This window comes from Agathobacter sp. LCP21S3_B2, assembly GCF_052118705.1.
In the GTDB taxonomy this organism is placed as follows: Bacteria; Bacillota; Clostridia; order Lachnospirales; family Lachnospiraceae; genus Roseburia.
In genome coordinates, this window is record NZ_JBQKGQ010000010.1 from 57672 (window position 1) to 145201 (window position 87530).

Here is an 87530-nt window from a genome sequence, read left to right on the forward strand (position 1 = left end):
CCCATCTGATCCATACAGGCTGACAGATGATGAGGAAGAGGTAATACAGAGACTTCGAAGCTCATTTATACATTGCGAGAAGCTGCAGACACATGTAAAGCTGCTCCTTAAAAAGGGCAGTATGTACAAAATATATAACGGTAATCTTCTTTTTCACGGCTGCATTCCAATGAGGAAGGATGGCAGCTTTGCAAAGGTAAATATATATGGCAGGGAGTATAGCGGAAAGGCACTTTTTGATATACTCGATGCATATGTCAGAAAGGCTTTTTTCTCTGGTGATGAGGCAGAGAGGGAAAAGGGCCGTGATATCATGTGGTATATATGGACAGCTCCGTATTCACCATTATACGGCCGCAGGAAGATGGCCACCTTTGAGCGCTATTTCCTGGAAGAGGAGGAGCTTAAGACAGAAAAGAAAAATTATTACTATGATTACATAAATAAACCGGAAACTGCTGATATGATACTCAGGGAATTTGGACTGCATGATAACATAAATCATATAATAAACGGTCATGTTCCGGTACACAGGCTGCGTGGTGAGAGTCCGGTGAAGAGTAATGGCAAGGTAATTGTTATAGACGGCGGTTTTTCAAAGGCATATCGCAGGCGTACAGGCATAGCCGGATATACGTTAATCTATAATTCTTACGGGCTGACGCTCACGGCACATGAACCGTTTGAGTCTCCGGAAACTGCGGTGAGGGATGAGAGAGATATAGTCTCAAAGCGTGAGGCGGTTGAGATGATGGATAAGCGTATACTTGTTGGAGATACAGATATAGGTTTTAAGATGAAAGAAAAAATAGCAGATTTAAAGCTTTTGATTGCTGCATATCGTTCAGGCGAGATTGCAGAGAAAGACAATTGATATGAATATAGTTGATGGATTTGAGTTTGAAACAGCAAAAGAAGCAGAGCAGGCCCAAAAGGAGCTGTCAGGAATCAGATATATAAAGCAGAATACAGATATGAAAAATCCCGATGTGGTATATAAGCTGTATCTTAGGCTTAATAAGCCGGGGACGTTTTCGACACCCGTAGGAATGGCTTTTCTTGTTGAGCTGCAGGAATATCTGCACACGATACCATATATCAAAAATGAGGAGATTCGTCCTATATATGTGCCAAAAAAACAGGAAAACAGGGCACAGAAAAAGAAAACAGAAAGCTATAAGAAAAAATATCATGTGGCACTGTTTTTTACGATTGTGCTTACGTTAGTGATTGTGTCAATGTTTACCATTACTTATATCAGCGGACACGCCATGTATGTGGTGGATTACGAGAATGAAGTAATAGACAGATACGAAAACTGGCAGAAGGAGCTTGAGGAGAGAGAAAAGGCTGTAGAGGAGCGTGAAAAGGCACTGGATAAAACGGAGGCACAGAGTAAATAGATGGATAAAATAAAAATACTTGTAGTCGATGATGAAAGCAGAATGAGAAAGCTGGTGCACGATTTTCTGACCAGAGAGGGCTATGCGGTTGTTGAAGCGGCAGACGGAGAGGAAGCGCTTGATATTTTTTACAGCGATAAGGAGATTTCACTTATTGTGCTTGATGTCATGATGCCGAAAATAAATGGCTGGGAGGTGTGCCGGGAAATCAGAAAGATTTCAAAGCTTCCTATAATCATGCTTACGGCAAAGGGCGACGAGAGTGATGAGCTTAACGGATTTGAGATAGGCGCTGATGAATATATATCAAAGCCATTTTCACCAAAGATTCTTGTTGCGAGGGTGACAGCACTTTTGAGGAGAGCAAACAAGATAGGTGAGACAGCAGATATACGAGAGGCCGGTGGCATTGTGATGGACAAGACCGCCCATACTGTAGCAATAGACGGTCAGAATATAGATTTAAGCGTAAAAGAATTTGAGCTTTTGGATTATTTTATGAATAACCGTGGCATTGCGCTTTCAAGGGAAAGAATACTTGACAGTGTATGGAGCTATGATTATTTTGGTGATGCAAGAACTATTGATACACATGTAAAAAAGCTTCGAAGCAAAATGGGAGCGAAGGGAGATTACATTAAGACAGTATGGGGAGTAGGCTACAAGTTCGAGGTATAAGAGGTGCATTTTGATAGAAGCTTTTATAAAAAGAAAAAAAACACTATCCACACAGCTTACGGTTGTTATTTCCATACTTGTGCTTGGAATGATGGGACTTTTCTGGCTTGCGAATAACACATTGTTGGAAAAGTATTATGTATACAACAAACAAAAGGAAATGATTTCCGTGTACCGCATGGTAGACAAGGCAGCGATAGATGATATGCTGTCGGATGAGAATTTTGCGGTGACACTTCAGAAAAAGTGTGTGAGTGCCAATATTGACACAGTGGTTTTTAATAAATATGGCAAGGTAATCATAGAGGGCGCGTCAGATAATGATGAGGTATTCCGGCTCCTTTTAGAGGCGAGTATGTCATCATATCCTGATGATTATCACGATATTAAGCTGACCAAAAAGAAGGATGAAAGACTTGGAACAGAGTATATAATAATAAACAACAGATTAGTTGATGGTAACTTTGTATACATGAAGACCCCGCTTGAGAGTATAAAGGAAAGCGTCGGAATATCCAACCGCTTCTTTGGAATATGCGGAATAGTAGCGGTTCTTGCGGGCTGCATGTTTGCATATGTTATTTCGCGAAGCATGACAAAGCCTATAAGGCGTATGACAGAGCTTTCCACGAAGATTGCGCAGCTTGACTTCGAGGCAAAATATAAGGATACAAAAAACAGCGCAAGTGAGGTCAGCGAGCTTGGCGAACATATGAATGAGCTTTCGAGAACGCTCGAACAGACCATATCAGACTTAAAGATTGCAAACAATGAATTAAAACGTGATATACAGAAAAAAGAAGAAATTGATGATATGCGCAAAGAGTTTTTATCCAATGTCTCACACGAGCTGAAGACACCGCTTGCATTGATATCAGGATATGCAGAGGGGTTACGAGAGGCTGTTAATGATGATGAGGAAAGCCGCAATTTTTATTGTGATGTCATCATGGATGAGACGGACAAGATGAACCGTATGGTGATGAAGCTGCTTTCACTCAACAAGCTTGAGTTCGGCAATGATGTGGTTGAGATGGGCCGATTTGATCTCACGGAGGTGATTTCAGGTGTGATATCTTCGTCAGCTCTCCTTGCACAAAAAAATAATGTCACACTGCAGTTTGATTATGACAAGCCGGTATATGTCAGCGGCGATATGTTCAAGATTGAGGAGGTTGTAACAAATTATATAAGTAATGCTATCAATCATTGCATCTGCGGTGAAATCATTACGGTAAAATATATTATGACAGACAAGCTTGTGAGGGTGAGTGTGTTTAATCCGGGAGAAGTGATTCCAAAGGAGTCACTGGACAAAATCTGGACGAAGTTTTATAAGGTTGATAAAGCAAGAACCAGGGAATATGGGGGAAGCGGCATCGGTTTGTCCATTGTAAAGGCGATTATGGAGTCACATCACAGGGCATATGGTGTGGTGAATCATGATAATGGTGTGGAATTCTGGTTTGAACTTGAGTTATTTATTGCAAATAATAAATAAATATGGTACTATAAATAGAGATTAGGATAAAAGTCACAGGAAAGAGAATGGGTTATTGAAATGACAGGAAAACGAATTAAAATTATGGCTTCTGTGCTTGCTGTGGCAACGGTGATGACAGGCTGCGGAACCAAAATTTATGACATGACTGATGAAGAACAGCAACTGATTGTCAACTATTCAGCTTATGCTCTTTCAAAACATAATATTTATCAGCCGGATGGAATGACATCAGTCACGGAGGCTGAGACTGAGGAGCAGGATACTTCTGCTGCGGAAACTGCAGATGAAAAAACATCTGAGAAAACAGATACCGGGCATGAAAATGGAAATTCCAGTCAGTCACAGCAGACTGCACAGGAAACAAAACCTACAATGCAGACAGTGTCACTTGCACAGGCTATAGGCTATGATGGTTTAAGTGTGTCGTATGCGGGTCTGACAACAGAGGAAACCTACAAGGAGGGCAGCTATTATTCGATGGAGGCCGGTGCCGGTAATACTTATGCAGTGCTTAAGTTTACACTGAGCAATACGACAGGCACGGATATGAATGTGGACCTTTTTACAAAAACGGGAAAGTATAGGGCTGCATTTTCAGGCGGAAAGGAATATGAAGCAGAGGGCTCTTTCCTTACATATGCGCTTAATACATTTCAGGGTACAATTGCTGCCGGACAGTCTGTTGATGTGGTCTTGCTTTTTAAAGTGCCGCAGGACACAGTGTGTGACAGCGTGACAATGTCAGTTGAAAAAGATAATGTAAAAAATTTGATTGCTTTATAAAAAATATGTTATACTTATAATAATTTAGAGGCGGAGGATATACTATGGATACAAACATACTTTTGGAATCAGGAACAAATGAGCTTGAGGTTCTCGAATTTACATTGGGAGACAATCATTATGGAATAAATGTGGCAAAGATCAGGGAAATACTTCAGTATATGCCTGTGACACCGGTTCCTAATACTCATCCAAGTGTAGAGGGAATATTTATGCCACGAGACACGATGATTACGGTTATCAATTTAAAGAATTGCCTGGGGCTTCCGCAGACAGACGAAAAGGGACTTTTCATAATCACCAATTTCAATAAGCTCAACGTAGCGTTTCATGTGGATCAGGTTATCGGAATACATAGAGTCTCATGGGAGAATATCATCAAACCGGACGAGACAATTTCAGGTGAGGATGGCAGTACGGCTACAGGCGTCATCAAGATGAATGACAGACTTATTGTTATTCTTGATTTTGAGGCGATAGTGGCATCTATCAGTCCGGAGACAGGACTTCGTGTCAATGACATAGAGCAGATGGAGGAAAGAGACAGAAGTGATGCTACCATTCTGATAGCTGAGGATTCAGCTCTCCTTTCAAAGCTTATCACGGATTGCCTTAAGAAATCAGGATATACAAAGCTTATAGTTACAGAAAACGGTCAGGAGGCCTGGGATAAAATCCGTCATATGCAGGCAGAGGGCGATGTCCTTAAAAAGATTAATTGTATCATAACTGATATTGAGATGCCGCTTATGGATGGACACAGACTTACAAAGCTTGTTAAGTCAGACCCTGAGCTGCGTGAGATTCCTCTAATTATTTTCTCTTCACTGGTTAACGAGGAGATGCGCAGAAAGGGCGAGCAGCTAGGAGCAGATGCCCAGCTTACCAAGCCGGAGATTGGACAGCTTGTGGATGCAATAGACAAGCTTCTTGACAGGCAATAATATTTGTTGAGCACTAAGGGGTGTGGCATAGGCTGCATCCCTTTAATGAGTTATAGATGGAGATTAAAATGAGCACTATATCAAAAAGCACTAAATCAAAAACAGATAATTCATCAGAAAAGTATCTTGATAATCTGTTGAATTCTATATATGGGACTGAAGACGGCAAAGGGGGTTCTTTGGTAGACCAGAGCGCTTTTCTTGAGCAGTTTGAGAACGAGCTGGAGAATGAGACATACGATGAGTATCTGTCTGAATTTGAAAAGGAGCTGGGCGATGATGATGCAAAGGCAGCCGGAAGGGCTATGGATATACAGACTCCGGCACCGGATGATAAGGATGAGTCTCTCGACGAGGTGCTGTCGGATTTTGACCGTAAGATGAAGGAACAGGAAGAAATTCCGGATGACAGTGGGACATCTGCAGGGGAACAGTCTGTGAATATTGAAAAGAAAAATTTAGAGCAGGCTGTGGAAAATTTTGAACCGGTTATCGAAGAAAATAATGAAGCTGATATAAAGCCGGAAGAACTGAAAATGGTTGATGAGATAGGAGAGCCGGATCTTGCGGGAAATGCATCAAATGATTTGCTTGATATTTTAGACAGTGATGATTTGAATAATATCGGCGAGCTTTTAGAGGGCAAGACAGATGATACCGGTGACGATATTGAAAACTATGCGAAGTCACAGATGCAAAGCCTGGAAGTGTCTGAGAGTGAAAACAAAGATAAGAAGAACAAAAAGTCTGATAAGAAAAAAAATGGGCTTCTAAAGAAAATCATTGCATTTTTCACAAAGGAGCCGGGAGAGGATAGTGAGGCTGTTGCGAATGGTGCAGAAGCGGATGCAAAGACTCTCTCAGATGAAAACCAGCAGATATTAGAAGAGCTTGAGGCTGCGGAGAAGAAAGAAAAGGCAAAGAACAAAAAGAAGGATAAGAAAGAGAAGAAACCGAAAAAAGAGAAAAAGCCTAAGGAAAAGAAAGAGAAGAAGCCTAAGGAACCGAAGGAAAAGAAGGAACGTACAAAGTGGGAAAAAGGACCGAAGCTTCCAAAGGGACCGGTAATTGTTATCTGCATTCTGGTTGCATCCCTTGTTGTGCTTATTCTCATAAGTACTGCATTGTTTGGCAACAACTCAAAGCTTAAGGATGCGCAGGATACATATAATCAGGCTATTGCAGATGTTGGACAAAACAAGACAGAGTCAATAGAGCTCTACACTCAGGCATATAGCAGTTTAAGCGGATTAAAGCTCAAAGATGGGGATGAAATGCTCTACAACAAGCTTTCAGTGCTTGCGGCAGTTGCCAATAAATATGATGCCTATAAGAGCTTTAGCGATTCAGGCTATGTAACCATGGCAGCGGATTCCTTGATATGTGCGGCAGGCCGATGTGCTGTAAATGAAGACAATGCAAAGGAATACGGATGTGAGCTGCAGCTTGAGCAGCTAAAAAACATTATTTCTGATACCCTGAGCAGTCAGTATGGCTTATCATATGATGATGCCATTGCTTTGTATAATATAGATGATAGAGATGACTATACATTGGCACTGACACAGAAATTAAATGAATTAGGCATTAAAGAGGAGACAAAATGATATGATAGCAATCATCGATTATGGAGCAGGCAACCTGCGAAGTGTGGAAAAGGCTCTCACAGCTATAGGCGAGGAGAGTATTGTGACCAGAGACAGGCATGAGATTTTAAATGCCGATAAGGTAATACTTCCAGGAGTAGGAGCTTTTGGAGATGCAATGGATTCGCTTAAAAAATATGAGCTGGACAAGGTGATTCATGAGGTTTGTGACATGAGTAAGCCATTTCTTGGCATATGCCTGGGTCTTCAGCTATTATTTGAGGGAAGCGATGAGAGTCAGGGCGTTGAGGGGCTTCATGTGCTTGACGGACAGATACTTCGCATACCTGATAAGGAAGGACTTAAAATACCTCACATAGGCTGGAATTCACTTGATTTACAGAACAAAGGAAGGCTGTTTAAAGGTCTTTCAGAGCATCCGTATGTATATTTTGTGCATTCGTACTATCTGAAAGCCGCTGATGAAGCAATTGTCACAGCAACGACAGAGTACAGTACACACATTCATGCGTCTGTAGAGAAAAATAATGTGTTCGCCTGCCAGTTCCATCCGGAAAAAAGCAGCACAGTCGGACTTTCGATACTTAAAAATTTTGCAGGGATAGGGGAGGCATAATATGTTTACGAAGAGAATAATCCCATGTCTGGATGTGAATAACGGACGTGTTGTGAAGGGCATAAATTTTGTCAATTTAAGAGATGCAGGTGACCCGGTTGAGATTGCGGCCGCATATGATAAGGCAGGCGCAGATGAGGTGGTTTTTCTGGATATAACAGCATCAAGCGACAACAGAAATACTGTTGTGGATATGGTCAGAAAGGTTGCTGAAAAGGTGTTTATACCGTTCACTGTGGGCGGCGGCATCAGAACAGTCGATGATTTTAAGGCACTGCTTAGAGAGGGTGCGGACAAGATTTCAATAAATTCAAGTGCCATAAACACACCGCGGCTTATCAGCGACGCTGCGGATAAGTTTGGCAGTCAGTGTGTGGTTGTGGCAATCGATGCAAGACGTCGTGCTGACGGAAGCGGCTGGAATGTATACAAGAACGGAGGACGCATAGATACAGGTCTTGATGCCATTGAGTGGGCTGTTAAGGCAAATGAGCTTGGAGCGGGAGAAATCCTTCTTACAAGTATGGATTGTGACGGCACAAAGGATGGCTACGATATCGAGCTTACAAGGCTTATTGCCGATAACGTTTCTGTTCCGGTTATCGCATCGGGCGGTGCAGGTACAAAGGAGCATTTTTACGAGGCTCTGACAGAGGGAAAGGCGGACGCAGCGCTTGCAGCTTCACTTTTCCACTACAAGGAGCTTGAAATTATGGATTTAAAGAATTATCTGGCAGATAAAGGCGTGTCGGTCAGAAGATAGGCGGTAGATTGGGATTATGAGTATGCTTGACGGCGAGTGGGCAAAGGCTGTGGGAGCCGAGTTTAAAAAACCATATTACAGGGATTTGTACAATTTTGTAAGAGATGAATATGCCACACATGTGGTATATCCTCCGGCAGATGACATATTTAATGCCATGCATTTTACACCACTTGACAAGGTGAAGGTGCTCATCCTCGGACAGGATCCGTACCACAATGTCAATCAGGCGCATGGACTGTCGTTTTCAGTGCTTCCGTCTCAGAAGGACATTCCGCCATCACTGCAGAATATCTACAAGGAACTGCACGACGATTTAGGGTGTGATATCCCGAATAATGGATACCTGAAGAAATGGGCTGATCAGGGAGTTTTGCTATTGAATACGGTGCTCACTGTCAGAGCTCATCAGGCAAACTCGCATCAGGGGCACGGCTGGGAGAAGTTCACGGATGCAATCATAGAGGCTGTAAATGAGCAGGACAGACCTATAGTATATATGCTCTGGGGACGTCCGGCGCAGTCAAAGATTCCTATGCTTACAAATCCAAAGCATCTGATATTGAAAGCACCGCATCCAAGCCCGCTGTCGGCTTACAGAGGTTTTTTTGGCTGTAAGCATTTTAGTCAGGCCAATGATTTTTTAAAGGAACATGGAGTGGCGCCGATAGATTGGCAGATAGAGGATATATAAAGGTCGGTAATACCGGCAGATATTTTCTTGACATAAATTGGAAAAGCGTCTATATTAAAAATATATAGAAAGTAACGGATTACATGATTATCAAAGGAGTGATACTATGAGAGGAATAGGAATGTGGGATTCGTCATCCATATCCACACTGTTTTCCGGCTTTAGCAGCAGTAGAAGTAGCAATGCAGCATCGTCTTTTATTGCAAACATGGATATGACTACATATAGCGGCATTAGAAGTGGCAGCTATTTTAAGCTTCTCAAGTCATATTATGGAAATAACCTTAATTCAAAGGCCCAGTCTCTTGTCTCATCATCTGTTTCTACATCTAAGGATTCAGTGAAGACACTTGCGTCCATCGAGTCGGAGTCAGAGGACATGGTAAAGTCGGCGCAGGCTCTTTACAAAAACAGCGGCAAGGACGATACAGATGCTACGTACAAGAAGGTGTCAGCTTTTGTGTCTGATTACAACAGTCTCATTAATGCTGCGGATGATTCTGAGACAAAGCAGATTTCGAGAAATCTTGAGTCTATGAAGTCACTTACAGATATCAATTCAAAGTCGCTTGCGAAGGTGGGAATCACAGTGGATTCCAAGTCCGGCAAGCTGTCTGTCGACGAGGATACCTTTAAAAAGGCTGATTCGACCAGGGTTGATGCACTTTTTAAGGGAAATGGCTCTTATGCTTACGCAGTGGCAAGCAAGGCTTCAATGCTTGAGTATGCCGCAAAGAATGAGGCAGAAAAGACTAATACGTATGGCGCCGATGGAAGGTATACACAGGTCTACAACAGTGGATATAATTATAATATGTTTTTATAGTCAAAGACAGGCTGGGAATCACCCGCCTCACTTTACGGCTTAATAAAAGAAGCATCCCGGTTTGGGATGCTTCTTTTTAATTAATTAGCGTTTAGTTGTCGTTTTCATCGTCCTCGCTCATTGAGTAGACCTGACGCTTACGTGCCATCTCATCGCTCTCAAGATATTCGTCGTAGGTTGTGATCTTGTCGATCATTGAACCGTTTGGCAGGAATTCTATGATTCGGTTGGCGGTTGTCTGGACTACCTGGTGGTCACGGCAGGCAAAGAGGATTACTCCCGGGAATTTTATCATTCCGTTGTTTAATGCTGTTATTGACTCCATGTCGAGGTGGTCTGTAGGCTCATCGAACATGAGTACATTGCTTCCCATGATCATCATGCGGGAGAGCAGTACACGAACCTTTTCTCCTCCGGAGAGTACACGCATTTTCTTTACTCCATCTTCACCGGCAAAGAGCATACGGCCAAGGAAACCACGCACATATGTGGCGTCCTTTATTTCTGAGTACTGTGTGAGCCAGTCAACGATGAGCTCATCAGTATCAAAGATTGTGGTATTGTCCTTTGGAAAGTATGACTGGCTGGTTGTGACACCCCATTTATATGAGCCCTCGTCCGGCTCAAGCTCTCCGGCAAGGATTTTAAACATAGTTGTTTTTGCAAGCTCGTTTCCACCGACAAATGCAATTTTGTCATCGTGGTTGACAGTGAATGAGATATTGTCAAGTACCTTTACACCGTCGATGGTTTTTGAGATGCCCTCGACAAAGAGCACATCGTTTCCGATTTCACGCTCAGGACGGAAATCAATGTATGGGTATTTACGGCTTGATGGACGTATTTCATCAAGCTGGATTTTTTCGAGGGCACGTTTTCTTGATGTAGCCTGCTTTGATTTAGAGGCATTGGCAGAGAAACGCTGGATAAATTCCTGCAGCTCCTTGATTTTTTCCTCTTTCTTTTTGTTTGCTTCCTTCATCTGACGGACAATAAGCTGGCTTGATTCATACCAGAAATCATAGTTTCCTGCGTAGAGCTGGATCTTACCGTAATCCATGTCGGCGATGTTCGTGCAGACCTTGTTGAGGAAGTATCTGTCATGGGATACAACGATGACCGTGTTCTCGAAATTGATGAGGAATTCCTCAAGCCATGAGATGGCATCGAGGTCTAAGTGGTTGGTAGGCTCATCGAGAAGCAGTATGTCAGGATTTCCAAACAGTGCCTGAGCGAGAAGCACCTTGACCTTTACTGCACCCGGCAGATCTGCCATCAGAGTGTAGTGATCCTCAGTAGGTACACCGAGACCGTTTAAGAGAGTAGCTGCATCCGACTCAGCATTCCAGCCGTCCATATCGGCAAACTCAGCCTCAAGCTCGCTGGCACGGATTCCGTCCTCGTCTGAGAAATCCTCCTTCATATAGATGGCTTCCTTCTCCTTCATGATATCATAGAGACGCTTATTACCCATGATAACCGTATCAAGTACTGTAAACTCATCGTACTTGAAGTGATCCTGCTGTAAGAATGACAGTCTCTGTCCCGGAGTGATTGCTATATCACCGCTTGTAGGCTCAAGCTGTCCTGAGAGAATCTTTAAAAATGTAGACTTGCCGGCACCGTTTGCACCAATAAGTCCGTAGCAGTTTCCCTCTGTGAATTTTATGTTGACATCCTCAAATAAAGCTTTTTTACCAATTCTTAATGTAATATTGTTTGCACTAATCATTTTGTCTTTATTCAATCCTTTCCTATTTAATAACCTGTTCGTTTCTGTAACACATCGTTTCTATTTTAACGTAAAACCAGTATTTTGCAAGTGTTTTACAGGCGATTTATAGCCATTGTGCCCTTTTGTACATAAATTTTACCTTGTTAATAAATATTTTAGGGTTTTTGTACAATGTATTGCTAAAAAAACTTGATTTTTTACAGCGCACAAACTAAACTATTATGTAGAGACATTCTGATTCATGTCTATAATTGAACATTTATTTTACAGGAGGAAATATCATGTCTAGAGCAAAACAGTCGATGGATGGAAATACCGCTGCCGCTCATGTAGCATATGCCTACACAGAGGTTGCCGGAATCTATCCTATCACACCTTCTAGCCCAATGGCTGATACAGTTGATCAGTGGTCAGCAGCAGGACAGAAGAACATTTTCGGAAGCACTGTAAAGGTAGTTGAGATGGAGTCTGAGGCAGGTGCCGCTGGTACAGTTCACGGATCTCTTGCAGCTGGTGCACTTACTACAACATTTACAGCTTCACAGGGACTTTTACTTATGATCCCTAATATGTACAAAATCGCAGGTGAGAACCTTCCTTGCGTATTTGACGTATCAGCTCGTACAGTATCTTCACATGCACTGAATATCTTCGGTGATCACAGTGATGTATATGCTTGTCGTCAGACTGGTTTCGCAATGCTTTGTGAGACAAATCCACAGGAGGTTATGGATCTTTCACCGGTTGCACACTGTGCAGCACTTGAGGGAAAGGTTCCATTCATCAACTTCTTCGATGGATTCCGTACTTCTCATGAGATTCAGAAAATCGAGAAGTGGGATTATGAGGATCTCAAAGAGATGTGTCCAATGGATGCAGTTGCTGAATTCAGAGCACACGCTCTTAACCCGGAGCATCCAGCAGCTCGTGGATCACACGAGAACGGAGATATCTTCTTCCAGCATAGAGAGGCATGTAATAAGTTCTATGATGAGCTTCCAGCAGTTGTTGAGAAGTACATGGACAAGGTTAATGCTAAGCTTGGTACAGATTACAAATTATTCAACTACTACGGAGCACCTGACGCTGATCGTGTAATCATCGCTATGGGTTCTATCAATGATGTAGCTGAGGAAGTAATCGATTACTTAACAGCAAAGGGAGAGAAAGTCGGACTTATTAAGGTACGTCTTTACCGTCCATGGTCTTCAGAGGCTCTTCTTAAAGCTATTCCAAAGACTGCAAAGAAGATCGCTGTATTAGACCGTACAAAAGAGCCAGGATCACTTGGTGAGCCATTATACTTAGACGTTGCTACAACACTTCGTGAAGCAGGAATGAACGATGTTGTATTAGTAGGCGGACGTTACGGATTAGGATCTAAGGATACACCACCTTCTTCAGTATTTGCTGTATATACAGAGCTTGAGAAGGATGCTCCTAAGCAAAGATTTACACTTGGAATCGTGGATGATGTTACAAATCTTTCACTTCCAGAGGTTAAGCCAGCTCCTATCACATCTGCACCTGGTACAAAAGAGTGCAAGTTCTGGGGTCTCGGCGGAGATGGTACTGTAGGTGCTAACAAGAACTCTACAAAGATCATCGGTGACCACACAGACAAATACATCCAGGCATACTTCCAGTATGACTCAAAGAAGACTGGTGGTGTTACAATTTCTCACTTGAGATTTGGTGACAACCCAATCAGAAGCCCATACTACATCAACCAGGCAGACTTCGTAGCATGCCACAACCCTGCATATGTTATCCAGGGCATGAAGATGGTTCAGGATGTTAAGCCGGGCGGAGTATTCATGATCAACTGCCAGTGGTCAGATGAAGAGCTTGCTCATCACCTCAACGCTGACGCTAAGAAATATATCGCTGACAACAACATTCAGCTTTACACAATCAACGCTATCGACAAGGCTATCGAGATCGGAATGGGTAAGAGAACTAACACAATTCTCCAGTCTGCATTCTTCAAGCTTGCAGATGTAATGCCTATCGACAAGGCTGTTGAGTACATGAAAGCTGCTGCTAAGAAGTCATACTCAAAGAAGGGTGACGCAGTAGTAGAGATGAACTACAAGGCTATCGATGCCGGTGTTGACGCTGTACATAAGGTAGAGGTACCAGAGTCTTGGAAGAATCCTGAGGCAGATGCTCCTAAGGCAGAGCGCACAGGACGTCCAGAGGTTGTTAAGCTTGTTAACGAGCTCCTTGATCCAATCGCTAAGATGGATGGAGACAGCCTTCCGGTTTCAGCATTCGCTGACAAGGCAGACGGACAGTATGTAACAGGTGCTTCTGCATACGAGAAGAGAGGAACAGCCGTTACAGTTCCACAGTGGGATCCAGAGAAGTGTATCCAGTGTAACAACTGTGCATTTGTATGTTCTCACGCTACAATTCGTCCATTCTTACTTACAGATGACGAAGTAAAGGCAGCTCCTGACAACATGAAGGTTGCTGATATGAAGCCAAAGGCAGGCGCTTACAAGTATACAATGAGCGTATCTCCACTTGACTGTATGGGATGTGGAGAGTGTATCACAGTATGTCCTACAGCTGCTATCGCTATGGTTCCACAGGAGTCACAGGCAGCAGAGCAGCCAGTATTCGATTACTTAGTAGCTAACGTTTCTAAGAAGACAGATGCTGGAATGGTAGATACAACACCTAAGGGTTCACAGTTCAACCAGCCACTCCTTGAGTTCTCAGGATCATGTGCAGGTTGTGCAGAGACATCATACGCTAGATTAATTACTCAGTTATTCGGTGAGCAGATGTACATCTCTAACGCAACAGGATGTTCATCAATTTGGGGTAACCCAGCTGCTACATCACCATATACAGTTAACATTAACTCTAAGAAGGGACCAGCTTGGTCTAACTCACTCTTTGAGGATAATGCTGAGCATGGACTTGGTATGTATGTTGGACAGAAGTACCTTCGTGACCAGGCTATCGAGAGTGCTACAGCTTGTGCTACAAGCGATAAGGCTTCAGCAGAGCTTAAGGCAGCATACGATGAGTTCATGGCTACAAAGGACGACACAAAGGCAAACGTTGCTCCTACAGAAGCACTTATTGCTGAGTTAGAGAAGGCAGCAGCAGCTGGATGTCCAGATGCACAGGCAGCTATCGCTAAGAAGGATTACCTTGGCAAGAAGTCTGTATGGATCTTCGGTGGTGACGGATGGGCATATGATATCGGTTTCGGTGGATTAGACCATGTACTTGCTTCTGGTGAGAACGTAAACGTAATGGTATTCGATACAGAGATGTACTCTAACACAGGTGGACAGGCTTCTAAGGCTTCTAACATCGGTGAGGTATGTCAGTTCGCAGCAGCTGGTAAAGAGACAAGCAAGAAGTCACTTTCAGAGATCGCTATGAGCTACGGATATGTATACGTTGCACAGATCGCTCTTGGAGCAAACCCAGCACAGGCTGTTAAGGCTATTACAGAGGCTGAGGCTTATCCGGGACCATCACTTATCATCGGATACGCACCTTGCGAGCTTCACGGTATCGCTAAGGGTGGTATGAACCACTGCCAGGATGAGATGAAGAAGGCTGTTAAGGCTGGATACTGGAACCTCTTCTCATTCAACCCTGCACTCAAGGCTGAAGGAAAAAATCCATTCACTCTTACATCAAAGGCCGGCGACGGATCTTACCAGGAGTTCCTTAACAACGAGGCACGTTATACTCGTCTTATCAAGCCTTTCCCAGAGAGAGCAGAGAAACTCTTTGCTAAGTCTGAGGAGACAGCTAAGGCACGTTATACACACCTTGAGAAACTCGTTAAATTATACGGAGAGGACTAATTCATTAGTTACGGTATATATTTTATCCCACAGGGCATTTGCCCTGTGGGATTTTTGCTTATTATCCTGTGATTACCCTATATTTCGTGGTTTTTTTGTTTACAAATACAATATGTAATGGTACAATATTTTTGTTAATTGGATTTTGTATCCGTTGGAGGAAGATAAATGTCAGGCATATTGGATAGACGATCAAGACGATTTGTGGGCTCAGAGTCAAACGAGAGAGTATTGACAGCCAGAGTGGCAAGAGACGATATAAATCGTGGAGAGAAAATACAGGGAAAAATGCAGGAAAAAATGCAGGAAAAAGTGGACAAAGACGATTTTTTGATAACCCAGATAGATGAGTTTCGAGAGAAAGCCAAGCGTTTGCAGGAGATGCTCAACACAAAAGAGACGAAGGCGAAGGAGCTTTCAAGCATTGTTGAGGAGCGCGAGGCAAAGGCAGATGAATTACAGCAGATATTAGATGAGCGACAGGCAAAGGCAGATGGAATTACAGCACAGGTTGCCAAGCAGATAGATGTGCTTATTGAGAGCGTTCATGAGAAGATGGCAGAGATTGAAAGCTCTATGAATGCTAATATGAGCAGTCTTGGGAATTCGATTAATGCAAATATGGACAGCCTTGGGAATTCAATTAATGCAAATATGGACAACCTGGGCAGTTCAATGTCTGGACAGATAGGTAATATGGGACAGTCTCTTGGCAGTGAGATTTCCGGAATCAGTCAGAATATAGGCAGTAATTTTGATTTTGGTGATACTTTAGAGCAGACGAGAAGAATTACCGAGGAAGGAACCGCGGCGGTCACATCAGCGGTGAATGAGGCCAATGAGCATATGCTTCAGTCTCTTACCGAGCTTAATGACCAGCTGGTAGCCATAAAGGCGGAGCTTTCAGATAAGGTACATACCGAGAATGTCAAGTGCTTTAGAAATATACAGGATCTGTTCAAGGTTATGGGAGATAAGGTAGATACAGTATCTGAGCTCGAGAAACAGATTGGCACAACAAAAACCTTTGCGATTATTTCAGCGGTGCTTGCAATAATCAATACATTTGGATTTGTTGCAATAGCATTGTATATTTTGGGCTTTTTCAGTTCGATTTTTTAATAGATTGTTATAATGATATGGGTGGTGCAGTTTTCTATGAGAAAATTGCACCATATTTTGACATTTACATAAATAAATCTAAAGACCAAAAGCAAAACGGTTGTAAAGATATAACATAGAGAGGAATAGTACATGGCAAAAAAGATTGTAAGAGTTGTGGGACATAAAAATCCTGACACGGATTCTATCTGTGCGGCAATAGCATATGCAAACCTGAAATCACAGACAGATGATACAATGGAATACATACCGATGCGAGCCGGAAGTGTCAGTGCGGAGACAGCGTTTGTGCTGGATTATTTCAAAGCAGATATACCTGCACTTTTGAAGGATGTGGGAACACAGATAAAGGATATACACATCAGAAGGACTGAGGGTGTCAGCAGCAATCTATCCATGAAAAAAGCATGGGAGATGATGAAGATACTCAATGTTGTTACTCTTCCGGTTGTCAATAAGAGGGGTAAGCTCGAGGGACTTATTGTGACAAGTGATATCGCAAAGTCATATATGGATGTGTACGACAGCACCATTCTGGCGGAGGCGCGGACCCAGTACAGGAATATTATAGAGACACTTGATGGAAAGATAGTGGCTGGTAATGAGCATGGCTACTTCATAAAGGGTAAGGTCGTAGTGGGAGCAGGTACACCTGATACATTAAAGAGTGATGTGGCAGAGGATGATTTGGTCATCATCTCAGACCGCGAGGAGTCGCAGCTTATCTGTATAGAGGCCAACTGCAGTTGTATTATTGTGACAAACGGCTTCGATATATCAAAAGAGGTCATAAATGCCGCAAATGCCAAGGATGTGGTGGTGATAAGCACACCGTATGATATTTTTACGGCGGCACGTCTTATAAATCAGAGTATGCCGATAAAGTCATTTATGACAAAGGAAAATCTCATTTATTTTGATTTGGATGATTATGTGGATGATGTGCGTGATACTGTTTCAAAAATCAGACACAGGGATTTCCCGATACTCGACGAAAACCAGAATTATGTTGGCATGTTCTCCCGCAGAAATTTGATGAATGCAAGGAAAAAGCAGGTGATACTTGTGGATCACAATGAGACATCACAGGCAGTTGCCAATATTGATGAGGCTGAGATCCTTGAGATAATTGATCATCATCGAATTGGTTCTCTTGAGACAATCGGACCTGTATATTTCAGAAACCAGCCGCTTGGCTGCACCGGAACCATAATCTATCAGATGTATATGGAAAAGGGGGTGGAGGTTACTCCACAGATGGCAGGACTTATGTGTGCGGCAATACTATCTGACACACTTGTATTCCGTTCACCTACATGTACTCCTGTTGACAAATCCACTGCGCTTATTCTTGCAGAGATTGCGCAGATAGATGTGGATGAGTTTGCACAGAAAATGTTCGAGGCCGGCAGTAACTTTGCAAATAAGACAGAGGATGAAATATTAAATCAGGATTTTAAAATATTTCATTCAGGATATTATACCTTTGGAGTATCGCAGATTTCTGCTCTTTCAAGGAATGAGCTGGATAAGGTACAGGCGAGAGTGGTGCCTCTGCTTGACAAGATGCAGGTGGAAAAACAGCTTGATATGCTCTTCGTTATGCTTACTGATATACTTAATGAGTCTACATATCTCATCTACAGTGGAGCAGAGGCCGCGTCAATAGCAGCTTCGGCATATAATCAGCCACAGAGTAAGGATGGAATTATGCTCAAGGGTGTGGTATCGCGCAAGAAGCAGCTCATACCTGAGCTTATAAATGTGATTAACGAGAGATAATATCTAAAGAAGAAAGAATAAAAAGCTTCCGGTTTTGTACCGAGAAGCTATTTATTTATGTATGTGTAGGTGTAGAATGGAATTGCTTGCGGTATGCACGGATAAATGAGGAATAGCTTCCGAAACCACAGGCATCGCAGGCGGCTGACACACTGCTTCCGTCGCGAATCATATCGCGGGCGAGCAGCAGACGCTTTGTCGTGATATATGAACCTATGGTGCAGCCTGTTTCTTCCTTGAAGGTGTGCATCAGGTGATACCTGCTCACATAGAATTTATCTGCCAGTTCATCAATGCTTATATGGTTTGTTAAATTCTTATTTAAGAAATCTAAAATCTCTACAATTTTTTTATTTGAGGAAAATGTGTTAATATACTCGATACCGCCATGCAGGGTTATACGATTGAGCTGTATCAGAAACTCTAGAAACAGGAGCTTCTGGTACAGCTCATTTGCGTATTCATTAGTTTCTTTGAGTGTAGAGTCTAGTCCCTTGATTGTGTCAGCCAGACGGCTGCCTTTGGTCGCAGCGAGTCTTAGTACATGTGACTGGTTAGCATAGGCCTGTTTGAAACAGCATGCCAGGTCATAGCCCTTGCCCACATAATCGTCAACAAGCTGCTGGGAAACGTATATAATGATTCTCTCATAAATTGAATCATCATTTAATATTGGCTTATGTACCTCGCCGGCATTGACAAGCACGATATCATTTTCTTTAAGGTCATAGCTGCGGCCCTCAATGCAGTAGGATACATTGCCACGCAGATGAATCAGAATTTTGTGGAAATCATGATAGTGAAAATCTATATTCAGCTTGTGTTCATCTTTTAGATGGAATATTTTAAAGGACTCCGTCAGGTAGCCTGTTTTTGCGTAATTTGAATCCATACTATGCTCCTTTGATAATAAGATGTTACTATAAGCATAATCTATAACAGCACAAAACGCAATATAAAACGCACAAAATGCTATAGAAAAACAAGAAAGTGCGCTGTATAATATAATTAAAGTAACTATTCGGAACCACAGAGAACAAGAAAAGCTGATGCGTCATGCTCGCATGTAAGCAGCAGATTTTCTTGTTCTCAAGGTGGCTCGAATAGAGCGCCCCACACATATGAGCAAAATTAGCTGCGTAGCAGTGACAAAGCACGAGTATCGTGCGGTTTTGCGAATGTGCGTGGGATGGTTCTGAATAGTTACCAATATAAAACCAATAACGAGGTGACCACTATGAAATTTACAAAAATGCATGGCTGTGGAAATGATTATGTATATGTAAACCTGTTTGAAGAGAAATTAGATGACCCGGCAAGGGTGTCAATATATGTCAGTGACAGGCATTTTGGAATAGGCTCAGACGGACTAATCACAATAGGTCCGTCAGACAAGGCTGATTTTAGAATGAGAATATATAATGCAGATGGTTCGGAGGCAGAGATGTGCGGAAACGGCATACGCTGCGTGGCAAAATATGTGTATGACCACAAGCTTACTGACAAGACCGAGATATCGGTTGAGACAGGAGCCGGCATCAAGTACCTTACACTATATGTGGAGGAAGGAAAAGTATCGCAGGTGCGCGTGGATATGGGCGAGCCTATTCTGACACCGGGGGATATCCCGGTGGTGAAAGCAGACGGAAGTGCTTATGATGATGACTACAGGGTGATAGATGAGCCGATTTCTGTGGGCGAAAGAGAATGGCATATGACCTGTGTTTCAATGGGAAACCCTCATGCAGTAGTGTTTGTCGATGATGTGGCAGGTTTTGAGCTTGAGAAATATGGTCCTCTTTTTGAGAATCATAAGATGTTTCCAAAACGCACCAATACAGAGTTTGTAGAGATATTATCAAGGAATGAAGCAAAAATGAGAGTATGGGAGAGGGGAAGTGCCGAGACCTGGGCTTGCGGTACAGGAACCTGTGCAACAGTCATGGCATGCATACTCAACAAAAAGACTGACAATAAGGTGCTTGTGCATTTAAGGGGCGGAGATCTGACTATCGAGTATATACCTGAAACCAATCATGTGTTTATGACTGGCCCTGCTACAGAGGTTTTCTCAGGAGAAATTGATATCAGATAGAATAGAAACAAAATCAACAGAAAATATAATACCAAAATATAATAAAATAAAAATGGGAGAAAATAAAATGAAGCTTGAAAAATTACTTGAAAGAATGGATTATAAAGTATTAGCAGGAAGCACAGATATAGAGATTTCCACACTAGTGTATGACTCGCGCAAGGTGGAGAAGGCTTCTGTATTTGTGTGTATATCGGGAGCAGTGTCAGATGCGCATGATTTCATCCCTGATGTGGTGAAAAAAGGTGCAGCGGCAGTGGTTGTCGAAAAAGATGTGACTCCTATCGACGGAGTGACATATATTAAGGTAGATAATACAAGGCTTGCACTTGCATGCATGTCAGCAGCTTATTTTGATTATCCGGCAGAGAAGATAAAGACTATCGGTATTACAGGTACAAAGGGTAAGACCACTACCACATATATGGTAAAGTCAATTCTTGAGTCAGCCGGCATAAAGACAGGACTTATCGGTACAATAGAGTCTATATGTGGTGACAAGAAAATTCCGTCAGCAAATACCACACCTGAGTCCTACAGGGTTCAGGAGCTGTTTAAGGAGATGGTGGATGAAGGCCTTGATGCGGTCGTTATGGAAGTATCATCACAGGCACTCATGCTTCACAGAGTATCAGGCTTTACCTTTGATATCGGCGTATTTACAAACCTTGAGCCTGACCACATTGGAGAGCATGAACACAAGGATTTTGCAGACTACATGCATTGCAAGAGCCTTTTGTTCAGACAGTGCAGGCTTGGTATCTTTAACGGAGATGATGAGCACTTAGAGGGCATTATGAAGGGACACACATGCCAGGTGGAGACTTACGGTTACAAGTCCACAAACAATCTGGTAGCAGAAAACGTTGAGCTTAAAAAGGAGCATGGAGCACTCGGCGTGAAATATCATGTATCAGGCCTTCTGGATTTTGATGTGGAGGTCAATGTGCCGGGCAAATTCTCAGTATACAATTCACTCACTGCCATTGCTATCTGCCATCATTTCAATGTGGATAAAAAGGCAATCGAGGAGGCTCTTCATCATGTGAGTGTAAAGGGCAGAATAGAGATTGTTCCTGTTACAAAGAGATATACTCTTATGATTGATTATGCACACAATGCCATGGCGCTTGAAAGCCTCCTTACCACTCTTAAGGAGTATGATCCGGGCAGACTTGTATGCCTGTTTGGATGTGGCGGAAACAGGGCAAAGTCACGCCGTTATGAGATGGGAGAGGTGTCATCGAGACTTGCAGACCTTACTGTTGTCACATCCGATAATCCAAGAGATGAGGAGCCTATGGATATCATTAATGATATTTTACAGGGGGTACACAAGGCAGATGGAGAGTATGTGACAATTCCTGACCGTAAGGAGGCTATCAGATACTGCATGGAGAATGCCAAGGATGGTGATATCATAGTGCTTGCAGGAAAGGGCCATGAGGATTATCAGGAGATAAAGGGTGTGAAGCATCACATGGATGAGAGAGAATTAATTGCTGATATAATAAAAGAGAACCCTGACATCAGACTTTAATATTTTAGTATAGGTTAAATAGTTTAGTATAAAATAGTTCAGTAAAATAGTGTATTTGGGAGGTATATATGTCTCTGTTTAAGGGCGCCGGAGTAGCGCTAATTACTCCTTTCAATGAGGATAACAGTGTAAACTATGAAATGCTTAGGATGCTGGTGAAAAGACAGATAGACGGTGGCACTGATGCAATTATCGTGTGTGGCACGACTGGTGAGCCTGCTACAATGACAGAGGAAGAAAAGCTTTCGGTAATAAAATGTGTGGTAGACGAGACAGCCGGGCAGATTCCTGTAATAGCGGGAACAGGTGCCAACTGCACACAAAATGTGATAGATTTTTCACAGAAGGCTGAAAAGCTTGGTGTAGACGGTCTGCTTGTTGTCACACCTTACTACAATAAAGCCACACAGAATGGTCTTTATGCGCACTATGCAGCGATAGCAGGGGCGGTTGGGCTTCCAATCATTATGTACAACGTACCATCGCGCACAGGCTGCAATATACTTCCACAGACTGCGGCAAGGCTTGGCAGGGATTTTGAAAATATAGTAGGAATCAAGGAAGCAAGTGGCAATATATCGCAGGTTGCAAAGCTAAAGAAACAGGCAGGAGATGACCTCGATATTTATTCAGGAAACGATGACCAGGTCATTCCAATACTCTCACTCGGTGGAATCGGTGTGATATCAGTGCTGTCTAATGTAATGCCGGCTGCAGTGCATGACATGGTGATGGAATATCTGAATGGAAATATTAAATCAGCACTTGATATCCAGCTTAAATACCTGGATTTAATAGAGGCGCTGTTTTGTGAGGTGAATCCGATTCCTGTAAAGGCAGCTATGAAGCTTTTGGGATATAATGTGGGAGGACTTCGTCTGCCACTCACGGAGCTTGAGGATGCAAACCGGGCAAGGCTTAAAGAAAACTTGGAAAAACTAAAGGAAAATTAGTGAATACAGAAGTATATTAAAGAAAAATTAAAGGATAAATTAACATATGGGAAAACAAAACTGGAAGCCGGGCAATATGCTAAACCCGGTGCCGGCTGTGATGGTGAGTGTAACTGACAAGGCCGGAAATAACAATATAATAACAGTGGCATGGGCGGGAACGGTGTGCACTAATCCGCCTATGCTTTCAATATCTGTAAGACCGGAGCGCTTTTCTTATAACATGATTAAAGAAACCGGAGAGTTTGTGGTGAATCTGACCACAGATGAGCTGCTTAGAGCCTGCGACTACTGCGGAGTGAAGAGCGGCAGGGATGTGGACAAATTTAAAGAACTGCATCTGACACCGCTTGCGATGCAGCATGTGTCAGCAGTCGGAATATCACAAAGCCCGGTAAATATTGAGTGCAGGGTAAGAAAGTGTGAGGAGCTTGGCAGCCATACAATGTTTATAGCAGACGTCGTCGGCGTGACGGTGGATGATAAATACATGGACGAGACAGGAAAGTTTCATATCAATGATACCGGTCTTGTGATGTACTCACACGGAGAGTATTTCGGCTTCGGAGATAAGCTGGGCAGCTTCGGCTACTCTGTAAGAAAAAACAGAAAGTAATTTATCGAAGCAGCATATCCATGAGGTATGCATACACATCCTCATTCTGATTCTTCCAGTTGCTGCATATGGCCTCAGCCTGCTCCTTTGTGCTGACTGAGAGAGTCAGATCGATGATAGTGGTGCTCTCCGAGCGCACCTGACAGCGTACAGCATACTTGTGGTCGGTTGTCCTGTAATAGTCTGCAAGAATGGAATTTTCCTGCCTGAACTCGAGCTTGTTGTCGGTAAAGAAGCTCTTTACATCAGACTCGATACCGTCTGTAATCTTGTCCTTGAAGAAACCGAGCGTCTCTTTTCCGGCAGCAGTCAGAGTATACTGTGTATTGGAATGAGTAGACTCAAAATTAATTAAATCAGCATTTACTAAATCACCGATGACCTCCTGTACACGGAAGTAGTCGGTGTATTCTTTTTCCAAAAAGAAATTGGAAATCTGTGTGTTTGACAGCGGAAAGCCCGCTTTGTCGAGCATGTATAAAATTGTCAGCTTATATATGGTAAATGGCTCAGCCATGATTTTCTCCTTTAAAACAAGTTTAATCGTCCCTGATATGTGTCTCGCACTTCAAATCTTTTATTGATTGTGTTTAGAACCCGTTTTTTATCAGTGCTCCAAAGAGGGGCAATAAGTAAAGAACGTGGTCCGTCACCGGTCATACGGTGTATAACCATATCCTTTGGAAGTCTTTCTATACAGTCTACCACAAAATCACAGTAATCATCCAGCGTAAAAAGCTTAAATGGCTGTTGAATATACATATCAGCCAGTGGTGTGCCCTTTAGTACATGCAACAGCTGGAGCTTAACTCCGAAAATACCGCTTTTGGCAACAAAATCAACGGATTCAAGCATCATGCCGCGTGTCTCATTTGGAAACCCCAGTATGAGATGTGCAATGACCTTTATTCCCCGGCGTCTAAGCTCATCCGTCACGGATATGAAATCCTCAACACATGTATGGGTATTCATGGCATCAAGAGTAGACCGGTGGATGGTCTGAAGACCCAGCTCTATCCAGACAGGCTTTATGCTGTTTAATTCTGAGAGCAGATCATAAATTTCAGCAGAAAAACAGTCAGTTCTTGTGCCGATGGACAGCACAGCGACAGATGGATCTTCTATAGCCTCATAAAATATGCGCCGCAAGTAATCTATCGGCGCATATGTGTTGGTAAAAGCCTGAAAATATGCGATATAATGCTCACAGCTGCTCTTTGTGGCTACTTTTTCCTTAGCGGCAGAAAGCTGCTCCTTTATTGAAAGGCTGCGGTCTGCCGCAAAATCACCGGAGCCACCGGCGCTGCAGTACAGGCAACCCCGTGAAGAAAGTGAGCCATCCCGGTTTGGGCAGGTCATACCTCCATCTAAAGAGAGCTTGTAGAGCTTTTCGCCGAATGTATCGCGGCAGTATCTGTTGAGTGAGTAGTATCTCATGCTAAATATGTGACTTTACAGCTTCACTGACAACAGCAGCAACACGAGGGTCAAATGCCTCAGGCATAATAAAATCATCATTTAATTCTTCGTCCGAAACAAGACCGGCCAGTGCCTCTGCGGCAGCAAGCTTCATTTCCTCAGTAATCTGTGTAGCGCGTCCTTCAAGTGCACCCTTGAAGATTCCTGGGAAAGCAACAACGTTGTTTATCTGGTTAGGAAAATCACTTCTTCCGGTGCCGACCACTCTGGCACCTGCAGCCTTTGCCACATCAGGCATAATCTCAGGAACAGGATTTGCCATGGCAAAAAGGATAGCATCCTTATTCATAGAAGCAACCATCTCTGCTGTGACGATATTTGGAGCAGAAACACCAACAAATATGTCAGCACCCTTTAAAGCGTCTGCAAGAGTACCTTGTGCATTTTCAAGGTTTGTAACCTCTGTCATTTTCTGCTGCATCCAGTTGAGGTTTGGATAGTCCTTTCCTATGATACCTAAACGGTCACACATGGTCACATGTGTAAAGCCGTATGTCAGAAGAAGCTTAGTGATGGCAACACCTGCTGAGCCTGCACCGTTTACAACAACCTTGCAGTCCTCTTTCTTTTTGCCGGTCAGGCGCAGAGAATTGATAATACCTGCGAGCACGACGATTGCAGTTCCATGCTGGTCATCGTGGAATACAGGGATATCGAGCATCTCTTTAAGTCTTTCCTCAATCTCAAAGCAGCGAGGAGCAGAGATGTCCTCTAAGTTTATTCCGCCAAAGCCCGGTGCGATATTTTTGACTGCAGCAATAATCTCCTCAGTGTCCTGAGTGTCGAGACAGATAGGAACGGCATTTACGTTGCCAAACTCCTTGAAAAGAACGCATTTGCCCTCCATGACAGGCATGGCAGCGTAAGGTCCGATATTTCCAAGACCGAGCACAGCACTTCCGTCTGATACTACGGCAACTGTATTTGCCTTCCAGGTGTATTTGTATGCAGCCTCCTTATCCTCGGCTATGACCTTACATGGCTCAGCAACACCCGGGGTGTATGCAATTGCAAGATCCTCCCTTGAATTAACCTTTGATTTGGCTATAGTTTCAAGTTTTCCGTTCCACTCTTCGTGGCATTTCAGTGCTTTTTCTTTATTATCCATGGTAATTCTCCCTCTAATAATTCTTTTGAATAATCATAACATTGCAGGTGATTTAAATCAAGTAACTATGCAGATAACCGATTATAAAAAAATATGATAAAAAATAAGAAATCGCTTTATATTTTTAAAGAAATGATGTATAATCAATAATTAATGATTCAAAAGTCAATTCAGGCGTTATTTCCCAATAGTTACACAGATATATTTGTTAAATAATATTGTTTAGACGAATTGAATAAATACTGTTATCAAATTTAAGGAGAAGACGAAATGGAACAGATGAGAGAAAAATATGAAAGTTTGTCGGCATTTGTGCTTAAGGATCTGGCGAAGGCAAGAGGAATTAAGGGCGTTTCATCACTGAAAAAGGGACAGATTATTGAAAGAATGCTCGAGGAGGATGCAAAAGAGGCTGAGGAGGCTGAGAAAAACGGTACAGTCGAGGAGCGCGCCAACTCTTTTAAAGATGATTATGCAGCACTCGACAGTGGAGAAGAGGCAGAAGGCATACTTGAGGTAATGCCGGAGGGCTTTGGATTTATCCGCTGTGATAATTATATGCCGGGAGATCATGATATCTATGTGGCACCTGCGCAGATACGTCGCTTCAATTTAAAGACAGGTGATATCGTAAAGGGTAATATGAAGGTGAAGTCTGAGCGTGAGAAATTCCAGGCTCTTTTATACCTGACCACTGTCAACGGATATACACCGGATGTAGCACAGAAGCGTACAAGCTTTGAGGATCTTGTGCCTATATTCCCGAATGAGAGACTGCGTCTTGAGAGACCCGGAGCAAGTGTTGCGATGAGGGTTGTAGATCTCATCTCTCCAATAGGAAAGGGACAGCGAGGCATGATCGTTTCACAGCCTAAGGCCGGAAAGACCACATTACTTAAAGAGGTTGCAAAGTCTGTCACTGTAAACAATCCTGAGATGCATCTTATTATTCTCCTTATTGATGAGAGACCGGAGGAGGTTACAGATATCAAGGAGGCTATAGAGGGGGACAATGTCGAGGTAATCTACTCTACATTTGATGAACTTCCTGAGCATCACAAGAGAGTGTCAGAGATGGTAATAGAGAGAGCAAAGCGCCTTGTAGAGCATGGTAATGATGTCATGATACTCCTTGACAGCATAACAAGGCTTGCAAGAGCTTACAATGTGACAGTTCCACCATCAGGTCGTACACTTTCAGGAGGACTTGATCCTGTAGCGCTTCATATGCCAAAGAGATTTTTCGGAGCAGCACGTAATATGAGAAACGGCGGCAGTCTGACAATACTTGCAACAGCTCTTGTTGATACTGGAAGCAAGATGGATGATGTAGTATTTGAGGAGTTCAAGGGAACAGGAAACATGGAGCTTGTGCTCGACAGAAAGCTTTCTGAGAAGAGAATCTTCCCAGCCATAGATATAGTAAAATCAGGAACAAGACGTGAGGATCTGCTTCTTGATGAGGATGAGCAGGCAGCAGTTGACAATATGCGTAAGGCATTCAACAGCATGCGTTCTGATGAGGCTGTTGAGAACGTACTCAACATGTTCGCACACACAAAGAGCAACAAGGAATTTGTCAATCTGGTAAAGAAAAACAGAATTTTATAAAAATGTCTTGCAATTGACAGATTCATGTGCTACAATAACTAAGCTGTTTATCGGGATGTAAACGGACGCAACGTGTCGCTCTTGCAGCAAGTATCATATGCGGATCGGGCATACGGGTATAAAGAGTGAAGCTATAGAAATACGATAAGAATATAAAAGAGGTGAAAATCATGAGAGAAGGAATCCATCCAGATTATTATCAGGCAACTGTTACATGCAACTGTGGTAACACATTCGTTACAGGATCTACAAAGCCGGAGATCCACGTGGAGATTTGCTCAAAGTGCCATCCATTCTATACAGGTCAGCAGAAAGCTAACCAGGCTCGTGGACGTATTGAGCAGTTCAATAAGAAATATGGTATGAAATAGAATCATATAGTTACTTGAAAGGTTGAGGTTGCAATATACCTCAACCTTTTTTGGAATATAGAGAGGTTTTATGAAGTATTCAGGTATTGGCGGTCAGGCTGTCATGGAGGGCGTAATGATGCAGAACAAGGACACATACGCCGTAGCCGTGAGGAAGCCTGACCATGAAATAGATGTCAAGGTGTCAAAGCGTAAGAATTCAAAGGCACTTGATGCAGTTAGAAAGATTCCTGTTTTAAGAGGTGTGGTGAGCTTTGTCGATTCGCTTTATCTGGGCATGAGCACACTGATGTATTCAGCGTCTTTTTTCGAGGACGATGAAAGCGCATCTGCTTCAAATAAAAAGGACAAAGAAGAGGCTCTCACAGAGGAGCAAAAGGCTAAAAAAGCTGCCAAAGAAAAGAAACAGGAGAATGCCATGCTTGGCGGTACAGTGGTACTGTCAATTGTTATAGCACTCGCACTGTTTTTTGCACTGCCGTATTTCCTTTCAGGACTTTTTAAAAAGATGATAAGTTCACAGATGCTCATAGCGTTCATAGAGGGTGTTATCAGACTGGCAATATTTCTGGGGTATATAGCAATTATATCGCTGACCCCTGATATTAAGCGTACATTTATGTATCACGGCTCTGAGCATAAATGCATCAACTGCATAGAGCACGGACTGCCGCTTACCGTGGAAAACGTGAGAAAAAGCTCAAAGCATCACAAGCGCTGCGGTACAAGCTTTCTGCTTATAGTAATGCTCATAAGCATACTGTTTTTCATGTTTATACGTGTGGATTCAAAACCGCTGCAGCTTTTACTGAGACTTGTGCTTATTCCGGTAATAGCAGGTGTATCTTATGAGTTTATCAGGCTTGCGGGCAGATATGACAACCCGGTTGTCAACCTGCTCAGTGTCCCGGGGCTTTTAATGCAGAGAATGACCACAAAGGAGCCGGATGATGAAATGATAGAGGTTGGCATCGCATCGGTTGAGGCCGTGTTTGACTGGAAGAAATGGCAGGAGGAAAACAATGTGTGTGCACATTGACCGCCGGATAGAAGGTATATATGACATATAGAGAAGCAATTTTACTTGGGGAAAGCATATTACAAAAAGCAAAGATAGTTGATGCAAAAAACGATGCATGGCTGCTTTTAGCCATGGCATGCAGGATAGATCACACATATTACTATGTGCATATGGATGAGGAAATGTCGCAGGAGCAGATAAGGGAATATCAAGCATTGCTGAGTAAGCGCGCTGAGCGTATTCCGCTTCAGTACATAGTCGGAGAGCAGGAGTTTATGGGACTCAAATTCCGTGTGAACAGCAATGTGCTCATACCGCGTCAGGATACAGAGACTCTTGTAGAGGAGGCACTCAAGGTGATAGAGCCGGGTATGAGAGTGCTTGATATGTGTACAGGAAGCGGCTGCATAATTATAAGCATCTTAAAGAACACGACTAATGTGGACGGTGCAGCCTGTGATATCTCAAAGCAGGCGCTCAATGTGGCAAAGGAAAACGCAAGACTTAACGGCGTGTTTGTTGATTTTGAGAGAAGCGATCTGTTTGAGCATGTTGATGAGATGTATGATGTGATAGTATCTAATCCACCATATATAAGAAGTGATGAGATACCGCATCTGATGCCGGAGGTGTCGGTATTTGAGCCGCATGAGGCTCTTGACGGCTCTGAGGATGGACTTTTATTTTACAGGCGTATCATAAAGGATTGCAGGGCAAATCTAAAGCCACAGGGCAGGCTGCTTTTTGAGATAGGCTGTGACCAGGGCAGACAGGTGTCGCAGATGATGCAGTTTGCGGGATTCAGCGATGTGCAAGTGATAAAGGACCTGGCGGGAAATGACAGGGTAGTATCGGGAGTGTTTGACAGCAAGGAGGAAAAACATGTTTGATAAGTTAGAAGATCTTATACACCATTATGAAGAGCTGATGAATCTGCTCAGCGAGCCGGATGTGGCAAATGATGCAAACAGATTTAAAAAGCTTATGAAGGAGCAGAGTGACCTTGCTCCTATAGTTGAGACATATAAGAAATATAAAGAGTGCAAGCAGAATATCGAGGATTCACTGGCTATTTTGGATGAGGAATCAGATGAAGAGATGAGAGAGCTCGCAAAGGAAGAGCTTAAGGATTCAAAGGAGCAGGTGGAGGAGCTTGAGAAGGAGCTTAAAATACTTCTTCTGCCAAAGGACCCTAACGATGACAAGAACGTCATCGTAGAAATCCGTGCCGGTGCAGGCGGAGAGGAAGCAGCACTTTTTGCAGCGGAAATCTACCGTATGTATGTGCACTACGCAGAGAACAGAGGCTGGAAGGTGGAGACACTTGATGCCGATGAGACAGGAATCGGTGGCATGAAGTCTGTCGAGTTCATGGTAAAGGGCTCAGGTGCATACTCTATCCTAAAGTATGAGTCGGGAGTACACCGTGTGCAGCGAGTGCCTGAGACAGAGTCGCAGGGACGTATCCAGACATCCACATGCTCAGTTGCAGTGATGCCTGAGGCAGAGGACGTGGATGTCAAGATTGATGACAAGGATATCCGAATCGACGTAATGCGTGCTTCCGGAAACGGTGGACAGTGTGTCAACACAACAGATTCAGCAGTCCGACTGACACATTATCCAACAGGTATTGTCATCTACAGCCAGACTGAGAAGTCACAGATACAGAACAAGGAAAAGGCTTTTGCACTTCTTCGTACAAAGCTCTATGACATGGAGCTTCAGAAGAAGCAGGATGCAGAGGCGGAGGAGAGACGAAGCCAAATCGGTACAGGAGACCGTGCTGAGAAGATTCGTACCTACAACTTCCCACAGGGACGTGTGACAGATCACAGAATCAATCTGACACTCTATAAGCTTGACAAGATTCTTAACGGAGATATCCAGGAGATAATTGATGCCTGTATCGCAGCCGACCAGGCGAAGAAGTTAAGCAACATGGAGCATGATGCATAAATATTTGGTATAAAAGAGTCTGAGAAAATCAGGCTCTTTTTTTTTATAAACTAATATGATATAATCTTGAATAAATATTTATACAGAAATGAGGAATAATATGAAATCCATTAAGAAAAAACCGATTATGATTTTGCTTATGGCAGCATTAATGGCTACATTCATCGTTAGCTTATGCGCATGCGGCAAAAGCGACAGCAAAAAGGTCGCTTGTGTGGACGATCTGGAGGGTGCGAAAATAGGTGTCCAGCTCGGTACCACAGGAGATATCTATGTATCTGATTATGAGAACGACGGTTCAGGCACCAAGGTGGAGAGATACAACAAGGGTGCTGATGCAGTCCAGGCATTAAAGGTCGGCAAGATTGACTGCGTAGTTATTGATGAGCAGCCGGCACTTGCCTTTGTAAAAGAAAACAAGGGACTTAAGATACTGGACGAGGAGTTTACCAATGAGGACTATGCATTCTGCCTGAAAAAGGGTAATACAGAGCTTCGCGACAAGGTAAATACTGCGCTTGAAAAGCTGCAGCAGGATGGAACAGTTCAGAGCATCATCGACAACTATATCGGCTCTGTGGATCAGGTGGGAAAGACTCCCTACGTGAAGAAAGACATTGACAGGTCAAACGGTACACTTAAGGTAGGAACCAATGCAGAGTTCCCGCCATATGAGTACTATGAGGACAACAAGGTCACAGGAATTGATATGGATATTATGCAGGCCATAGCCGATGAGCTTGGCATGGATATGCAGGTAGAGGATATGCAGTTTGACGCAATCATTGCCGCTGTATCATCAGGCAAGGTGGATGTCGGGGCATCAGGCTTTACAGTGACAGAGGACAGAAAGAAAAATGTTGATTTTACCGATACATATATCACCACAAAGCAGGAGATTATCGTAAAAGACAGCCAGTTGGGTTCTTCAATCGGTATAAAGGAAAAGCTCTATGACAACTTTGTCAAGGACAATCGTTACATGTATATCGTAAAGGGTCTTGGCAATACAATAGTTATCACAGTATTTGCCGTAATGCTTGGTATTGTGCTGGGATTTTTAATTGCGATAGTCAGAACCAGCCATGACAGAAACGGCGGTCTTGCCATATTGAACGGAATTTGCAAGGTATACCTGACCATCATCAGGGGAACACCTGTCATGATACAGCTTCTTATCATATACTATGTAGTGCTTGCATCTGTGACCAACAAGATACTTGTAGCAGTCATTGCTTTCGGCCTCAACTCGGCTGCATATGTGGCAGAGATTGTGCGTTCAGGAATCATGTCTGTAGATATAGGACAGTTTGAGGCAGGACGAAGCTTAGGACTCAACTACAGCCAGACCATGAAGCTTGTTATCATACCGCAGGCTGTCAAAAATATACTTCCGGCGCTGCTTAACGAGTTTATCAGCCTCCTCAAGGAGACATCAATCAGTGGTTATATTGGTATGATGGATCTGACAAAGGGTGGAGATATCATACGAAGCAACACATACGAGGCATTTATACCGCTTATTGCTGTAGCCCTTATTTATCTGGTTATAGTGATGCTTTTAAGCCACGGAGTAAGCAAACTTGAGAGGAGACTGAGAAGCAATGAAAGATAATAACGTGATACTAGAGGTAAAAGACCTGCACAAGAGTTTTGGAGAGCAGGAGGTAATAAAGGGTATAAGCACAGAGGTAAACAGAGGTGATGTAATTGCCATCATCGGACCGTCAGGCTGTGGAAAATCTACATTTTTACGCTCCCTCAATCTGCTCGAGACACCTACATCAGGACAAATCCTTTTTGAAGGAACAGACCTGACAGACAAGTCGACAGATATCAATGTGACCAGACAGAAAATAGGCATGGTTTTCCAGCAGTTCAATCTGTTTGCAAACATGACAATAAAAGCAAATATAATGCTTGCACCGGTGAAGCTCGGTGTGATGACGAAGGATGAGGCATCAAAGAAGGCAGATGAGCTTCTCACCAGAATAGGTCTCCTTGATAAGGCAGATGCATATCCGGCACAGCTTTCTGGAGGACAGAAGCAGAGAGTGGCAATTATCCGTTCGCTTGCTATGAATCCTGACGTCATACTGTTTGATGAGCCTACATCGGCACTTGACCCTGAGATGGTAGGTGAGGTGCTTTCAGTAATGAAGGAGCTTGCAGAGGCAGGCATGACAATGGTAGTCGTGACACATGAGATGGGCTTTGCCAGAGAGGTGGCAAACAGAGTGATGTTCATCAATGAGGGCACCATAGCTGAGGAGGGCACACCTGAGGAAGTATTTGGCGCGCCAAAGAGTGAGAGATTACAGGAATTTTTGTCGAGAGTGTTATAAAAACAGGTAGCTATTCAGAACCCATAAATAATAATATAATTCAGAGGTGTATAATTATGCTATTACAGGATCTGGAAAAAGGGGAAAAGCTTGTGCTGCAGGCCAACTGGGGCGGACTGGAATACGACCTTGATTCTGCAGTTGAAGAAATTGAAAGTGGCGGAGTGTACGTAAAGGCATATGAATATGGTGGTCATGTGGTTGATTTTGGAACAGGTGCATTCAAGGGAATTGTCATAAATGTTTATGTTAATAATCACCATGGGAGAAGATATTTCTGGCCCGATGTGAGTCTTAAGGTGACGAAAAGGGGAAATGAAACATATTACCTGATTCAAACCAGCACCTACAAGGAGACAGCACGCGAGGATGAGCGCCGTTCAAAGGACAGAATATTAATAGAGCAGAGCTGTAATCTGAGCATATATGGCGAGGATGGATATTATACAGGCGTTGTTCATGATGTGAGCCAGGTTGGAATCTCATTTTATTGTGACAGTGAGATTGAAATAGACGGCAGGCTTGTGGTGGTGGAATTCAGTGATAGCGTTGGAGACCACGATTTTACTCTTCAACTGAAGGTCAGAAAAGTCCGGATTGATGACACTGCGGAAAAAAAGCTGTATGGTTGCAGGATAGTCGATGCCGGCAGGGATACAATGATCTATTTGTATTTCAAGAAGCTTTACAAATTGAAAGAGCTTAAGGAACAGGCAAAGGAAGAAGAATTAAAGGAGAAATAAAGGAGAAATTAAGCATGGCATCAAAATACTATGCGGTAAAAAAGGGAAAGGTTCCCGGGATATATTTCAACTGGAATGATTGCAAAGCAATGGTTGACGGATATCAGGGAGCAGTGTATAAAAGCTTTAAGACGATAGAAGAGGCAGAAATATTTATTAACGGAGAGAAAATTATTGCCGGAGAGAAAACCATTACGGGAATGAAATCATCCGGCGAAAATAGTACGTATGCGTTTGTCGACGGCTCCTTTAACAAGGTTACACACACCTATGGCTATGGAGGTTTTCTTGTGAACGGCAATGAAAAATACGTGCTGCAGGGAGCGGATGACGATGCTGAGATGGCCACAATGCGCAACGTAGCCGGAGAGATAAAGGGCGCTGAGGCTGCCGTAAAAAAGGCTATAGAGCTTGGAATAAAGGAGCTTGTCATATACTATGACTATATGGGCATAGAGATGTGGGCCACAGGAGCCTGGAAGCGAAACAAGGCAGGCACCATAGCTTATCACGAATACATCATGTCGGTTAAGAATAAAATAAAGCTTACCTTTGTAAAGGTAAAGGGACACTCAGGAGTAGAGGGCAACGAAGAGGCAGATAAGCTTGCAAAGCAGGCTGTGGGTATACTGTAGCAGTTTCCTGCAGGAAAGCAACAAAATACAACATAACAGGAGAAAGAAATGAGCATATTCAATGTAGAACTCAAAAAAGTAGTAGATGACACATATGATATTGAGATAGGCTACAACCTTGCGGATTCCCTTATATCAGATTTGGAAAACAGTCTCGTAGGTAAAATAAAAAAATTTTCAGTGATTACGGATACAAATGTGCGTGATCCATATGCACTTCCTATCTGTGAGAAAATAAAGCAGGCAGGATATTCGGTAGATTTGTTCGTTTTTCCGGCGGGTGAAAAGAGCAAGTCGCGTGAGACAAAGGCAAAGATAGAGGATGCCATGCTTGCAAAGGGCTATAGAAGAGATTGTTGCATCATAGCAGTCGGAGGAGGTGTGGTGACTGACCTATCAGGCTTTATTGCAGGAACTTATGGCAGAGGAGTGCCGTTTATCAACTATGCAACCACACTTCTTGCGGCAGCAGATGCTTCGGTAGGCGGCAAGACAGCCATCGATACACCTCTTGCTACCAACACCATAGGCTTGTTCAATCAGCCGAAAAAGGTATATATAGATATAGCTGCCTGGAAAACACTGCCACAGCGTCAGATGGCAAGCGGTATGGCAGAGACCATAAAGCACGCATGCTTAGGCAGTGAGGATATGTTTGAATTTATCGAGGAAAATCTGGATGATATCTATTCATTCAAGAAATTTGCATGTGAGTATATCGCGGAAAACAACTGCCGTATCAAGTACAATGTGGTCATGAAGGATGAGAGAGAAGCCGGTCTTCGCGAAACCTTAAATCTGGGCCACACAGTAGGTCGAGCCATTGAGACAGTCAGCGACTACAGGCTGCTGCACGGAGAAGCACTGTCAATCGGAATGGCAGCACAGGCACTCATGTCAGCACGCCTTGGCTATATGTCAGAGGAGCAGGCAGAACGCGTGATAAAGCTCTATGAGAGAGCCGGTCTTCCGACACGTATACCTGACTATATAGACAGGGAAGAGCTTGTAAAGAAACTCTACACCGATAAAAAGGTGAGAGACGGCAAGCTGCGTTTCGTGCTCCAAAAGGGCATAGGAGCCACTGTTGAGTTTGCACCGGGAGTGTATGCAAAGCCTATAGAGGAACGTCTGGCGCGAGAAATTATAATGGAGCTGTAGATTAAATAATTACAATTCCATGTGTAAACTCATTTTGCTGTGAATGACACAGCCTGCCATACAAATCAGCAGCAAAAATATCCTTGGAAATAAGCTCGTACGGGGCATCAGCGACTTTTGTAATAATAGGCACTGATGCTCTTTTTTTGAGGAGATGCATAAGCTCTCCTGATGATTTTTTGAAACCGAGTATACGCAGATAAGGATTATCTATACATATATTAAAATCATCATTCTCAATACCAAGTAAAATATGCATGAGAACCCTCGAAATACGCGTATAAGTCAGATTTTTACTCTTCAGTAAGTTACAAAACCGCGTAAAACTTTCATATTTATAAATATTTTTAACTATCTTTGCAGAAAGCTCCTTTGTGCAGTCTGCATACTGCGCAAAGCCTTTATCCTTCCCGGTAAGCAGGCGATAGTAAAGCATTTCAGAAATATCATCCGGAAACACAATATAACCGCCTAAAATACAATTGACAAGAATATTTGCGCAGTCTGATGGCATTAGCTGACTGAACTTTGCGGAAATCCATGAATTATCAAGCTGCATATTAGTAATAGTGTTGTGTTTGTCTATATCAATTAAGGTCGAAATCACCCCGCGCACAGCCGTAGCGGAAGAAAACTCACATGTTGAATCAGTGCTGTGATATCCTTCCCCGATGCGCTGAATAGGAAATCCCGTAATATCACAGTCCATCAAAGCCTTCTCATATTCAATGGCCAGAATATTATTTGGTGAAGCTATGAAAGTATCTAATTTCTCAAAAGAACTATCATAGTTATCTTGAAAATATTCACATAGAGCTCTGCTCCTGGCCACAGGAAAGCTCATCCCACCCTGAATCAGCCGGGCAAGAGAGGCGGAATACTCAGCAGGCGGATTCTTAAGCACGCCAGCCACAAGCTTTGTAAGTTCATGGTCCACAGACTCCACACCATAGCAAAGCATGTCCACCACACCTGTGCTTTTGAGTACACTGACTCCGCCACCGGCAAAAAACTCGGCAGAAGCAGTGGCAAAGACCGATGGAAGCTCAAGCACCAGGTCGGCACCGTTCAAAAGAGCCATGCGTGTGCGCTCGTATTTGTCAATTATGGCAGGCTCACCTCTTTGCACGAAATCACCGCTCATTACTACGACGATATAATCAGCAGATGTCTGCCTTTTAATCTGCTCTAGCTGATATTTGTGCCCATTGTGGAATGGATTGTATTCGGTAATCACACCTGCGACCTTCATGTTTGATGCTCCTTTAATCGATAATGTTTTTTTTAGAGTTCAAACCCATAATACCACAAAAACACCCTTGTCGCATTTGAAAAATAAGTTTATACTAACAATAGTATTGTAATTTTAAACCAAAGGAGACAAAACAATGAATGTATTAGTAATTAATTGCGGTAGTTCATCACTGAAATACCAGCTCATCAATTCAGATTCGGAGGAGGTACTTGCAAAAGGACTCTGCGAGAGAATCGGAATCGATGGCAGACTCGTATATCAGAAAGAGGGGCTTGATAAGGAAATCACAGAGGCACCTATGCCAACACATAAAGAGGCCATCCAGATGGTACTCGATGCACTTGTAAATCCAAAGACAGGCGCAGTAAAATCACTTGCGCAGATCGATGCAGTAGGACATCGTGTAGTGCACGGTGGCGAGAAGTTCTCAGACTCAGTAGTCATCACAGAGGAAGTAATCGCACAGGTAGAGGAGTGCAACGACCTCGCACCTCTTCACAACCCTGCAAACATTATCGGAATCAGAGCATGCCAGGCACTTATGCCAAACGTACCAATGGTAGGAGTATTTGATACAGCCTTCCATCAGACAATGCCTGAGAAAGCATATCTCTACGGCATTCCATATGAGTACTATGAGAAGTACAAGGTAAGAAGATACGGCTTCCACGGCACAAGCCACAGCTTCGTATCAAAAGAGGCAGCAAGCTACCTTGGAATGGACTTAAACAACTCAAAGATTATCGTAGCACACCTTGGAAACGGAGCTTCAGTCAGCGCAGTATTAAACGGTAAATGCGTAGATACATCAATGGGACTTACACCACTTGAGGGACTCGTAATGGGAACACGTTCAGGTGATATCGACCCATCAATCATGGAGTTCATCGCAAAGAAAGAAAACCTTGATATCGATGGTGTGATGAATGTGCTCAACAAGAAGTCGGGAGTAGCCGGTATGTCAGGCGTATCAAGCGACTTCAGAGACCTTGAGGCAGCCTACAATGAGGGCAACAAGCGTGCCATCGCAGCAGTAGAGGTATTCAGCTACAGAGTAGCAAAATACATCGGAGCATATGTAGCAGCAATGAACGGAGTTGATGCTATCGCATTCACAGCAGGAATCGGTGAGAACACAAGCTTCGTAAGAGAAAAGATCATGGCATATTTAGGTTACCTCGGCATAAAGATTGACCGTGTAACAAACGACAAGACACGCGGCGTGGAGGCACTTATCTCAACAGCAGACTCAAGCGTAAAGGTATGTGTCATCCCTACAAACGAGGAGCTTGCAATCTGCCGTGAGACAGTAAAGCTTGTCGGTTAATAAAAAGCAAAAAGTTGTGGATAAATTATAAAATTTTGTTGACAAACACCACTCCAATATGTATAATTGGTTAGGTGTGAATAGGAGAGAACTATGATTGATATATCAACCATTGTAAAATCTATCAATAAAGAGACAACAATTGAGACAGAGCTTACGCTCACATCATTTGAGTCGCGTTTAGGAGATTATCCTATTCTGAAGAAGCAGCCGATATCACTTCATATCTCAAACGTGGAGAACGCAGCAGTGCATATTACCGCGACAGTGGATATAGACGTAGCGATACCGTGCAGCCGATGCTTGGAAGAAGTTCCAACAAACATGCATTTTGACATTGACAAGACTCTGAAAATCACAGACGGAGCGTTAGTCGATGAAGAGATGGAGGAAACTGACTACCTGATTGGGTTTGAACTCGATGTAGATAAACTTGTCTACGCCGAAATTCTGGTGAACTGGCCAATGAGAGTTCTGTGCAAAGACGATTGCAAAGGTATTTGTAAAGTCTGCGGGATGAACTTGAATAAAGGCACCTGCAGTTGCGATAGTTTTGTACCGGATCCAAGAATGGCAGCGTTCCAGGATATATTTAACAAGTTTAAGGAGGTGTAAACAAATGTCAATTTGTCCAAAGAATAAATCTTCTAAGGGAAGAAGAGATAAGAGAAGAGCAAACTGGAAAATGTCTGCTCCTACTTTAGTAAAATGCAGCAAATGTGGAGAGCTTATGATGCCACACAGAGTTTGCAAGAACTGCGGATCATACAACAAAAAAGAAATCATTCCTCAGGACTAATAGTAGAAAACCAGTAAAATTAAGGGATTGAACGATATCGTTCAATCCCTTTTTTGATTGATTTTATCCCTTATTTATTCCATAATAAAATGAAGGTACTTTTTGCTTGTATATAGCTTGCAGGGATGTTATTATACTGTGTGGATATTTAAGTATCCGGTAATTATGATGATAGAAAGAAGGAAGTAATATAATGAATATAGATGATTTAGTTGAAATCTATGAGTGTCCGCTCTGCGGCGGCGCAGGAATACTTGAAGAGGATTGTGGCAGCTCATATTATGTGACATGCCTTGAGTGCGGATGCCACTCTGTGAATATTGATTTTAAGTCGGACGAAGACAGACTTGATGCAGCAAAGCGCACTGCTGATTTATGGAACTGTGGCAAGGTTATTTCAATGAGTCCGGGAGAATGATGGAAGCTATATAGAGTAGTGAATTGGTTATTGATTTATACTTATGATTATAGTATATTTGATTTAATCAAGTAGTTGTTTGCCGTTTGGCAGGCACAGGGAGGTCACAATGCAAAGTACAACAAGGGTCGCACTCGATGCAATGGGTGGCGACAATGCACCTGCAGAGGTAGTTAAGGGTGCGGTAGACGCAGTTAACAAAAGAGATGATATAAAGATTTTTCTTGTGGGACAGAAGGAGCCTGTTGAGAGAGAACTTTCACAGTATACATATCCGGATGGACAGATAGAGATAGTAGATGCACCGGAGGTTATTGAGATGGCAGAGCCGCCGGTTGTGGCAATCAGGCGAAAGAAGCAGTCTTCAATAGTTGTCGGCATGAATATGGTCAAAAATAAAGAGGCTGATGCATTTGTTTCAGCGGGAAGCTCAGGCGCTGTGCTTGTCGGAGGACAGGTCATAGTCGGCAGGATAAAGGGGATACAAAGACCGCCTTTGGCACCGCTTATTCCAACTGAGCGTGGAGTGTCTTTACTCATAGATTGTGGAGCCAATGTGGATGCGAGAGCAGAGCATCTGGTACAGTTTGCAAAGATGGGCTCTATCTATATGGAGCACGTTGTCGGCGTGAAGAATCCAAAAGTTGCACTGGTCAATATCGGTGCAGAGGAGGAGAAGGGCAATGCTCTGGTAAAGGAGACCATGCCGCTTTTACGTGAGTGCACGGATATCAATTTTGTCGGAAGTATTGAGGCAAGGGATATTCCAAAGGGAGATGCTGATGTTATCGTCTGTGAGGCTTTCACAGGCAATGTTATTTTAAAGCTTTACGAGGGTCTTAGCTCCACTCTTATCGGAGTTATAAAGAAGGGCCTCATGAGCACATTAAAGAGCAAGATAGGTGCGGTACTTGCACTTCCGGCTCTTAAAAATACGCTCAAGTCGTTTGATGCGACCGAGTATGGCGGAGCACCGCTTTTAGGTCTTAACGGTCTTGTGGTAAAGACACACGGCAGCTCCAAGGCAAAGGAGATCACTAACTCTGTTTTCCAGTGTGTTACATTTAAGGAAAAAGAGATTAATGATAAAATAAAAGAATATATTATTAATAAACCGGCTGATTAGATAGCAGCACTGCTGTATGATTAGTCACTATAAACAGAAATGAGAGGTATTAAAAATGGAATTTGAGAAGCTTAGAGACATTATTGTCGAGGTACTTAACGTAGATGAGAACGAGGTTACTATGGAGTCAACCTTCATTGATGATCTTGGTGCAGATTCACTGGATGTTTTCCAGATTATCATGGGTATCGAGGAAGAGTTCGATATCGAGATTCCTAATGAGGAAGCAGAGAAAATCGTCACTGTAGGCGATGCTGTTGAGCAGATTAAAAAAGCTGTAAGCGAGCAGTAGTATGTTTAACTAATGAAAAGCCCTTTATTATGAGGGCTTTTCGTTATGCTCACGGAACATGTAAAATGGATAGATATAGAAATAGAGGAGAAATTATGGCAGATTTAAATGAATTTCAAAGCAAAATAGGCTATACGTTCAAGAACCGACATCTGCTTGAGCAGGCGCTGACACACAGCTCGTATGCCAATGAAAAGCACATGAAAAAGCATTCTGATAACGAACGTCTGGAGTTTTTGGGCGATGCTGTTTTGGAAATAGTTTCAAGTGAGTTTTTGTTTATCAATTATCCGCAAAAGCCTGAGGGTGAGCTTACCAAGCTGCGCGCAAGCATTGTTTGTGAGCCGACTCTTGCACTTTGTACAAAGCCACTTGACCTTGGAAAGTACCTGCGTCTTGGCAGGGGCGAGGATCATACAGGTGGCAGAAAGAGAAAATCGATTCTTTCTGATGCACTTGAGGCAGTGATTGGAGCAATTTATTTAGATGGTGGTTTTACTAATGCAAAGGAGTTTGTGCTTAGATTTATCATGACAGATATTGAGAATAAGCAGCTCTTTTATGATAGCAAGACTATCCTTCAGGAGCTCATACAGGGCAGGCATGAGCAGCTTTCCTATGAGCTTATTGAGGAGAGCGGTCCGGACCATGACAAGCAGTTTACTGTTGCAGTGCTTGTGGATGGTGAGCGTGTCAGCGTGGGAGAGGGCCACACAAAGAAGGCGGCAGAGCAGCAGGCTGCATATCAGGCGCTTCTTTTATACAGAAACAGGGAATAGGAGTTTTTAATGTATTTAAAGAGCTTGGAAGTACAGGGCTTTAAGTCCTTTGCCAACAAAATTGTTTTTGAGTTCCACAACGGCATCACAGGTATTGTCGGGCCAAACGGCAGTGGAAAGAGTAATGTCGCCGATGCGGTCAGATGGGTGCTTGGTGAGCAGAGCGCAAAGCAGCTTCGAGGTGCCAGCATGCAGGATGTTATTTTTGCGGGTACAGAGAACAGGAAGCCGCTTGGATATGCGTATGTTGCCATCACTCTTGATAATTCAGACCATTCGCTTGCGATTGATTTCAATGAGGTTACAGTTGCCAGACGTGTTTACCGTTCAGGAGAGAGCGAGTATCTCATCAATGGCAATCCGTGCAGGCTCAAGGAGGTTTCGGAGCTTTTCTACGATACAGGTATCGGTAAAGAGGGCTATTCCATCATTGGACAGGGTCAGATTGACAGGATTCTAAGCGGAAAGCCGGAGGAGAGGCGAGAGCTGTTTGATGAGGCTGCCGGCATTGTAAAGTTTAAAAAGAGAAAGCTTACAGCACAAAAGAAGCTCGATAATGAGAGGGAGAACCTTGTTCGTGTCAATGATATCCTGACAGAGCTTGAGAGGCAGGTAGGCCCGTTGCAGAGGCAGTCTGAGAAGGCTCATACATATCTCAAAAAGAGGGAAGAGCTGAAGAGCTACGATGTCAACATGTTTTTACTTGAATCAGCACGCATCGAGTCTGAGCTTAAGGCGGCTGATGAGAAATACGCTATTGCTGATGATGAGCTAAAGGAGACCAACGCCACATACGAGAGCATCAAGGCAGAGTATGAGAGGCTGGGGAACGATATGCAGCAGATGGATGAGCGTATTGAGTCTCTTCGTGAGAGCATCACAAGCACTTCATCCACCAGACAGAAGCTTGAGAATCAAATAGAGCTTTTAAAGGAGCAGATTCACACGGCCGAAATGACGGATGAGCATCTGCAGTCGCGTCTTTTAGCTATCGAAAAGGAAAAGGCTGAGCGTCTTAAAAGCAGAAAAGAGTACGATGAAAAAAAGGCCACACTGGAAGCTGAGATAGAGCAGATGAAGCAGAACGAGCTTCTTGCTGTAAATGAGCATGAGGCTGTGCTTGCAGAGGTCAACCGCTGCAATGATGGACTGGAAAAGGGTAAGAATGAGCTTATTGCCCTGCTTCAGGAGCGAGGCAGTATCCAATCAAGGCAGCAGCGATTTGCTACCATGATAGAGCAGATTAATATCAGAAAGGCGGAGCTTACCAAGCGTCTTTTAGATAGAAAGACAAGGGAAGCAGGGCTTGATGATATATTGGATGATGCCAATAAGAAGCTTTCGGCTGTCAATGAAGAGATTGCCGGTTTAAAGGAAAAGGAGTCGGCTCTTTTGGCAAAGGCTAAGGAGTGGAGAGACAAGTCTAAGGAGAATGCCCGTCTGATGGAGGAGGCTTCCACAGAGTATCATAAGTCTGTTTCAAGGCTTGAGTCACTTAAAAATATTGCTGAGCGTTACGATGGCTATGGCAACAGCATCAAGCGTGTTATGGAGCAGAAGGCTAAAAATCCGGGGCTTCTTGGCGTGGTTTCAGATCTTATCCAGGTGGATAAGCGTTATGAGATAGCGATAGAGACAGCCTTAAGCGGCAATATCCAGAATATTGTAACTGAGGATGAGGCCACAGCCAAAAAGATGATAGGCTTTTTAAAGACCAATCATTTTGGAAGGGCTACGTTTTTACCTCTTACTAGTGTGCGCGCAAACAGAAATACAAAAAATGAGGCGGCACTCGGCGAAAAGGGTGTGCTTGGCATTGCAAATAAGCTGGTGAAGTGTGATCCGAAGTTTGATGAGGTTGTTGCTTACCTGCTTGGCAGGGTGATTGTGGTGGACACAATTGACAATGCCATTGCGCTTGCAAAGAAGAATCACTATTCACTCCATATCGTGACTGTCGAGGGCGAGTATCTGGCACCGGGAGGATCTATGTCCGGTGGTGCGTTTAAAAATTCATCCAATCTGCTTGCGAGAAATCGTGAGATTGAGGAGCTTGAAAAGAGAGTTGATCAGACTAAGACAAAGCTTAAAGAGCTTAGAGCCAGAAAGGATGATATTGCGACTGCTATTGCACTTGGCGAGGAGGATATAGCAGCCATAAAGACACTGCTTCAGGAAAAGTATATTGAGCAGAATACAGCACAGATTTCTGTTGACAGGGCAGACCAGCAAAAGAAGGAGAGTGCGAATGTTTACGAGGATCTGCGCACAGAAAATGCGGAGATTGAAAAACAGCTCGAAGAGATAAATCAGGGCAAGAAGGATATCGCAGCACAGCTTGAGGCCTCAAAGCAGCGTGAGGAGCAGCTTGAGAAGGAAAACAGCTCATACAGTGAGATTCTTGAAAAGCAGGGTGTACTTGAGCAGGAGGCTTCACACAAGGCCGCTGCCATTTCACTGGAGCTTGCAAATATTACAAAGACGGCTGAGTTTGCTATAGAAAATATCAATCGTATCAATTCAGAAATAGAAAAATTTGATGAGCAGAGGGAAAGTCTCGTAGAAGGGGCAGCTACTGCAAAGGATGATATTAAAAAGAAGCAGGCTGATATTGATGCAATTACACAGACCATTCTGGCATCAAAGGACAACAATTCAAAGCTTGACGAAGAGCTAAGGGAGAGCATTGCCAAAAAGGAAAAGATGTCTGAGGAGTACAGAGGCTTTTTTGCAAAGCAGGAGGAAGTTTCAAAGAAGCAGGCTGATCTGGATAAGGAACTTTTCAGACTGAACAGCCAGAGAGAGAAGCTTAAGGAGGCTTCAGAGACGCAGACCAACTACATGTGGGATGAGTATGAGCTTACTCCGCATGCGGCAGCAGAGCTTAGAAATGATGCATACGATGATCTGCCTTCATTAAAGAAGCTGATTGCAGGCATAAAGGACGAAATCAGACGCCTCGGAGATGTAAATGTCAACGCTATTGAGGAATACAGGGAGATTTCAACACGTTATGAGTTCTTGAAGGGACAGCATGATGACCTTATCGAGGCTGAAAAGACGCTGGTTGGCATCATAGATGAGCTTGACAGTGGTATGAGAAAGCAGTTTACAGAGAAGTTTGCCGAGATTCAGAGAGAGTTTGACAAGTCCTTTAAGCAGCTTTTTGGTGGTGGACATGGTTCTCTGGAGCTTGTGGAGGATGAGGATATACTTGAGTGCGGCATCAGAATCATCGCACAGCCGCCCGGAAAGAAGCTTCAGAATATGATGCAGATGTCCGGTGGAGAAAAGGCGCTCACCGCTATTGCGCTTTTGTTTGCCATTCAGGCACTTAAGCCATCACCGTTTTGTCTGCTTGATGAGATTGAGGCGGCGCTTGATGACTCAAACGTTTCTCGTTATGCAAATTATCTGAACAAGCTTACAAAGAACACACAGTTTATCGTTATCACACACAGACGTGGTACGATGGAGGCAGCGGACAGACTATATGGTATTACGATGCAGGAAAAGGGTGTTTCCACACTCGTTTCAGTAAATCTTATAGAGAATGATCTGACGCAGTAGAATTTTATTTATGGAGAGTTGAAATGGAAGAAAAAGAAAAAAAGCCGGGCTTTTTTAAGAGGCTCGTTTCAGGACTGACAAAGACCAGAGACAATATCGTTTCAGGCATAGATTCACTTTTCAGTGGATTTTGGCATATAGATGATGATTTTTATGAGGAGCTTGAGGAGATTCTCATCATGGGAGATCTCGGAGTGAGAGCCACGGAGAATATCATCGAGGATCTGCAGAGAAAGGTTAAGGAGCAGCATATCAAGGAGCCGGCAGAGTGCAAGGAGCTTCTGATTGAGAGCATCAAGGAGCAGATGAAGGTGGAGGAGACCGCCTACAGATTTGAGAATGAAAAGTCTGTTGTGCTTGTAATCGGTGTCAATGGAGTAGGAAAGACTACCACTGTCGGAAAGCTTGCAGGAAAGCTCAAGGAACAGGGCAAGAAGGTGGTTATTGCAGGTGCTGATACATTCAGGGCGGCAGCAGGCGACCAGCTGAAGGAATGGGCAAACCGCGCCGGAGTTGATATGATTGGCGGTGCCGAGGGCGCAGACCCGGGAGCTGTTGTATACGATGCGGTTGCTGCTTCAAAGGCCAGAAACGCTGATGTGCTTCTCGTGGATACAGCGGGAAGATTCCACAACAAAAAGAATCTGATGAATGAGCTTGGAAAAATCAATAAAATCCTTGAGAGTGAGTATCCGGATGCATACAGAGAGACACTCGTGGTGCTTGATGCGACCACAGGCCAGAATGCACTTGTTCAGGCGAGAGAGTTTTCTGATGTGGCAAAGATTTCAGGCATCGTACTCACTAAGATGGATGGTACGGCAAAGGGCGGTATCGCTGTAGCGATACAGTCGGAGCTTTCAGTGCCGGTCAAGTATATCGGAGTCGGTGAGACAATCGATGATTTGCAGAAATTTGATTCGGACGAGTTCGTGAATGCATTGTTTGACACCAAAACGGAATAATTTGAAAATATCTTTGAGCGTATAAGTTATATTGTTTATAATAATCTGGTATATCAGTTTATATATATCTGTACGGAATTTTTGGTATAATATAATGAAAAATAACTATTCAGGACCACTGAGAACAATGCGTTTTTGCGAATAATGCGTGGGTGGTTCTGAATCGTTATATCAATGAAAGGAAGAACAAAAATGCTGACATTAGATAAATTTGAAGAAGCAAGTGAGAAGGTCAAGGAGGTTACCCTTGAAACAAAGCTCATTTACAGTGATTTTTTAAGTGACCAGACAGGCAATAAGGTATATTTGAAGCCTGAAAATATGCAGTTTACCGGAGCTTACAAGGTCAGAGGCGCTTACTACAAGATAAGCACCCTCACAGACGAGGAGAGAGCAAAGGGACTCATCACAGCATCTGCAGGAAACCATGCGCAGGGTGTTGCATATGCGGCAAAGTGCTATGGCTGCAAGGCTGTCATCGTGATGCCTACCACCACACCTCTTATCAAGGTAAACCGTACAAAGAGCTACGGCGCTGAGGTAGTGCTTTACGGAGATGTGTATGATGAGGCATGTGCCAAGGCATATGAGCTTGCAGAGAAAGAGGGATATACATTCATCCATCCGTTTGATGATTTAGCTGTCGCAACAGGACAGGGAACTATCGCTATGGAGATATTCAAGGAGCTTCCTCTTGTTGAATACATCCTCGTTCCAATCGGAGGTGGCGGACTGGCAACAGGTGTATCCACACTTGCAAAGCTATTAAATCCAAAGATTAAGGTTATCGGAGTGGAGCCGGCCGGTGCCAATTGTATGCAGGAGTCATTTAAGAACGGCAAGGTGACCACTTTACCAAGTGTAAATACTATTGCAGACGGAACAGCGGTAAAGACACCGGGCTCAAATATTTTCCCATACATAAAGAAAAATCTTGATGATATCATCACAGTGGAGGATGACGAGCTTATCGTGGCTTTCCTTGATATGGTGGAGAATCACAAGATGATAGTTGAAAACTCAGGTCTTCTGACTGTAGCTGCGCTTAAGCATCTTGGTGTAAAGGATAAGAGAGTGGTTTCTATCCTAAGCGGCGGCAACATGGATGTCATTACCATGTCATCAGTTGTACAGCAGGGACTTATTTTCAGAGACAGAATCTTTACTGTTTCAGTGCTTCTGCCTGATAAGCCGGGCGAGCTTGCAAAGGTTTCACAGACTCTTGCCGATGTACAGGGCAATGTAATCAAGCTGGAGCACAACCAGTTTGTCACTACAAACAGAAGTGCGGCTGTTGAGCTTCGCATCACGCTTGAGTGTTTCGGTACAGAGCACAAGGAGCAGATTATGGCAGCGCTCGAAAAGAAGGGCTACAAGCCGAGAATTGTACGCACTATGATATAAAAACAAAAGTATCAAGTATTTTTACTTGACACCGGGCAAACTATGTGTTATTCTACCATAGGTTCGAGGGAAAAAGAGGATACTTGATATGGAAGAAAAACTTGAACAGGCATATTTATATGATTTCTACGGTGAGCTTTTGAATGATCATCAGCGTCAGGTATATGAGGATTTTGTCTTCAATGATTTGTCACTCGGTGAGATAGCAGCCGAGGAGGGGATTTCCCGTCAGGGTGTTGCCGATCTGATTAAGAGGTGCAATAAGAAGCTGCTTGATTATGAAGCAAAGCTGCATCTTGTTGAGAAGTTCATGTCCATAAAGAGTGACATACGAAGGATTCATGAGCTGACAAATGATTTTAAGAAATCACATAATGAGCTATTAATGAATGAAATCGAAGCTATTTCGAATCAGATACTAGAGGAGCTGTAATATGGCATTTGACAGTTTATCAGAAAAACTGCAGAACGTTTTCAAAAATCTCCGCAGCAAGGGAAAGCTTACTGAGGATGATGTAAAGGCTGCTCTTAAAGAGGTTAAGATGGCACTCCTTGAGGCCGATGTTAACTTCAAGGTTGTTAAGCAGTTCACAAAGAGTGTTCAGGAGAGAGCAATCGGACAGGATGTCATGAATGGTCTCAATCCCGGACAGATGGTCATCAAAATCGTAAACGAAGAGATGATTAAGCTTATGGGCTCTGAGACGACAGAGATTGCTTTCAGGCCGGGCAAGGAGCTTACCGTTATCATGATGGTAGGTCTTCAGGGAGCCGGTAAGACAACCACCACAGCAAAAATTGCCGGAAAGCTTAAGAGCAAGGGCAAGAAATCACTGCTTGTAGCCTGTGATGTGTATCGTCCGGCTGCGATTGAGCAGTTAAAGATAAATGGTGAGAAGCAGGGGGTTGAGGTTTTCTCAATGGGTGACAAAAACAAGCCTGCCGACATCGCAAAGGCTGCTGTGGAGCACGCTAAGAAAAACGATTTCAATGTTGTTATCATCGATACTGCCGGACGTCTTCATATTGATGAGGATATGATGGCAGAGCTTATTGAGATAAAAGAAGCTACTGATGTTTTCCAGACCATCCTCGTGGTTGATGCCATGACAGGTCAGGATGCGGTAAATGTAGCAGGTACCTTTGATGAAAAGATAGGAATTGACGGAGTTGTCATCACAAAACTTGATGGTGACACCAGAGGTGGAGCGGCACTTTCAATCAGAGCCGTTACAGGAAAGCCGATACTATACGCAGGTATGGGCGAGAAGCTTTCAGACCTTGAGCAGTTCTATCCGGAGCGTATGACTTCAAGAATCCTTGGTATGGGCGATGTGCTTTCCATGATTGAGAAGGCGCAGGAGAACATTGATGAGGAACAGGCCAAGAAGCTTGAGCAGAAGATGCGCAAAAATGAGTTTGATTTTGAGATGTACCTTGATTCGATGAGTCAGATGAAGAAGATGGGCGGTCTTTCAAGCGTGATGGGCATGATGCCGGGCATGGGTATCGGTGGAGGCAAGATGCCGGATATTGATACAGATGAAGCTGAAAAGGGCATGGCCCGCACAGAGGCAATCATCTATTCCATGACACCTGAGGAAAGACGAAATCCAAAGCTTCTTAATCCAAGCCGCAAGGCTCGTATTGCAAGAGGAGCAGGTGTGGATGTATCAGAGGTCAACAGACTTGTAAAGCAGTTTGAGCAGACAAAGAAGTTCATGAAGCAGATGCCCGGTATGATGGGCGGCAAAAAAGGACGCCGTGGAGGCGGTGGTCTTGGAGGCTTATTCAAAGGACTTCCGTTTTAATGGATTTCATTAAAGAATTTCATGTTTTGTTAACAAAAGTATTTATTTTACTTTTGATATATATTATTCAATAAACCTATGAGGAGGTGAAACAAAATGGCAGTAAAGATCAGATTAAGAAGAATGGGACAGAAGAAAGCTCCTTTCTATAGAATCGTAGTTGCAGACTCTAGATCACCAAGAGATGGAAGATGCATCGAGGAGATCGGAACATACGATCCAACTAAGGATCCTAGCGAGTATCATGTAAATGAGGAATTAGCTAAGAAATGGTTATCAAACGGCGCACAGCCAACTGAGACAGTAGCTAGAATCTTCAAGAGTGCTGGTATCGAGAAATAGGATAAAGAGGTGGCGTAATGAAAGAATTAGTTGAAGTAATTGCAAAATCTTTAGTTGATTATCCGGATGAGGTTAATGTAACTGAGACCGAAAACGAGAAAGCAATTGTTTTGGAATTACGTGTTGCACAGTCTGACATGGGCAAAGTGATCGGCAAGCAGGGACGTATTGCTAAGGCTATTCGTTCAGTTGTTAAGGCCGCAGCCTCTAAAGAAGACAAAAAGGTTATTGTTGAGATAGTACAGTAACATGAAGGCATCTCTTATGAGATGCCTGTTTTTTTATAATTTATAGTAACTATTCAGAACCGGTATTGTATGGTTTTGAGAATGTGCGTGGGCTGAATAGTCATGATTTATATTAATATCAGGAGACAGAGAATGGAAGATTTACTACAGGTAGGTGTAATTACGAGCACACACGGCATTCGCGGTGAGGTAAAGGTGTTCCCAACCACTGACGATGCTGCCCGTTTTAAAAAGCTTAAAAATGTCATTCTGGATAATGGCAAAGAGCGCAGGGATTTGGAAATAACTTCTGTCAAATTTTTCAAGAACCAGGTTATCTTGAAATTTAAGGGCATAGATGACATAAATGATGTAGAAAAATATAAAAAGGCACCTCTTTTTGTGACAAGGGAAAATGCGGTGCCGCTTGAGGAAAACGAGTACTTTATAGCCGATCTTATCGGGCTGTCAGTCACGTCAGACGAGGGAGAGGAGCTTGGAGTCATAGCTGATGTACTCCAGACTGGTGCCAACGATGTGTATGTTGTTAAGAAAGCCGGTGCAAATGATCTGCTGATTCCGGCAATAAAGGATTGTATACTGGACGTTGATGTGGAAAATGGCACGATGAAGGTGCATCTGCTGGCAGGTTTGAGATAGCTGCATCTCAAACTGCAAAAACCGTAAAATGAGATATAAAATTGAACAAAATCATACATTTTAAATCGTAAAACTGTAAAACAGGATGATAACAGGAGATAGAGGAAAATGAGATTTCATGTGCTGACCTTATTCCCACAGATGATAGAACAGGGACTGTCAGAGAGTATCACAGGCAGAGCTTTAAAACATAATATTATATCACTCAATACTGTAAATATCAGGGATTTTGCGCACAATAAGCACAATAAGGTTGATGATTACACATATGGTGGCGGCGCGGGAATGCTTATGCAGGCAGAGCCTGTGTATCAGGCTGTGAGCAGTGTGGTGAGTCAGATCAATAAATGTAATCAGGTCCACTCAGGTGATAATTCCGGGAAAAATATTGCCGATGAAAATATATTATATGAAAATACATCATATAAAAATACAGCAGAAGAAATACAAAATCACAATGCCCGTCTGATTTACGTTACTCCACAGGGCCGCGTGTTCAACCAGCAGATGGCAGCAGAATTTGCAAAGTGTGATGACCTCATTTTTCTATGTGGACACTATGAAGGTATTGACGAGCGCGTGCTGGAGGAGACGGTAACAGATTATGTTTCTATCGGTGACTATGTTCTAACAGGCGGAGAACTGCCGTCGATGGTGATGATAGATGCGATTTCACGTCTGGTTCCTGGGGTGCTGCACAATGACATTTCGGCAGAGACAGAGTCGTTTCATGGCAATCTGCTTGAATACCCTCAGTATTCACGTCCTGTTGAGTGGCATGACAAAAAGGTGCCTGAGGTACTCATGTCAGGCAATCAGAAAAAGATAGATGCATGGCGCCTTGAAAAGTCTATTGAGCGCACAAAGGAGCGCAGACCGGATTTGTATGCCGGGTTTAAAAGACTTGATAAATGCAGAGAGTTTCTTATGAAAAATAAACTGCTTCATATTGATATGATAGAGCTTATAAACAGGGGCTGCGCCGAGATACTGTTTGAGGCAGATGGCGAATATCTGCTTTGCGATACGGTTTCAAAGGTATGCTTTCATACCAGACCGGATGAGGGTGAGTCGGAGCTTGTGGATTTGGCAGCGGAAGATACCACGAGGCTGGTCGATAAACATAGCAGTCAACATATTCCGGCAACCATTATAGAGCAGATTACAAACGGCATAGTGCTTCACCAGCAAAGGTATGTTGGGCTTTTTGAGGCAAATGGCTTTAAGGAGACTGTAGAGTGCAGACAGGCGGTGTATACAAACAAAGAAAAGCTATCTGTCAGCGGACTGTACAGACCGGATGGAAAGCCGATGCCAAATGGCTTAATTATAAGAAAGCTGGATGCAGGTGATATACAGGAGGCTGCGCCAATGTACCCGGGCTTTGATAATCCGGATTATATCGTAGACAGGATAGAGGCAGGTGCTGTCTACGGAGCTTTTTTGAGTGATAATACTGCTGATGATACCATTAATATCCTCGCGGGAATTATCGGAATACATGAGGAGGGCAGCATAGGCATGCTCTATGTAAAGCCGCAGTACAGGCATCAAAAGCTTGCCACAGCACTTGAAACATATGCCTTCAACAGGGCTTTAGAAAACGGCTGGATACCATATGGACAGATAATTGTGGGCAATGAGGCATCTATGAAGCTGCAGGAGCGTATGGGATTGCATTTTTCAAAGTCATCTGTATACTGGATGGCTAATAATATTATTATTGGTCACACTGTTAGGTGTGAACAGTAACACAGGCAACAAAGACAGGTGATAAAGATAGTAAAAAACACTTGCAAATCCCATGAATCTGTGGTAAAGTACCAATGTTGTGAATAAAAGAGATGGTCCTCTGTTGTGAAAATAGTAGTAGCATTAAGAACGTCAAAATAATTAGGAGGTCACAAAATGAACGCAAGTGAAATTATTAAGAGCATCGAGAACGAGCAGTTAAAGGCTGAGGTACCTGAGTTTTCTGTAGGAGATATTGTAAAGGTACACGGAAAAATCAAAGAGGGTAACCGTGAGCGTATTCAGGTATTTGAGGGAACAGTTATCAAAAAGCAGAACGGATCAAACCGTACAACATTTACTGTTAGAAAGCTTTCTAACGGCGTAGGTGTTGAGAAGACATGGCCACTCCACTCACCAAACGTAGAGAAGGTTGAGATTGTACGTAAAGGTAAAGTACGTCGTGCTAAGCTTTACTACTTAAGAGACCGTATCGGAAAAGCTGCTAAGGTTAAAGAGCTTGTAAAATAATATTTTACGCGAAAGAGACCACTTCGTCGAGAAATCGTAACGAGGTGGTTTTTTGTTACGTAATTGTTTAAAATGGGATGTAATCACACAATAATTAACACTATGGCGCATAGCTTGACAGCACGGTGTCAAGCTTGCGTCTGAACAGTAACATAGACATTGCTGTTTATACCGCACAGTGAACAGTAACTCTTGCATGAATTTATAAAACCATATATAATTAGAGAATACATGATTTTTATGGTAAATGAGGTTTGATGATGGGTAGAAGAAGAGCAGGACTTAATTTTAGAAGACAGAGAAAAAAGATTAATCTGCCATTGGTCAGGGAAGTGCTGTCATGGATAGTTGAGCTTGTGGTGGTAATAGGTCTGGCATATGTGCTGGTATCATTTTTCGGTATCCGTACAAATGTAGTAGGTCAGGCAATGGAGCAGACACTTGAAAATGATGATGATATTCTTGTGAATAAATTTGCATACATCATATCAAAACCAAAGCAGGGGGACGTTATTGTATTTCTTCCAAATGGCAATAAGAAATCACATTATTATGTCAGAAGAGTGGTAGCAGTGCCGGGAGATACTGTTCAGATAAAGGACGGCGCATTGTATGTGAATGATGAGCTCTATAAGGAATCCACAGATGTCGCTTCTATGGAGGATGCAGGCATTGCATCTGATGCTGTTAAGCTTGAAAAGGATGAGTATTTTGTACTTGGAGACAATCGAAACAACAGTGAGGACAGCCGCTATGCCAATATTGGCAATGTAAAGAGAGACTATATCATCGGCAAGGCATGGTTTAGATTTTCAGGCCTTGGAAGCTTTGGAACCATCAAGTAGCAATAGTTATAACATATATAGATAAAGGACAGGTGAATTATGAATTTTCAGTGGTACCCTGGGCATATGACCAAGGCAAAGCGTCAGATGCAGGAGGACATTAAATTAATAGATTTGGTTATAGAGCTTGTGGATGCAAGAATTCCGCTTTCCAGCCGTAATCCGGACATTGATGAGCTTGGGAAAAATAAATACAGGCTCATTCTGATGAACAAGGCGGATCTGGCCGACAGGGAGCGCACTAGGGAGTGGAGTGCATTTTTCAAGGAAAAGGGCTTTTTTGTAGTCAGTCTTGATGCTAGAAGCAAGTCAGGCATGAAGAGCATCACAGATATCGTGATGGAGGCCTGCAAGGAAAAGATTGAAAGAGACCGAAAGCGTGGTATCAAAAACAGACCGGTAAGAGCTATGGTGGTGGGTATTCCAAACGTCGGAAAGTCCACATTTATCAACTCATACGCCGGAAAAGCCTGTGCCAAGACAGGAAACAAGCCGGGCGTGACAAAGGGCAAGCAGTGGATCAGGCTCAATAAAAGTGTTGAGCTGCTCGATACCCCGGGCATACTGTGGCCGAAATTTGAGGATCAGACAGTGGGACTTAGGCTTGCACTCATCGGTTCGATAAAGGATGAGATTCTAAATGTTGATGAGCTTGCCGTTGAGCTTGTAAAGTTCCTAAAAGCAGAGTATCCGGGGCTTTTGGCACAAAGATACGAGGTGAGCGAGGAAAATGATATCATAGAGCTTATAAGTGCTGTTGCCGTCAACAGAAAATGCCTTTCAAAGGGAGGAGAGCCTGATTACAGCAAGGCAGCTGCACTCATCATAGATGATTTCAGAAGCGGTAAGCTTGGCAATATCACTCTTGAGAGACCGGAAAAATAATAGGATAATAGTTACGAAGAATAGAGGATAGGACAAGGATATGTCGGCAGAAAAAATAGGCGATATTAAGGAACAACTGAAAAGCATCACAGATTCACAGCTTGCACAGTTCATTGAGGTATACGGCTCAGATGAAAGGGGCGGAGTGATTAAGCTTGTAGATAGTGCAAAAAAGCGACTGGACAAGTATGAGAAGGAGCTTATCCGCACTGAAGGTCTCAAGAAATATGAGCGCGAGTACGCATCATATGCTCATATTTGCGGCATAGATGAGGTGGGACGCGGACCGCTTGCAGGTCCGGTTGTGGCATGTGCGGTTATTCTGCCAAAGGACTGTGATATTTTATATATCAATGATTCAAAGAAGCTTACGGCTGCAAAGCGCGATGAGCTTTACGATGTCATAATGGAAAAGGCGGTTTCTGTAGGAATAGGTATGGCATCGCACGAGCGGATAGATGAGATAAATATACTGCAGGCCACATATGAGGCGATGAGACAGGCAATCGGAAAGCTTGATCCGGCACCGGATTTGACACTTAACGATGCAGTCACAATCCCGGGGGTGGATATAAAGCAGGTTCCGATTATAAAGGGAGATGCCAAAAGCATATCAATAGGGGCAGCCAGCATTGTGGCTAAGGTCACAAGGGATCGGATGATGGTTGAGTATGATAACATATATCCCGGATATGGATTTGCATCAAACAAGGGCTATGGCTCGGCAGAGCATATCAAGGCACTAAAGGAGATAGGACCATCACCGATACACAGGGCATCGTTTATACACAATTTTATTTAATATATTACAATTGTGCGGTTTTTACGAAGGTGCCTGGGCACTGAATAGTTACACATTCTGCTAAAAACCGTCAGTTCACAATAGGAGAGAAAATGACACTTCAACAACTCAGACAGGTACTTACAATTGCAGAATCCAATTCCATGAATGAGGCGGCAAAGAAGCTTTTTGTTTCACAGCCCAATCTGTCCGCCACAGTACGAGAGGTGGAGGAGGCGCTTGGAATCACAGTATTCATGAGAAATAACCGTGGAATTACAGTCACAGCGGAGGGCGAGGAGTTTTTAGGATACGCCAAACAGGTTGTGGAGCAGTATTATCTGCTTGAGAACAGGTATCTGAATGTGGAGTCCAAAAAGAAATTCTCGGTTTCCATGCAGCATTATTCATTTGCAGTAAAGGCCTTTGTACAGCTTGCTAAAGAGGTGGGCATGGATGAGTACGAGTTTGCTGTTCACGAGACAAAGACGAAAGAGGTAATAGACAACGTAAAGAACTTAAAGAGTGAGCTTGGAGTTCTTTACTTAAGTGATTTCAATGAAAAGGTTTTAAGAAAGCTTTTTAAGGAATGTGACATCGAGTTTAAAGAGCTCTTCACATGCAATACATATGTGTATCTCTGGAAAAAACATCCGCTTGCCGGCCAAAAAGAGATTACACTTGATGATTTGCAGGAGTACCCATGTCTGACCTTTGAACAGGGCGTGAACAATTCCTTTTATTATGCTGAGGAGATGATGAGCACATATGAGTACAAGCGTGTCATAAAGGCTGATGACAGAGCCACAATGCTCAATCTCATGGTGGGGCTCAACGGATTTACACTGTGCTCAGGTATTATTTCTGAGGATTTAAACGGTGATGACTATGCGGCAATTCCACTTAAGGAAAGTGAAAAAATGCATATAGGCTATATCAAGCACAAGGGCACGAAGCTTAGCAAGCTCGGTGAAATATATATAGATGCGTTAAAGAATTACGAGAATAAAGTTTTATAAATGAAAAATTGTAAAAAAATGAATTTAAATTAATTAAATATTATACCATTTTTATAAGAATTTCACAATCATATTGTTTTTTTGAAAAAACATGCATGAAAATATAGTGAAAAATCGGTTACGCAAAAGATATTTATTAAAAAAAATGACATGGATTGACGGAAAATGACGGATTATGATTTTTTGACAAATGAATATCAGATGTTATAATAGGCGCAACAATTGATTGGTATGTGCGAAAGCACTATGTTTTAGATTATAAAGGTGGTGTTAACTATGTACAATAAGGAAACAGTAATCAGACTTAACACATTGGATGATATTCAGGAATTTGTTGGGGCTGCTTCTAAGTGCGATTTTGACATTGATCTCAAATATAGACAGATTCTTATTGATGCGAAATCACTTCTTGGAGTGATTGGAATTGGTACAAACAATGACTTTAAGGTCTGCTATATGGGCGATGACCAGGCATTTGATAATGTGGTTGATAAATTCACTGTAGCGTAATACAATTGAATAAGGTTCTTTGGGAGAGTTTCTTCTTGGAGCTCTCCCTTTTTTATGTTCAGTGTATTAAAAATGTCTGGAGTTAGACTGAAAATATTGCCGGAACACAAAACCGTTGACATAATCCGGAATATGTAGGGAGAGTACATGACAGAAGCTGGAAATAACTATAGTGAAAAGAAAACACAATTACATATTTCGGTCAGAAACCTTGTGGAATTTATTTTCAGGGAGGGTGACATAGACAACAGGTCATCGAGAGCTATGAGTGCTGATGCCATGATGGAGGGAACACGCATTCACAGGAAAATCCAGGGCAGCATGGGGAAGGAGTATCAGGCAGAGGTGCCGCTTTCACTTGTTGTTGAAGGTGATTTGTATGAGCTGACTGTCGAGGGCAGGGCAGATGGCATCTTTACGGAGGATGGAAAGTGTTTTGTTGATGAGATTAAGGGAATGTACAGAAGGGTTGAGCTGTTTGAAAAGCCGGTTTTTGTGCACCGTGCGCAGGCTATGTGCTATGCATATATTTTTGCTCTGCAAAATAATATGGAAACGATAGGTATTCAGATGACCTACTGCAATCTTGAAACGGAGCAGACTAAGTATTTTCGCGAGGAGTTCTCGTTTGAAGAGATAAAAAAATGGTTTGATGACCTGATGGAAGAGTATGGCAAATGGGCAACGTTTCAGTGTGAAATGAAAAATCAAAGACAGGCTTCAATCAAAGAACTCGGTTTTCCATTTGAGTACAGACCAGGGCAGAAAAAGCTTGTTTCGGATGTCTACAGGACAATTATGCGTCAGAAGCTTCTTTTTATGCAGGCTCCGACCGGTGTGGGAAAGACTATCTCTACTATTTTCCCGGCAGTGAAGGCGGTTGGTGAGGAGCTGGCAGACAGAATCTTTTACCTGACAGCGAAGACAATCACCGCAACAGTCGCAAAGGAAACGTTTGCGCTGCTTGAAAAAAATGGTTACAGGGCAAAAACTATTCAGATAACGGCCAAGGAAAAGCTATGTCCGTGTGATGAGATGGAATGCAATCCGGTAACCTGTCCGTATGCAAAGGGGCATTTTGACAGAGTAAATGATGCGGTTTTTGACCTGCTTCACAGATGTGAAATGATTGAGAGGGATGATATTTTATCACAGGCGGATAGGTATACCGTTTGTCCGTTTGAGCTTTGTCTTGATACGGCTAGCTGGTGTGATAATATCATCTGCGATTACAACTATGTGTTTGACCCAAATGTTTATCTTAAGAGATTTTTTCAGGAAGGGATAAAGGGAGATTATATTTTTCTCATTGATGAGGCTCACAATATGGTCGAAAGAAGCAGGCAGATGTATAGCGCTCAGATTTATAAGGAGGATTTCCTTACTGTGAAGCGCATTATGAAGGAGCACAGCCGTTCTATTGAGAAAGCGCTTGAAAAGTGCAATAAGATACTGCTTGGGATGAAACGTGAGTGTGAGAATTATACGGTATATGATACGTTTGGCAATATGGTATTTTCCTTTATGAGGCTTATGACACTTCTGGATGAGTTTTTGCAGAAGGCAAATGAGTTTCCGGGGAAAAAGGATGTTATGGATTTTTATTTTGAGCTTCGCAATTTCCTGAACATTTATGATCTGGTGGATGAGCACTACGTGATGTATTCCGAGCTTGAGGCTGATGGCAGGTTCATGCTAAAGCTTTTTTGTGTGGACCCATCGCTTAATATACAAAAGAGGCTGGATAAGGGCAAGTCGGCTGTGTTTTTTTCGGCGACATTTTTGCCTGTAAACTATTACAAGAGCCTGCTAAGCACAAAAAAAGACAACTATGCCATATATGCTGACAGCACGTTTGACAGCAAAAAGAGACTGCTTGCGATGGCAACCGATGTGAGCACGAGGTACACGAGGCGCTCAAGGAGTGAGTATGAGCGGATTGCAGGGTATATTAATGCTGTTGTCACGCAAAAGACTGGAAATTATATGGTTTTCTTTCCGTCATATAAGATGATGAATGATGTGGCAGATATTTACTGTGAAAAATATGCAGACGAAACAGAGCTTATGCTGCAGAAAGATAATATGTCAGAGGCTGAGAGGGAGGAATTTCTGGACAGGTTTAGTGAGGAATCGGACAGAACACTTGTGGCATTTGGCATCATGGGAGGCATATTCGGTGAGGGCATTGATTTGAAAAACGACAGACTGATAGGTGCTATTGTTGTCGGAACGGGGCTTCCGCAGATCAGTAATGAGAGAACCATATTAAAGGATTATTACGATGCCGAAAACGGCTGTGGCTTTGACTATGCTTTCAGGTATCCGGGCATAAATAAAGTCCTCCAGGCGGCCGGAAGAGTAATCAGGACGACGGAGGACACAGGTGTCATTTTGCTATTAGATGAGAGATTCTGGCAGAGAGAATATGATTTGCTCTATCCACGCGAGTGGAGTGACAGAAAGCCATGCAATATAGCAAATGTCGGAAAACTAGTTGCCGACTTCTGGGAGCAGATTTAAAAATTCCTCAGTGGATGCTGACACGGGCATTGTAGTGTTTACGGACACAACAATCTGGCGTGGAGGCATCTTTTCTTTTGTCTTCAGCACGAAAAGCTCCTTATTCTCATGGTTGATGCAGTAGTCAGGCACGAATGCTATACCCAGTCCGATTTTGGCCAAGTCTATGAGCAGATCGTTACTGCTTAGCTCAATTTCCGGAATCAGGTCAAGCTGGTGCTGTAAAAACAGATTATGCAGGAATTCACTGGTGGTGCTGTTTCGGTCGAGCATCATGATAGGATATTTATTGAGCTCAGAAAAAGCTATCTCCTGCTTGCGAAGCTTGAAATAATTGGGATTTGCCACAAAAACATCGGAAAAGTTGCATATGGTTTTCTGTCTGTATGAGTGATTGAGGTGCGAGTTTGGAAAATTCGTGGCAATCAGGTCAACCTTCCTTTGCTCCAAAAGCTCCACACACTGGATAGATGTGGCATTTGTGACCTTGATAGGCACGTTCGGGAACCTCTGATGGAACTGCTTTAAGTAAGGAACCAGCAGATAACGGCATATGGTATCGCTTGCGCCGATGTGAAGCTGGCCAAGTCCAAGTGTGCCTGAGTCTAAAAGCTGGCTTTCACCGCGGGCAATAAGATTCATGGCAGGCTCAATGTGCTTTAAAAGCAGGGCACCGGCTGCGGTGAGCTGTACCTTCTTTGTGCTTCTGATGAAAAGAGTCTGTCCCAGCTTCTTTTCGAGAGTCTTAATAGACTGGCTTACCGCGGACTGTGAAATAAACAGCTTCTTGCTGGCTTCAGAGAAGCTTAGGGACGTTGCCACGTAGTAAAAGACCTTGTAAAGCTCATAATTTATATCCATTTTGTTATCCTCCGTATAAATATGGTTATTTGCATCTGTTTTATCAATGAGGGGCAAAATACCTTTTGTCGCTGATATCATTATATAAGAAAACTATAATTAACGCAACTTATAAAACAAATTAAATATATTAATTATACTTATTATAACTAAAGTGTTATACTACAACCATAGTTTTAAAGTCCGATTGTGCAAAAAGCCGGACGGTAACGAATAATTGGTTACATACTCTCGAATTGAAAGGAGAACATATGAGTAACGTACGTCGTGTATATGTAGAAAAAAAACCTGACTTTGCGGTAAAGGCAAAGGAATTAAAGCATGAGATTAAGCATTATCTGGGAATCACAACTGTGGAGGCAGTACGTGTATTAATCAGATATGATGTGGAAAATATATCAGAGGAGACATACAAGAAAGCCTTGTATACAGTTTTCTCAGAGCCGCCTGTTGATGATATCTATGAGGAGACATTTGACTATGGTGATGCAAAAGTATTTACTGTAGAGTTTTTACCGGGACAGTTTGACCAGAGAGCAGATTCAGCCGAGCAGTGTGTGAAGCTTCTCAATGAGAATGAGGAGCCGATTATCAGAAGTGCTATCACATATGTGATTGAGGGTGCTATCACAGATGAGCAGTTTGCTGCTATTAAGAAGCACTGCATCAACCCTGTTGATTCGCGTGCTATCGGCATGGAAAAGACAGAGACACTTGTGCAGGAGTTTGATGATCCTGCTGACGTCATCATATTTGACGGCTTCAAGGATATGGCAGAGGACAAGCTGAAGGAGCTTTATTTATCATTGAACCTTGCTATGACCTTTAAGGATTTTCTTCATATCCAGAACTATTTTAAGAATGAGGAAAAGCGTGATCCTTCAATGACAGAAATCCGTGTGCTCGATACATACTGGTCAGATCACTGCCGTCATACAACATTCTCTACAGAGCTTAAGAATGTCAAGTTTGACGATGGCTTCTACCGCACACCGATTGAAAATACCTACAAGGATTATCTCAATACATTTTCAAATATCTACAAGGACAGAAATGACAAATTTGTCTGCCTAATGGATCTTGCACTTCTTGCCATGAAGAGATTAAAGGCAGAGGGCAAGCTTGATGATCAGGAAGAGTCTGATGAGATCAACGCATGCTCTATCGTGGTACCTGTTGAGGTGGACGGAAAGACAGAGGAGTGGCTTGTAAACTTCAAGAATGAGACACACAACCATCCTACAGAGATTGAGCCTTTTGGTGGCGCTGCTACATGCCTTGGCGGAGCAATTCGAGATCCTCTCTCAGGACGTACATATGTATATCAGGCAATGCGTGTAACAGGTGCAGCAGATCCTACAGTACCGGTTTCACAGACAATTGAAGGAAAACTTCCACAGAAGAAGCTTGTCAGAGAGGCAGCTCACGGATACAGCTCATATGGAAACCAGATCGGACTTGCAACAGGTTATGTCAAGGAGGTTTACCATCCGAATTATGTTGCAAAGCGTATGGAGATCGGTGCAGTTATGGGTGCGGCTCCAAGACGTGCTGTCCAGAGACTTAACTCAGATCCGGGAGATAAAATCATTCTCCTCGGAGGACGCACAGGACGTGACGGAATCGGTGGTGCTACAGGTTCATCAAAGGCACACAATACAAAGTCTACATCAGTATGCGGAGCTGAGGTACAAAAGGGTAATGCACCTACAGAGAGAAAGCTTCAGAGACTTTTCAGACGAGAAGAGGTCAGCCATATCATCAAGAAATGTAACGATTTCGGTGCCGGCGGAGTTTCTGTTGCTATCGGAGAGCTTGCTGACGGACTTCGCATAGAGCTTGACAAGGTACCAAAGAAATACGCAGGTCTTGACGGAACAGAGATTGCTATCTCAGAGTCACAGGAGCGTATGGCAGTTGTAGTTGCGCCTTCTGATGTTGAGCAGTTCCTTGCATACGCAAATGAGGAAAATCTCGAGGCAACAGAGGTTGCGGTAGTTACAGAGGATCCAAGACTTGTGCTTGAGTGGAGAGGCAAAGAGGTAGTAAATATCTCTCGTGCATTCCTTGATACAAACGGAGCTCATCAGGAGACAGATGTTGAGGTTGAGATGCCTTGCGAGAGTGACAATTATCTGGACAAAATCAGCACACCTGCTGTAGCCAGGATGGTTGAGGCAGGAGATATGAAGGGTGCCTGGGAGGCAGAGCTTGAAGACCTTAACGTATGCTCACAGAAGGGACTTGTTGAGATGTTTGACGGCTCTATCGGAGCAGGCAGTGTATATATGCCATATGGTGGACGTTACCAGCTCACAGAGACACAGTCAATGGTTGCAAAGCTTCCTGTATTAAAGGGCAAATGCGATACAGTAACAATGATGGCTTACGGCTTCGACCCATATCTTTCATCATGGAGCCCATACCACGGATCTATATATGCAGTGCTTGAGTCTATCTCAAGAATCGTTGCAGCAGGCGGAGATTACAGCAAAATCCGTATGACATATCAGGAGTACTTCCGCAGAATGAACGAGGATCCAAAGCGCTGGAGCCAGCCGTTTGCAGCACTCCTCGGAGCATATGATGCTCAGATTGGCTTCGGACTTCCTTCAATCGGTGGAAAGGATTCCATGTCAGGTACCTTCAATGATATTGATGTACCGCCTACACTCGTATCATTTGCAGTGGATGTGGCAAAGGAAAAGGATATCATCACACCTGAGCTCAAGAAAGAGGGCAACCAGCTTGTTCTATTTACAATAGATAAGGATGAGTTTGATCTTCCAAAATATGATCAGGTTATGACACTTTATACAGCAATCAGAAATCTTATCCAGGATGGCGCAATCGTTTCAGCATATGCACTTGACGGAAAAGGTCTTGCTGCAGCAGTATCAAAGATGGCATTTGGTAACAAGCTTGGTGTAACAATCGAGGATGAGGTGACAAGCGATACACTCTTTGCACCTGGCTTTGGTAATATCGTAGCTGAGGTTCCTGTTGATGCACTTTCAAAGGTCAGAGAGGTAATTGATGCAGCAGGTATTTCAGATGCAGCCTCTGTAGTCGGCTATGTAAACGACAAGCAGACTATCGAGTGTGATGATATGGTGCTTCCTGTTGATGAGGCTGTCAAGGTATGGACAGCTAAGCTTGAGGGCGTTTTCCATACAAAGGCAACAGACGATACAAGCAAGGTAAATAGCGGTCTCTACGATGCAAAGAATATCTATGTATGCAAGAATAAAGTGGCTAAGCCTACAGTATTTATTCCGGTATTCCCTGGAACAAACTGTGAGTATGATAGTGCTAAGGCATTTGAAAGAGCAGGCGCTGACACAATCGTAAAGGTATTCAAGAACCTCACAGCAGAGGATATCCGTGATTCGGTTGATGAGTTTGTAAAGGCAATTGACAAATCACAGATTATCATGTTCCCTGGTGGATTCTCAGCAGGAGATGAGCCTGAGGGATCAGCTAAATTCTTTGCAACAGCATTTAGAAATGCAAAGATGACAGAGGCTGTTGAAAAGCTCATCAATGAGAGAGACGGACTTGCACTTGGTATCTGTAACGGTTTCCAGGCACTTATCAAGCTTGGACTTGTACCATATGGAGAGATCAGACAGCAGGATGCACAGTCACCTACACTCACATACAATACAATCAACCGCCATATCTCAAAGATGGTGTATACAAAGGTTGTTTCAAACAAGAGCCCATGGCTTGCACAGGCTAAGCTTGGCCAGACCTACTGCAACCCGGCATCACATGGCGAGGGACGTTTCGTAGCACCGAAGGAGTGGCTTGATAAGCTCTTTGAAAATGGACAGGTTGCCACACAGTATGTTGACTTGGACGGAAATGTATCAATGGATGAGGAGTGGAACGTAAACGGCTCATACATGTCTATCGAGGGTATCACATCTCCTGACGGAAGAATCCTCGGCAAGATGGCTCACTCAGAGCGCCGCGGCGAGTCTGTAGCAATCAATATCTACGGCGAGCAGGATATGAAGATATTCGAGAGCGGTGTGAAATATTTTAAATAATTCATAACTGAATAATTACAATATCTTATATATTCATTGGGCTATTATCTCTGCAATATAAACAATTAAGCTTCCATGGATGTCACAGTTAGTGGCTTTCATGGGAGTTTTTATTTTGGAACCAGTGAATATGCTGACGGTAAAGAAAATAAATTGAAGGTAATTAAACACGTGCGCCTGCTTGATATTTGATAGTCGCAGTGGTAAAATCAAGACTAAAATTACCGGTAGTAAATGGTTTGAAAGAAAAGAGGACATAAAACAGATGAGATTGCCACAAATAATAAACAGCCTTCTTGAGACTGATATGTATAAATTCAGCATGGGACAGACGATTTTCCATCAGTTCACAAGCTATAAAACGACATGGACCTTCAAGTGCCGAAATAAAGACGTGCATTTTACAGATGAGATGGTCGAGGAGATAAAGGAACAGGTGCAGGCCTTCTGTCAGCTTTGTTTTACGGAGGAGGAGCTTGAATATCTTGATAACATCACCTGGATAAAAGGTACATATGTTGATTTTTTAAGACTCTGGCAGCCAAGATATGAGGAGTTTACCATCACAACAGATGCACCGTGTGGGCTGGCAATCGATGCAGCCGGCACGTGGCTCAATACTTCGATGTATGAGATTCCGGTGCTTGCTATTGTAAATGAAGTGTACTTCCGTATGGCATATGATTATGATGTGCTGCTTAAGCAGTTTAAGCGCAGGCTTGATGAGAAGGTGCGTCTGCTCGAGGAGGATACCTACAGGCTTGGCGATTTCAGTGAATTTGGACTAAGACGCCGTCTGTCTGCCGAGGCGCAGGAGATGGCTGTAAAGGCAATCGCAGAGGTTGAGCTGCCTGCAGACTCACACTTTATTGGTACATCAAACGTATATCTTGCAAAGAAATTCAATTTAAAGCCGGTGGGAACAATGGCTCATGAGTGGATTATGTGTACAGGACAGGGTAATCACAAGCATAATCCGGCATATTCAAACTGGTACGCACTCGATGCATGGGTTAAGGAGTATGGTATATTAAACGGTATTGCGCTTACTGACACCATAACAACAGACTGCTTCCTGCGTGATTTTCAGCTCACCTATGCGACACTTTTTTCGGGAGTGCGTCATGATAGCGGAGATCCGTACGAGTGGGGAGACAAGATGATAGCCCACTACAACAGTCTGGGAATTAATCCAAGGACAAAGACACTTTTGTTCAGCGACAGCCTGGATTTCGAGCGTGCGACTGCATTGTATGATTATTTCAAGGATAAGGCAAAGGTTGCATTCGGTATAGGAACCTTTATCAGTAACGACACTGATGAGGATGCGCTTAACATAGTTATGAAGACCACCAAGTGTAACGGCATGGATGTGGCAAAGATTTCCGACGTTGCAGGCAAGGGCATGTGCAAGAATCCGGATTATGTCGATTACCTGAACAGGTGTATTGATTACAGGATGAAGAATGATAAATGATAAATGACGGCATGAGGGGGCAAAGGTATTTTGCCCCCTTTAATCATGTGATTGAATTGCAAGAAATGTGTAAACAAAACAAAAAATATATAAAATATCAGACAATTTAAAATAAAAATAAAAATTATCAAAAAATATATTGACAAATAGGTAAAATTGGTGTAATCTTAAATCAACAAAAAGAGATACGAAAGGAACAAAAATAAAACACAGGAGGTACAGTCCAATGGGGATTACATAATTTAAGTCAAAGTACTATAAGGATGATTGAACGGAATATTTAAATCTGTAGGGCGGGCCGAAGCGCAGTAATCGCACAGATATATTAGCAAATAAATAATATCGTTGAAAAAGTTCTTGTAGATTAAAAGTGAAAGATAGAATCTCTCATAAGAGTTTACATAGATAATGTAACCAAAAGGAGTGATTTTATGAAGAAGGGTAGAGGTCCATAGCTAAGCTAAAAGAATAAGAATCCTGTCATAAACAGAATCAGATTTATAGCAAAGCAATATGGAAATGCCAAAATAAATTCATATAGCGAAAGCGGAACTTGGAGGTTATACAGTGAAGCTTACGGAACCAATGCTTTAGGAGCCACTTGATGTAAAATGTAGATCAGGTGGCTCCTATTTTTGACATTTGTGAATGCATGTGAGGTTTAATAGTTAGATAGAATGACAACGTAAGCCTTTAAGGCTGGGCTATAATTTGATGAAAGCAGGAACGCGGTTTTCAAATACTGTATAGTACATAAACCCGGCATCCTTGAGGATATTTGAAACCCTGTCAAAATCATACGCGACATGCTCCGGCTTGTGGGCATCTGCTCCGACTGTGATTATTTCCCCGCCAAGCTCGTGATAGCGCTTTAACACCGATTCGGTCGGATTTGGGTGGCCAAGCCCGTATTTAAAGCCGGCGGTATTGAGCTCGATGCCTTTTCCCTGGGAGATAATTTCCTTTAATATAGCATCAATTATGTCGGCATACTTTTCATATGAATAGTATTTATTTTTGTCAGGACCGTATCTGACCACGTAGTCGATGTGACCGTACACATCAAAATCCGCCCCGCTGTGCAGGTTGTCAAGTATCGATTCAAAGTATTCGGTGTAGGCTTCGTGCTCTGTCTTGTCTTTGTAAAATGCAGGGTAGTATGGGTCAATGCCGTTTACTACATGGCTTGAGCCGATCACGAGGTCAAACGGATATTTTTTGGTGACCGCATTATTTTTGTCTGTAATATGAGGCTGTAAACCGATTTCAATGCCCCAGTGGATATTTACCGGGCAGCCCTTTTCTTTAAGAACAATTGCAAGCCTTTTGATGCGCTTTTCATATGCTGCTATATCAAGGTCGAAAAGCCCGGGCTCCTCTTTATAGTCATAGTCCAGATGGTCTGTAAAGCAGATGCCGTCCAGCCCTTTGTTGATTGCTGATTTTATCATCAATACCGGGTCGGCATCGCTGTCACCCGAAAACATGCAGTGCATGTGCTGATCCCACATATAAATACCTCCGTAAAACTGATGTATTGTTGTTAAAAAAATTTATAAGTTACATGTTTTATAATTGTCTGCTGCCGGCTGCCGGAAAGTGCGAATTACAGCAATTAATTAAGTGTAGCCGAGATTATAATAAAGTGCAATATCTAAAAAGAAAAATTGTGAAGAATGATAAAAAATGTGTGTAAATGAAAATATTTAGTGAAAATTTTAACAAACGCAAATAAAGTACTTGAACCTTTGAGAATTATTCGCTATAATAAAAACATCTTAGGGCATGTCCCTAAAAATACTTTTTACAATTCTAGGAGGAATTAAAATGGCAGTAAGAGTAGCAATCAACGGATTTGGTCGTATCGGACGTCTTGCTTTCAGACAGATGTTTGGAGCTGAGGGATACGAGGTAGTAGCTATCAACGACTTAACAAGCCCAAAAATGTTAGCACACTTATTAAAGTATGATTCATCACAGGGTAAATACGAGCATGCAGATGAGGTTTCTGCAAGCGATGATTCTATCACAGTTTGTGGTAAGGAAATCAAAATTTACGCATTCCCAGATGCAAACAATTGCCCATGGGGAGAGTTAAAGGTTGACGTTGTACTTGAGTGCTCTGGATTCTATACATCAAAAGAGAAAGCTCAGGCTCATATCAATGCTGGAGCTCGTAAGGTAGTTATCTCTGCACCAGCAGGAAATGACCTTCCTACAATCGTTTACAATACAAACCATGAGACACTTAAGGCTTCTGATACAATCATCTCAGCAGCTTCTTGTACAACAAACTGCTTAGCTCCAATGGCAGATGCACTTAACAAGTACGCTCCAATCCAGTCTGGTATCATGGTAACAATCCATGCTTACACAGGAGATCAGATGACTCTTGACGGACCACAGAGAAAGGGAGACCTTCGTCGTTCACGTGCAGCAGCAGTTAATATCGTTCCTAACTCAACAGGAGCAGCTAAGGCAATCGGCCTTGTTATCCCAGAGTTAAACGGAAAGTTAATCGGATCTGCACAGCGTGTTCCTACACCAACAGGATCTACAACAATCCTTACAGCAGTTGTTAAGAAAGCAGGCGTTACAAAAGAGGATATCAACGCAGCTATGAAGGCAGCAGCTAACGAGTCATTCGGTTACAACGAGGATGAGATCGTATCTTCAGATATCGTTGGAATGAGATTTGGTTCATTATTCGATGCAACACAGACAATGGTTAACCAGATTTCTGACGATCAGTACGAGGTACAGGTTGTTTCTTGGTATGATAACGAGAACAGCTACACATCTCAGATGGTTCGTACAATCAAGTACTTCTCTGAGTTAGCTTAATTCTTGTACCCACAAGAACAGTATATCTCAAGACTACTCAAGGGGCGCGGTCTTAATTGAACCGCGCCTTTTTTTTAAAGCATGGCTATTTCTTTTGAATATCTGTGAATTGTAGAATTAATTATATTTTTTAATATGCACAATATGGCATGGCCACATGGCTTATGCCTTGAAATAAGGGAGGACATATTATGTCATTAAACAAGAAATCAATTGATGATATCAACGTAAAAGGCAAGAGAGTTCTCGTTAGATGTGACTTCAACGTGCCACTTAAGGACGGAAAAATCACAGATGAGAACCGTATCAACGGAGCTCTTCCAACAATCCAGAAATTAATCAAGGACGGTGGAAAGGTTATCCTTTGCTCACACCTTGGAAAAGTTAAAAACGGACCAAACGAGGGTGAGTCACTTGCTCCTGTAGCTGTAGCTCTTGAGGCTAAGCTTGGACAGAAGGTTACATTTGTAGCTGACTACAACGTAACAGGTGAGGCTGCAACAAAGGCTGTTTCAGAGATGAAAGAGGGAGATGTAGTTCTTCTTCAGAATACACGTTTCAGAGGCAAAGAGGAGACAAAGCCACAGGAAGCCGGAGATGCATTCGCAAAAGAGCTTGCTGACCTTGCTGATGTATATGTATGTGACGCTTTCGGTTCTGCGCATAGAGCACATGCTTCTGTAGCAGGTGTTACAAAGTTCATCACAGCTAAGGGTGGAGAGAATGTTGTTGGATACCTTATGCAGAAGGAAATTGACTTCCTTGGTAAGGCAGTAGAGAATCCTGTACGTCCTTTCGTAGCTATTCTTGGTGGAGCTAAAGTAGCTGACAAGCTCAATGTTATCGATAATCTCCTCGAGAAGGCTGATACACTTATCATCGGTGGTGGAATGGCATACACATTCCTTAAAGCACAGGGCTATGAGATTGGTATCTCAATGCTTGATGAGACAAAGATTGATTACTGTAAAGAGATGCTTGCAAAAGCAGAGAAACTTGGAAAGAAGATTCTTCTTCCTGTTGATGCAGTTACAATCAAGGATTTCCCAAATCCAATCGATGCTCCTGTAGAGACAGAGACATATGATTATGACAAGATGCCTTCAGACCGTGAGGGCTGTGATATCGGACCTAAGACACGTGAGCTTTTCGCTGACGCTGTTGCATCAGCTAAGACTGTTGTATGGAACGGACCAATGGGTGTATTTGAGAACCCAACACTTGCAGCAGGTACACTTGCAGTAGCAGAGGCACTTGCTAAATCAAATGCTATCACAATCATCGGTGGTGGAGATTCAGCTGCAGCAGTTAACCAGATGGGACTTGGCGACAAGATGAGCCACATCTCAACAGGTGGCGGTGCTTCCCTTGAGTTCCTTGAGGGCAAGGAGCTTCCTGGCGTAGCTTGTGCTGATGATAAATAAGCCGAAAGCAGCTTAATGAAATCGAGCCGCAGGCGATGATTGAATTTAGTGCGAGGCTGTTCTTTGAGATTAGTGAAACCGAGCTGTAGGCGAAGGTTGAACTTAGCGAAAAGAACTACCACAATAAATATTTGTATACAAATACAAGGAGATATAAAATGGCAAGAAAGAAAATTGTAGCCGGTAACTGGAAGATGAACATGACTCCAAGCCAGGCTGTTAAATTAGTAGAAGAGTTAAAACCACTCGTAGTTTCAGATGATGTTGAAGTTGTTTACTGTGTACCTGCAATCGACATCGTACCTGTTGTAGAAGCATTAAAGGGTACAAATGTTGCTGTTGGAGCAGAGAATATGTACTTTGAGGAGAAGGGTGCTTACACAGGAGAAATCTCAGCAGAGATGCTTCTCGATGCAGGTGTTAAGTATGTTATCATCGGACATTCAGAGAGAAGAGATTACTTCAAAGAGGATGACGCACTTCTTAACAAGAAGGTAAAGAAGGCTATCGAGGCTGGACTTACACCAATCCTTTGCTGTGGTGAGACACTTGAGCAGAGAGAGAGCGGTGTTACACTTGACTGGATCAGACTTCAGATTAAGTCAGATCTCGCAGGTGTTGCTGCATCAGATGTTGCAAACATGGTTATCGCTTACGAGCCAATCTGGGCAATCGGAACAGGAAAGACAGCTACTTCTGACCAGGCTCAGGAGGTCTGCGGTGCGATTCGTGAGTGTGTAGCAGAGATTTATGATCAGGCTACAGCAGATTCAGTTCGTATCCAGTACGGCGGATCTGTAAATGCAGGAAATGCAGCAGAGCTTTTTGCAAAGCCTGACATCGACGGTGGATTAGTTGGTGGCGCTTCACTCAAGGCTGATTTTGGAAAGATCGTAAACTACAAGTAATTATTAAATCATAATTTAATATTTGATTTGACAATCACAATAACTAAATGTCACTAAATTCACCAGCTTAGCTGCATTTAGTGGCATTTATTATGTAATGAAATTTTTTGCGGGCTTGCATATGTCACTGTAATAGAACATTTTGCAAGCCTCATATGAAGAATAGAGGAAATATAAATGAGTAAGAAACCGGTAGTATTAATGGTACTTGATGGTTACGGCTTAAGTGACCACAAAGAGGGAAATGCCATAGCTATGGCAAATACCCCTGTTATGGATAAATTGATGGCAGAGTGTCCTTTTGTAAAGGGCGCAGCTTCAGGTCTTGCAGTTGGACTTCCTGACGGACAGATGGGAAACTCTGAGGTAGGACATATGAATATCGGCGCAGGCCGTATCATATATCAGGATCTTACAAGAATCACAAAGGCAATTGCTGATGGTGATTTCTTCAAGAACAAGGTATTAATTTCTGCAATCGAAAACTGCAAGAAGAATGACTCCGATCTGCATCTTTGGGGACTTCTTTCAGATGGTGGAGTTCACAGCCATATCGAGCATCTTTACGGACTTCTTGAGCTTTGCAAGAAAGAGAATTTTGACAGAGTATATGTACACGCCTTCCTTGATGGTCGTGACACACCTCCTGCATCAGGCAAGGGCTATATCGAGCAGCTTCTCGCCAAGATGAAGGAAATCGGTGTAGGAAAGATTGCATCTCTTTCAGGACGTTACTATGCAATGGACAGAGATAACAACTGGGACCGTGTGCAGAAGGCTTATGATTCACTCACTAAGGGTGAAGGCGTAAAAGCTACATGCCCTGTAAAGGCTATGGAGGAGTCATACGCAAATGACGTTACAGATGAGTTCGTGCTTCCTACAGTTATCACAAACGAGGATGGCACACCGGTATCTGTTGTAAAGGACAATGATTCTGTTATCTTCTTCAACTTCCGTCCGGACCGTGCTCGTGAGATGACAAGAGCATTTTGCGATGATAAGTTTACTGGCTTTGAGCGCCCATTCCTTAAGACAACATTTGTATGCTTCAAGGATTATGACGAGTCAATTCCTAACAAGCTTATCGCTTTTGAGAAGGAAGAAATTAAGAATACATTTGGTGAGTATCTTGCAGCAAATGGCAAGAAACAGCTTCGCCTCGCAGAGACAGAGAAGTATGCACACGTAACCTTTTTCTTTAATGGTGGAGTAGAGGAGCCGAATATCGATGAGGCACGTCTTCTTGTAAACAGTCCTAAGGACGTTGCAACATATGACTTAAAGCCTGAGATGAGCGCTCCTGAGGTTGGAATGGATCTTGTTGAGGCTATCAAGTCAGATAAGTATGATGTTATTATCATCAACTTTGCTAACCCTGACATGGTTGGACATACAGGTGTGATCCCGGCTGCTGTAAAAGCTGTTGAGAGAGTTGATTCACTCGTAGGTGATGCAGTGCAGGCAATCAAGGATGTGGATGGAGTATTATTCATCTGTGCTGACCACGGAAACGCAGAGAAGATGATTGATTATGAGACAGGAAAACCTCATACAGCTCATACAACCAATCCTGTTCCTTTCATTCTTGTAAACGCTGACCCTTCTTACAAGCTTCGTGAGGGCGGATGTCTTGCAGATATCGCTCCAACACTGCTTGAGATTATGGGACTTCCACAGCCAAAAGAGATGACAGGAAAGTCACTTATCGTTAAATAAAATTTGTATTATATAGGCTCCGGCGCAGACAAAGGGTTTGAACCGGAGCTTTTGTTTTGATATATTAAAGATATAATAATAAATATAAGAATTGCTTATAAATAGTGTAAAATTATTTAAAAAAACTTATAATATACGTTGACTTTACAAATTGAGCTGGTATATAATTTAAAAGTAGCATTTGATTTGTAAAATAAATTACACATAAGATGGAGGACAATCATGCAGGAATTTAAACCATTCAAAGAAGGAAAAGTAAGAGAAGTATATGATAACGGGGACAGCCTTATTATGGTCGCAACAGATCGTATTTCCGCTTTTGACCATATTTTAAAGAATAAAATTACAGACAAGGGAGCCATCCTCACACAGATGTCTAAGTTCTGGTTTGAATTCACAAAGGATGTTGTTCCTAACCATATGATTTCAGTAGACACAAAGGATATGCCGGAGTTCTTCGGTCAGGACAGGTTCAACGGAAACAGCATGCTCTGCAAGAAGCTTGAGATGCTTCCAATCGAGTGTATAGTTCGTGGATATATCACAGGAAGCGGCTGGGCAAGCTACCAGGAGAACGGTACAGTCTGCGGAATCAGACTTCCGGAGGGACTTGTTGAGTCTGATAAGCTCCCTGAGCCTATTTATACACCATCTACCAAGGCTGATCTTGGAGATCATGATGAGAATATCTCATTCGAAAAATCAGTAGAAGTATTAGAGAAGATTTATCCTGAGAAGGGCAGAGAGTACGCAGAGAAGATTCGCGATTATACAATTGCTCTCTACAAGAAATGTGCAGAGTATGCTCTTACAAAGGGCATCATAATCGCAGATACCAAGTTTGAGTTTGGCTTAAATGAGCAGGGTGAGGTAGTGCTTGCCGATGAGATGCTCACACCTGACAGCTCACGCTTCTGGCCACTTGATGGATATAAGCCTGGACAGGGACAGCCTTCATTTGACAAGCAGTATGTAAGAGACTGGCTCAAGGCAAATCCGGACAATGACCTTCTTTTACCTGATGAGGTTGTTGTGAAGACTGTAGAGAAATATAAAGAGGCATTTGAGCTTCTTACAGGAAGCAAATTCAGCCGCTAATATATTATTTATTCCGCGTTACTATTTCGCAATTATAAACGGAGATATTATGAACCAGGACAATAACATAAATCAGTATATAAATACTAGTATAGATATAAAAAGTCATATCGGTACAAAATTAGAAAGGTGTTCTGATATTGACGAGCATAACCATGTATTTGATGAGCTTCATGAGGAGTGTGGTGTGTTCGGCATGTATGATTTTGATGGAGGAGATGTCGCATCCACTATCTATTATGGTCTTTTTGCGCTTCAGCACAGAGGACAGGAAAGCTGTGGTATTGCAGTGAGTGATACACACGGACCAAAGGGAAAGGTGACCACACACAAGGGTATGGGCCTTGTAAATGAGGTTTTTACTCCTGATATCTTAGAGCCTATGAAGGGTGATATCGGAGTGGGACATGTGCGCTATTCAACAGCAGGCTCATCAACACGTGAGAATGCACAGCCTCTCGTATTAAATTATGTCAAGGGCACACTTGCCATGGCACACAACGGAAACCTCATTAACGCAAAGGAGCTTCGCAAGGAGCTTGAGTATACAGGAGCAATTTTCCAGACCACAATCGACTCTGAGGTTATAGCTTATCATATCGCAAGAGAACGTCTTAACTCAAAAACAGCGGAGGAGGCGGTCAGACGTGCCTGCCAGAAGCTTAAGGGAGCCTATGCACTTGTGGTTGAGAGCCCGAGAAAGCTTATTGCAGCCAGAGACCCATTTGGTTTTAAGCCTCTTTGCATCGGAAAGAGAGACAATGCATATATTGTCACATCTGAGACCTGTGCGCTTGATACAATCGGTGCAGAGTTTGTCAGGGATGTAGAGCCGGGAGAGGTTATCACCATCACTCCTGAAAAGGGCATTGAGTCTGATATGACTATGGCACTTGCCCCTGAAAAACAGGCCAGATGCGTGTTTGAATACATTTATTTCGCAAGACCTGACAGCCGTATTGACGGAGTAAGCGTGTATGGCAGCCGTATTAAGGCTGGTAGATTCCTTGCAATTGATTCACCGGTTGAGGCTGATATCGTGACAGGAGTACCGGAATCAGGAAATGCCGCTGCTCTTGGTTATTCACTTGAGTCAGGCATTCCATATGGCACAGCATTTGTCAAGAACAGTTATGTCGGCAGGACATTTATCAAGCCTAAGCAGTCAAGCCGTGAATCAAGCGTGCAGATAAAGCTAAATGTATTAAAGGAGGCTGTTAAGGGCAAGAGAGTTGTTATGATTGATGATTCAATTGTGCGAGGAACAACCTCAGACAGAATAGTGCGTATGTTAAGAGAGGCGGGGGCCACAGAGGTACATGTGCGCATCAGTTCACCGCCATTCTTATGGCCTTGCTATTTCGGTACAGATATTCCTGCAAGAGAGCAGCTTATCGCTTACAACAGGACTATTGAGGATATCAGACAGATTATAGGTGCAGATTCTTTAGGATACCTTGGAATTGACAGACTTGATGAGATGGTAGAGGGACTGCCAATCTGCATGGGCTGTTTCACAGGAAAATATCCGATGGAGCCACCGAAGGATGATATCAGAGGCGAGTATTTTGATAAAGAAATAGACCTCGAGAGAAAAATGCTTAATCGCTAATAAAGGAGAGAATATGAGTACAGACAGATACACAAGTCCTCTTTCTGAGCGCTATGCCAGCAAAGAGATGCAGTATATTTTTTCGCAGGATATGAAATTTACCACTTGGAGAAAGCTCTGGATTGCTCTTGCAGAGACTGAGATGGAGCTTGGGCTTTCACAGGATGGCAAGCCGGTTATCACACAGGAACAGATTGATGAATTAAAGGCACATGTGGATGACATCAATTATGATGTGGCAAAGGAGCGTGAGAAGCTTGTGCGTCACGATGTAATGAGCCATGTCTATGCATATGGACAGCAGTGCCCTAAGGCAGCAGGAATTATACACCTTGGAGCAACCTCATGCTATGTAGGTGACAATACAGATATCATCATCATGAATGAAGCATTAAAGCTTGTTCACAAAAAGCTTATAAGTGTTATTGCAGAGCTTGCAAACTTTGCTGATAAGTATAAGAATCAGCCAACTCTTGCATTTACACATTTCCAGCCTGCACAGCCGACAACAGTTGGAAAGCGCGCCACACTGTGGCTGAATGAGTTTATGCTGGATCTCGAGGATTTAGAGTATGTGCAGGGTACATTAAAGCTCCTTGGCTCAAAGGGCACCACAGGAACACAGGCCAGCTTCCTTGAGCTCTTCAACGGAGACAATGAGACAATAGACAAGATAGATCCGATGATTGCAAAGAAGATGGGCTTTAAGGATTGTTATCCGGTGTCTGGCCAGACATATTCCCGTAAGGTAGATACAAGAGTGGTAAATGTGCTCGCAGGCATCGCAGCATCAGCTACAAAGATGTCAAACGATATCAGACTGCTCCAGCATCTTAAGGAAGTAGAGGAGCCGTTTGAGAAGAACCAGATTGGCTCATCAGCCATGGCATACAAGAGAAATCCTATGAGAAGTGAGAGAATAGCATCTCTTTCAAGATATGTTCTTGCAGATGTAATGAATCCTGCAATTACATCGGCTACACAGTGGTTTGAGAGAACACTTGATGATTCTGCAAACAAGCGTCTTTCAATACCTGAGGGCTTCCTTGCAATAGACGGAATACTTGACCTCTGCCTCAATGTGGTGGATGGACTGGTAGTATATCCAAAGGTTATTGAAAAGCACTTTATGGCAGAGATACCATTCATGGCAACAGAGAACATCATGATGGATGCTGTAAAGAACGGTGGAAATCGTCAGGAGCTCCATGAGAAGATCAGACAGCTCTCAATGCAGGCAGGAAAGACAGTAAAGGAAGAGGGAAAAGAAAATAACCTCGTAGACTTAATCGCTGCAGATCCTGCATTCGGATTGACAAAGGCTGATATCGAAAAGAACCTTAAGCCTGAGCTTTATGTGGGACGTGCACCTCGTCAGGTAGAAGTATATCTGCGTGATGTAGTTAATCCTGTGCTTGAAGCACATAAGGACGAGAGTGGAGTAAAGGCAGAGATTAACGTATAAATTAAAATATAAATATATTTTTCTAAGACGAAAAGCCCCGTCATATAAGCCATTAAACAGGTTTATATGATGGGGCTTTTTATATAGCCGTCAGGTACGAAGAAGTAAACTTCCCTCAAAGCAGGTTTATTCAAAGCTAGTTTATATTAATTCTCTTTGTCATCATTTCAGGGTTGGTAGCTTCACTGATTGCCACCTGCTTGCTGATTACACCGGCATTGTACAAATTATAGATGCTAGTATCCATAGCAATCATATTCTCAGCAGCAGAGGTATAGATAATGCCGTCAATCTGGTGTACCTTTCCCTCACGGATTAAGTTTCTTATTGCCGGTGTGAGTACCATGATTTCAAATACAGGAATCATCTCACCACTTATAGAAGGCAGGAGTTTCTGTCCAACAACTGCCTGCAGTACAGAGGCAAGCTGGATGGAAATCTGATGCTGCTGTGATGCGGGAAAAGCATCAATTATTCGGTCGATTGTATTAGCGGCACCGATGGTGTGCAGTGATGAAAAAATAAGATGACCTGTCTCAGCGGCTGTGACAGCGGTATTGATTGTCTCGTAATCACGCATTTCTCCAAGCAGAATGACATCAGGGCTTTGACGCAGTGCAGCGCGCAGTGCGGTCAGGTAGCTTTCGGTATCAGTGTTTATTTCGCGCTGTGAGACGATAGATTTTTCGTGTCGGTGTAAAAACTCAAGAGGATCCTCAAGAGTGATAATGTGCTCCTCTTTTTCGTGGTTGATTTTGTCGATAATACACGCTAGGGTAGTTGATTTACCGCTTCCTGCAGGACCGGTTACCAGAACCATACCGTTGTTAGTGTTGGCTAAATCCATAACAGCCTGAGGTATGTGAAGATCGCTTGGTTGTGGCAGCGTAAATGAGATAACACGTATCACGGCAGAGTAGGAGCCACGCTGTTTAAAGGTACTTACTCTGTAACGTGAAACACCGGGGATAGCAAATGAAAAATCATCATCACCTGTTTTTTCAAAACGTGAGATATCCCTTTCAGCCAGTGCATATATGGCAGTGACAAATTCAAAGGTTTCCTTCGGAATCATTTTTATTTCGTTAAGGCACTCCATGGTTCCTTTTGATTTGTATGTTAAGGGGCGTCCGGCAACAATGAAAATATCGGATGCTCCGTTGTCAGTTGCTTCCTTTAAAATTTTTTTAACATCCATTTTAGTTTCCTCCAATTAAGTTTAATGTATCATCTTCCGAAAAAGACGTATTTGTGATAAGCTTCCATTCTTTAATAGTGTAAAAAGCATCATATTTATGAGATGGATAATTGATATTTAATGTTACAGTAAGTGTCTGCGTTTCAGACACGCTTTCTGTGATTGTAAAAGAGAGATTACTGCTTGTTGATGAATCCTCATCAGAGGAGACAACACCTTTATCAGATGACAAGGCTGTGAGTACTGTATCAAAGTATGTAGTCTTGTCAGGACTGCTCTGATATGAGGATGCAAGCATGACGTCTATCTGGGATATTTCATCCTGGATTTTTTCGCTTGCTTCATAGTAGGCACTGTTATTGTCGGCCACACGTTTGCTGAGATTATAGTCAGAGTGTGCCGTTACAAATGATAAAGCGGAAAATGTGACAATGCAAATCATTGTGAAGGCAAGCAGCAGTGTTGAAAATCCAAAGTGAGAAAAATTATTTTTTTTCATTGGGCATTCACCGCCTTTCTTCCCTCCGGAGAGAGTGAATTATAAATGCATGCGGTAATGCCGTAAACCTCAGTGTTATCTGCCTTAAGAAAACGTATGTCGGCTTTTTGAACACCGGAAGAGCTGTCCGGAAGTTCGGAAACGATGATTTTAAACAGAGCATCATCCTTTTCGCATGGATGGTATGTATTATCCATATAAATAAAAAGCTTGTCATTTGCACATATTGAGCCGGAAAATGTTGATGAAACTGCTGACAGATTTCCTCTTTCCTGTTCGTAGACACTTGCAACATTATTACATGCGTTCACAGCCTGATGCAGTACGCCGGTCTGTTCGGTTAAAGAGTGTGTTTTTATAAAAAAAAGCAGACCGACAATCAGCAAAACTGTAAAAAGCAATAAATTGATTGTGATTTCAAGCAGGAATATTCGATTTTTAGAATGTTTAAAGTTTGTTGTTGTCATAAATAGCTTCCTGAATTGAATAGTAATATTTAAAAAAATTAACCTGGCATATCAATTGGAATTTGAGGATAAATACATATCCGTTGTGCCTCCAAAACTGTCTGAAATAGTAACAATAATAAGTCCGTCATCGGTTTTAACCATATCAAAGCCTGAAATTGTCACAATCTGCTGCCCGAGATTTAATGTAAAAGATGTCCCATCCTGTATGTACATTTCGCGTAGACTACCATCATAATAATAAATATAAGTATTGTAAACGTTATCTTTTATGGTGCTTTTCAGACACAGGGCATTGGTGCCATTAATGTTTTCTATTGAAATAGATGAGTTTGAGCTGTTTTGCCTGGTTTTTTCACGCAGATATGAAGTAACTGTGCGAATCTCGTAATTGTAATCCATTGCATTTGCAGTTGCTTTATATTGTCTGACTCCTATCATAATAAGAACAAAAGCAGTCAGTGCAAAGAGAAAAAACAGTAACATGATAAAAATGCTGTCGATTCTGTGTGTTTCTCTGTCAATTTTAAACATATTATTTCCTCTCTATGATTGTCACATCGGGACGAAGATTTGACCCGATATAATTATAATCAATATAATAATAGTCATTGTCATATGTTAGACCATAGTGGTCTGTGAGATATTTCAGATTCGGCGGATATGTTCCTTCAAGGGCATAACACTGGGTGATGCTGCGGTTAAGGGCACGCTCTAATGTGCCACGGCTCTTTGCGGTGTTGCTTTCACTCAGCTTTGATGAGAAGAGTGCAAACAATACAATACATATGATAAGCAATGCCAAAGATATGAATTTCCATATATCAGATTTTTCTTTTTTGACAGAAAATAACATCTATTGCCTCCAAACAGTTATCCAATACTTGAAATTATTCCAAGCAGAGGTAGTAAAAAAGAAATAAGTATAAATCCAATAAAAACGCAAAGCACAATGACCATAGCAGGTTCTATGACTGAAATGAAATGTGAGAGTCTTGAATCAGTATCATCCTCATACGCGCTACATATGTGCATCATAACGTCATCCATGGCACCTGTTTTTGAGCCTATGTCAATCCAACTGGAGTAAAGCTTTGAAAAAATACCGGAATGAAGCAGCGATTCGGAAAATGTCATTCCATCCGAGATGTTTTTCCTGCATGCTTCGATTCTGATATCAAGAGCAGGATTGCTTACCAGTGCCTGCGCTAAATCCAGGCCTCTGTCAGTGTCAAGCCCACTGGACAATGCAAGAAACATACAGTTTGCAAATCGGCTTGTCGATATTGACATCGAAAGTCTGGAGCGTTTGAGCAGGTTTTTGCCGGCCTTTGTATTTAAAAAAATAAAAAGTATTAATGCAGCTAAAAAAACAACGGTAATAATAATAAGCATGTAATGATTGATATATTCACTCAGCTTCATAAGTACAGCAGCAGTACCGGTCAGCTCACTTCCGAGAGTTGTATAAATCTGTGAAAAAACAGGTAGTACTTTAGCTATCATTATGAATATTACAGCAATCATAACAACTGAGAGGACAAGAGGATACATCACAGCACTCTTAATCCCTGATTTAATCTCGTCCTCGCGCTGATAGTAGGTGGACAGAGATGACAGCACCTCCTCAAGCCGTCCGGTTTCTTCGCCGAGCTTTATCATATTTATCATGTATTTTGGAAAACAGCCCGTGTCACTGAGCGCACTGTGCAGAGTGGCACCTAGCTCCATCGGCTTGTAAATCTGTGAAAGAAGTCTGTGGGTCTGCTCATCAGGTGCATCGTCGCATAAAATTGAAACACCATAATATGTAGGCAGACCGGCCTTTATGATGAGAGTTATCTGCTGACAGAAGGCAGATAGCTCAGCATTGCTTAAAACTTTATTTTTTTTAGACATTTATGTCCTCCTAATATATGTATTTGACAATGTAATCACTGTCCTTTGCGATAAAATCCTTTGGTGAGCTGCTGGTAGAAGCAAAGGTTGGATCAAGCATGTTCCAGTCTGTACCGTTGAATTCGATAATACCGTTTATCCAGCCTTTATCCTTAATGTAGGTACTTATCCAGGCATGATATTCATCACCGGCATATCCAACCTCAAGTCTTGTCGGGATGGACTGTGAACGAAGCATGGCAGCCATCACAGAGGCGTAATCAAAACATATTCCGGTTTTTTCGGTGAAAACCTCATCAATATCAGGAATATATCCGCTTTTAACATTTTTGGCTTTTTCATAGTCATATTTAAAGTTAGAGATAATGTAGTTGTAGACACTTTCCACGACTTCAGTATCGTTGTTACAATAATAAGCCAGTTCACTTCCTTTTTGAACAGCCAAAGAGGAAGCCGTAAAATTGACAAATTGATTCGGATATAAAAAAGCACCGAATTCATCAGTTATAGAAACCTGTATGGTCTGCGAGAGAACAGAAGCATATTGAGTTCCTTCGACATTTTCGTATACTGATACATTGTATGTTCCACTTTGAGCCGACAAAGGAAAAACCTCTGCGCCTCCGTGAAGGTCGAAGGTGTAGGTAACATTGTCAGGCCCGGTTATCTGAAGCTTAACCTTTTGATTGGTGCCGTGGTAATCCGCAAAAATATATCCATTTGAGCTGTTTGAAGCATCAATGGAGGCAACATCACAGGAGTAGCTCTCGATGTTGTCAGCAGCAGGTGTGAGCACTTTTGGGGTATTGTCCCAGCTTCCTTTTTGGGTGGAAGGCTCGGAAGAAGCTGCCGGCTGTTTAATGTTTTGCCTGGAGGTACCACATGCACAAAATAAAAGGCATGATATGAATATAAGTGGAAGTGCTTTTTTATAAAAATTGCACTTCATGAAATTCTCCTCTTAATTAATCAAATATAATATTATTATAATGTATTTTCTTGTAAAATGAAATGAAAAAATGTATAATTTATAAAAGAAAAGTTCAAAAAAAGAGAGGATAGGTATATATGAAAAAATTTTTTAATGAGTTCAAAAAGTTTATCAGTAGAGGAAATGTCATGGATATGGCAGTTGGTATCATCATAGGCGGTGCGTTTACCAGTATAGTTACATCTTTGGTTAATGATATTATAAACCCTATACTTGGAGTGTTTGGCGGCATGAATTTTGACCAGCTCTCGGTAAAACTCTTTGGGGAAGCTACATTGTATTATGGAAAGTTTCTTACTGCTGTAGTCAATTTTCTTATCATGGCACTTATCGTATTCTGCATTGTAAAGGCTATGAATGCGGCAGGAGAGAGGTTTGGACGCAAAGAGAAAAAAGAGCCTGACACAAAGGAGTGTCCATACTGCAAGAGTAAGATTGCCATTGCGGCAACAAGATGCCCGAATTGTACATCAATGCTCAATACAGCAGATGAAAGTGAAAAATAGCGATACATTTATTGCGTGAAACTAATAAAATCCATTGCATAAAGTGTGAAAATCTGTTACATATAGTATAAAACTCTTGACTGTGCAATAAAAACGTAGTATATTAGTTCTGTTATTTAGAATTGAAATTAGGAGGTCTTATCGTGGCAACTTTAAAAATTGTTTTATCGGTATTATTTATAATCGTCAGTTTAGTAATTACTATAGTTATTCTTTTTCAGGAGGGTAAGTCAGCAGGACTTGGCACTATTGCAGGAGTTGCTGATACATATTGGGGCAAGAACAAGGGACGTTCAAAGGAAGGACGTCTGGTTAAAGCGACAATTGTATGTGTTGTTCTTTTCTTTATTATATCAATTGTCTTAAATATGGGAATATGGTAAATACTTAGACTGTCGAGAAATCGGCAGTCTTTTTTATCGCATCAACATCCAGATGATGAAATTCGAGGTTTTCGTTGCAGGTTGATGTGATATAAAATCAACATTCACAGGATGAAAATGTCAATGGTGGAAATTTTATTTAAAGCCTGTGCATTTGAAATCAGATGGGGCAACGAAAAAGGAGAGATAATGAGTAATATAGATAAATATGAAACACGAAAAAAGATGGTCTATGACTTCATGTGTGATGACATGTATGTTCCGATGAAAATCAAAGAACTGTGCATAGTACTCGGAGTAAAAAAAGAGGACAGACCACAGCTTGAACAGATTCTTTTGGATTTGCAGGCGGAGGGAAGGATAACACTCTCAAAGCGCGGCAAATACTCAAAGTCGGAAATTAAAAAGACAGTCGGCGTATTCACAGCTCATCAAAGGGGCTTTGGCTTTGTCACTGTGGAGGGAGAGAATGATGATATTTTTATCCCTGCCGAATATGTAAATGGTGCGATGCACATGGACACTGTTGAGATTACAATCTCCCCTGTCACAACAGGCCGCCGCAAGGAGGGAAAGGTTGTTTCTGTCATAGAGCGAGGCATGAAGCAGGTAGTCTGCACCTATGAGGCGAGTGATAACTTTGGCTTTGCAGTGCCTGACAATACCAGGTTTGGTACAGATATTTTCATACCAAAGGAGCGCTCAAAGGGTGCTATGTCTGGCCATAAGGTAGTGGTTGAAATCACAAGCTATGGTAAAAAGGGCAAAAAGCCGGAGGGCAAGGTTGTTGAAATAATCGGACATATAGATGACCCGGGTACAGATATTCTTTCTATAGTAAAGGCTTATGATCTGCCGGTGGATTTTTCGGAGAAAATCATGCATCAGGTGCAGAATGTGGCAAAGGATGTGACACCTGCGGATATGGCCGGCAGGATGGATTTACGCGACTGGATGATGGTCACGATAGACGGAGAGGATGCAAAGGATCTAGATGATGCCGTGTCTTTATACATGGATGGCGACAATTATGTACTTGGAGTACACATAGCAGATGTGTCGAATTATGTGCAGGAGCACAGTGCCCTTGATGTGGAGGCACTTAAGAGAGGAACATCGGTTTATCTTGTAGACAGAGTAATTCCAATGCTTCCAAGAGAGCTTTCAAATGGCATATGCTCCTTGAATGAGGGATGTGACAGGCTGGCTCTTTCATGCATTATGACAATAAATAAAAAGGGTGAAGTTATCGATCATAAGATTGCAGAGACGGTCATAAAGACAAATCGCAGGATGACATACACAAATGTAAAAAAGATTCTTGCAGATAAGGATGACGCTGTGATTGAAGAATATAAGGAGCTTGTGCCTATGTTTGAAAAAATGGCAGAGCTTGCAGCAATTCTACGCAAAAAGAGAATGAAACGAGGTTCTATAGACTTTGACTTTCCAGAGACTAAAGTCGTGCTCGACGAAGCAGGTCATCCGATAGATATAAAGCCGTATGACAGAAATGTGGCAACAAAGCTCATTGAGGATTTCATGCTTATAGCAAATGAAACTGTGGCTGAGGATTATTTCTGGCAGGAAATACCTTTTGTATACAGAACACATGACAAGCCAGACTCAGAAAAAATCGCAAAGCTTTCCACATTTATCAATAATTTTGGCTATACGCTTCATATTGGTGCTGATGAGGTACACCCAAAGGAGCTTCAGAAGCTTTTGATGAAGGTGGATGGCACAGATGAAGAATCCCTGATAAGCAGACTGACACTGCGCTCTATGAAGCAGGCGAGGTATACAACAGCATGTACAGGACATTTTGGACTGGCGGCAAATTATTATTGTCACTTTACATCACCAATCCGCAGATATCCTGATTTGCAGATACACCGTATCATCAAGGAAAATATCCGCGGTAGGATGAATGATAACCGCAGGGAGCACTATGAGTCTATACTCGATGCTGTTGCAAAGCAGGCAAGTGAGACCGAACGACGTGCAGAAGAGGCAGAGCGTGAAACGGTCAAGCTTAAAAAATGTGAATACATGTCAAATCATATTGGAGAATGTTTTGAAGGAGTTATATCAGGTGTCACAGAGTGGGGCTTTTTCGTGGAGCTTCCAAATACAGTTGAGGGACTTGTGCGCGTGACAGACCTGACAGACGATTTCTATGAGTTTTACGAGGATACCTATGAGCTAGCCGGTTCAGCCACCAATAAGAGATACAAGCTTGGACAAAAAATCAAGGTTGTTGTGGACAGTACTGACAAAATTATGCGTACAATTGATTTTAAACCGGCAGAATAATATGACAATAATGACGAAATTTTTTATTATTTAAAAATACTTATTTGATTATCTGTTATTTGTCGGTTGTTGTGCGAAAGATTTATTGAAAAAGATGTCATAATATATTATATAGTGTAAATAAAAAGAAATGTGAACCAGCGGTTTACAATAATTTGCGTTTTAGATATTGGCAATTATAAAAAAATGTGTTAGTATTGTAAAGCAGTTTGAGGAAAGGAGATACCGACATGGCTAAGGAACCAAAGAAATTAATAGCCAACAACAAAAAGGTCTATCACGATTACTTTTTGCTTGAGAAATACGAAGCCGGTATTTCACTTGCAGGAACTGAGGTGAAGTCACTTCGAATGGGAAAGGGCAGCATAAAGGAGTCGTTCATCCGTATTGAAAACGGTGAGATTATCCTGTATGGCATGCATATCACACCATATGAGAAGGGAAATATCTTCAACAAGGATCCACTCAGACCTAAAAAGCTTTTGCTCCACAAGAAGGAAATCGAGAAGCTTTCATCAAAGATGAAGGAAAAGGGTTTCACAATTGTGCCGGTAGAGGTCTACTTTAAGGGAAGTCTGGTCAAAGTAGAGATAGCACTTGCCAAAGGCAAGAAGCTTTATGATAAGAGAGCAGACATAGCCAAGAAGGATCAAAAGCGAGAGGCACAGAGAGATTTCAAAATCAGAAATCTTGGTTAGCAAAAAATGAATATGGGCTAGTAAAGGTTTCGACGGGGCCCACAAGGTCCGGTGGACCTTGGTTTTGGGCGGACCGAAGCGGAGCGGAGAACATGGAGCGTAGCTGCATGTACCCCGCAAAAAATTGAATATGGGCTAGTAAAGGTTTCGACGGGGCCCACAAGGTCCGGTGGACCTTGGCTTTGGGCGGACCGAAGCGGAGCGGAGAACATGGAGCGTAGCTGCATGTACCCCGCAAAAAAAATTGAATATGGGCTAGTAAAGGTTTCGACGGGGTACATGCAGCTGGAGAAGCGAGTCGTATGGCGATGCGTTAAATGGCCAAATTAAAATTAAACGCTGAAGATAATTTAGCATACGCTGCCTAATGGCAGCAGTCTGACCTAGAGCACTCACACTTTAGGACCCAGGCTTCGACTATGTGAGAAACGACGTTGGCAAAGCTTTGAGCCATCGGGCGTATCATGAAGCTACTGAAACCACAAGGTTGTTTGTTATCGTGTGGCAGAGGGAATGTTAAATAATAAACTACACTCGTAGAAGGACAGGGAATTGTATTTCGGACACGGGTTCGACTCCCGTCTAGTCCACTAAAGGGCGGTTTGTGATAAAACCGCCTTTTTTCTTGCAAAACCGCATAAATAAAGGCTTTACACGTTATTGTGCAAAGCCTTTTATTAAAACTGTTATTTCAGGTTATCGAAAACATTGTAAAAACGCGGGATGTATCGCATTTGAAAAATAAATTTCAAAAAAATGTAAAAAAGTGTTGACAAGAATGGAATAGGGTGATATTATATCGAAGTCGCTTCGGTGAGGCAACAAAAACGAAACGGCAAAACAGCATATCGGGGTGTGGCTCAGCTTGGCTAGAGCGCCTGGTTTGGGACCAGGAGGTCGCAGGTTCGAATCCTGTCACCCCGACTTGTGAACAATTAAATATGCGGGTGTAGTTCAATGGTAGAACACCAGCCTTCCAAGCTGGATACGTGGGTTCGATTCCCATCACCCGCTCTCGTGCAGGGGTATCGAAGTGGTCATAACGAGGCGGTCTTGAAAACCGTTTGTCCGCAAGGGCGCGTGGGTTCGAATCCCACCCCCTGCGCTTTATATAGGGCTATCGCCAAATGGTAAGGCAACGGACTCTGACTCCGTCATTTCAAGGTTCGAATCCTTGTAGCCCTGTTTGATAAAAACTTAAAAAAAGTTGTTGACAAACACTTGAAAGTTTGATATCATATCACTCGTTGTCGCAAGACAATGAACTAAAGAACATTGATAACTGAACAGTGAGAAACCTTGAAAGATTTTGAGAATCAATCAGAACGCTTCAATGAAAATTGAAGACCTTTAAAACAGTAAATTCAGAATTTGTGC

At 42.6% G+C, this 87530-nt stretch carries 79 protein-coding genes, 4 tRNA genes, 1 other RNA gene and 1 pseudogene (1 of these 85 only partly in view); 70 read left to right on the top strand and 15 right to left on the bottom strand.

Annotation, left to right across the window (positions count from 1 at the left end):
• The 11 genes from ACTQ1L_RS08790 to fliD all read left to right on the top strand — a co-directional run.
• Positions 1-874, top strand: the final stretch of a protein-coding gene (locus ACTQ1L_RS08790; RefSeq protein ID WP_441366707.1) for a fructose-1,6-bisphosphatase. Its footprint begins 1085 nt before the window's first position; the window shows 874 of its 1959 coding nt (coding positions 1086-1959); its start codon lies beyond the left edge, outside the window; it ends in the stop codon at positions 872-874.
• Position 875: 1 nt separating this feature from the next.
• Positions 876-1403, top strand: a complete 528-nt coding sequence (locus tag ACTQ1L_RS08795) for a hypothetical protein (protein ID WP_321110854.1) — start codon at positions 876-878, stop codon at positions 1401-1403.
• Positions 1404-2081 (top strand): response regulator transcription factor, encoded by a 678-nt coding sequence (locus tag ACTQ1L_RS08800; protein ID WP_441366641.1) that lies wholly within the window; start codon positions 1404-1406, stop codon positions 2079-2081. It begins immediately after the preceding gene.
• Positions 2082-2091: 10 nt separating this feature from the next.
• The gene (locus ACTQ1L_RS08805) at positions 2092-3582 is read left to right on the top strand and encodes a HAMP domain-containing sensor histidine kinase (RefSeq protein ID WP_441366643.1); all 1491 of its coding nucleotides are present in this window, start codon (positions 2092-2094) and stop codon (positions 3580-3582) included.
• A 60-nt stretch (positions 3583-3642) separates the two neighbouring features.
• Entirely contained in the window at positions 3643-4368 is a 726-nt protein-coding gene (locus ACTQ1L_RS08810) for a DUF4352 domain-containing protein (RefSeq protein WP_441366645.1), read from the top strand.
• 44 nt (positions 4369-4412) lie between these two features.
• Positions 4413-5312, top strand: coding sequence for a chemotaxis protein (locus ACTQ1L_RS08815; RefSeq protein WP_321110848.1), 900 nt, complete (start codon positions 4413-4415; stop codon positions 5310-5312).
• Positions 5313-5380: 68 nt separating this feature from the next.
• Positions 5381-6919, top strand: a complete 1539-nt coding sequence (locus ACTQ1L_RS08820; RefSeq protein WP_441366647.1) for a hypothetical protein — start codon at positions 5381-5383, stop codon at positions 6917-6919.
• A 1-nt stretch (position 6920) separates the two neighbouring features.
• Positions 6921-7535, top strand: coding sequence for an imidazole glycerol phosphate synthase subunit HisH (gene hisH, locus ACTQ1L_RS08825; RefSeq protein WP_441366649.1), 615 nt, complete (start codon positions 6921-6923; stop codon positions 7533-7535).
• 1 nt (position 7536) lies between these two features.
• Positions 7537-8298 (top strand): imidazole glycerol phosphate synthase subunit HisF, encoded by a 762-nt coding sequence (hisF, locus tag ACTQ1L_RS08830; protein WP_015516158.1) that lies wholly within the window; start codon positions 7537-7539, stop codon positions 8296-8298.
• 16 nt (positions 8299-8314) lie between these two features.
• Positions 8315-8992 (top strand): uracil-DNA glycosylase, encoded by a 678-nt coding sequence (locus ACTQ1L_RS08835; protein ID WP_441366651.1) that lies wholly within the window; start codon positions 8315-8317, stop codon positions 8990-8992.
• A gap of 106 nt (positions 8993-9098) precedes the next feature.
• A complete protein-coding gene (gene fliD / locus ACTQ1L_RS08840) occupies positions 9099-9818 on the top strand; it encodes a flagellar filament capping protein FliD (RefSeq protein ID WP_441366653.1) in 720 nt (239 codons plus the stop codon).
• Between the two features lie 91 nt (positions 9819-9909).
• Here the strand turns inward: fliD and ACTQ1L_RS08845 are convergent, their stop codons facing one another.
• Complete coding sequence (locus ACTQ1L_RS08845) at positions 9910-11550, bottom strand: ABC-F family ATP-binding cassette domain-containing protein (RefSeq protein WP_138304316.1); 1641 nt, start codon at positions 11548-11550, stop codon at positions 9910-9912.
• Positions 11551-11834: 284 nt separating this feature from the next.
• Between ACTQ1L_RS08845 and nifJ the strand changes: the two genes are divergently transcribed.
• From nifJ to ACTQ1L_RS08860, 3 genes are all read left to right on the top strand, one after another.
• The gene (nifJ, locus tag ACTQ1L_RS08850) at positions 11835-15392 is read left to right on the top strand and encodes a pyruvate:ferredoxin (flavodoxin) oxidoreductase (RefSeq protein WP_441366655.1); all 3558 of its coding nucleotides are present in this window, start codon (positions 11835-11837) and stop codon (positions 15390-15392) included.
• 168 nt (positions 15393-15560) lie between these two features.
• On the top strand, positions 15561-16514 hold the full coding sequence (locus ACTQ1L_RS08855) for a hypothetical protein (protein WP_321111526.1): 954 nt from the start codon (positions 15561-15563) through the stop codon (positions 16512-16514).
• A gap of 132 nt (positions 16515-16646) precedes the next feature.
• Positions 16647-18296 (top strand): putative manganese-dependent inorganic diphosphatase, encoded by a 1650-nt coding sequence (locus tag ACTQ1L_RS08860; protein WP_321111524.1) that lies wholly within the window; start codon positions 16647-16649, stop codon positions 18294-18296.
• A gap of 55 nt (positions 18297-18351) precedes the next feature.
• Here ACTQ1L_RS08860 and ACTQ1L_RS08865 read toward each other — a convergent pair whose 3' ends face one another.
• Positions 18352-19188 carry an AraC family transcriptional regulator gene (locus ACTQ1L_RS08865; protein ID WP_321111522.1) on the bottom strand — a complete coding sequence of 279 codons (837 nt, stop codon included), beginning with the start codon at positions 19186-19188 and terminating at the stop codon, positions 18352-18354.
• Positions 19189-19533: 345 nt separating this feature from the next.
• On the opposite strand from ACTQ1L_RS08865, the gene dapF reads away from it, so the two are divergent.
• The 4 genes from dapF (at position 19534) to ACTQ1L_RS08885 (ending at position 23500) form a co-directional block, all read left to right on the top strand.
• Complete coding sequence (gene dapF / locus ACTQ1L_RS08870) at positions 19534-20391, top strand: diaminopimelate epimerase (protein ID WP_321110257.1); 858 nt, start codon at positions 19534-19536, stop codon at positions 20389-20391.
• A 67-nt stretch (positions 20392-20458) separates the two neighbouring features.
• Entirely contained in the window at positions 20459-21931 is a 1473-nt protein-coding gene (locus ACTQ1L_RS08875) for a UDP-N-acetylmuramoyl-L-alanyl-D-glutamate--2,6-diaminopimelate ligase (RefSeq protein ID WP_441366657.1), read from the top strand.
• A 68-nt stretch (positions 21932-21999) separates the two neighbouring features.
• Positions 22000-22884: a 4-hydroxy-tetrahydrodipicolinate synthase gene (gene dapA, locus ACTQ1L_RS08880; protein WP_441366659.1), complete on the top strand. Its 885-nt coding sequence runs from the start codon at positions 22000-22002 to the stop codon at positions 22882-22884.
• A gap of 46 nt (positions 22885-22930) precedes the next feature.
• A complete protein-coding gene (locus ACTQ1L_RS08885; RefSeq protein WP_441366660.1) occupies positions 22931-23500 on the top strand; it encodes a flavin reductase family protein in 570 nt (189 codons plus the stop codon).
• Between the two features lies 1 nt (position 23501).
• Here ACTQ1L_RS08885 and ACTQ1L_RS08890 read toward each other — a convergent pair whose 3' ends face one another.
• The 3 genes from ACTQ1L_RS08890 to ACTQ1L_RS08900 are packed head-to-tail and all read right to left on the bottom strand — an operon-like array spanning position 23502 to position 26087.
• Positions 23502-24017, bottom strand: a complete 516-nt coding sequence (locus tag ACTQ1L_RS08890) for a DUF4364 family protein (protein ID WP_321110253.1) — start codon at positions 24015-24017, stop codon at positions 23502-23504.
• A gap of 11 nt (positions 24018-24028) precedes the next feature.
• Entirely contained in the window at positions 24029-24937 is a 909-nt protein-coding gene (locus ACTQ1L_RS08895) for a TIGR01212 family radical SAM protein (protein WP_441366662.1), read from the bottom strand.
• Between the two features lies 1 nt (position 24938).
• The gene (locus ACTQ1L_RS08900) at positions 24939-26087 is read right to left on the bottom strand and encodes an NAD(P)-dependent malic enzyme (RefSeq protein WP_321110251.1); all 1149 of its coding nucleotides are present in this window, start codon (positions 26085-26087) and stop codon (positions 24939-24941) included.
• A 279-nt stretch (positions 26088-26366) separates the two neighbouring features.
• Here ACTQ1L_RS08900 and rho point away from each other — a divergent pair, with 279 nt between their 5' ends.
• The 10 genes from rho to aroB all read left to right on the top strand — a co-directional run bounded on the left by rho (position 26367) and on the right by aroB (position 35933).
• Positions 26367-27698 carry a transcription termination factor Rho gene (gene rho / locus ACTQ1L_RS08905; protein WP_441366708.1) on the top strand — a complete coding sequence of 444 codons (1332 nt, stop codon included), beginning with the start codon at positions 26367-26369 and terminating at the stop codon, positions 27696-27698.
• 170 nt (positions 27699-27868) lie between these two features.
• A complete protein-coding gene (rpmE, locus tag ACTQ1L_RS08910; protein WP_015516145.1) occupies positions 27869-28069 on the top strand; it encodes a 50S ribosomal protein L31 in 201 nt (66 codons plus the stop codon).
• Between the two features lie 70 nt (positions 28070-28139).
• Positions 28140-29108 carry a DUF1385 domain-containing protein gene (locus tag ACTQ1L_RS08915; protein WP_441366665.1) on the top strand — a complete coding sequence of 323 codons (969 nt, stop codon included), beginning with the start codon at positions 28140-28142 and terminating at the stop codon, positions 29106-29108.
• Between the two features lie 20 nt (positions 29109-29128).
• Positions 29129-29980, top strand: coding sequence for a peptide chain release factor N(5)-glutamine methyltransferase (gene prmC / locus ACTQ1L_RS08920; protein ID WP_441366667.1), 852 nt, complete (start codon positions 29129-29131; stop codon positions 29978-29980).
• Positions 29973-31049 carry a peptide chain release factor 1 gene (gene prfA / locus ACTQ1L_RS08925; protein ID WP_117482024.1) on the top strand — a complete coding sequence of 359 codons (1077 nt, stop codon included), beginning with the start codon at positions 29973-29975 and terminating at the stop codon, positions 31047-31049. The genes prmC and prfA overlap by 8 nt, the downstream gene beginning before the upstream one ends.
• A gap of 100 nt (positions 31050-31149) precedes the next feature.
• Positions 31150-32664, top strand: a complete 1515-nt coding sequence (locus ACTQ1L_RS08930; protein ID WP_321110248.1) for an ABC transporter substrate-binding protein/permease — start codon at positions 31150-31152, stop codon at positions 32662-32664.
• Positions 32654-33394 (top strand): amino acid ABC transporter ATP-binding protein, encoded by a 741-nt coding sequence (locus ACTQ1L_RS08935; RefSeq protein WP_441366668.1) that lies wholly within the window; start codon positions 32654-32656, stop codon positions 33392-33394. Before ACTQ1L_RS08930 ends, ACTQ1L_RS08935 begins: the two co-directional genes overlap by 11 nt.
• Positions 33395-33450: 56 nt before the next feature.
• The gene (locus tag ACTQ1L_RS08940) at positions 33451-34137 is read left to right on the top strand and encodes a PilZ domain-containing protein (RefSeq protein ID WP_441366670.1); all 687 of its coding nucleotides are present in this window, start codon (positions 33451-33453) and stop codon (positions 34135-34137) included.
• A 14-nt stretch (positions 34138-34151) separates the two neighbouring features.
• On the top strand, positions 34152-34772 hold the full coding sequence (locus tag ACTQ1L_RS08945; RefSeq protein ID WP_441366672.1) for a ribonuclease H1 domain-containing protein: 621 nt from the start codon (positions 34152-34154) through the stop codon (positions 34770-34772).
• Positions 34773-34820: 48 nt separating this feature from the next.
• Entirely contained in the window at positions 34821-35933 is a 1113-nt protein-coding gene (gene aroB / locus ACTQ1L_RS08950) for a 3-dehydroquinate synthase (protein ID WP_321110244.1), read from the top strand.
• Between the two features lies 1 nt (position 35934).
• Here the strand turns inward: aroB and ACTQ1L_RS08955 are convergent, their stop codons facing one another.
• Positions 35935-37185: a tRNA(Met) cytidine acetate ligase gene (locus ACTQ1L_RS08955; protein ID WP_441366673.1), complete on the bottom strand. Its 1251-nt coding sequence runs from the start codon at positions 37183-37185 to the stop codon at positions 35935-35937.
• Between the two features lie 136 nt (positions 37186-37321).
• On the opposite strand from ACTQ1L_RS08955, the gene ACTQ1L_RS08960 reads away from it, so the two are divergent.
• From ACTQ1L_RS08960 to ACTQ1L_RS09075, 24 genes and pseudogenes are all read left to right on the top strand, one after another.
• Positions 37322-38515, top strand: a complete 1194-nt coding sequence (locus ACTQ1L_RS08960; RefSeq protein WP_441366674.1) for an acetate kinase — start codon at positions 37322-37324, stop codon at positions 38513-38515.
• Positions 38516-38608: 93 nt separating this feature from the next.
• Positions 38609-39130: a YceD family protein gene (locus ACTQ1L_RS08965; RefSeq protein WP_308656647.1), complete on the top strand. Its 522-nt coding sequence runs from the start codon at positions 38609-38611 to the stop codon at positions 39128-39130.
• A 4-nt stretch (positions 39131-39134) separates the two neighbouring features.
• The gene (rpmF, locus tag ACTQ1L_RS08970) at positions 39135-39314 is read left to right on the top strand and encodes a 50S ribosomal protein L32 (protein WP_012742349.1); all 180 of its coding nucleotides are present in this window, start codon (positions 39135-39137) and stop codon (positions 39312-39314) included.
• 193 nt (positions 39315-39507) lie between these two features.
• Positions 39508-39732 (top strand): Lar family restriction alleviation protein, encoded by a 225-nt coding sequence (locus ACTQ1L_RS08975; RefSeq protein WP_308656711.1) that lies wholly within the window; start codon positions 39508-39510, stop codon positions 39730-39732.
• A 109-nt stretch (positions 39733-39841) separates the two neighbouring features.
• Positions 39842-40858 (top strand): phosphate acyltransferase PlsX, encoded by a 1017-nt coding sequence (plsX, locus tag ACTQ1L_RS08980; protein ID WP_441366677.1) that lies wholly within the window; start codon positions 39842-39844, stop codon positions 40856-40858.
• Between the two features lie 55 nt (positions 40859-40913).
• The gene (gene acpP / locus ACTQ1L_RS08985) at positions 40914-41150 is read left to right on the top strand and encodes an acyl carrier protein (RefSeq protein ID WP_015516133.1); all 237 of its coding nucleotides are present in this window, start codon (positions 40914-40916) and stop codon (positions 41148-41150) included.
• Positions 41151-41245: 95 nt separating this feature from the next.
• Positions 41246-41929, top strand: coding sequence for a ribonuclease III (rnc, locus tag ACTQ1L_RS08990; RefSeq protein WP_368201631.1), 684 nt, complete (start codon positions 41246-41248; stop codon positions 41927-41929).
• Positions 41930-41938: 9 nt separating this feature from the next.
• Positions 41939-45499, top strand: a complete 3561-nt coding sequence (gene smc, locus ACTQ1L_RS08995) for a chromosome segregation protein SMC (RefSeq protein WP_441366679.1) — start codon at positions 41939-41941, stop codon at positions 45497-45499.
• A 23-nt stretch (positions 45500-45522) separates the two neighbouring features.
• Positions 45523-46464, top strand: a complete 942-nt coding sequence (gene ftsY, locus ACTQ1L_RS09000) for a signal recognition particle-docking protein FtsY (RefSeq protein WP_441366681.1) — start codon at positions 45523-45525, stop codon at positions 46462-46464.
• A gap of 192 nt (positions 46465-46656) precedes the next feature.
• Positions 46657-47868, top strand: coding sequence for a threonine ammonia-lyase (ilvA, locus tag ACTQ1L_RS09005; RefSeq protein ID WP_321111004.1), 1212 nt, complete (start codon positions 46657-46659; stop codon positions 47866-47868).
• Between the two features lie 88 nt (positions 47869-47956).
• Entirely contained in the window at positions 47957-48301 is a 345-nt protein-coding gene (ylxM, locus tag ACTQ1L_RS09010; RefSeq protein WP_441366683.1) for a YlxM family DNA-binding protein, read from the top strand.
• 1 nt (position 48302) lies between these two features.
• Positions 48303-49679 (top strand): signal recognition particle protein, encoded by a 1377-nt coding sequence (ffh, locus tag ACTQ1L_RS09015; protein ID WP_321111008.1) that lies wholly within the window; start codon positions 48303-48305, stop codon positions 49677-49679.
• A gap of 96 nt (positions 49680-49775) precedes the next feature.
• Positions 49776-50021: a 30S ribosomal protein S16 gene (gene rpsP, locus ACTQ1L_RS09020; RefSeq protein WP_012742359.1), complete on the top strand. Its 246-nt coding sequence runs from the start codon at positions 49776-49778 to the stop codon at positions 50019-50021.
• A gap of 17 nt (positions 50022-50038) precedes the next feature.
• Positions 50039-50269, top strand: a complete 231-nt coding sequence (locus ACTQ1L_RS09025) for a KH domain-containing protein (RefSeq protein WP_012742360.1) — start codon at positions 50039-50041, stop codon at positions 50267-50269.
• 132 nt (positions 50270-50401) lie between these two features.
• Positions 50402-50908, top strand: coding sequence for a ribosome maturation factor RimM (gene rimM / locus ACTQ1L_RS09030; protein WP_015568681.1), 507 nt, complete (start codon positions 50402-50404; stop codon positions 50906-50908).
• Between the two features lie 108 nt (positions 50909-51016).
• Positions 51017-51797: pseudogene (gene trmD / locus ACTQ1L_RS09035) on the top strand (tRNA (guanosine(37)-N1)-methyltransferase TrmD); the annotation flags it as partial.
• 482 nt (positions 51798-52279) lie between these two features.
• Entirely contained in the window at positions 52280-52660 is a 381-nt protein-coding gene (locus ACTQ1L_RS09040) for a GNAT family N-acetyltransferase (RefSeq protein WP_441366709.1), read from the top strand.
• A 156-nt stretch (positions 52661-52816) separates the two neighbouring features.
• Complete coding sequence (gene rplS / locus ACTQ1L_RS09045) at positions 52817-53170, top strand: 50S ribosomal protein L19 (RefSeq protein ID WP_321111011.1); 354 nt, start codon at positions 52817-52819, stop codon at positions 53168-53170.
• A 260-nt stretch (positions 53171-53430) separates the two neighbouring features.
• Positions 53431-54015, top strand: a complete 585-nt coding sequence (gene lepB / locus ACTQ1L_RS09050) for a signal peptidase I (protein WP_321111012.1) — start codon at positions 53431-53433, stop codon at positions 54013-54015.
• Between the two features lie 39 nt (positions 54016-54054).
• Positions 54055-54900: a ribosome biogenesis GTPase YlqF gene (ylqF, locus tag ACTQ1L_RS09055; protein WP_441366686.1), complete on the top strand. Its 846-nt coding sequence runs from the start codon at positions 54055-54057 to the stop codon at positions 54898-54900.
• A gap of 40 nt (positions 54901-54940) precedes the next feature.
• Entirely contained in the window at positions 54941-55702 is a 762-nt protein-coding gene (locus ACTQ1L_RS09060) for a ribonuclease HII (protein ID WP_441366687.1), read from the top strand.
• 92 nt (positions 55703-55794) lie between these two features.
• Positions 55795-56700: a LysR family transcriptional regulator gene (locus ACTQ1L_RS09065; protein WP_441366688.1), complete on the top strand. Its 906-nt coding sequence runs from the start codon at positions 55795-55797 to the stop codon at positions 56698-56700.
• Between the two features lie 276 nt (positions 56701-56976).
• Complete coding sequence (locus tag ACTQ1L_RS09070; protein WP_321111019.1) at positions 56977-57210, top strand: HPr family phosphocarrier protein; 234 nt, start codon at positions 56977-56979, stop codon at positions 57208-57210.
• Positions 57211-57357: 147 nt separating this feature from the next.
• Positions 57358-59733 carry an ATP-dependent DNA helicase gene (locus ACTQ1L_RS09075; RefSeq protein WP_441366690.1) on the top strand — a complete coding sequence of 792 codons (2376 nt, stop codon included), beginning with the start codon at positions 57358-57360 and terminating at the stop codon, positions 59731-59733.
• On the opposite strand, the gene ACTQ1L_RS09080 is transcribed toward ACTQ1L_RS09075, so the two are convergent.
• Entirely contained in the window at positions 59704-60594 is an 891-nt protein-coding gene (locus ACTQ1L_RS09080) for a LysR family transcriptional regulator (protein WP_321111022.1), read from the bottom strand. The genes ACTQ1L_RS09075 and ACTQ1L_RS09080 overlap by 30 nt on opposite strands.
• A 251-nt stretch (positions 60595-60845) precedes the next feature.
• Here ACTQ1L_RS09080 and ACTQ1L_RS09085 point away from each other — a divergent pair, with 251 nt between their 5' ends.
• A complete protein-coding gene (locus ACTQ1L_RS09085) occupies positions 60846-64649 on the top strand; it encodes a phosphoribosylformylglycinamidine synthase (protein ID WP_441366692.1) in 3804 nt (1267 codons plus the stop codon).
• A gap of 265 nt (positions 64650-64914) precedes the next feature.
• Positions 64915-66126 (top strand): nicotinate phosphoribosyltransferase, encoded by a 1212-nt coding sequence (gene pncB / locus ACTQ1L_RS09090; RefSeq protein WP_441366694.1) that lies wholly within the window; start codon positions 64915-64917, stop codon positions 66124-66126.
• A 704-nt stretch (positions 66127-66830) separates the two neighbouring features.
• On the opposite strand, the gene ACTQ1L_RS09095 is transcribed toward pncB, so the two are convergent.
• Positions 66831-67637 carry a histidinol-phosphatase HisJ family protein gene (locus ACTQ1L_RS09095; RefSeq protein WP_441366696.1) on the bottom strand — a complete coding sequence of 269 codons (807 nt, stop codon included), beginning with the start codon at positions 67635-67637 and terminating at the stop codon, positions 66831-66833.
• 316 nt (positions 67638-67953) lie between these two features.
• On the opposite strand from ACTQ1L_RS09095, the gene gap reads away from it, so the two are divergent.
• The 7 genes from gap (at position 67954) to purB (ending at position 77196) form a co-directional block, all read left to right on the top strand.
• On the top strand, positions 67954-68970 hold the full coding sequence (gap, locus tag ACTQ1L_RS09100; RefSeq protein ID WP_321112562.1) for a type I glyceraldehyde-3-phosphate dehydrogenase: 1017 nt from the start codon (positions 67954-67956) through the stop codon (positions 68968-68970).
• Between the two features lie 191 nt (positions 68971-69161).
• Positions 69162-70394 carry a phosphoglycerate kinase gene (locus tag ACTQ1L_RS09105; protein WP_441366698.1) on the top strand — a complete coding sequence of 411 codons (1233 nt, stop codon included), beginning with the start codon at positions 69162-69164 and terminating at the stop codon, positions 70392-70394.
• Between the two features lie 158 nt (positions 70395-70552).
• Complete coding sequence (gene tpiA, locus ACTQ1L_RS09110) at positions 70553-71302, top strand: triose-phosphate isomerase (protein ID WP_012742377.1); 750 nt, start codon at positions 70553-70555, stop codon at positions 71300-71302.
• A gap of 177 nt (positions 71303-71479) precedes the next feature.
• On the top strand, positions 71480-73021 hold the full coding sequence (gene gpmI, locus ACTQ1L_RS09115; protein ID WP_321112559.1) for a 2,3-bisphosphoglycerate-independent phosphoglycerate mutase: 1542 nt from the start codon (positions 71480-71482) through the stop codon (positions 73019-73021).
• 222 nt (positions 73022-73243) lie between these two features.
• Positions 73244-74119 (top strand): phosphoribosylaminoimidazolesuccinocarboxamide synthase, encoded by an 876-nt coding sequence (locus tag ACTQ1L_RS09120; RefSeq protein ID WP_321112558.1) that lies wholly within the window; start codon positions 73244-73246, stop codon positions 74117-74119.
• Positions 74120-74168: 49 nt separating this feature from the next.
• On the top strand, positions 74169-75731 hold the full coding sequence (gene purF, locus ACTQ1L_RS09125; RefSeq protein ID WP_441366700.1) for an amidophosphoribosyltransferase: 1563 nt from the start codon (positions 74169-74171) through the stop codon (positions 75729-75731).
• Positions 75732-75744: 13 nt separating this feature from the next.
• Positions 75745-77196 (top strand): adenylosuccinate lyase, encoded by a 1452-nt coding sequence (gene purB, locus ACTQ1L_RS09130; RefSeq protein ID WP_117918735.1) that lies wholly within the window; start codon positions 75745-75747, stop codon positions 77194-77196.
• Between the two features lie 136 nt (positions 77197-77332).
• Here the strand turns inward: purB and ACTQ1L_RS09135 are convergent, their stop codons facing one another.
• Genes ACTQ1L_RS09135 through ACTQ1L_RS09165 form a run of 7 tightly spaced genes read right to left on the bottom strand, consistent with a single transcriptional unit; the run spans position 77333 to position 82208 of the window.
• Entirely contained in the window at positions 77333-78394 is a 1062-nt protein-coding gene (locus tag ACTQ1L_RS09135; protein ID WP_321112555.1) for a type IV pilus twitching motility protein PilT, read from the bottom strand.
• Between the two features lies 1 nt (position 78395).
• Positions 78396-78893, bottom strand: coding sequence for a hypothetical protein (locus ACTQ1L_RS09140; RefSeq protein WP_321112554.1), 498 nt, complete (start codon positions 78891-78893; stop codon positions 78396-78398).
• A complete protein-coding gene (locus tag ACTQ1L_RS09145; protein WP_321112552.1) occupies positions 78890-79360 on the bottom strand; it encodes a hypothetical protein in 471 nt (156 codons plus the stop codon). The genes ACTQ1L_RS09140 and ACTQ1L_RS09145 overlap by 4 nt, the downstream gene beginning before the upstream one ends.
• A gap of 51 nt (positions 79361-79411) precedes the next feature.
• Positions 79412-79894 (bottom strand): DUF4860 domain-containing protein, encoded by a 483-nt coding sequence (locus ACTQ1L_RS09150; protein ID WP_321112550.1) that lies wholly within the window; start codon positions 79892-79894, stop codon positions 79412-79414.
• Between the two features lies 1 nt (position 79895).
• Positions 79896-80216, bottom strand: a complete 321-nt coding sequence (locus ACTQ1L_RS09155) for a hypothetical protein (protein ID WP_441366702.1) — start codon at positions 80214-80216, stop codon at positions 79896-79898.
• A gap of 17 nt (positions 80217-80233) precedes the next feature.
• Positions 80234-81259, bottom strand: a complete 1026-nt coding sequence (locus ACTQ1L_RS09160) for a type II secretion system F family protein (RefSeq protein WP_321112548.1) — start codon at positions 81257-81259, stop codon at positions 80234-80236.
• A gap of 10 nt (positions 81260-81269) precedes the next feature.
• Positions 81270-82208 carry a transglutaminase-like domain-containing protein gene (locus ACTQ1L_RS09165; RefSeq protein ID WP_441366704.1) on the bottom strand — a complete coding sequence of 313 codons (939 nt, stop codon included), beginning with the start codon at positions 82206-82208 and terminating at the stop codon, positions 81270-81272.
• A 119-nt stretch (positions 82209-82327) separates the two neighbouring features.
• Between ACTQ1L_RS09165 and mscL the strand changes: the two genes are divergently transcribed.
• The 9 genes from mscL (at position 82328) to ACTQ1L_RS09210 (ending at position 87338) form a co-directional block, all read left to right on the top strand.
• Positions 82328-82756: a large conductance mechanosensitive channel protein MscL gene (gene mscL / locus ACTQ1L_RS09170; RefSeq protein WP_441366705.1), complete on the top strand. Its 429-nt coding sequence runs from the start codon at positions 82328-82330 to the stop codon at positions 82754-82756.
• A 143-nt stretch (positions 82757-82899) separates the two neighbouring features.
• Entirely contained in the window at positions 82900-83139 is a 240-nt protein-coding gene (secG, locus tag ACTQ1L_RS09175; protein ID WP_055061481.1) for a preprotein translocase subunit SecG, read from the top strand.
• 189 nt (positions 83140-83328) lie between these two features.
• Positions 83329-85455 (top strand): ribonuclease R, encoded by a 2127-nt coding sequence (rnr, locus tag ACTQ1L_RS09180; RefSeq protein WP_441366710.1) that lies wholly within the window; start codon positions 83329-83331, stop codon positions 85453-85455.
• 230 nt (positions 85456-85685) lie between these two features.
• Complete coding sequence (gene smpB / locus ACTQ1L_RS09185; protein WP_012742392.1) at positions 85686-86153, top strand: SsrA-binding protein SmpB; 468 nt, start codon at positions 85686-85688, stop codon at positions 86151-86153.
• A gap of 252 nt (positions 86154-86405) precedes the next feature.
• Positions 86406-86746: a transfer-messenger RNA gene (gene ssrA, locus ACTQ1L_RS09190) on the top strand.
• Between the two features lie 256 nt (positions 86747-87002).
• A tRNA-Pro gene (locus ACTQ1L_RS09195) sits at positions 87003-87077 on the top strand.
• A 19-nt stretch (positions 87078-87096) separates the two neighbouring features.
• A tRNA-Gly gene (locus ACTQ1L_RS09200) sits at positions 87097-87167 on the top strand.
• A gap of 5 nt (positions 87168-87172) precedes the next feature.
• Positions 87173-87258: transfer RNA gene (locus tag ACTQ1L_RS09205), tRNA-Ser, on the top strand.
• Positions 87259-87266: 8 nt separating this feature from the next.
• A tRNA-Gln gene (locus tag ACTQ1L_RS09210) sits at positions 87267-87338 on the top strand.
• Positions 87339-87530: the final 192 nt, after the last annotated feature.

Coding starts and splice junctions, on each gene's coding strand:
- ACTQ1L_RS08940 (WP_441366670.1), top strand. CDS start 33,451: ATGCTATTACAGGATCTGGAAAAAGGGGAAAAGCTTGTGCTGCAGGCC.
- rpsP (WP_012742359.1), top strand. CDS start 49,776: ATGGCAGTAAAGATCAGATTAAGAAGAATGGGACAGAAGAAAGCTCCT.
- ACTQ1L_RS09155 (WP_441366702.1), bottom strand. CDS start 80,216: ATGTTATTTTCTGTCAAAAAAGAAAAATCTGATATATGGAAATTCATA.
- ACTQ1L_RS09070 (WP_321111019.1), top strand. CDS start 56,977: ATGTACAATAAGGAAACAGTAATCAGACTTAACACATTGGATGATATT.
- ACTQ1L_RS08935 (WP_441366668.1), top strand. CDS start 32,654: ATGAAAGATAATAACGTGATACTAGAGGTAAAAGACCTGCACAAGAGT.
- prfA (WP_117482024.1), top strand. CDS start 29,973: ATGTTTGATAAGTTAGAAGATCTTATACACCATTATGAAGAGCTGATG.
- ACTQ1L_RS08915 (WP_441366665.1), top strand. CDS start 28,140: ATGAAGTATTCAGGTATTGGCGGTCAGGCTGTCATGGAGGGCGTAATG.
- ACTQ1L_RS09040 (WP_441366709.1), top strand. CDS start 52,280: ATGTACCCGGGCTTTGATAATCCGGATTATATCGTAGACAGGATAGAG.
- ftsY (WP_441366681.1), top strand. CDS start 45,523: ATGGAAGAAAAAGAAAAAAAGCCGGGCTTTTTTAAGAGGCTCGTTTCA.
- nifJ (WP_441366655.1), top strand. CDS start 11,835: ATGTCTAGAGCAAAACAGTCGATGGATGGAAATACCGCTGCCGCTCAT.
- ACTQ1L_RS08815 (WP_321110848.1), top strand. CDS start 4,413: ATGGATACAAACATACTTTTGGAATCAGGAACAAATGAGCTTGAGGTT.
- ACTQ1L_RS09165 (WP_441366704.1), bottom strand. CDS start 82,208: ATGAAGTGCAATTTTTATAAAAAAGCACTTCCACTTATATTCATATCA.
- ACTQ1L_RS08945 (WP_441366672.1), top strand. CDS start 34,152: ATGGCATCAAAATACTATGCGGTAAAAAAGGGAAAGGTTCCCGGGATA.
- rpmF (WP_012742349.1), top strand. CDS start 39,135: ATGTCAATTTGTCCAAAGAATAAATCTTCTAAGGGAAGAAGAGATAAG.
- purF (WP_441366700.1), top strand. CDS start 74,169: ATGAACCAGGACAATAACATAAATCAGTATATAAATACTAGTATAGAT.
- dapA (WP_441366659.1), top strand. CDS start 22,000: ATGTCTCTGTTTAAGGGCGCCGGAGTAGCGCTAATTACTCCTTTCAAT.
- ACTQ1L_RS08965 (WP_308656647.1), top strand. CDS start 38,609: ATGATTGATATATCAACCATTGTAAAATCTATCAATAAAGAGACAACA.
- ACTQ1L_RS09135 (WP_321112555.1), bottom strand. CDS start 78,394: ATGGATGTTAAAAAAATTTTAAAGGAAGCAACTGACAACGGAGCATCC.
- ACTQ1L_RS09140 (WP_321112554.1), bottom strand. CDS start 78,893: ATGAAAAAAAATAATTTTTCTCACTTTGGATTTTCAACACTGCTGCTT.
- gap (WP_321112562.1), top strand. CDS start 67,954: ATGGCAGTAAGAGTAGCAATCAACGGATTTGGTCGTATCGGACGTCTT.
- ACTQ1L_RS09080 (WP_321111022.1), bottom strand. CDS start 60,594: ATGGATATAAATTATGAGCTTTACAAGGTCTTTTACTACGTGGCAACG.
- smc (WP_441366679.1), top strand. CDS start 41,939: ATGTATTTAAAGAGCTTGGAAGTACAGGGCTTTAAGTCCTTTGCCAAC.
- purB (WP_117918735.1), top strand. CDS start 75,745: ATGAGTACAGACAGATACACAAGTCCTCTTTCTGAGCGCTATGCCAGC.
- ACTQ1L_RS08810 (WP_441366645.1), top strand. CDS start 3,643: ATGACAGGAAAACGAATTAAAATTATGGCTTCTGTGCTTGCTGTGGCA.
- fliD (WP_441366653.1), top strand. CDS start 9,099: ATGAGAGGAATAGGAATGTGGGATTCGTCATCCATATCCACACTGTTT.
- ACTQ1L_RS08855 (WP_321111526.1), top strand. CDS start 15,561: ATGTCAGGCATATTGGATAGACGATCAAGACGATTTGTGGGCTCAGAG.
- ACTQ1L_RS08820 (WP_441366647.1), top strand. CDS start 5,381: ATGAGCACTATATCAAAAAGCACTAAATCAAAAACAGATAATTCATCA.
- ACTQ1L_RS08955 (WP_441366673.1), bottom strand. CDS start 37,185: ATGAAGGTCGCAGGTGTGATTACCGAATACAATCCATTCCACAATGGG.
- aroB (WP_321110244.1), top strand. CDS start 34,821: ATGAGCATATTCAATGTAGAACTCAAAAAAGTAGTAGATGACACATAT.
- ACTQ1L_RS08865 (WP_321111522.1), bottom strand. CDS start 19,188: ATGGATTCAAATTACGCAAAAACAGGCTACCTGACGGAGTCCTTTAAA.
- dapF (WP_321110257.1), top strand. CDS start 19,534: ATGAAATTTACAAAAATGCATGGCTGTGGAAATGATTATGTATATGTA.
- hisF (WP_015516158.1), top strand. CDS start 7,537: ATGTTTACGAAGAGAATAATCCCATGTCTGGATGTGAATAACGGACGT.
- lepB (WP_321111012.1), top strand. CDS start 53,431: ATGGGTAGAAGAAGAGCAGGACTTAATTTTAGAAGACAGAGAAAAAAG.
- ACTQ1L_RS09065 (WP_441366688.1), top strand. CDS start 55,795: ATGACACTTCAACAACTCAGACAGGTACTTACAATTGCAGAATCCAAT.
- ACTQ1L_RS08890 (WP_321110253.1), bottom strand. CDS start 24,017: ATGGCTGAGCCATTTACCATATATAAGCTGACAATTTTATACATGCTC.
- ACTQ1L_RS09025 (WP_012742360.1), top strand. CDS start 50,039: ATGAAAGAATTAGTTGAAGTAATTGCAAAATCTTTAGTTGATTATCCG.
- acpP (WP_015516133.1), top strand. CDS start 40,914: ATGGAATTTGAGAAGCTTAGAGACATTATTGTCGAGGTACTTAACGTA.
- tpiA (WP_012742377.1), top strand. CDS start 70,553: ATGGCAAGAAAGAAAATTGTAGCCGGTAACTGGAAGATGAACATGACT.
- ACTQ1L_RS08795 (WP_321110854.1), top strand. CDS start 876: ATGAATATAGTTGATGGATTTGAGTTTGAAACAGCAAAAGAAGCAGAG.
- ACTQ1L_RS08930 (WP_321110248.1), top strand. CDS start 31,150: ATGAAATCCATTAAGAAAAAACCGATTATGATTTTGCTTATGGCAGCA.
- prmC (WP_441366667.1), top strand. CDS start 29,129: ATGACATATAGAGAAGCAATTTTACTTGGGGAAAGCATATTACAAAAA.
- rplS (WP_321111011.1), top strand. CDS start 52,817: ATGAACGCAAGTGAAATTATTAAGAGCATCGAGAACGAGCAGTTAAAG.
- ACTQ1L_RS09095 (WP_441366696.1), bottom strand. CDS start 67,637: ATGTGGGATCAGCACATGCACTGCATGTTTTCGGGTGACAGCGATGCC.
- ACTQ1L_RS08800 (WP_441366641.1), top strand. CDS start 1,404: ATGGATAAAATAAAAATACTTGTAGTCGATGATGAAAGCAGAATGAGA.
- ACTQ1L_RS09075 (WP_441366690.1), top strand. CDS start 57,358: ATGACAGAAGCTGGAAATAACTATAGTGAAAAGAAAACACAATTACAT.
- ACTQ1L_RS08875 (WP_441366657.1), top strand. CDS start 20,459: ATGAAGCTTGAAAAATTACTTGAAAGAATGGATTATAAAGTATTAGCA.
- ACTQ1L_RS09160 (WP_321112548.1), bottom strand. CDS start 81,259: ATGTCTAAAAAAAATAAAGTTTTAAGCAATGCTGAGCTATCTGCCTTC.
- hisH (WP_441366649.1), top strand. CDS start 6,921: ATGATAGCAATCATCGATTATGGAGCAGGCAACCTGCGAAGTGTGGAA.
- rho (WP_441366708.1), top strand. CDS start 26,367: ATGAGAGAAAAATATGAAAGTTTGTCGGCATTTGTGCTTAAGGATCTG.
- ACTQ1L_RS09145 (WP_321112552.1), bottom strand. CDS start 79,360: ATGACAACAACAAACTTTAAACATTCTAAAAATCGAATATTCCTGCTT.
- ACTQ1L_RS08900 (WP_321110251.1), bottom strand. CDS start 26,087: ATGGATAATAAAGAAAAAGCACTGAAATGCCACGAAGAGTGGAACGGA.
- ilvA (WP_321111004.1), top strand. CDS start 46,657: ATGCTGACATTAGATAAATTTGAAGAAGCAAGTGAGAAGGTCAAGGAG.
- ACTQ1L_RS09120 (WP_321112558.1), top strand. CDS start 73,244: ATGCAGGAATTTAAACCATTCAAAGAAGGAAAAGTAAGAGAAGTATAT.
- ffh (WP_321111008.1), top strand. CDS start 48,303: ATGGCATTTGACAGTTTATCAGAAAAACTGCAGAACGTTTTCAAAAAT.
- gpmI (WP_321112559.1), top strand. CDS start 71,480: ATGAGTAAGAAACCGGTAGTATTAATGGTACTTGATGGTTACGGCTTA.
- ACTQ1L_RS08895 (WP_441366662.1), bottom strand. CDS start 24,937: ATGAGATACTACTCACTCAACAGATACTGCCGCGATACATTCGGCGAA.
- ACTQ1L_RS08845 (WP_138304316.1), bottom strand. CDS start 11,550: ATGATTAGTGCAAACAATATTACATTAAGAATTGGTAAAAAAGCTTTA.
- ACTQ1L_RS08860 (WP_321111524.1), top strand. CDS start 16,647: ATGGCAAAAAAGATTGTAAGAGTTGTGGGACATAAAAATCCTGACACG.
- ACTQ1L_RS09150 (WP_321112550.1), bottom strand. CDS start 79,894: ATGTTTAAAATTGACAGAGAAACACACAGAATCGACAGCATTTTTATC.
- ylxM (WP_441366683.1), top strand. CDS start 47,957: ATGGAAGAAAAACTTGAACAGGCATATTTATATGATTTCTACGGTGAG.
- rimM (WP_015568681.1), top strand. CDS start 50,402: ATGGAAGATTTACTACAGGTAGGTGTAATTACGAGCACACACGGCATT.
- smpB (WP_012742392.1), top strand. CDS start 85,686: ATGGCTAAGGAACCAAAGAAATTAATAGCCAACAACAAAAAGGTCTAT.
- ylqF (WP_441366686.1), top strand. CDS start 54,055: ATGAATTTTCAGTGGTACCCTGGGCATATGACCAAGGCAAAGCGTCAG.
- ACTQ1L_RS09085 (WP_441366692.1), top strand. CDS start 60,846: ATGAGTAACGTACGTCGTGTATATGTAGAAAAAAAACCTGACTTTGCG.
- plsX (WP_441366677.1), top strand. CDS start 39,842: ATGCAAAGTACAACAAGGGTCGCACTCGATGCAATGGGTGGCGACAAT.
- ACTQ1L_RS08960 (WP_441366674.1), top strand. CDS start 37,322: ATGAATGTATTAGTAATTAATTGCGGTAGTTCATCACTGAAATACCAG.
- ACTQ1L_RS09060 (WP_441366687.1), top strand. CDS start 54,941: ATGTCGGCAGAAAAAATAGGCGATATTAAGGAACAACTGAAAAGCATC.
- mscL (WP_441366705.1), top strand. CDS start 82,328: ATGAAAAAATTTTTTAATGAGTTCAAAAAGTTTATCAGTAGAGGAAAT.
- rnc (WP_368201631.1), top strand. CDS start 41,246: ATGGCAGATTTAAATGAATTTCAAAGCAAAATAGGCTATACGTTCAAG.
- rpmE (WP_015516145.1), top strand. CDS start 27,869: ATGAGAGAAGGAATCCATCCAGATTATTATCAGGCAACTGTTACATGC.
- ACTQ1L_RS08975 (WP_308656711.1), top strand. CDS start 39,508: ATGAATATAGATGATTTAGTTGAAATCTATGAGTGTCCGCTCTGCGGC.
- ACTQ1L_RS09105 (WP_441366698.1), top strand. CDS start 69,162: ATGTCATTAAACAAGAAATCAATTGATGATATCAACGTAAAAGGCAAG.
- pncB (WP_441366694.1), top strand. CDS start 64,915: ATGAGATTGCCACAAATAATAAACAGCCTTCTTGAGACTGATATGTAT.
- ACTQ1L_RS08885 (WP_441366660.1), top strand. CDS start 22,931: ATGGGAAAACAAAACTGGAAGCCGGGCAATATGCTAAACCCGGTGCCG.
- rnr (WP_441366710.1), top strand. CDS start 83,329: ATGAGTAATATAGATAAATATGAAACACGAAAAAAGATGGTCTATGAC.
- ACTQ1L_RS08835 (WP_441366651.1), top strand. CDS start 8,315: ATGAGTATGCTTGACGGCGAGTGGGCAAAGGCTGTGGGAGCCGAGTTT.